Here is a 113,185-nt window from a genome sequence, read left to right as displayed (position 1 = left end):
CAGTTTGCGGTCGTTGATATAGCGCGCCGAAAGCTCCACTGCGGTTTTGATCGCATCAGCAGTGTATTTGATCTCGTGATGCTTTTCGAAATAGGGCTTCAGGCCGCGCAGGATTTTGACGCTGTCTTCGACCGAAGGCTCATTCACATCGATCTTCTGGAACCGGCGGCTGAGCGCGCGGTCTTTTTCGAAGTGCTGACGGAACTCCTTATACGTGGTCGAGCCCATGGTGCGCAGCTTGCCGCCCTGCAGGGCAGGTTTCAGCAGGTTCGACGCGTCCATGGCACCGCCAGACGTGGCACCTGCACCGATAACAGTGTGGATCTCGTCAATGAACAGCACCGCGTCAGGGTGGTCTTCCAGCTCGGTCACGACGGCCTTCAAGCGTTCCTCAAAGTCGCCGCGATAGCGGGTGCCTGCCAGCAGCGCGCCCATGTCGAGCGAGTAGATCGTCGTCTCGGACAGCACGTCGGGTGCTTCTCCGGCCACGATCTTGTGCGCCAGACCTTCAGCAATGGCCGTTTTACCAACGCCGGGATCACCCACCAGAAGCGGGTTGTTCTTGCGGCGACGGCACAGAACCTGAATACAGCGCTCAACCTCGTCGGCGCGACCGATCAGCGGGTCGACATCGCCAGCGCGGGACTTTGCGTTCAGATCTACACAGTACTTGCCAAGCGCGCTTTCCTTCTGATCGCCTTCCGCGGAGCCGGATTGAACCTCTTCTTCAACCTGATCCGCACCGGAAACCGAGCGATTTTCTCCGTAAGCCGGGTCTTTGGCGACGCCATGCGCGATGAAGTTGACCGCGTCATAGCGGGTCATGTCCTGTTCCTGCAGGAAATAGGCCGCGTTGCTTTCGCGTTCGGCAAAGATGGCAACCAGCACGTTCGCGCCTGTCACCTCGGTCCGGCCCGAGCTTTGGACGTGGATCGCGGCGCGTTGGATGACGCGCTGGAAGGCGGCTGTAGGTACGGCTTCGGACCCGTCGATATCAGTGACAAGGTTCGACAGATCCTCATCAATAAACTCGACCAGCGTGCTGCGCAGCTCATCCAGATCGACGCTACAGGCTTTCATGACGCGGATCGCGTCAGGCTCTTCCAGCAGCGCCAGAAGTAGATGTTCCAGCGTGGCAAATTCGTGACGCCGTTCGTTCGCGGCCGCCAGGGCCGCGTGAATGGCTTGTTCTAGTGTGCTCGAGAATGAAGGCACGCGGGTGCTCCTCTGTCTTGGGTCGAAAGGGGGCAAGCTTCGGCTGGAACCCCAATCCAACCATGTCCTCATACTATTAGAGTTTGGTTGATCGTGGCCCGGCTTCAAGGGTTTTCTTTCACTTGACAGTCACATTTCACGTGACCGTGGCCGTGAGGAGGGCAATTTGGGCATTAGAAGCGGTCTTTTCTAGACCTGATCTCTGCAAAAACGTCTACAGGGTCTGCATTTTGCATACCCAATTGAGCCTGAATCGCCGGATCTGTAGCGCGCAGGAACGGATTGGTGGCCTTTTCAAGCGCCAAACGGGATGGAACCGTGGGCTCTCCGGCGGCACGGGCGCGATCAATGTCCGCCATGCGCTGCTGCAATGCAGTGTTGTCAGGATCGACGGTAATGGCGAACTTCGCATTCGATTGTGTATATTCGTGACCCGAGCATACCATAGTTTCGTCCGGTAACGCAGCCAATTTGCTGAGAGAAGACCACATTTGCTGGGCGGTGCCCTCAAACAGGCGGCCACATCCCTGCGCCATCAAGCTGTCGGCGGTAAACACAACCGCGCTGATGGGCATATAATACGCAACATGCCCGACGGTATGGCCGGATACATCCAAGACCTGTACCGGCTCGCCACCGATTTCAAACGTATCGCAATCGTGGACCTGTTGATCCAGTGGCGGCAAACGGTGCGCATCCGCGGCGGCCCCAATCACCTTGGCCGGGTGTTTTTCCAGAATACCGGACAAACCATCAACATGGTCCCAGTGGTGATGGGTCAGCAAGACATGGGATAGGGTCCATCCTCGCTTGTCTAACTCGGCCAGAATGGGCCCGGCTTCGGGTGCGTCGACCAGAGCAGTGTTGCCGCTAACGGCATCATGCGCCAGAAATGCATAGTTATCGCTGAGACATGGGATGGTAACGACCTCAAGAGGCATGGTCTTTTGCCCTTTCGTTGCTAGACTGCGCCCAGCTAAGCCGATTGAGCGGGTGTCTGCAATGCATCTTGATGTGCAGGATTTAAGGAACTTCTACTACCGCAGCACACTTGGGCGTGCGGCGCAGGCTGCGATCCGCGGGCGCTTGACCCAACAATGGCCCGAGGCCAAAGGGCAAACGGTCGTTGGCTTTGGGTTCGCGGTACCGCTTCTGCGCCCCTATCTTGCGGATGCACGGCGTGTCATCGGGCTGATGCCAGGGCCACAAGGAGTGATGCCATGGCCCGCTGGGATGGCCAATGTGTCGGTTCTGACCGAAGAGACCCTGTGGCCAATCGAAACCGGTCACGTGGACAAGCTGGTCGTTATGCACGGGCTTGAGACAACGCAACGGCCCAGCCAGTTGCTGGATGAATGCTGGCGCGTCCTCGGCCCCGGTGGGCGTGCATTTTTTATCGTGCCAAACCGGGCCGGGTTGTGGTCTCGGACTGATCGAACGCCGTTTGGCTTTGGTCGGCCCTATTCAGCGACGCAGTTGGAAAACCAGCTCAAGGCTCATCACTTCGTCCCGGAAAGCCATTGTTCGGCCTTGTATCTGCCACCGTCCTTCCGCCGGTTCTGGCTGAAATCCGGCAGTCTCATCGAAAAGACGGGACAGCGCCTGCCGACCATCATGGCGGGCGGTGTTTTGATGGTCGAAGTGTCGAAGCACATCCGCCCCCCTAGCGGCAACGTCACGAAGGATGCCGAACGCCGTCCGATCAAGGCGCTGGATGGACTTCTGAAGCCTGCCTGAGATACGCCCCATGTTCCCCCACCAAATCGAGAAAAATGAGGGAAAAAGGCCACAGGAATCGCAAAAACCTACAGTTTCGTAACATTTTTCGGCCTGCTCAGCCGGACAAAAGGGTCGCACCTTTCCTAAGTGTTTGAAAAATAATGTTTTGTGGATAAACCTGTTGCCGTGATAATATGTTGCTAGCTGGGTTCGGCTCTGCTACATCCCCGGTGATTTCGATCCCCGACCGTCTGGCCGGGGTTTCTTCACGCCCCCGGGGTAGCTGCCGCAACGCGAATTCGGGGCCCAAAATATCGGAAGGGTGGACGTGTCCGAACCAGCTTCGATTTCCACAGGCATCGCCGAGCGCTATGCCACCGCGATCTTTGAGATCGCCAAAGAGAATAATGACCTCGCAGGTCTGGAAACCGGAATCAACGATCTGGCAGCAGCATTGGGCGAAAGCGCCGAACTGCGCGACCTGATTTCCTCGCCTCTGGTTTCGCGCGCTGAACAAGAAGGCGCCATTACCGCAATCGCTGACAAAATGGGTTTGCACGCCATCCTGCGCAACACGCTGGGTCTGATGGCGCAGAAACGCCGCCTGTTTGTTGTGCCGCAACTGGTGCAGGTTCTGCGCGACATGCTGGCAGATGAACGTGGTGAAGTGACCGCCGATGTCGCCTCGGCCAAGGCGCTGACCAAGACGCAAATGGAAAAACTGTCCAAGACGCTGTCCGAGCGTGTGGGCAAGACCGTGACAATCAATGCGACCGTTGATGAAAGCCTCATCGGCGGTCTTGTCGTTAAAGTGGGCTCGAAGATGATCGACAGTTCGATCCGTTCGAAGCTGAACTCCCTACAGAATGCAATGAAAGAGGTCGGATAAATGGGAATCCAAGCTGCAGAAATTTCTGCAATCCTGAAGGACCAGATCAAGAATTTTGGTCAGGAAGCCGAAGTGGCCGAAATCGGCCGCGTGCTGAGCGTCGGTGACGGGATTGCCCGTGTATACGGCCTGGACAATGTGCAAGCCGGTGAGATGGTCGAATTCCCCGGCGGCATCATGGGTATGGCGCTGAACCTCGAAGCTGACAACGTTGGTGTTGTTATCTTCGGTTCCGACCGTGACATCAAAGAAGGTGACACCGTCAAGCGCACCAACTCGATCGTGGATGTTCCGATCGGTGACGAACTGCTGGGCCGCGTTGTTGACGGTCTGGGCAACCCGCTGGACGGCAAAGGCCCGATCAACGCAACCAAGCGTGGCGTTGCAGATGTTAAAGCCCCCGGCATCATCCCGCGTAAATCGGTTCACGAGCCGATGGCAACCGGCCTGAAGTCGGTTGACGCGATGATCCCGATCGGCCGCGGCCAGCGTGAGCTGATCATTGGTGACCGTCAGACCGGTAAAACCGCCGTTGCTCTGGACGCGATCCTGAACCAGAAAACCTACAACGATGCAGCAGGCGACGACGAGTCGAAGAAACTGTACTGCGTTTACGTTGCGATCGGTCAAAAGCGTTCGACCGTTGCGCAGCTGGTGAAGAAACTGGAAGAGTCCGGCGCGATTGAATACTCGATCGTTGTGGCCGCAACCGCGTCCGACCCGGCACCGATGCAGTTCCTGGCACCTTATGCCGCGACCGCGATGGCCGAGTACTTCCGCGACAACGGCCGCCACGCGCTGATCATCTATGATGACCTGTCGAAACAGGCTGTGTCTTATCGTCAGATGTCGCTGCTGCTGCGTCGTCCGCCCGGACGTGAAGCCTATCCTGGCGACGTTTTCTACCTCCACTCCCGCCTGCTGGAACGTTCGGCGAAGCTGAACGAAGACTTCGGCGCAGGCTCGCTGACCGCTCTGCCGGTTATCGAAACTCAAGGTGGTGACGTTTCGGCGTTTATCCCGACCAACGTGATTTCGATCACCGACGGTCAGATCTTCCTTGAAACCGAACTGTTCTACCAAGGCATCCGTCCTGCTGTGAACACCGGTCTGTCGGTTTCGCGTGTGGGCTCCTCGGCTCAAACCAACTCGATGAAGTCGGTTGCTGGTCCGGTTAAGCTGGAACTGGCTCAGTACCGCGAAATGGCTGCGTTTGCGCAGTTCGGTTCCGACCTCGACGCCGCAACTCAGCAGCTGCTGAACCGTGGTGCGCGCCTGACCGAGCTGATGAAACAGCCGCAGTACTCGCCGCTGACCAACGCGGAAATCGTCTGCGTCATCTTCGCGGGTACCAACGGTTACCTCGACAAGATCGACGTGTCCGACGTTGGCCGTTACGAAGCTGGCCTGCTGGCGCACCTGCGTGGCAAACACGCGGATCTGCTTCAGTGGATCACGGACGAAGATCCCAAGATCAAGGGTGACGCTTCCGACAAGATCAAGGCTGCGCTGGACGAATACGCCGCAACCTTCGCTTAAGGGAGAGGCGGGCATATGCCAAATCTTAAGGACCTTAAAAACAGGATCGAGTCGGTCAAATCGACCCGCAAGATCACCAAGGCCATGCAGATGGTCGCGGCTGCAAAACTGCGCCGCGCCCAGGAATCTGCCGAAGCCTCGCGTCCCTATGCCGAGCGGTTCAATGCCGTGATGGCGGGGCTGGCGGCGTCGGTCGGGGGCAGCGACAGCGCCCCCAAGCTGCTTCGGGGTACGGGCAGTGATGATGTCCATCTGCTGGTTGTCATGACAGCTGAACGCGGTCTCTGCGGCGGCTTCAACTCGAACATCGCCAAGCTGGCCCGTGTCAAAGCGGAAGAGCTGCGCCTGAAAGGCAAGACGGTCAAAGTTCTGACCGTCGGCAAAAAAGGCCGCGACGCGCTCAAGCGCGATTTTGGCGATCTGTTCGTTGGACATATCGACCTGAGCGAGGTCAAGCGTCTGGGGTATTCCAACGCGCAGGACATCGCGAAGGACATCCTGTCCCGTTTTGACGGGGGTGAGTTCGATGTTGCTACGATCTTCTACTCGAAGTTCGTCAACGTTGTGACCCAGATCCCGACGGAACAGCAGGTCATCCCCGCCTCGTTCGAGGAAACCGAGGGTGACGACAGCGGTGCCGTGTTCGACTACGAGCCCAGCGAAGAGGCCATTCTGGCCGACTTGCTGCCCAAGGGGGTTGCGACCGCGATCTTCTCGGCTCTGCTCGAAAACGGGGCGTCTGAACAGGGTGCACGGATGTCCGCGATGGACAACGCGACACGCAACGCGGGTGAGATGATCGACAAGCTGACGATCCAGTTCAACCGCTCGCGTCAGGCCGTGATCACCAACGAGCTGATTGAAATTATTTCCGGCGCCGAAGCGCTGTAAGAAAACCGGAGACGAAACATGGCGAATGCAAAAGGCAAAGTCACACAGATCATCGGGGCCGTCGTCGACGTGCACTTCGAAGATCAACTGCCTGAAATTCTGAACGCGCTGGAAACCACCAACAACGGCAAGCGCCTAGTATTGGAAGTTGCTCAGCACCTGGGTGAAAACACCGTCCGCACCATCGCGATGGACGCGACCGAAGGTCTGGTCCGTGGCGAGGCTGTCACCGACACCGGCGCGCCGATTTCGGTTCCGGTTGGTAACGCCACCCTGGGCCGTATTCTGAACGTTGTCGGCGAGCCGATCGACGAAAAGGGCGACGTTGAAGCAACCGAAACCCGCGCGATCCACCAGCCCGCACCCGAGTTTGACGAACAGTCGACCGAGTCGGAAATCCTGGTGACCGGCATCAAGGTTGTTGACCTGCTGGCCCCCTACGCCAAAGGCGGCAAAATTGGCCTGTTCGGCGGCGCCGGCGTTGGTAAGACCGTTCTAATCATGGAACTGATCAACAACATCGCAAAAGTGCACTCGGGCTTCTCGGTGTTCGCGGGTGTTGGTGAACGGACCCGTGAAGGGAACGACCTGTACCACGAGATGATCGAATCGAACGTTATTAAGCCGGACAACCTGTCGGAATCGCAGGTGGCCCTGGTTTACGGTCAGATGAACGAACCTCCGGGAGCACGTGCACGTGTTGCTCTGACCGGTCTGACCCTGGCCGAGCAGTTCCGCGACCAATCCGGTACCGACGTTCTGTTCTTCGTCGACAACATCTTCCGCTTCACGCAGGCGGGCTCCGAGGTTTCGGCTCTGCTGGGTCGTATTCCTTCGGCGGTGGGCTACCAGCCGACACTGGCCACCGACATGGGTGCCCTGCAGGAACGCATCACCTCGACCAAGTCGGGCTCGATCACTTCGGTGCAGGCGATCTACGTACCTGCGGACGACCTTACCGACCCTGCGCCGGCAACCTCGTTTGCTCACCTGGACGCGACCACCGTTCTTAACCGTGCGATCTCGGAAAAGGGTATCTACCCGGCCGTTGACCCGCTCGACTCGACCTCGCGTCTGCTCGACCCGGCCATCGTTGGTGAAGAGCACTACAAGGTTGCGACCGACGTTCAGCAGATCCTCCAGCGCTACAAGTCACTGCAGGACATCATCGCCATCCTCGGCATGGACGAACTGTCGGAAGAGGACAAACTGACCGTGGCCCGTGCCCGTAAGATCGAACGCTTCCTGTCGCAGCCGTTCGACGTGGCCGAAGTCTTCACCGGTTCGCCGGGCGTTCAGGTTCCTCTGGACGTGACCATTTCATCGTTCAAAGCGGTTGTCGCTGGCGAATACGATCACCTGCCCGAAGCGGCCTTCCTGATGGTTGGCGGCATCGAAGAAGTGATCGCCAAAGCGGAAAAGATGGCCGCAGAAGCCGCCTAAGGAGTATCCCTGATGGCAAACACGATGCAATTCGACCTCGTCAGCCCCGAGCGGAGCCTTGCTTCGCTCGCGGCCACCGCGGTCCAGATTCCCGGCGCGGACGGGGATATGACGGCGATGCCCGATCATGCCCCCACCATCACCACGCTGCGCCCGGGCATCCTGAAGGTCGAAGCACCCGAAGGGGCCAGCGAATACCTGGTCACCGGCGGGTTTGCTCAGATCAACGGCGATGGCCTGTCGGTTCTGGCCGAAAAGGCCATTCCGGTTGCCGAAGTGACCCGGTCGCATCTGGACGACCTGATCGCCGAGGCCCGCGCTTCGCACGAAGCGGCAAAAGAAGGCGATGATCAGACCATCGTCGACGACGCCGCCAAACTGCTGGCCGACATGGAAGCCCTTGGGACGCATATGAGCCTTTAAGTCCCATCGCGTTCAATTGATTTAAAGCGGTCCCGTTGAATCGGGGCCGTTTTTTTGTGGAGTTTTAGTGAAGTACCGGGTTAACCTCCGGGAGTTTATAAATAAAGTTGAATGTATGAAGACGTTTAAATCCCACCCGATTGGAATCGACCAAGGCGAGGCAGTCATTTTCTCCGAGTTCGCCGATGGCGGCGAAATGTGGACCGGTGAAGGGCCGCGCCAGCGGCGGTCGACTGTCAAATTCAGCCAGCCGTTCCGGTCTGTCCCGGTGGTTCAGATCGGTGTGTCCCTATGGGACGTTGATACGTCATCTGCCTTGCGCGCCGAGGTGACGGCCGAAGACATTACACCCGAAGGATTTAGTGCAGTTTTTCGCACATGGTCGGACACACGCATCGCCCGGATAAGAGTCACTTGGACCGCCATCGGCGAGGTTGCCCACGAAGATGATTGGGACATTTCCTGAAACGTTAAATAACCCGTTGCGCGGCTTGATAAAGCTCGCCGGTTAGTCATCAGCCTCAATCATGTCCACGCGGGTCGCATGGCGGCCGCCCTCGAACTCGGCATCCAAAAACGCGTCGACGATATCCAGCGCCTGACCTTCGCCCACCACACGCGCGCCGATGGACAGCATGTTGGCGTCGTTATGTTCGCGGATCATGCGGGCCGAGAACGCATCGGAACACACGCCACAGCGGATGCCCGGAACCTTGTTGGCCGCCATCATGATGCCCTGACCGGTGCCGCACAGAATGATCCCCAGCTGACAATCGCCCGAAGCGACCGCCTGCGCCGCAGCTTTGCCGTGGATCGGGTAGTGCGTGCTCTCGGGTGTTTTTGGGCCGATATCCACGACCTCCCAACCTTTGGCCGCGATATGGTTGGCGACAGTCTGCCGCAACTCAATAGCCGCGTGGTCACTGGAGAGAACGATACGTTTTGGGGCTGTCACGGGAATGTCCTGCGTTGTTGTAGTGACAAAAAAGGGCGGCTTAAGGGCCGCCCAACTCGGTCAGTCCATGTGGTACATCGACTCGTAGATCGGTGTCAGTGTTTTGTCCTCGAACAGCGACGAGACGCTTGTGCCGTTCCAGATGTTCAGGATCGCCTGGGTAAAGATCGGCGCGGTCGGAACAATACGAATGTTCTTGGCTTTCGCAACTTCCGGTGTCGGCTGGATTGTGTCCGTCAGGACCAGAGATTTCATCACCGAATTGGTCACCCGTTCGACGGCAGGTCCACTCATGACGCCGTGCGTGATGTACGAGTGGACTTCTTTCGCACCATTATCCAGCAGCACCTGCGCCGCCTTGCAGAGCGTACCAGCGGTGTCGCACATGTCGTCCACGATCAAGCAGATCTTGTCTTTGACATCACCGATTACGGTCATCTCGGCCACTTCTCCGGCCTTTTCGCGACGCTTGTCAACGATGGAAAGCGGCGCTTCGATCCGTTTGGCCAACTCGCGCGCGCGCGCAACGCCGCCCACGTCGGGCGAGACCACCATGATCTCATCCAGGCAGTCCTGGAACTGGTGTTTCACATCCAAAGCGAAAATCGGCGAGGCATACAGGTTGTCCACCGGGATATCGAAAAAGCCCTGAATCTGCGCGGCATGCAGATCCATGGTCAGCACCCGCTCGATCCCCGCGCCGGTCAGCATGTTGGCGACCAGTTTTGCAGAGATCGGCGTACGGGCCTTGGTGCGGCGGTCCTGACGCGCATACCCGAAATAGGGGATCACAGCCGTAATCCGTTGTGCTGACGACCGGCGCAGTGCATCCGCGATGATCAGCAACTCCATCAGGTTGTCGTTGGCCGGGTTCGAGGTCGGTTGGACGATGAACATATCCTCGCCGCGCACATTCTCGAACACTTCGACGAAGATCTCGCCGTCGTTGAACCGTTCCACACGCGCATCGACCAGGTTCTGATCGACTCCGCGATACAGGCTCATGCGTCGCGAGATGGATTCGGCAAGAGGAAGGTTAGCGTTCCCAGCGATTAGCTTGGGTTCGTTGAGTGTCGGCATCGGCTGAGGTCCCCGGGCAGCAATGGCAAATGTGACAGATTCGTGATGTTGACACCGCTTAGCATGGCCTTACCGTCCAGCAAAGATAACCAAGCGGAGAAAGTGCACATGGCCCAGATTGACTACTATTTTGCGACACTCTCGCCCTATACCTATCTGGCTGGCATGCGGCTGGAAGAGATCGCGGCGAAGCACGGCGTGACGATCAACTATAAACCGCTGGATATCGTTGCCCTGTTCGGTCGCACCGGGGGTACGCCGCCGAAGGATCGTCATATCTCGCGCATCGAATACCGGGCGCAGGAGTTGCAGCGGCAGTCGAAAAAGCTGGGCAAGGAATTCAATCTGCAACCCGCGCATTGGCCGACCAATGCGGCACCGTCCTCTTATGCAATCATCGCAGCGATCAAGGACGGATCGGGGGACGTCGGCAAGCTGGTGCATTCCTTTGTCCGGGCGTGTTGGGCCGAGGAAAAAGACATCGCCCAAGATGACGTGATCCGCGATTGTCTGACCCAATCGGGATTCGATCCGGGGCTGGCCGACAGCGGGTTGCTGATCGGGGCCGAGACCTATGCCGCCAATCTGGAAGAGGCGGTCGATCGCGGGGTTTTCGGCGCGCCGTTCTATATCACTGAGGACGGTCAGCGTTTCTGGGGACAGGACCGGCTAGAAGATCTGGACCAGCACCTGTCGGAGATGAAAGGGTGAGGGATACCTCCCTGGAGAACAGCATATTTGTAAGAACCTTGGGGCAGGGCACGCGCAAAGTGCTGGCCCTGCACTGCACCATTGCGCATTCCGGGGCGTGGTCGGGGCTGGCCTCTGCGTTGAACGGCGAGGCGACGTTGACGGCACCCGATATGCCGTCCCACGGGCGCAGCCCTGATTGGGATGGGCGGGGCGATCTGTTCGACCTCGTGACCAAGTTGTCTGCCACACAATTGACCGAGCCGATGGACCTTATCGGGCATTCCTTTGGTGGGATGATCGCTCTGCGCCTGGCCATCGAGTTTCCACATCTCGTTCGCAGCGCAGTGCTGATTGAACCTGTTTTCTTTGCCATCGCCGTTCGGGACGAACCGGAACTTATTCGACGGCATCAGGATGAATCTCAACCTGTAACGGATGCGTTTGCGTCGGGGGATATGGAAAAAGCGGCCCGGTTGTTCAACCGGATGTGGGGCGCTCAGGATGGGCCACGTTGGCCAGACTTACCTGAACGGACCCGCGCAGGTATGGTTCGGGGAATTCACGTTGTTCCGGCAGTTGACGACGCGCTGTTCCAGGATAGCAAAGGGCTCTTGAACGCGGGCGTTCTGGATTGTGCGTCTATGCCTGTCTTGATCCTCTGCGGGTCTGAGAGTCACCCCATCATGCCTGTGATTGGCGATGGCCTTGCCCAAAGATTGCCGCATGCCGAAACGCGTGTTGTGCCGGGCGCGGGGCATATGCTGCCGATCACGCATCCGCAGCAGACGGCTGCTGCTGTCCAAAACTTCTGGAACAGCTTTTCCTGAAGCGAGAGCCGGGCAGGCGCGCGCCGAATGTCTGGTTCAAAGCAGATCCAAAAAACGGTCAATATCATCTCGACCAATCGACCAGTCGCAGACCAGTCGACATGCCAGAGCTTCGCTGTCATCGGCACCGTCCAGCTCTGCGCCCCACAGGTGATAGACCGCTCCGGCCTTGTGCAGTTGTTTATGCCGCGCACGGGAAAACTGTGCAAAGATCATGTTGGCCTGCGGTTCGTGCAGAAAGGTCGCGCCTTTGGCGCGCAATCCATCAGCCAGATAAGCGCCGTTGTCATTGGCTTGTCGGGCGATTTGCAACCATAGGTCGTCTTGCAGATAGGCCGCCATCTGTGCGGACAGGTAGCGGTGCTTGGAAAACAGATGCGCACCGCGTTTGCGCCGCAACTCGAATTCCCAGGCCTTGGCTTCGTCAAAGAAAACGACCGCCTCAACCCCCATCAAGCCGTTCTTGGTACCACCAAAGCTGACTGCGTCCACGCCTGCTTTCCACGTCATCTCGGCCGGGGAGCAATTCAGAGCAACCAGGGCGTTGGTGAACCGCGCGCCGTCCAGATGCACGGGCAATTCGTATTCCTTTGCGACGCCACACAGCGCCTGCAACTCGGCCAGAGAGTAAACCGACCCGCGCTCGGTCACTTGCGTGATTGAGACCGGCCCGCGCTGCGGGCCGTGCACACCGCGGGTTTCTTCGGCCAGAATCGAACGGCGCAGTGCCTCGGGGGTCATCTTGTCGTCGCCGGGCACCAGCGTCAGCTTTGCGCCGCTATAGAATTCGGGCGCGTTGCACTCATCCTCATGGATATGTGCGACCGGGGAACAGAACACGGTGTCCCACGGGTTCGAGAGCGTCGCCAGAGCTAGCGAATTCGCCGCCGTCCCGGTGGCCACCAGATAGACCGCCGCGCCTGGAGCCTCAAAAACCCCGCGGATGCGATCGCGTACTTCATTCATCAGAGTGTCCGCACCATAGGCCATCTGATAGCCCTGATTGGCTTCGTTCAATGCGGCCATGACCTGAGGGTGAACCGGCCCGGAGTTATCAGAGGCAAAGTACATCAGCTGGGCTCCTCAATGATATAGTCTTCCCACTCTTCCATGGGGGTTTCGAACTCGGACACTGTGCGTCCCTGAACCGACATACCGGCGGCGTGTACGCTGTCGGGCGTACCTGATATCAAAGGATGCCAGTCGTAAAGGGGTTTGCCCTCCCACAGCAGCCGATAGGCACAGGTCTGCGGCAACCAATAGGCGTGGTCGTGGATGTTGTCGGGCTTCATCACAATGCATTCCGGCACGAATTGGTGGCGGATGTCGTATTGCGTGCAGCGGCAGGATTCATCGTCCAGCAGACGGCAGGCAACGCAGGTCAGGGCGACCTCGCCGGTGTCTTCATCCTCAAGCTTGTTCAGACAGCACTTACCGCAGCCGTCGCACAGTGCCTCCCATTCGTGCTGGTTCATTTTGGTCAGCGGCTTGCGTTCCCAGAACCGGGGGGCAAGACCTTTGCGATCAATCGGATCGGCTGTCATAGCGCGGCCAGCAGCGCGCGGGCCTTGTCGCAATCGGCATCCATCTGCGCGATCAGGCCGTCCAGCCCATCGAATGTCATCTCGGGGCGCAGGTAGTCGACCAACCCTACGGACAGGGTTGAGCCGTAAAGATCGCCTGAGAAGTCGAGCAGGAAGGTTTCGATATTCGGGATTTCACCGTTGAACATCGGTCGGACCCCAACTGAGGCTGCGCCGTGATAGCTGCCCTGATGGGGGCCATCCAGCACATCGACCAGCACCGCATAGACGCCAAATCTGGGCGGGTGCAGTCCTTCGATGGACATATTCGCAGTGGGGAAGCCCAGTTCGCGACCGCGCTGTTCCCCGCCAATCACCTCGCCTTCGATCCGGTGCCAATGTCCCAGCATGGCCGCCGCGTCGCGTGGGCGGCCATCGGTCAGAGCCTTGCGGATCGCAGTTGACGAGACGACGTCATCGGACCGTTCCATCAAGGGGGCGATGGTAACGCCAAAACCCATCACTTTACCAAACCGGACCATATCCTCGGCCGTACCGCTGCGCCCTTTACCGAAACAGAAATCGGCACCGACCACCACATGCGACAGGCCGAGGCCGTCACAAATGACGTTGCGCGCGAATTCCTCCGGGCTCAGCCCTGCAAGGGAAGCGTTGAAAGGCAACTCATACAGCTTTTCGACGCCCAGCTTTTCCAGCCGGTGTGCGCGCGCGGTGTCTCGCATCAGGCGAAAGGGTGGGGCAGCCGGGGCAAAGTATTCCCGCGGATGCGGCTCGAACGTCAAAACGCCCAGCGGTGCATCCGGAGCGACGGAACGCGCCAGTTCGATGACCGACTGGTGCCCGACGTGAATGCCATCAAAGTTCCCGATGGCCACACTGGCACCGCGGTCTTCTGGCTCGACAAACTGGAAATCCCGGATGATCTGCATGCAGCTTGCCTAGCGGGACTGAAGGCCGGGTTCAAGCACCTGATTGCTGCAGGCGTGTTACCCTGCCTTGCGTTGACCTTTGGACGACAACCTGTCGGTTCTTTCGCCGCTGGTTTTGACTGCGATGCGAGTTGGCTTCGGCTGCACACTCGGATGTTCGTGCAACAAAAAAGGCGCCGAGATCGGCGCCCTTGGTGCTTCTAAAGCAAGGCCTCAGTCGAACTTGCGCGACGGGGCCAATACCATCGCCTCGCCCACCAGCACTTTCTTGTTGTCGACAGAGCAATGGCAGTCCAGCTTGACCCGGCGCTTGGCAAAGTCGATGTCGATCACTTTGACCTCGGCATAGACCATGTCGCCGGGGCGCACAGGGGCCAGAAACTTCAGCGACTGCCCCATGTAAACTGTTCCGTGGCCAGGCAGTTGCTCGCCAATAACGGCCGAGATCAGACCTGCGGTCAGCATCCCATGGGCGATGCGCCCTTCGAAAATCGTGTCGCGGGCGTAATCGTCGTCCAGATGAACCGGATTCCGGTCCGTTGAGACCTGCGCGAACATCTCGATGTCTTCGTCAGTCACCACTTTGCGCAGGTGGCGGGTCATGCCCATTTCGATGTCTTCAATACAGATCGTGCCGCGTGGAAGATTATCCAACATGTCGCCCTCACTTGAATTCAGCGGGCAACAAAAAAACGCAAGCTGCCCTCGTTTGGCAACTTTATTACTTCGCAACTGCAGAAAATCAAGTCTTTTTTGATTATCTCAAACGACCGATTGTGTATGTCGGGTTTATGTTTTCCCTTGCGATATAGTCACTTAGAGATTCCTCGTGCGGATGGTGCTCGGTTTTTGTTTCCGCCGCAGCCAAACCGCCAGAGATAAACAGAGAATCAATGCCTTCTCCCATACCGCCCAAAATGTCGGTATGAGGGCCATCGCCGATCACCAGAATGTCGCCATCAGGGATATCGTGGCCCAGTTCCTGCAGTCTGCGGCGGGCCAGATCATAGATCGGCGGATGCGGTTTTCCGAAATACAGGCTCTCGCCGCCCATCTCGGTATACAGCTTGGCCAGCGCGCCGGCACACCACTCGCGCACCTCGCCCCGGTCCACGACAATGTCGGGGTTGGCGCAGAGCAGCTTGAGCCCCTTTTGCTTGGCATACAGGAAATCGGGGCGGTTAACTGCAGGGTCCGCCATCGGATCGAATGGCCCGCAGCATACAATGCCTTCGGCCTCGTCCAGCGGAACGCGTTCGATGTGGATCGGGTGGTGCAGCAATTTCAGAGGTTCAAAGAACCCGGCATCGCGTTCCCACTCTCCCATGAAATAAACCTTGTGGCCGACGGCTCCGCGGAACATCGCGGATCGTGCCGAGTCTCCGCTGGTGGCGATGGTGTCGTAAGCGTCCGCGGGGACGTTGAATTGGCCGAGCTGCACGGCAACTCCCGCCCGCGGTTTCGGAGAGTTTGTGACCAACACGACGATCCCGCCCTGCGCGCGGTAGGCTTTCAACGCGGCGACAGCCTCGGGGTAGGCGGTGATGCCGTTGTGAACGCAACCCCACAGGTCGACGAACAGCGCCTTGTAGCGGCCTGAAATCTCGGAAAGCGCATGGATGATCTGGGTCATGGGGGCCTCGGGATCTGAAGTCAGAGTTGCCACAGCTATGGCAAAGCTTTTGCCCGTTGACCATCCCGCAATCTGTTTCGCGGGCCAACAAAAGCTGCGCTTGGGTGCTATTCGTTGATTTCCTCGACGTCCGGCGCTTGCTGCACGTTCTCGGTGCCCAGAATGACTTGGGCGCCGATCCTATTCTGGAACCGAACAATAACCTTATAGCCAGGGCCTAGCTCATCCCTCAGCACATCGACCAATGGTGTCTCCCGCAGGGTTTCTGGAAGCAGGCCGGCAACCGAGGAGACCTTGAATGCCGCTTCGATCGGAAGGTCCACGATCAGCCAGATATCGGCGTGTTTGCGTTTGGCGTTCACGTCCACCCGGATCACCTCGACGGACACTGGATCCGCCCAGTCCTGGATCGTTTGCGCCAATTGCGCCTCGGTTCGGGTTTCCAGGTATCGGTTGTAGGTGGATTTCCCAAGTTGCAGGACAACGAAAGCCAGAAACGCCAGTGTCACCACCACACTTGCGGTGAAGTTCAGTTTGCGACGGCCCTTGCTGAATGCCACCGCCCGCGCCGCGTACACGATGTAAACCGCGCAAGCCGACAAGATGATCGCGCCGAGGTTGGTGGCAAATAGCAGGCCGGCTTCGTAGGCCTCGGCCGGTTCACCGAAATACAACAACACACCCGAAGCGGACAGGGGCGGTACCAGCGATACGCCGATGGCAGCGCCGGGCAACAGGCTGGCCTCAGATCGGTTGATCTGCACATAGGCTGCGGCCACTCCGGCGGCCAAGGCGACAATCAGGTCTTCGGTTCCGGGATCGGTACGGGCCAGAACCTGATCAGGGATCAGGATGCCGCGTGGGACGTCTGCAACATAGACCAGAAACCAGGCGAGAAAGACGCTTACCAGAGCAGCGCCACAGACGATCAGGGCCAGCTTAAATGCGCGACCCAGCCATCCCATGACCATCGACGCGGCGACGCCCAGGATCGGGGTCATCAAAGGGGCAACCAGCATCGCGGCAATGACCACCGCACCAGAGTTTCGCAGCATACCCATCGTGGCGATCACAACGGACAAAGTCAGCAGCATCGCAAACCGACGCCAGTAGGCGGCTTTGTCAGAGCCTTCAAATCTTAGGATGCCGCGTGTGGTGCTGAACTTGCGGGAACTCATAAATGTCGTCTGATCCTCATTGCTTACATGATCAGACTAGCAACAGATGCAAATTGCGCAAAACACTGAAAAAGGCGCCCGGGTGGAGCGCCTTTTGATCGCGTGATCTGAGCGGATCAGACCTTGAGGTTCGGGATGATCTGCTTTTTCCGGCTCATGATGCCGGGCAGGACAACGGCGTCGCCTTCAACACTTGCACCAAAGCTCTTCTCGGCCACACCCTTGACCAGATCGTTTGGCACCAGCAGGGTGGCTTCTTCGTTCAGGATGTCGACGACAAACAACAGGACCTGATCTACGCCGTCTTCCTTGGCAACGCCGACCATCGAGTCCGCAAGGCTGGCTTTCCTATCCAGCACAACGCCCGGTGCAGTCGTTTCCAAAACCGAGACTCGGAACTTGGTGCCGTCGACTTCGTATTCTTTGCTGTCCATGCGGATCAGTTCGGCATCCGAGAAGGACGACACATCCGATTTCGCCGCAAACATGTCAGAGGCATAGGCCGAGATATCCAGCCCCAGATCCGCTGCCAATTTTTCGGCCACGGCGCGGTCATGCGCAGTGGTGGTGGGCGAGCGGAATTCCAGCGTATCGGACAGGATGCAGGTCAGCGCCGCGCCTTTTATGGCTTCGGGCATCTTGGCGGCGTCGTCACCGATCAGGTCCATCATGATGGTCGCGGTGCAGGCCAGCGGACGCACGGTGATGTCGATCGGGCCTTTGGTTTCCAGACCGCCGACCAGCTTGTGGTGGTCGATGATGGCGCGGATGTCGGCGCTGTTGATGCTGGCGGGCAGTTCTGCCGGGTTGTTGGTGTCCACGATGACAACCGGTGCATCCTCGGCCACATCCTCGATGATACGTGGCTTGGGCAGGTCCCAGCGTTGCAGCAGGAAGGCCGCTTCGGTGTTGGGTTCGCCCAGCAGAACGGGCTCGGCCTGTTCGCCTTTGATTTCGTTTAGGTACCACGACCACAGGATCGGCGAGCCTGTGGAATCGGTGTCGGGAGATTTGTGGCCAAATACGAGCGTTGTCATGTCAGCGTCCTGAGGATGATCATTTCGCGCGCCTTATAGGGCGGCGTGCCGAGCTTGTCACCCGGCAGTATGTACGCTGCGACGGTTGGTCTGAATTGGCAGGGATCAGAACGGGGCGCGTGACAAGGAATAACCGGCCTTTTGCAGAAGATTCAGCAAGCCTTGGTTGCCGCCCAGATGCCCGGCGCCGACGGCGATCACGGCCGTCTGGTCTTGGATGCCCAGAATATGCTGCATCCAATTCGCGTTGCGCTCGACCAGCAATTGCTGCTCGAAACTGTCCCATTCCGCTTCGAATTCCTCGGGCGTTAGCCCCGACTCTTCCAGCCCCTGAATGCGGGCCAGTTGGATGATCTCGACATGCTTTTCTTCCAGGTAGGCATTCGCCATTGTCGCCAGTTGATCTTCACTGCCGCCCAAAGCACCGGCCATCCGCACGAGAGACTGGACCTGCTTTTCTATCGGGTGACTGTCGAACAGGGCCATCAGATCGGTAATTCGTTCCAGCGAGTATTGTGGGATGTTCAAATCGGCCGCCAGATCGTTTAATCGGGCATCCATGCCATGGCTCGCATCCGGGTTATTCATCATGCATGCCGGGATGCCCAGCATCATGCTGAGAAACCAGGGTCGCATCTGGGCGGCCATCCAGGCGGGAATGCCACGTTCAGACAGCCCATCTGACAGGGCGGACCAGTCTTCCTCGGACATCAGGTCGATCAGGCTGGGGCCCGCGGTGATCATGATCGGGCTCATGTCTTGGGCAAGATCCTTTTCGAACGCGTCCATCTCGTCCTGGGTGACTTCGAAGTAAAACGCGTCCGCTTGTTCCAACGTTGGCCTCAGCCGTTCAACCACGGCATCCATTCGCGGATCATTGGCATGCAGCGTTCCGATCAGGTGCAGCACCGTGTCGCCCTTGGTTGCGATCCAGTGGTTGCCTTCGGGAAAAGGAATGTCGGCAACCGTCTTTTGCAGTTCGGCCTGCACCTCGGCGCTGAGGCTCGGCCGCAGGTCTTGCCCCTTGCAAGCGGCGTGCAGGGTCGCGGGCAGAAACAGGAAAATCAGCAAGGCAAACAGGCGCATCAGGTTTGTCCCGGTAACTTAGACATCGCTGCGACATTGCCTTGGCGTGGCAGCGTGATCAAGACGGGTGCAGGTGATGTCTGGCGTTCGCGGCAATTTTGCATAGCATGGCGCAATGGAGCGTGAGCAGGATCTTTACCCGCCGATCAAAGCGCTGTTAGAGCGTCAGGGCTATACCGTCAAAGGCGAGGTTGGCGCGGCCGATATTGTCGCGGTGCGCGAGGGGGATGACCCTGTGATTGTCGAGTTGAAGCTGAGGTTTTCACTGGCTTTGTTCCATCAGGCCATCACACGGCTGAAGGTTGCCGATCAGGTTTACATCGGCGTGTGCAAGCCTACGGGAAAATCCGCCCGACGCGCGCTCAAGGACAATCTCGCGCTGTGCCGCAGGCTGGGGCTTGGGCTGATTACCGTGCGCGCCGACGGCGCGGTCGAGGTGCAATGTGACCCGGGACCCTACGCTCCGCGCAAGAACAAGGCAAAAGCTGCGCGTCTTTTGCGCGAATTTGACCGGCTCGAAGGCGACCCCAACGCGGGCGGCGCGACGCGGCATGGGATCGTGACGGCCTACCGTCAGGATGCCCTGCGATGCGCGGCTCACCTGGCTGAGAACGGAGCCACCAAAGGCGCCGAAGTCGCCAAGGCGACCGGCGTACCCGCAGCCACGCGGCTGATGCGGGAAAATCATTACGGCTGGTTCGAAAAGGTCGAAAATGGCGTCTATGGCCTGACCGAAGCAGGGCAGGAGGGCCTGAAGCATTGGGCCTATAGCTGGGATCAGCCGGACTGAGCCAATTTGGCAAAAAATCCGCGACAACTTGTTGACTCGGGGTTTGCGACCTCCTAGCTATGCGTCGTTATCACTCTCAAGGTATGAGTGCTAACACCTCGCTGACCAGCGAGGGGAGGATAAATAAACTTTGAGCCCAAGGAGCTGCAAAGATGGCATTGAAACCGCTTCATGACCGCGTGCTGGTTCGCCGTACCGAAAGCGAAGAGAAAACCGCTGGTGGTCTGATCATTCCCGACAGCGCAAAAGAAAAGCCCAGCGAAGGCGAAGTCGTCGCAACCGGCGAAGGCGCACGTAAGGACAGCGGCGAACTGATCGCAATGGCTGTTAAAGCTGGCGACAAGATCCTGTTCGGCAAATGGTCGGGCACCGAGGTCAACGTCGGCGGCGAAGAACTGCTGATGATGAAAGAAAGCGACATCATGGGGATCATCGAGTAAGCGATCCCGCTTTCTCTGATCTTCATCACAATACATTTTCTCAAGGAGAAACGACATGGCTGCTAAGGACGTCAAGTTCGACACCGATGCCCGCAACCGCATGCTGTCCGGTGTGAACGTACTGGCCGATGCTGTTAAAGTGACCCTGGGCCCCAAAGGCCGCAACGTGGTTCTGGACAAATCCTTCGGCGCGCCGCGCATCACCAAAGACGGTGTTTCGGTTGCCAAGGAAATCGAACTGGAAGACAAGTTCGAAAACATGGGCGCGCAGATGGTGAAAGAAGTCGCCAGCCGCACCAATGACGAAGCCGGCGACGGCACCACCACCGCAACCGTTCTGGCGCAGGCAATCGTTCGCGAAGGTCTGAAGCAGGTTGCAGCGGGCCTGAACCCGATGGACCTGAAGCGCGGCATCGATCTGGCGACTGCAAAGGTTGTTGAAGGCATCAAAGAAGCTTCGCGCGAAGTCAAAGACTCGGCAGAAGTTGCTCAGGTTGGCACCATCTCGGCCAACGGCGAAGCCGAAATCGGCAGCCAGATCGCAGACGCGATGCAGAAGGTTGGCAACGAAGGCGTCATCACCGTCGAAGAAAACAAAGGTCTGGAAACCGAGACCGATGTTGTCGAAGGTATGCAGTTCGACCGTGGCTACCTGTCGCCTTACTTCGTCACCAACGCAGACAAGATGATCGCAGAACTCGACGACTGCATGATCCTGCTGCACGAAAAGAAACTGTCTTCGCTGCAGCCGATGGTTCCGTTGCTGGAACAAGTGATCCAGTCGCAAAAGCCGCTGCTGATCATTGCTGAGGATGTTGAAGGCGAAGCGCTGGCAACTCTGGTTGTCAACAAACTGCGCGGCGGCCTGAAAATTGCTGCTGTCAAAGCACCGGGCTTCGGCGATCGCCGCAAAGCCATGCTGCAGGACATCGCAATCCTGACCGGTGGTCAGGTGATCTCCGAAGATCTGGGCATGAAGCTCGAGTCCGTCACCATGGACATGCTGGGCACCGCCAAGAAGATCGAAATCACCAAAGACGAAACCACCATCGTCGACGGTGCTGGCGAGAAAGCCGAGATCGAAGCACGTGTTGCTCAGATCCGCACTCAGATCGAAGAAACCTCGTCGGACTACGACCGTGAGAAGCTGCAAGAGCGCGTTGCCAAACTGGCAGGTGGTGTTGCTGTTATCCGCGTCGGCGGCATGACCGAAGTTGAAGTGAAAGAGCGTAAGGACCGTGTGGACGATGCTCTGAACGCAACACGTGCTGCCGTTCAGGAAGGTGTTGTTGTTGGCGGTGGTGTTGCCCTGGTTCAGGCCGGTAAAGCACTTGAAAACCTGGAAGGCGCAAACGCTGACCAGAGCGCCGGTATCAACATCGTTCGCAAAGCAATCGAAGCGCCGCTGCGCCAGATCGCCGAAAACGCAGGCGTTGACGGTGCGGTTGTTGCGGGCAAAGTCCGTGAATCGTCCGACGCAGCATTCGGCTTCAACGCACAGACCGAAGAATATGGCGACATGTTCTCGTTCGGCGTGATTGACCCGGCCAAAGTTGTCCGTACCGCTCTGGAAGACGCGGCATCGGTTGCCGGCCTGCTGGTTACCACCGAAGCAATGGTTGCAGACCGTCCCGCCAAAGAAGGCGCGGCACCTGCCGGCGGCATGCCCGACATGGGCGGCATGGGCGGCATGATGTAAGCACGTCGAATTCGCCCCGGCGAATTCTGACGGCCCCGACAGGCGCTTGGCCTTTAGGCCAAGCTGCCGAAAAGGGAAAGCCAAAATCAAGTTGACGGGGTCGCCTTTGGGCGGCCCCGTTTTTTGATATTCCCTGCGCGACTACGCCTCCGGCGGGAGTATTTTGCAAAAGATGAAGATCAGGTGCCTCGGCGCAGGAAAGTGAGTGGGCAAAGCGCACCGAAATCGCTATGCGGTTGATATGAAATTGTTTCTGCTCACAGCTCTGACAATGTGCTCCTTCGCGGCGAACTCGATCCTGAATCGTCTGGCCATCGACAGCGGGGCCAGCGACCCTGCGGCTTTTGCCGTTGTTCGGGTTCTGGCCGGCGCGGTCGTTCTCGCCGGGCTGGTTTCCGTGAGCTCTGGCCGGTTACCTCTGTTTGACCGACGCAGGATCGCAGGCGCCGGATCCTTGTCATTGTACATGATCGGCTTCTCGGTCGCTTATCTGACGCTGGACGCAGGATTAGGGGCTCTGATCCTGTTTGGCGTCGTCCAGATCACGATGTTCACGGCCACCTCAGTGTCTGGGAACGCGCCGAGTCGCCGACAGTTCGCAGGCGCTGCGATCGCGCTGTTGGGGCTGACATATGTGTTGTGGCCCTCGGGGTCCTTTCAGGTCAATCTGACGGGGGCTGCGTTGATGGCAGCGGCCGGTATCGGCTGGGCGATCTATTCGCTGGTGGGAAAGTCAGAGCCCGATGCATTGGCGGGAACAGCGGCCAACTTTGTCGTTGCTCTGCCTGTAACTGCTTTGGCGTTACTGGCGACTGGTGAGGCGTGGCATATGACTGCGAATGGTTACCTGTTGGCCGCGCTGTCCGGCGGCGTCACGTCCGGGATGGGATATGCGCTGTGGTACAGAGTTCTTCGGCACCTTGCGCCCACAACCGCAGCCGTTGTTCAACTGAGCGTTCCGATCATCGCAATTGCCGGCGGTGTTGTGCTGCTTGGCGAAGCGGCCAGTCTGCGTTTGATGCTGGGGGCAACTCTGGTTCTGGGCGGAATTGCGTTGGCGGTTTTGCGCATGACCCCGCGCTAGGGGTTTATTCGATGGGTCTTTGGCCTTATCTGGCGGCTATGCGTTACCTGATCGCCCTCTTTCTGTTTTTGGTCCCGGCCGTCGCACATGCGAAATGCGTGGTTCTGTTGCATGGCCTGGCGCGAACCGAGGCGTCCTTTACTGTCATGGAGCAGTTGTTCAAGGCGCACGGATACACGGTTGTGCGCCCAGGTTATCCTTCGACGGATTTGCCCATACCAAAGCTGGCAAACCAGACCTTGCCGGACGCGTTCTCGGAATGTGGGGACGACACGGTCAACGTGGTCGCGCATTCCATGGGTGGGATCCTGTTGCGCTATTGGCTGCAGGACAATCATCCGGAGAATCTTGGCCGTGTGGTGATGCTTGGCCCGCCAAACCAAGGTAGCCAACTGGTGGACGAATTGGGCGCGTATGAGGTGTTCGGCATGCTGCACGGCCCTGCTGGGTTGGCGCTGGGAACAGGACCTGAAGGTATCCCCCGGAAGCTGCCGCCTGTGGAGTTCGAATTGGGCGTGATTGCGGGTGAGAACTCATTGAACCCGCTTTTTTCCTCGCTGATTGATGGACCGGATGACGGCAAGGTCTCGGTCGAGACGACCAAGGTCGAGGGGATGGCCGACCATATCGTCTTGCCGGTGACCCACACGTTCATGATGAACAACCCGCGGGTTATGGCGCAGGCACTACATTTCATTGAATTCGGGCAATTCGATCCACAGATCACCTGGTTGGACGGCGTGATGGACGTCATTGATGAGATTTGCATTGGGCAGGATTGCTCGGAACCCACTTCGGAGCGTTCCGAATGACGTCACTGACCATGACCCTGACCGGCGCAGAGGTTCTGATGCCGGAGCGTGGCCTAACGCGCGCGGATCTGTCCGTGGGGAACGGCGTCGTTCAGGCGGACCCCAACGGGCGGGCTATCGATCTGTCGGGTTATGTGGTCCTGCCGGGGATCATCGACCTGCACGGCGACGGGTTCGAGCGTCATATCGCACCGCGACGCGGGGCGATGAAACAAATGGACGAGGGCATCCTCTCGGTCGAGGCTGAACTGGCGGCCAACGGTATCACGACAGCCGTTCTGGCCCAGTTTCTTAGCTGGGAAGGCGGTGTGCGCGGCCCGGAATTCGCCGGGCAGGTGTTCGACACGATTGCTTCGGTCAAAGATCGGGTTGTGACGGATCTGATGCCGCAACTGCGGTTCGAAACCCATATGCTGGATGACTATGGCGATCTGCCCGGACGGATTGCCGAGTGGCAGGTGCCTTATGTCGTGTTCAATGACCACTTGCCGCACGATCGGCTGGCCGAAGGGCGCAAGCCGCCGCGTTTGACGGGCCAAGCGCTTAAGGCCGGGCGGAACCCGGACAAGCACTTTGAAATGCTGCTATCAATGCATGCCCGGCGGGATGAAGTACCGGCCGCTTTGGACGCGCTCTGCGCAACCTTGGCCGATCTGGGTGTGCGTATGGGCAGCCATGACGATGCGACTGCTGAAACGCGCGCGGATTGGCGCGCGCGCGGAGCCCGGATCGCGGAGTTCCCCGAAACGCTTGAGGCGGCAGACGCCGCCCGAAGTTCCGGGGATCATGTCATTCTTGGCTCACCAAATGTGGTGCGGGGCGGGTCGCATAAGGGCAATGTCAGTGCATTGGACCTGATCGCGATGGGGTTGTGCGATGCTTTGGCCTCGGACTACCACTATCCAAGTCCACGCCGCGCCGCGCTGATGCTGGCCAAGTCGGGTCTTTTGGATCTGGCCGGAGCTTGGGCATTGGTTTCATCGGGCCCGGCGCGTGTGCTTGGATTGACGGATCGGGGCGACTTGTCGGTAGGGAAACGCGCCGACATCGTCATTCTCGACGCCGCGACAAAGCGCGTCGCCGCCACGCTTGCAGGCGGACGGGTCAGCTTTATGTCTGGCGATATTGCGGCGCGGTTCGTCGGCTGACTTAGCGCGAGACGCGGTTGAAATGACCCATTTTGCGGCCCGCTTTGACCTCGGCCTTGCCATAGAGGTGTAGCGCCACATCGCGTTCCCGCGCGAGGTCAGGCACTCGGTTCATGTCATCACCGATCAGGTTCTCCATCACGACATCCGAATGGCGCTGCCCGTCACCCAGCGGCCACCCGGTCACGGCGCGGATGTGTTGTTCGAACTGATCCACAGCACAGCCGTTCTGTGTCCAATGGCCCGAGTTATGCACCCGTGGCGCGATCTCGTTCACGATCAAACCTTGCGGCGTCACGAACAATTCGACCCCCATGACGCCGACATAGTCCAGCGCGTTAAGGATGTTTGCAGCCAACAGTACCGCATCGGTGCGTTGCGCCGGGGCGAGACGGGCAGGGATGGTGGTAGTGTGCAGGATGCCGTCTCGATGCACGTTTTCGCCGGGGTCGAAACAAGCCACCTGACCGTCCACCCCGCGGGCCGCGATGACCGAAACCTCGTGGCTGAAGTTGACAAACCCTTCCAGGATCGCGGGCGCACCCGCCATATCGGACAGGGCAGCCTCGGCATCGTCGGGGCCGTGCAGGCGGGCCTGCCCCTTGCCGTCATAGCCGAAGCGACGGGTTTTCAGAATGGCGGGCGTGCCGATCTGATTGATTGCGGCCTTCAGACTGTCCAGATCGGTAATGTCCGCAAACGGTGCGGTTTTCAGGCCAAGACCCTGCAGAAAGGACTTTTCGGTCAAACGATCCTGACTGACCCGCAGTGCCTCGCGACCCGGACGGATCGGGCGATGCGCCTCAAGCAGGTCCAGCGCTTCGGTTGGGATGTTTTCGAATTCATAGGTGATGACATCGACGGATTCGGCAAAAGCCTTCAGCGCGTCGGCATTGTCATAAGCGGCGGTGGTTACACGGTCGGCGACTTGTCCGGCAGGCGGGTTCGCGCCTGGTTCATAGATATGCGTGACGAACCCAAGACGTGCCGCAGCAACCGACAGCATCCGGCCCAGTTGGCCGCCACCCAGAATTCCAATCATAGCGCCGGTTTGCAGTGCTTCACTCATCGACAGGCTCCTCGGGGATCGAGGCCGACAAAGCCGCGCGCCAAGCGTCCAATCGCTCGGCCAGTGCCGCATCCTGCAGCGCCAGAATGCCAGCGGCCATCAGGCCCGCGTTGGCACCGCCGGCGGCACCGATGGCCATAGTCGCCACAGGGAAGCCCTTGGGCATCTGCACGATGGAGTAGAGCGAGTCGACACCGGACAAGGCCCGTGTCTGAACCGGTACGCCAATCACTGGCACGCGCGTTTTGGACGCCATCATTCCCGGCAGATGCGCAGCCCCACCTGCGCCCGCGATAATCACATCCAGGCCACGCTCAACAGCGGTTTTGCCATAGTCCCAAAGGCGATCCGGGGTACGGTGGGCGGACACGATGCGTTTTTCATATGCAACGCCGAGTTCATCCAGAATATCCGCAGCTTCTTTCATCGTGGGCCAGTCCGACTGGCTGCCCATGATGATCCCCACTTTCACATCGCTCATCCGCTTAACGCCCCTGCCTGCTGAGAGAGCGCGCACTATAGCCAAATCCGACTTCGAGGCAATGCGTCAGGCGATGATGTCCGGGGTCAGACGGTCTTCGATCAGACGAATGATGTCCTTGAGCCGCAATTTCTGTTTTTTCAAACGCTTGATCGTCAGTTGATCCGAGGTACCGGTGGCCTGCAGCGCCTCAATCGCCTCGTCCAGGTCGCGGTGTTGGCGGCGGAACACCTCAAGCTCGACCCGAAGAACTTCGTCTGTTTTCATCGAAATGTCAGTAGGCGCGTTCATGGGCGACTCGGTCGTTGCTGTGGTGCTTGCCACACAAGATAGTGTGTCAGGCTTTATCCCGCCAGACCTTGTGGACATCCCTGCATATTCCCATATTCTATCATATGCGGTTGCCAGAACGGGGCCGCACCACACGTCGCTTTGGCAATAAAGGACGAAAATACGTGTCAAAACTTACTCTTGGCTCATACCCGCATCTTCTGGGGTTCGAGCAATTGGAACGCCTTTTGGAACGGTCTGCAAAGGCTGGCAACGAAGGGTACCCGCCCTATAACATCGAACAAACCTCGGATTTTTCCTATCGCATCACGCTGGCCGTGGCCGGTTTCGCGGAAGAGGACCTGTCGATTACCATCGAGGATCGTCAGCTGGTGATCCGGGGCCGTCAACGCGACGACAGCGAGGGGCGCATCTTTCTGCATCGTGGCATCGCGGCGCGTCAGTTCCAGCGTATGTTTGTGCTGGCTGATGGTGTCGAGGTGGGCGAGGCGATCATGGAGAACGGTCTGCTGCATGTGGATCTGACCCGCGCCGTGCCGGAAACCGTGGTTCAGACAATCAATATACGGAAGGGGTAAGAGCAATGAATACACCGATTGAGATTAACACCGAAGGCGATCGTATTGTTTACGTGAAGGCTGTCGACGTTGCTGATCTGCCGCGCGAAGTGCGCGAACAGGCTGGCGATCTGGATCAGCTTTATGCGGTGCACGACTCGGATGGGCAGCAATTGGCACTGGTTGCCGATCGCAAGCTGGCCTTTGTGCTGGCACGCGAACACGATTTCTCGCCGGTGGCCGTTCACTGAAACGGCCCCGCAGCGCGTGATTTTCGCGTGACATCCGCCGCCCTACGGGTGAGATATGCGACCCAGTACGGGTCGCAGAGCAGGGGCATCAAGAATGAGCTGGTTTGACTTTGACTGGGTGGACGCGTTCACCGACAGCGCCTTTGGCGGTAACGGCTGTGCCGTGGTCCACGGTGGCGCCGCGCTGTACGAAGACGTCTGTATGGCCTATGTGCGCGAGACGTCGCTGGTCGAATGCACCTTTACCGGTCCGTCAGACGTCGCCGATGTTCGGGTTCGGTACTTTTTGGCCAGCCGTGAGATCCCCTTTGCCGGCCACCCCACTATCGCCACTGTCGCGGCCATGCGGTCGCGGGGGTTGTTTCAGGGCGATGCGCTGACGCTTGAAACCGGGGCAGGAATTGTCGCGATCCGACTTAATGGCGACGAGATCGAGATGACGCAGGTTGCACCGCAGTTCGGATCGCTGGTGCCCGCTGATCTGGTCGCAAGCACCATCGGCCTACCGGAAAGTGCGATCATCTCCCCTCCGCAATTCGTTTCGACGGGGCTGCCGTTCTGTATCACCGTTCTGCGCGATCATGACGCGCTGCGTGCGGCTAGGCTGGACGAAGGCCCGCTGCGTGAGGTCGCTGCGAAAGCTGGCTATTCCGGGTCAGACATGGCTGAGCCTTTCCTTGTCACGCTGGAAGGGGCCACAGAGGCAGGCGACACGTTCTCGCGCTTGTTGATGTTGCCGCCCAGCCCACCCGAAGACCCCTTCACCGGATCGGCAACCGGTGCGATGGCGGCGTATCTTTGGAAATATGGCCTGATGCCCAAAGACAGCTTTATTGCCGAGCAGGGCCACGACATGGGGCGTCCGGGTCGGGCGACCGTGACCCGCGTGGGACCGGCAGATGCGATGACAGGTATCAAAGTGGCGGGGCAGGGCTATGTCCTGATGCGCGGCCAGGTCGATTTGCCCGGGCCTTCGTCATGACGGAACCTGCGATTGCAATTCTGCCCTACGGACATCGCTTGGGGCCAAAATTGTCCTCGGTTCCGCTGTCCGAGCTGATCTGGCCCGAGGGTTGCCCGGATCGGCTGTTGGGGAAGACAGTGGGTGATCTGGAGCGTACGGACCACCTGATCATGTACCCCAATTCAACCGTCCATCTGCGCCTGCGACGGGGTACTCACGCGCAGATATCGCTGATGATGGGTGAACCCTCGGCTATTCACGCCAAGCATGATCGGATGTTGCGCTATACTTGGCGGCGGTTCTTCCGGGTTCTGACGTTTCACGACGTTCTACTGCAGAATATCCCGAACGCGGTGTTCTTGCCCTATGGCGTGACGATGGTGCCGGATTGGCGCGATCTTGATGTTCAAAAAACGAAACCCTGTTCGCTGATCGCCTCTGCAAAGCGCGACCTCGAAGGTCACCAGCTGCGCCATTCGGTGATAGGCTGGGTGCGCGAAACGGGGGCCGACGTCGATATCATGGGGCGTGGCTACACGCCGTTTGACCGAAAATCCGACGGGTTGGCTCCGTATTGTTATTCCGTTGTGATCGAGAATGTGCGCGAGCGGAACTATTTCTCGGAAAAGCTAACCGATGCGATCCTGTGTTCGACGGTTCCGATCTATTGGGGCTGTCCAAATATCGGGGATTTCATGGATACGTCCGGCATGATCCTGTGCGAGACGCAGGCTGATATTCAGCAGGCGATCACCAACCTGTCCCCGGATGACTATGCCCGACGCTTGCCACGTCTGCAGGCTGCTCAAAAACAGGCGGCTGAGTTTGGAGACTTTGAGGGACGGGCCGTGCGCACCCTGCGGGAGCAGATAAGCGCCGGCTAGTCCGCCGAAGACCGAGGGGCAAGCCAGCCCACCGGCAGGATCGGATTGGCGGACGGATCAATCCCGTGCCGGTCGCATATCCTGTGAAGATACGAACCCGTGACCGGCAATCCTGCTGTATTGTTGGACATTAGCTTTTTCTGATGCCCGTAGATGTGAACCGAATGGACACCATCGCGTTCGATTTCACCGATGGAAACCTGAGGGGCGTGCAGCATCCACAACTGCTCTTTCGCGAGGGGGTAGAATACGTCGGGCCCCATTGCATGGATGTCCTCGCTGGTCTGTCGCAAAAAATACTCGAATGCCTTGGGCCCTGAGCTGCCCCAGGGAAGGGATTCAATCCCCCAGGATTCCCCATTTCTGATACGTCTTCGGTTATGCCGAAACAGCCGACCACCACGCCACGGCTGGGTCGGGTTGGCCGAGGTCACAAACGCGAGCCAAAGGGCCAGCGTTTCCGACTCTTCCGGCAGGCGTAGAACCCCGTTTGGATAGTTCCCGGACGGCGAGCGCCCAAAGACATACGGCGTGGAAAAGTCGAAAGGTTTGACGCAATACGCATCCAGATCAACCCAGATGAACGGCGTTTTCTGCATCAGGCGCAACCGGAATATGTCGGAAAACACCGCAACCCCCAACCGGTCGTCTGGGCGTAGCTCGAAGGGCGGTGGCCATAAAACGTCTGCGGCTGGCCGTACCTCAGCGCCTGTGGGGACGTTTTGGATGTCCTCTACAGTGTACAGGACGAAACTGTGGCCGTTATCCAGATAGGACTGAATGCATAACGCCTCGAGCCAGCTTAAATCCGATCCGAACCAGAAACTGGCAATTGTGGGCATGGTGCGGGTCATGGGCCGTTTCGAGTTTTGGTCCGGTCCTGCATTTGCACCAAGGCCTTACGCCCTTGTCAATCCGACACGAAAAAAGCGGCCACAGTGGGCCGCTTTGTATGGATTTTAGTGTTGCTTATGACGCAGCAATCAACCCCATGCTTTCCAGTTTCAGCAGAACCTGATGGGCGCAGTTGTCGACCTCGACATTCTCGGTCTCAACGCTCAATTCGGGGCTTTCGGGCACATCGTAGGGGTCTGAGATACCGGTGAACTCTTTGATCTTCCCTTCGCGCGCCAGCTTATACAGGCCCTTGCGGTCACGGCGTTCACATTCCTCGATGCTGGTGGCCACGTGGACCTCGCAGAAGGCACCGAACTGTTCGATTTCTTCCCGGACCGCGCGGCGCGTAGTGGCATAGGGCGCGATCGGGGCGCAAATGGCGATGCCGCCGTTCTTGGTGATCTCGCTGGCCACGTATCCGATACGGCGGATGTTGAGGTCGCGGTGTTCTTTGGAAAAGCCAAGCTCGGATGACAGGTTCTTTCGCACGATGTCACCATCCAGCAGAGTCACAGGACGGTCGCCCATTTCCATCAGCTTCACCATCAGCGCGTTAGCGATGGTGGACTTACCGGATCCCGAGAAGCCGGTGAAGAACACAGTGAAACCCTGACGCGAGCGCGGCGGGAAGCGGTTGCGCAGCTCTTGCACGACTTCAGGGAACGAGAACCACTCGGGGATTTCCAGCCCTTCGCGCAGACGGCGGCGCAGTTCGGTGCCCGAAATGTTCAGGATGGTGACGTTGTCCTTATCCAGGATTTCGTCATTCGGCTCGTACTGGGCGCGTTCCTGGACGTAGACCATGTGTTTGAAATCGACCATCTCGATGCCGATCTCGTCCTGATATTTGCGGAACAAATCCTGTGCGTCATAGGGGCCGTAGAAATCCTCGCCCTGGCTGTTTTTGCCGGGGCCGGCGTGGTCGCGACCAACAATGAAATGGGTGCAGCCATGATTGGCGCGGATCAAGCCGTGCCAGACCGCCTCGCGGGGACCTGCCATCCGCATGGCGAGGTTCAGCAGGCTCATCGAGGTGGTCGAGGCCGGGTATTTGTCCAGCACCGCCTCATAGCAGCGAACGCGTGTGAAATGGTCCACGTCGCCCGGTTTGGTCATGCCCACGACCGGGTGGATCAGCAGGTTGGCCTGCGCTTCCTTGGCGGCGCGGAAGGTCAGTTCCTGGTGCGCTCGGTGCAACGGGTTGCGGGTCTGGAACGCCACGATACGACGCCAGCCGACTTTGCGGAAATAGGCGCGCAGTTCGTTCGGCGTGTCGCGACGGGCGCGGAAATCATAGTGGACGGGCTGCTGAATGCCGACCACGGGGCCACCCAGATATACTTTGCCCGCGACGTTGTGCAGGTAATTCACAGCCGGGTGGGCGTCGTCATCCGCGCCAAACACCTTTTCTGCCTCATGCGCCTTGTCCGGTATCCAGCGGTCAGTCACCGTCATGGTGCCCAGAATAACGCCTTCCTGATCGCGCAGGGCGATGTCTTGACCCAATTCGATTTTTTCAGCGAAAGCTTCGTCGACGTCCAGTGTGATTGGCATAGGCCACAAGGTGCCGTCCGCCAGCCGCATTTTCTCGACGACATTGTCGTAGTCCGCCTGGTTCAAAAAACCCTTTAGCGGATTGAACCCGCCATTCATCAGCAATTCCAGATCGCAGATCTGACGCGGGCTAAGGTCCCAGCTGGTCAGATCGGCGGCTTCCACTTTCAACTTCTGGGCCGACTCGTACGAAACATAGAGTTCAGGGATGGGTGCCAGATTACTTAACATCGTCATGGGAATACTCTTGTAGAAGTGCCGTTTTGCCGTTGATTAATGGGCGTTTGCCCCGGCTGTTTTTTGAAGTCCATATACCTGAGCGCAACAAAGGACGATATGCGCGGTTTTTTCAGGAAATGGAAGGATATTCCGGTTTACATAATTTTGCGCGAAACCGGTTCCCCGGATGGGCAACAATTCGGCAGGTTTCAGGGCGTGTGTTCCTATGCGGCGACACTGACGGTCAGATCGGCGGCGTTCTGGACCGGCAGGGCGGGAATCGGGCGTGCGACGCCGCGGAGATCAAAGGACCTTACCTGCCGTATGTCGCCATCATATCCCGCGGCCAGCAGCAGGTCTTCTGACACCAAAAGCTCGCAGCCCAATGATTTGGTTTCGGCCTCAAGCCTGCTGGCTACATTGACTGTATCACCGATGATCGTTCGGGCCGCGTGGCCAGCGGCCCCGATCTCGCCCAATACCAGATCCCCCAGATGCAGGCCCATGCCGATGCGAATGCGCGGGCTTCCTTCGGATTCCAGCTGTTGATTGAACCGCTGCAAGGCAAGGCTGATGTCGGCGGCGGCTTTCATCCCAGCCCTGGCCGAGCTCTGGGTGTCAGTGGTTTCAAACACGGCCAAAAGCCCGTCGCCCATGTATTTGTCGACCACACCACCCTCGGCCGTGATCGCAGGCACGATGGCGTCGAAAAAGCGGTTCAGCAGGAACACGATGTCATAGGGCAGTTGACCAGCGGTGAGCGAGGTGAAACCACGCATGTCCAGGAACAGCACCGCCAGTTGCCGTTCCTGGCCTTGGCTTGCGTGCGCCCGGTTCCGCGCGCCGTCGGGTCGGAAAATGCGAAACGCTGTGATCGGGGCGGTCGGGCGGATCTGGCACGCGAGCCTGGCACCATCTGGGGCGCTGACGGCGGCAAGGCTGCGGGCCTCGACCTCGCCAGGTTCCGGCAGATCGTTGGCACCGTCTTCGACAATCACCCGACATGTGGTGCAGCGTCCTTTGCCACCGCAAAGCGCTGTGTGTGGGATGCCGTTGGCCTGCGAAATCTCAAGCAGGGTCATACCCTTTTCGGCAACGACCTCGGGGCCTTCGACATATTTGACGCGTACGGAATGACGGCGGCGCCACAACTTGCGGATAGCAAACACTGCCAAAGAAGCGCCCAGTGCCACCCAAAACGCCATCAACGCGTTGTCCTTGACGCTGAACAGGACCTGGAACTCTTCCGGAGACGGCCAGTTATAGTGCTCGACATACTGTTCGCGCAGAAACGGATCGGCGAAATCCGCCCACAGACGCCGCCCTTCGGTCAGCAAACCGGCCAGAGCAAAGGTCGGGACAAACACGGCCCCGCCGATCAGATAGGGCACAGCTTTGGACCACCAGCGTGTCAGCCGGAGCCACATATGAAGACCGATACAGCCATGTACCCACACCAGCAAAAGCAGCAGGCTTTGCATCCAGACGGCCACGCTGGGCCACATCAGGATGATGATATAACCCATCTCGTCGTTCACATCGTAAACCGTGTTCGCATAGCGCGTCTGAACGATGTGCGAGATCAGTTGCAACGGGATCAGCAGGCCCAGTATCACCTGCAGTCCGGTGCTGAATGGCATGCGCAAGGTGCGCAGTTGGCTGATCGTGTATAGGGCCAGCCCGGCATGAATAAGCAAGGCGGCGTACAGGATGAGGCTGCCCAGATCGTGACGCGTGACCACGTGTCGGGCGTCCTGCATGTCATGCAAAAAGTCGGTGTGGAACAGGCCCATCCCGATATTGATGAAGTGAAAGAACGCAAAGGCGAACAGAACCAGGCCGCTGCCGATCCTCAGCCGGGTTGCCCACCCGCCTTGCCACAAAACACTTTTCAATCAGGTCACCTGCATTCGTATCGCTGGGGCTGAGTCTGATACGCCATACCTTAACGGTCAAGCGGAGGTTGTGGATAGGGCGGTGTCCACTCCACCGGGGATGCGTCCGCACGGATCAGTGAAGGCGATGGGTCGAACAGGACGATGTGACTGAGTTCGGGTCGCGTGCGTGAGCTGTACAGCAACCCGTCCGCACCAGCGTCGCGCGCATGGTCCGAGAACCGCCATGTTGGTGACGTTCCCGTTGCAGCATGCGTATCTTGCCAAATCACCGACGCATCCGGCTGCCCTCGTAAGTCGACCAGCTTTGCACCGGTGACAGCGACCTGCAGCAAGACCCGCAGGGGATCACCCGCCGAGACATATCGCCGAATCGCGACCCCGGCGCCCTCTGCGCTGAGCGAGGCATAAAGCGCCGTCTGGCCTGCATAATGAAAACGCCCCTCTGGCGCCCGCGCAGGGGCCAAAGGGGTGTCCAATTGAGACTGAAATAAAATTCTCCAGACCGGGCCGGAGAAATCCAGCATCGGATCAGTCCTGCTCGGCCAGGAAACGTTCGGCGTCGAGGGCTGCCATACATCCCATGCCTGCGCTGGTCACGGCCTGACGATAAATGTGGTCGGTTAGGTCACCCGCAGCAAACACACCCGGCACCGATGTCTCGGTCGAGCCCGGTTTGGTTATCACGTAACCCCCCATATGGGTTTCCAGCGAGTCAATGACGAGTTCATTGGCCGGGGCGTGGCCGATCGCAACGAAGACGCCTTTGCAGGGAATCTCGGTGATTTCTCCGGTCTTGACGTTCTTGACACGTACACCCTCGACGCCAAGCGGTGCATCAGTGCCAACGACTTCTTCCAGTTCATGGAACCAGAGCGGTTCGATTTTCTCGTGCTTCAGCAGACGGTCCTGCAGGATTTTCTCGGCGCGTAACTCATCACGGCGATGGATGAGAGTGACCTTGCTGGCGAAATTCGTCAGGAACAGCGCCTCTTCCACGGCGGTGTTGCCGCCGCCGATGACCACGATTTCCTGCCCGCGGTAGAAGAACCCGTCGCAGGTGGCACAGGCCGAAACACCAAAGCCTTTAAATTTCTCTTCGGACGGAAGACCCAGCCACTTGGCGCGCGCGCCTGTGGCCAGAATGACGGCATCTGCCGTGTAGGTCGTGCCGCTGTCGCCCTTCGCGGTAAAGGGGCGTTTGCTGAGGTCCAGATCGTTGATGATGTCGCCAATGACCTCACAGCCCATCGCTTTTACGTGGTCCTGCATGCGCACCATCAGATCCGGGCCCTGAACCTCGGTATCACCGGGCCAGTTTTCGACCTCGGTCGTTGTGGTCAACTGGCCGCCCGGTTCGATGCCTTGCACCAGAATTGGTTCCAGCATCGCGCGGCTGGCATAGACGCCGGCCGTGTAACCGGCCGGTCCCGACCCGATGATCAGAACCTTGGTGTGTCGTGTTTCGGCCATGGTACCCCCAACTCGATCTGCTTGACTGGGGCGTCCGGCCCCTGACGGATGGATATAGCGACCGGCGCGCAGGGCTTAAACCCCCTACCTTTTGACAGGCAGCTATGCATTTGAGGCAGGGTGTCCAAATAATCGCACATTGAAAATGTGGAATATTGCGCAGGTACGAAAGATAATTGCGCATCGGTTGGGTGCTGCTATAACAACCGAAAATACTAGGAGCATTTGATGGTCGCGATACGGCTGGATGAGATTGACCGCAAGATTCTGGCGGAATTGCAGGCTGATGGTCGCATGACCAATGTCGAACTGGCAAAGCGTGTTGGGATTTCTGCGCCGCCTTGCCTGCGGCGCGTCCGTACGCTTGAAGAATCCGGGCTGATCCGCGGTTACCATGCCGATGTAAACTCGCGCGAATTGGGGTTCGAAGTTCAGGTCTTTGCGATGGTGGGGCTGGAAAGCCAGGCGGAATCCGAACTGAATGCGTTCGAGGAACGCTGCCGCGAATGGCCGCTTGTTCGCGAGTGTCACATGCTGAACGGCGAGGTGGATTTCATCCTGAAATGCGTCGCTCCGGACCTCAGCAGTTTCCAGCAGTTCCTGACGGGCGAGCTGCTGACGACGCCGAACGTGGCCAGTGTGAAAACCTCACTGGTTATCCGCGGCGCAAAAGACGAACCCGGCGTTCCCTTCGACGTTCTCGAAGAACGAATGAGCCGGACGGCGTGAACACTGTCCGCTTATGATGTGATTTAGACGGCGGCAGAAAGGCTGCGACCGTCAATGATAGTACCCAACTCATAATCAGCTGCATAATGCCCCCACATTGCAGTTGTTATCGTTTGTTCAGGCCGTGATCGCGTCAACCTCGCCGTCTCCGGCGCGCGGCAGGACCAGCGGACCGAAATCGTTCAGTGATTCGATATGCGCAAACAGGTTCAAATAGATCGACCGAAGCGACCGACTGACCTGACGTACGGCGTTCACACCCGGATGGTAGGATTCGAACTGCAATCCGTCCACTTTGATCACCGAATGGCGTTTCAAACAAATGTGAAACAACTCAATCGGCGTTGGCGGCAGTGTTTCGATCACGCTCATCCCATCCTGGAATTCATGAACAGGCGTCAGAACAGCGCTGTCCCCGTGCAGTTGCCGCAAATGGGACGGCGTTCCCAGCAGGCGCGCACTTGGCCCTGCGATCACGCCTGACAGCGGCTTTTGCATGCCAAAGGTGTCGGCCATGATCCGCGTCAGTGGACGCGTCCGGCCACGAGAATCCTCACGGCCCGGAATCAGGGTCACCGACCCTTTCCACAAAACGGTTTGCGAGGTGCCGTCTTGTGTCAGAACCGAGTCGCCCGGCAGCAGGTCTTCGATCGCCAGCGGTCCGGATTCGGTTTCGACCAGCGATCCGCGCGTGAAAGCGCAGAAGGCGTCTTCGAACATCGACAAGGCCGGTGCGATATGGCGGGTTTGCGAAACATCACCATTCGGCATCAAAGTACTGACTTCATAGCGCCGCAACTGGGCCTTAGGTCTTGGTTTTGCCCTGGGCATTTCGCGCAGCATTGCCGACGTTTCGACGGCATTTCTGGCAGCGCGCGCCAGAGAATGTGGAATTGTCATTTTTATTCCGTCCCCTTCAAAAACCGACCAGACAACAAGCGCCCTCCGTACAGAGCAGCCCGACCGGCATCTTTTTTGTCTTGAATGAGATGGTGACCACAGGACGTACGCCGATCCGGCGTCGCAACGCGATTGAATTTCGCATACCTTTTGGTCAACACACTGACCCCCCAGACAAACTCACTACAACGCAGGTGGAAATTACCCACGCACACACGCCCCGGAACCTGACCGCTGGAAATTGCAGCGGTTGGTCACATACCGGATCGGAGCACCCTTCCGATATGCGTCTTACCCGTTGGAACCGGCAGCTGGTTCCTTGGGGCTTTGGTCAGCGTCGGCTTGCCAAACGGCGTGCGACCCGGACCGAAGAACTGGAAACCCGTTTCCACGGCATCTCCGGTGCCTGTTCTCGCGTGGCCGCAACAACGGCGCTGAGAAAGCGAGATTTAACCCTCATGTTATTATTCCTGCTCATATTCCATTGTTGGGCCAGTGTTACGGGCCAATGCGGCACCGATAAGGCTGACCCGGGATAGAATCAGGAAGACGAAGGTCGGCAGTTCCTCTTCTTTGAACTTGTCCAACGCTGTTTGAAAATAGGCGCATAAGCACCTGAGCGCAGACAATAAAAGTTAAATTAACTGCCCTAAGGTAATACAATAAATGTGGCAAAAAAGCGGCGAAACTGCCACAATTGGGACGCGGGCTATAATTTAATGGCGGAAATCAGGCGTCCGTAGTCCGCTTCTTTTGCGTGGGTTGACCGGCGGTAGGAATAGAATCTGTCGGGATCCGAATATGTGCAGTGGCGCGTCCATTCAGCTTGCCCAACCCCGGCCTGCCGCAATCTGTGCAGGCCAAAAGCGGGCAGGTCGAATTGCAATCTGTCACCGGTGCCGTTCGCAAAGAACCTCAGGTTTTCGGGAGAATCCGCGACAAACGCATCCAGAAAGTCCGGCCCGACCTCGTAGGCGCTTTGGGAAATTGTCGGCCCGATGACGGCGGCGGTGTTGCCACGTTTTGCGCCCAGAGACTCCATTGCATCAATGGTGGCCTCAAGAACGCCGTCCAGCGCACCTCGCCACCCTGCATGTGCGGCGCCGATCACATTTGCGTCAGGGTCGGCGAAAAGAACCGGCTGACAGTCCGCTGTGAGAATCGTCAGCGCCAATCCGGGTGTTGCTGTGACGACGGCATCGGCCTTTGGTTTGTCCCCGTTGATCGGGCCGTCCACCTTCAGAACAGTCGGAGAATGTACCTGATGAACGCCAACGAGGGCGTCAGGTTCCACCTCCATCGCTGCGGCTACGCGCTGGCGGTTGACCGAGACGGCCTCGGTCTGGTCGGACGAGCCATAGCCGCAATTCAGGCCGGCAAAGATCCCTGACGACGCGCCTCCACGACGGCTGAAGAATCCGTGGCGGACAGACGACAGGATGTCCGAGGTCAGAATTTCCAAAGTCATGGTTCCAGTCCCGGTGGAGGTGCAGAATATGAGGGGTATAGGCCCAGCGTTTTGAACAGGTTTCCCATTTCCTCCGGGTGCGTCAACCTGCGATGTGCGGCAATAAGGGACTCAAGCTCAGACCCGCCGAGTTGCGCGGCCAGTGCTTGCGCGCGCGCAGTGATTCCCAGTCGTTCAAGAAACACGCCCTGCGGCGTCAGGCGGGTATGGGCACACCCGGCTGCTCGCGCAGCAAGGGCGAGGGGCTCAAAATCCACATGCGCGGTCAGGTCCGCCTGACCCGGTGTTGCCAATGGGTCCACTTGGTCATGTGCACGCACTGCCTGAAACGTGTCCCCAAGCGAGTGCCAATCTCCGTAATCCACGATGAGCGCTGCACCGCCATGTGTGGCGATGCGACCTGCGATCACCGTCAGAATCGGAATGGCCGCAGCGCACAGTTCGACCAGATCGCCGTCCTTTGTATCCTCTAGCCGGTCCAACAGGGCGACCTGCGGGCCGTGCGGGCCCAGCCCGAACGCCAGCGCTTCGTCCTTGGTCCCGATCAGCCGTTCACGCCAGCCGTCCCCATCGCGCAGGAACTGGCGAATGGGCAGGGCGTCAAAAAACTCGTTCGCAACCAGGAATAGAGGTGCGTTGGGTAGGTCGGATACCGAGTCGACCCATTTTGGATCGAATCCGCCCAAAGTTTGGGCCTGAATGCCGCGCAGAGTGGGCGAGGCTTCGAGCAGAACGATATGGGCCGCAGCGTGGAAGCCAGGCACAGTACGAGTCGCGCGCAGGATGTCGGCCATCAGCGTTCCACGCCCCGGACCCAATTCAGCCAATACGAACCGTTCGGGTTTTCCTTGGTCCATCCAGATTTGGGCCAGACTCAAGCCGATAAGTTCTCCGAACATCTGAGAGACTTCCGGCGCGGTCACGAAATCCCCCTGCGCGCCCAGCGGATCACGAGTAGCGTAGTACCCGAACTCGGGGTGCATCAGACACTCGGCCATGTATTCCGCCACGCTGAGCGGTCCGTTCAGCGCGATTTGCGCCAACAGATGATCCTTAAGACTCATGGGGTGTGCCGCGCGCGCAACGCGAACCACAGGCCAAGAGCGATCATGGGCAGCGACAGCAATTGTCCCATCGTCAGCCCGTATCCACCAACATGCCACGCCAGACCAAGCGGGTTTCCTGGCGAGACGAATTGAGCATCCGGTTGACGGAAGAACTCGACAAGGAAACGCGACGCACCGTAGCCCGTGAGGAAAACACCCATGATAAGCCCGGGTTTGTGAAAGGCCCCGCGCCGATAGGCCATCCACAACACAACAGCGCCCAGCAGCAATCCTTCCAGCGCTGCCTCGTATAGCTGTGAGGGGTGGCGGGCGCACATGCCCGCAACAACGCCAGGACAGTCCTGGGCTGCGGCACCAGGAAAGACTACGGCCCAGGGTGCCTCAGAAGGTCGTCCCCATAGTTCGGCATTTGTGAAATTTGCCAACCGTCCCAGCAAAAGCCCAGGCGGGACCGCATGCGCGATCAGGTCAGCTAGGGACAACGTTGGGATCTGGTGGCGACGCGCATAGAGGTAGGACGCTACGACAACGCCCAACAGGCCGCCGTGGAAAGCCATGCCGCCTTGCCAAATCTTCAGAATTTCCAACGGGTGGGACAGGTAATAGGCCGGTTGATAAAACAAAACGAATCCCAAACGACCACCAAGGATCACGCCGAGGATGATCCAGGTGATCAGGTCCTCCAGCTGCTGTGGCTTCATTGGCGGCGTTTCTGCAGGCCACAGGGCAGGGCGCTTCAGCGCCATCACGCCCAACCGCCACGCGATCAGAATCCCGGCGATGTAAGCCAGCGCGTACCAGCGTAATGCGAACTCCATCCCGAACAGCGAGATCGAGAAAACTTCGGGCGACAGATCGGGGAAATTCAAAACAGCCTGCATATGCGTCTCATTGCCCGGGGTTAGCGGGGCAAGTCAACCTTGAGCCCGGGCCAATCTTTACCCATATAGAGATCAACCGAGATACCGGAGTAAAGCCATGCAAACCCGCAACAAGATTCTTGATGACGTTTCCCAACTGATGACCAACGCCATGGGCGTCGCGCAGGGCGCGCGGGAAGAGGCCGAGAATGCAATGAAGTCGATGATCGACCGCTGGTTGGCCGATCGTGATTTCGTCACCCGCGAAGAGTTCGATGCCGTGCGTGCCATGGCTCAGAAAGCGCGCGAAGAAAATGCTGCGCTTGAGGCGCGCATCGCGGCGCTGGAAGCAAAGCTGGACAAGTAAGTCCACCACCGACGATTTTTGAGACAAGCAAGCCGCCGCGCAATCCTGCCTTGGATTGTGCGGTGTCGTGTATTCTGACGCGTTGCTGAATTTAATCAAGACAAAGCTGGGGGCGACGCCAATATTTTGATCGCCGTTGCCGACTGTCCACAACTTATTGCTGTTATCCCCAAGAAATAGGGTTGCCAGAACCCCACGCGCGGCGCACCATATCTAGTACAGGCAGACTGGGGAAGCCCGGCTTGTAGAGCAAGCAACTAGCGTTGGGGCGCTGCCAGCCCCTAAAAGGCTAGAGATTAGTGAGGTGGCATTATGGCCCTTTCCGAACAGTTTCTCGAAGAAGACCTTCATCCAATCGACATTGTTGAACATCTTGCCGAACACCACGACTGGGATTTTGACCGGATCGGGGATGATCAGATCGCTATGGCTGTTGAGGGGCAATGGCGCACGTATTCGATTACCCTGGCTTGGTCCAACTATGACGAAACGCTGCGCATGGTGTGTTCGTTCGAGATGGATCCGCCATCGGATCGTGAGAGCGAGCTCTATGAGCTGCTCAACAAGATGAACGACCAGTGCTGGGCCGGGGCCTTTACCTACTGGGCCAATCAAAAGCTGATGGTCTACCGTTATGGTCTGGTGCTTGCGGGCGGCCAGACGGCCAGCCCGGAGCAGATCGATACGATGATCAATGCCGCAGTCCTCAGCGCCGAGCGCTACTATCCTGCGATCCAGTTGGTCACCTGGGGCAACCGCGACCCGGAAGAGGCCATGCAGGTCGCCATTGCAGAGGCCTATGGCCGCGCGTAAAGCTTTGCCCCGAACCGAATAAGGAGAGGGGCAATCATGGATATGTCACGTGTCGCCGAGCAGGGGCTGGTACTTCTGGGGTGCGGCAAGATGGGATCGGCCATGCTCGCCGGGTGGTTAGAGCATGGCCTTCCTGCGTCAGCCGTCTGGGTTGTGGACCCGTACCCCTCGGATTGGCTCAAGGCGCAGGGCGTCAATATCAACACTCCGTTGCCCGAAGCGCCTGCGGTGGTCCTTGTGGCTGTCAAACCGCAGATGATGGGAGAGGCACTGCCTGCAATCAAAGCGCTGGGCGGGGGGCGCAGCCTGTTCGTGTCCGTCGCGGCCGGGACATCCATAGCGACATTCGAGGCCGTTTTGGGCCAAGGCACCCCAATCGTGCGCGCCATGCCAAACACACCTGCAGCAATCCGTCAGGGAATCACGGCGCTGATCGGCAACTCTGTTGCTTCCGACAACGATGTTGCCTTGGCCGAGGGCCTTTTGTCCGCCATTGGCGAAACTGTTCGCCTTGATGACGAGGGGCAGATGGACGCGGTGACCGGTCTCAGCGGCTCCGGGCCTGCTTATGTCTTCCATTTGATCGAAACGCTGGCCGCCGCCGGGCAAGCGCAAGGATTGCCGCATGAACTGGCTATGAAGCTGGCGAAAACCACCGTAGCCGGGGCAGGGGCCTTGGCGATGGCGGCCGAAGAGGACCCGTCGCAGTTGCGTATCAACGTGACCTCACCCAACGGTACCACGCAAGCCGCGCTCGAAGTGCTGATGCACCAGGAAGAGGGTTTTCCCGACCTGCTGCACCGCGCCGTCAAAGCGGCAACTGACCGATCCAAGGAGCTGTCCCGTGAGTGAGATTTCATTCGACGATTTTATGAAAGTCGACATCCGTGTCGGCAAGGTCATTCGCGCCGAGCCTTACCCCGAGGCCCGCAAACCAGCGATCAAGATGTGGATCGACTTCGGCGACGAGATTGGCGAACGAAAAACCTCGGCCCAAGTGACGGCGCACTATGATCCTGAGACCTTGGTCGGCAAACAAGTGATGGCTGTTGTTAACTTTCCGCCGCGCCAGATCGGCAAGTTCATGTCCGAGGTTTTGGTTCTGGGCCTACCCGATGCGAACGGCGAGATCGTTTTGATCGGACCGGATGATCAGGTTCCGGTAGGCGGGCGGATGCACTGATGAAACTGCTGATCGCCCGCCCCATGACCGCCGCCGTCGAAGAGCGCGCCCGCGCTGCATTCGATGCAGAGTTACGCAGCAGCACCTTGCCCATGTCGCCCGACGAAATGCGCCGAGCGCTTTCCGAGTTCGATGTGGTTGTTCCCACCTTGGGCGATCAGTTCTCGGCTGAGATTTTTGCCGAGGTGCCAGAGCCGCGTTGCAAATTGCTGGCCAATTTCGGCGTGGGCTACAACCATATAGATGTCGCCGCTGCGCAGGCGGCCGGAGTGCAGGTCACCAACACACCCGGTGCCGTGACAGATGCCACTGCTGACATCGCGATGACTCTGCTGCTGATGACCGCCCGCCGTGCGGGTGAGGGCGAAAGGCTGGTCCGTTCAGGCAAATGGCAGGGCTGGCACCCCACCCAAATGCTGGGCCATCACGTGAGCGGAAAACGTGTCGGGATCGTAGGCATGGGACGGATCGGCCAAGCTATTGCCTGGCGCTGTCATTTCGGCTTCGGCATGGACGTGGCCTATCAATCCCGCAGCCCGAAAGAAGTAGAGTTTCCTGCCGAGAACATACCAGATTTAAATGAACTCGCCGCAGCGGTTGATTTCCTGGTGCTCGCAGTTCCGGGCGGTGCCGAGACGCATCACCTGATCAACGCGCAGGTATTGGAGGCGATGAAACCCTCGGGCATCCTGATCAATATCGCTCGTGGAGAGGTGGTGGATGAAGCCGCCCTCATTGCCGCTTTGCAATCCGGTCAGATTGCGGGCGCTGGGCTGGACGTCTACGAATTCGAACCCGCCGTCCCGCAGGCCCTTTGTGATATGGAGAATGTCACGTTGCTGCCGCATCTCGGTACAGCAACAGAAGAGGTGCGCACGGATATGGGCCATATGGCGCTGGACAACGTTGCAGCCTTTGCCGAAGGGCGACTGCTACCTAACCCGGTCTAGTCACCGACAGCTTCGCGCCAATGCTTGCGGCAGAGCGAGACATAGGTCTCATTGCCGCCGATCTGCACCTGTGCGCCTTCTGTGATGGCGTTTCCGTTTTCGTCCTGACGGATCACCATCGTGGCCTTGCGCCCGCATTTGCAGATGGTGCGCACCTCGCGCATCTCATCCGCCAGTGCCAGCAAGGCGGCCGAGCCTGGAAAAAGGCGGCCCTGGAAGTCTACCCGAAGCCCATATGCCAGCACAGGAACGCGCAAATCATCCACGGCACGCGCCAGTTGCCAGACCTGTTCCTCGGTCAAAAATTGCGCTTCATCGATAAAGACGCAGGCAATCTCACCTTGGGAAAGGCGTCGTTCAATCATCGAAAACACGTCATCGCCAACGGCGAATGTGTCGGCTTCGGCCGATATTCCGATACGTGAGGCGATCTTGCCAATCCCGGCGCGTCCGTCCAGCGCTGCAGTCATCAGGTAGGTGTCCATCCCCCGCTCGCGATAATTGTGCGAGGCTTGCAGCAACACGGTCGATTTCCCCGCGTTCATCGTCGAATAATTGAAGTAGAGCTTTGCCATAGGCCGGGTCTAAAACGCCTTCCCCCTGTGGGCAAGTGGTCAAAGTCTTGGTCAAGCGACGTCGCCGCTATCGCTGACGAGGGTCGAGCGTAAGCCCATTGGGGATGGATACCCCCGCCTCAACAACGACGACGCCGTCGGCCAACATGCGGCCTACCCAAAGCAGGGCGAAAAATGCCCCACAAACACTCGTTACCGGCATTAAAAGCCGCCACTCACTCACAAAACCCCTGCATATCTGAGGGATAGCCAACATATGACATTTCAATTATGAATCGAGTATGGGAAATTTCTTCTCCCTTTCCCCCGCACGGGCAGATGTTGTGGGGCTACAGGCAGTAAAGGTAAAAGTATGGCAGATATCGGGGCCTACCTGAAAAAACACACTGAAGCGCTGGTCAAAGACGTAGGAATCGAATCCGCCTGCGAGATTACCGGCAAATCAAAAGCCACTTTGGGCCGTTACTATTCCGACAATATCGAACATGCTGACCGGTTCATGCCCGTGGACGCCGTCGCGCGGCTGGAGGCGGTTGCGACCTTCCCTCACGTCACCTCGGCGCTGGCTGATCTGAAGAACATCACCCTGTCTTATGACGGCCGCAATGACGACAGCCCCCGGACTGGTGGGGTGAATTCCGATGTGATCGCTCTGAGCCAGCGCTTTGCGATGCTGATGACCGAATATCAGTCGGCAATCGAGGACGGCATCATCACGGTGAACGAGGCCAAGCGCCTGTTGAAAGAAACCAGCCTGCTGCAACAGGTCCTGCTGGATATGAAGCTGCATCTGGAAGAAGAAAGCGTGAGCTGACGCTGGTCATCTTCAATTGTACTTCGGTCAAGTATCTCTCACTCGGTTCCGTGTCAGGAAGAGATGTTTCATTTTCACACGCCAAAACTCCCTGAACCTCTGGGGCTCGATCTTGCCTCGTTGAACGGTGGTGGTTCCTGCCCAAGCCAGTTTTATGGTCAGACCCATGATGAGCGAGATGTTTACGTTCGGTATCGAGGCGGCAGTCTGAGTATTCAAATTGCCGATAAGCCCGGAGCCAACCCTATGGACGCCGAACCGATTCTTAAGGCGGATATTGGCACTATCTACGACGGATCAATTTCGCTCAGGCAGTTTTGCGTCAATTTCGGTGTGACTGTCCAAGGTGTTGTACCTGCCGAGACCAGTCCCGATGCAGACAGAAACACCGATTTCTCCGGGAACACGACTTACCTTGAGGCGTATTTGGATCGGATCACTCTCGAAACGTCGCGGACTATTTTGAAGACTTGCATGCAGGCGTTTCCAAACGCGATCTTGGTGCGCCCGGTCCTGGATAAAAACTTCAAACTGAGAGAGTTCGTCGAAGTGACCGCAGACGTCACCGATGACGGCGTCTGGCTGATCGATGGTGCGACATGCACCGGTGACATTAGGACAAGCCCAACCCAGTACGTTTTACCGACTGAGGGACAACTCCAGGTCCGTTTGCAGTGCGACCTTTGGAAATGGCCGCGCCCGAAGTACTCGAGCAGAGGATGTGAACTTGCTTCTCAGGATTTGAGGCGAAAGCTGATTGTCGCTGGTTTGCAGGGAATGCCTAAAAATGACGAAGTGGCGTTTTCCAATTTTCGAATTGCGACGCAATTCCCGACTAGCGATACTTCCGCACGGGCCCAATTGACCAACCTAAGAGGTGCTCTGAAAAACGTATTGCCCGAAACCGGTTTAAAACAGGTCAGGTTGGACACCAACCAGGTTGTAGCGACGTTCATTCGGCCACTGGACCAGGTATTGAGGCAATGGTGCAAGTCCGGCTCTGACCGCTGGTTGGAGGTGACGCGCGAAAGCCGTGACGGCCCTTGGCTTGGCGTGTGTCCAGAGTGAACGCAGCACTACCCGTGCCGCTTCACAATCACCGAACCGACCGAATACCCTGCGCCGAACGAGCAGATCAGGCCGATATCGCCATCTGTCAGATCATCCGAGTATTTGGAAAACGCAATGATCGACCCGGCTGAGGACGTGTTGGCATAGTCCTGCAGGATGTTGGGCTGCTCGCCCGCTTCCGGCTCACGCCCCAGAACCTTTTTGCCGATGAAATCGTTCATCGTTTTGTTGGCCTGGTGCAGCCACAGGCGTTTCAGGTCATCGCTGTTCACACCCTCTGAATCCATGTGATCCGAAATGTGTTTGCTGACCATCGGCAACACTTCTTTGAAGACCTTGCGACCGTTCTGCATGAACTGCATGTCACGCCGGTCGACGACGCCGTCCGGGCGCGAGCGGCGCAGGAAGCCGTTGTTGTTACGGATATTGTTCGAAAACTCGGTAGCGCAGCGGGTCGACAGGATTTCGAAGTGTGGGCCCTTTGCGTCTTCGATCCGTTCGATCAGAGTGGCCGTTGCCACATCGCCAAAGATAAAATGGCAATCCCGGTCGCGCCATTCCAAATGGCCCGAGCAGATCTCGGGGTTTACCACCAGGGCCGAGCGAACCGAGCCCGAACGCACCATGTCTGCAGCCGCCTGAATGCCGAACGTTGCTGAGGAACAGGCGACATTCATATCAAAGCCGAACCCTTTGATTCCAAGGGCCTGCTGGATCTCGATCGCAATTGCCGGATAAGCGCGTTCGTGGTTCGAGGCGGCGCAAATCACCAGATCCACATCCTCGGCTGTCCGCCCGGCTTGTGCCAAAGCCTTTTTGCACGCATCCACCGCCATCTCGGTCATGATGCCGGGCTCATCATCACTGCGCTGACGCAGAAGGGGGTGCATCACGTCGGGGTCCAGCACGCCGTCCTTGTCCATCACATACCGGTTCTTGATGCCGGATGCCTTGACGATGAACTCTTCCGATGAATGCTGCATCGGTTCCATGTCACCCGTCTCAATCGCGTCCGCGTTTTTGGCATTCATCTTGTCGGCATAGGCGTTGAACGCGGTGACAAGCTCGGCGTTGGTGATGACGTTTTCTGGGGTGAAAACACCGGAGCCGGTGATCGCGGGCGTGTACATGATAAGACCTGAATGTTTCGGATTTGCCCAAAATGCAGTCATAGCAGGGTTAGATCAAGAGAGGTGACCCAAGGGAATGTAAAAGTTTCCAGACAATTCAGCTTCAGTTCTTGAATAGTTCATTTTTCGAAGTATATGCCAGACCGAAATCGCAAACGGATTCGCCGATGACATACGACGACAGCGCGCTGGTGAGACGCCTCAGCCCGGAAATGCAGGCGATGATGGGCGTCTATGCGCTTTACTGGAAGCTGGAAGAAAGCTTTGCAGCTCTTGAGGTCGAACTCAGCCATCAGGAATGCCACATGGTCATCAAGCTTGATGAGCCTAAACGGATGGGTGTTCTTGCAGCAGACATGTTGACTGTGCCGTCGACCATCACATCAACCGCCGACGCGCTGGAACAGGCGGGGTATCTGGCCCGTCAGCGCGATCCCGCAGACCGCCGGGCATGGTTGCTGGTCTTGACCGAAAAAGGTCAGGACATGCGGCAGATGCTGGTCCTGGAAGCCGGGGCCTTGTTCCATCGTGCCGCCGGACTGGATGCTGATGAGACTGCCGAATTTGCACGACTTGCCCGGAAAATCCGGGAAAACATAATGAAAACAGGAATTCCTGAGGGATTGAAGAAATGAAACTCTTCTCTGTTCTGAGCCTTGCTCTGACCGTAATCGCCACCGCAGTCACGGCGCAAGATACGGCAAAACCCGTGAAGCTGATGCTGGTCAAAGAAACCTCGCCCGGCTTTTCCCGGCAATTCTTTGGGCGTGTTGCAGCGCGCCAGACCGTCGATCTGGCCTTCCAGGTGTCGGGCCAGATTGTCGAAATGCCCGTGACTGAAGGGTTCGTAATTCCCAAGGGCGAACTGATCGCCCAATTGGATCAGGAGCCGTTCCAACGTCGCTATGATCGTGCCGTGTTGCAAAAGGATCAGGCGGACCGTACCGTGGCGCGTTTGTCGCGCCTGCGCGGAACAACTGCCAGCCAGGTGGCCGTCGATGACGCCGAGACTGAGGCACAGTTGGCGGACATCGCCGTGCGCGACGCGGAATATGATCTGGAACATGCCACGCTATCGGCACCGTTTGACGCGCTGGTCTCGCGCCGGATGGTCGAGTCATTCACCACTGTGTCTTCTGGTGCGCCAATCGTGCGCATCCATGATATGTCCGAACTGCGGATCGAGGTTGACGTGCCGGAAATCCTGTTCCAGCGCTCGGGGCAGCAGGATGACATCACAATCACTGCGAAGTTCCCGGTAAGCGACGAGGTTTTCCCCCTGCAGATTCGCGAATTCGATGCGGAGTCGTCCAGCGTCGGCCAGACATTCCGCATTCAGTTCGGGCTTACCCCGCCTGAAGGTCTGCAAATTCTGCCGGGTTCGTCCGTGACCGTGAACGTTCAGGTCCAGGATGGTCGGACAGGCATTGTGGTGCCCGCAACTGCGATCGTCGCTGATGCGTCGGGTGAGCTGAGCGTGATGGTCTTTTCACCTGTTGGTGCCGATGAGGGCACGGTTCGCCGTGTTCCTGTGACCGTTGAGCCCACGCAAACCGGCGAAGTTCGTGTTTTGACCGGCCTGAAAGATGGCGATGAGGTTGTCGTCGCAGGCGGCGGCGTACTGACGGACGGTCAGGCGGTCCGCCGTTTTGCCGGCTTTGCGAACTGAAGGGCAGATCGATGAACATAGCGCGCGCATCCATTGATCGCCCGATCTATACGTGGCTGATAATCCTGATTGCTCTGTTTGGTGGCATCTGGGGTTTCCTCTCGCTGGGACGTCTTGAAGACCCGGCATTCACCATCAAAAACGCGGTCATCGCGACCCAATATCCCGGTGCAACCGCCGAGCAGGTGGCGCTGGAAGTCTCGGAGCCATTGGAGTCAGCCATCCAGCAGATGGGTGAGGTTGACACGATCACATCCGTGAACCAGCCCGGCCTGTCGCTGATCGAGGTCGAGATCAAATCGACCTATGACGGCACAGAACTGCCGGAAATCTGGACCAAACTGCGGGCCAAAGTGCGCGACACCGCGCGAGCCCTGCCGTCAGGTGTACAGCAACCGTTGGTCAATGACCGGTTCGGAGACGTGTTCGGCCTATTCTATGCCGTGACTGCCGAGGGCTTTTCCGATGCCGAAAAGCACGAGCTTTCGACTTTCCTGCGGCGCGAGCTGCTGACCGTTGACGGCGTCGCGGATGTCGAGGTGATGGGCCTTCCGCAAGAAGCGATCTTTGTCGAGCCCGATCTGGCCATTTCGGTGAACCAGAACGTACCCTTGCAGGCGATCAATGAAGCGATTGCCAATGCGGATTCGGTTAACTCCTCTGGTTCACTTAGGTCCGACAATGACCGTACCGCGATACTGACCGCTGAAGGGTCAGACACGGTGTCCGCGATTGCAGGGCTGTCCGTCGGATCGCAAGGGCAGGTCATCAACCTGTTCGACATGTCGGATGTGTTTCGTGGACGTCAAACCGACCCCGAGGTGATGATCCGGTTCAACGGAACTGAGGCTTTCACGTTGGGTATTGCGGGCCTGTCGACGGAAAACATTGTCGAAGTTGGCAAGCGTGCGGATGCGAAGTTTGCCGAGTTGGATACTCAGATCCCGTTTGGCGTCGAAATCCTGCCGATCTATCAACAACATGTTGTGGTCGAACAGGCCTCGAACGACTTCCTGGTGAACCTCGCAATGTCCGTCGCCATTGTGGTTATTGTGCTGGCGCTGTTCATGGGCTGGCGCGCGGCTATTGTTGTCGGCTCGACGCTGTTGCTGACCGTGGTAGGAACGCTGCTGTTCATGTCGATCTTTTCAATCGAGATGGAGCGGATTTCGTTGGGCGCGCTAATCATCGCAATGGGGATGCTGGTGGACAACGCCATCGTTGTCGCCGAAGGCATGCAGATCGCTATGCTGCGCGGAAAGAACTCGCGCGATGCAGCGGATGAGGCTGCTTCGAAAACGCAGATCCCGCTGTTGGGCGCGACCGTCATCGGGATCATGGCTTTTGCGGGTATCGGGCTTAGCCCGGACGCAACGGGTGAATTCCTGTTCTCGCTGTTTGCCGTGATCGCAATCTCTCTGCTGCTGAGCTGGATTCTTGCCCTGACAGTGACTCCATTGCTTGGGCACTATTTCTTCAAGCAGGGCGAAGAAGGCGCCGTGGATGCCTATGGCGGGATCATGTTCCGTATCTACGGAGCCATCCTGCGCTGGGCGCTGCGGTTCCGTTGGCTGGTGGTTGCTGGTCTGGTGGGCGTTACGGTTGCCTGTTTTGCCGGGTTCGGTCTGGTCAAACAGCAGTTCTTCCCGGATTCCAACACGCCGTTGTTCTTCGTGCACTACAAGCTGCCGCAAGGCACGCCGATTGCGCGTACGGCCGAAGACATGGCTGTGTTCGAAGAATGGCTGGATCAGCGTGACGATGTCGTTGCCGTCACCACATTTGTGGGGCAGGGGGCGACCAGATTCCTACTGACCTATTCGGCGGAGAAACCGAACCCCAGCTATGGTCACATGATCATCCGCACGGAAACTCTGGACGACATCCCGGCGTTGCAGGCTGATCTCGAGGCGTTTGGTTCAGCCCAGTTTCCCGAAGGCGAGTTTCGCACCAAGCGTCTGATCTTTGGGCCCGGCGGCGGCGACCCGATTCAAGCTCGGTTCTCGGGCAGTGATCCGGCGGTCTTACGGCAGCTTGCAGATGAGGCGATCCAGCGAATGCGCGCCGCGTCCGAAAATGCCCTGCATGTGCATCACGACTGGCGTGAGAAAGAGCTGGCAGTTCAGCCTATCTACGCAACCGAGCGGGCGCAGACAGCGGGTGTGACGCGTGAAGATATTGCAGGTACGCTGCAGTTCTCGACAGACGGTTTTCGGGCCGGTGTTTTCCGGGAACGCGACCGTCTGATCCCAATCATCATCCGACGCCCGGCAGATGGTGAGTACTCGATCGTTGATCAGGTGGTCTATTCGGACCAGTCCGAGAGGTTTGTTCCAATTGAGCAAATGGTCGATGGCTTTGAATACCAGTCGCTCAACACGCTGGTACATCGCCGTGATCGGGTTCTGACGATCACTGTTGGGGCCGAGATTCCTTCGGGTTTCACGGCTGCCCAGGTTCATTCCGAAGTGCGCGCTGCCATCGAAGATATGGAATTGCCTGCGGGATATCGCATGGAATGGGGTGGTGAGTTTGAAAACGCGGGCGAAGCCAATGAAAGCCTTGGCCGCCAGCTGCCGGTAAGCTTGCTGATCATGGTGCTGATCTCAGTGTTGATCTTTAACGCTGTCCGTCAGCCGATCATTATCTGGTTGCTGGTGCCGATGTCCGTCAACGGCGTCGTCATTGGGCTGCTAGGCACTGGGTTGCCGTTCACATTCACGGCCTTGCTGGGCTTGCTCAGCCTGTCGGGGATGCTGATCAAAAACGGCATCGTTCTGGTCGAAGAAATCGATCTGGTTCGTGCGACTGGCAAGGGCCTGCGCGAGTCGATCATAGAAGCATCGGTCTCGCGTTTGCGTCCGGTCATGTTGGCAGCGATCACCACAATTCTCGGAATGGCACCGCTGCTGACGGATGCGTTCTTTAAGTCTATGGCGGTGACGATCATGGGAGGCTTGGCATTTGCAACGATCCTGACGATGGTCGCAGCGCCGACATTCTACATGATCTTTTTCGCGCGAGACGAAAAGCGCGCGTTAAAAGCGGCTGCAGCGTAACAAGAACCGGGCGGCGGTTTCAGTCGCCCGGGGTCATCATTCGGTCGGTGCTGCGGCAACAACAATCCGCAGCCTGTCCTGAAAGTTGCAGTGCGCAAGGCGACACTCGTGCCACCCATGCTGATGATTAGATCAACGGAACCAATGGTACATCACACGCGGCAAGCGTCATGAGTGCGGCGAAAACCAGAAATCTGCGCATATGTTTATCCTTTTGCTCGATCACAGAAAGGATGCGCGCCCGAGGACACAAGGTCAACGGGCGCGCGAAACGTTCAGTTGTGTAAGCAGGTTAAGGCCGATCAGCCCTGCAGGGATTTCACCTCCACATCACCCTCGGCCTGCGCCTTGATTGCCAGCGCGGCGGCGTGGCTTGCGGCAGCCGTCGTGTAGTAAGGGATCTTGTCGTAGAGCGCGATTGAGCGGATAGATTTGCTATCCTCAACCGCCTGCGCGCCTTCTGTGGTGTTCATCAACAGCTGAACCTGGCCGTCTTTCAACATGTCGGCGACGTCGGGGCGACCCTCATACACCTTGTTGACGACGTCGCAGTCCACGCCTTGCTGGGCTAACCATGCCTGGGTGCCGCGTGTTGCGACCAAAGAAAAGCCCAGTTCGGCCAGCACTTGCGCAGCCTCAAGCATTGCAGGTGTCTTGTCCGCGTCTTTGATCGAGATAAACGCGCGGCCCGAGGACGGCAGTACCATGCCTGCGCCCATCTGGGCCTTGAGGAAGGCGCGAGGGAAGTCGCGGTCCCAGCCCATAACCTCGCCCGTCGAGCGCATTTCTGGCCCCAGGATCGTGTCGACGCCAGGGAAACGGGCGAAAGGCAGCACGGCTTCTTTTACCGAGAACCATGGCATGTCCGGATCGGCCAGCGTCATCTGGTCGGCGATCTTTGTGTCCTGACCTTCCTGATACGCGGGGCGCTGCGGGAAGTTCGCCAGTTTCTCTCCGGCCATCACGCGTGCAGCAATCGAAGCAATCGCACTGTCGGTCGCCTTGGCGACGAACGGCACGGTGCGCGATGCGCGCGGGTTCACTTCGATCAGGTAAATTTCGTCATCCTTGATTGCGAACTGCACGTTCATCAGGCCAACAACGTTCAGCGCCTTGGCCAGTTTGAACGCCTGATCCTTGATCTGATCCAGGATTTCCTTTGACAGCGAGTAGGGCGGCAGAGAACAGGCGCTATCGCCCGAATGCACGCCAGCTTCTTCGATATGCTGCATAATGCCCGCGACATGTACGTCGGTGCCATCACACAGAGCGTCGACGTCCAGTTCAACCGCGCCGGCCAGATAGCTGTCCAGCAGAACCGGGCTGTCGCCTGAAACCACCACGGCCTCGTTGATGTAGCGCTTCAGCTGCTCCATATCGCGGACGATTTCCATCGCGCGGCCACCCAGAACGTAAGAGGGGCGGATGACCAGCGGGAAGCCGATGTCTTCGGCGATTTCCAACGCCTGTTCGTCAGTCGAGGCGATACCGTTCTTGGGCTGTTTCAGACCCAGATCGTTGACCAGCGCCTGGAAACGTTCACGGTCTTCGGCAAGGTCGATGGCGTCCGGCGTGGTGCCAAGGATCGGAATGCCCTCGGCCTCAAGCGCGTTGGCCAGTTTCAGCGGTGTCTGGCCGCCGAACTGAACGATCACGCCGTGCAGCGTGCCATTTTCCTGCTCTTTCGTCAGGATTTCCATGACGTGTTCGAAGGTCAGGGGTTCGAAATACAGACGATCCGAGGTGTCATAGTCGGTTGAGACCGTCTCGGGGTTACAGTTGACCATGATGGTCTCATACCCCGCCTCGGTCAGCGCGAAACAGGCGTGGCAGCAGCAATAGTCGAACTCGATGCCCTGACCGATCCGGTTCGGACCACCGCCGAGGATGACGACTTTCTTGCGGTCGGAGGGACGCGCTTCGCACTCAACCTCGCCCATCATGGGGGCCTCATAGGTCGAATACATATAGGGTGTCTGCGCCTCGAACTCGGCGGCGCAGGTGTCGATGCGTTTGAAAACTGCGTTTACGCCAAGGTTCCGGCGCGCGCGACGGACGTTGTCTTCGTCGCGACCCGTCAGGTTGCCCAGACGCGCATCGGTGAAGCCCAGCATCTTGAGCTTGCGGATGCCTTCTTCGGTCACCGGCAGGCCGTCTTTGCGAACCTGACGCTCGGCCTCGATGATCTCGCGGATACGGGCGAGGAACCAAGGGTCGAACTTGGTGACGCCAAAGATCTCGTCGTCGGTCAGGCCGTGACGCATGGCCTGCGCAATCGTGCGCAGACGGTCGGGCGTTTGCTGGCTGATCGCCTTGATCACCGCAGCCTTGTCGTCAGCCTCGTCCCAGACGCCCACATTCAGGCCCGGGATTTCGATCTCATCAAAGCCGGTCAGGCCCGATTCCATCGAAGCCAGAGCTTTTTGCATCGATTCGTGGATTGTGCGGCCTATGGACATCGCCTCACCCACCGACTTCATGGCGGTGGTCAGGTAGGGTTCAGAGCCCGGGAATTTCTCAAACGCGAATTTCGGGATTTTGGTGACAACATAGTCGATGGTCGGTTCGAACGAGGCCGGTGTGACCTTGGTGATGTCGTTGTCCAGCTCGTCCAGCGTGTAGCCCACGGCCAGTTTCGCGGCGATCTTGGCAATCGGGAAACCGGTCGCTTTCGAGGCCAGCGCGGACGAGCGTGACACACGCGGGTTCATCTCGATCACGACCATCCGGCCATCCACCGGGTTGATCGCCCATTGCACGTTTGATCCGCCGGTTTCGACACCGATCTCGCGCAGCACGGCAATCGAGTGATTGCGCATGATCTGGTATTCTTTGTCGGTCAGCGTCAGCGCAGGGGCGACGGTAATAGAGTCACCTGTGTGCACGCCCATCGGATCGACGTTCTCAATCGAACACACGATGATGGCGTTATCGGCGGTGTCGCGCACCACCTCCATCTCGTATTCTTTCCAGCCCAGCAGGCTTTCATCAATCAGGATCTGACCTACGGGCGAGGCGTCCATGCCCGAACGGCAGATATGGATATAGTCTTCGCGGTTATACGCCACGCCGCCGCCTGTACCGCCCAGCGTAAAGGCAGGGCGGATAATCGCGGGCAGACCAACTGTTTCAAGTGTCTCCAGCGCCAGCGCAACGCCCGCGTCCAGGTCTTTCTTGCCGGTTTCATCCTTGGGGGCGGTCACGATCTCGGCCTTGGGGTTTTCGATGCCCAGCCGGTCCATCGCCTCGCGGAAAAGGGCACGGTCCTCGGCCATTTCGATGGCATCACGCTTGGCGCCGATCATTTCGACACCGAACTTGTCCAGCACACCCATCTCTTCCAGCGCGAGCGAGGTGTTCAGACCGGTCTGACCACCCATCGTGGGCAGCAAGGCGTCGGGGCGTTCTTTCTCGATGATCTTGGCGACAACCTCGGGCGTGATCGGCTCGATATAGGTCGCGTCGGCCAATCCCGGGTCGGTCATAATGGTAGCAGGGTTTGAGTTTACCAGAATGACCCGGTATCCTTCTTCCCGCAGCGCCTTGCAGGCCTGAGCGCCGGAATAGTCGAACTCGCAAGCCTGACCGATAACAATGGGCCCCGCCCCGATGATCATGATCGACTGGATGTCGGTTCTTCTCGGCATGGCCTTGTTCCTTCGATTGTCCGCGAGTCAGGGCGCACCCCAAGCGCCCAAATTGTCCTGCGTTATAGGGACCGCGCGAAAAGGTTCAAGAGGTATCGGAAACAGGGGCGAAATTGCCGCTTTCTCCTCTTCCCCTCGCCGCCGTATCCTCTATATCGCGCTGCACGGCAAATGAGGATGCACGTGCGTATTCGTTTCGATCAGGGGCCGGTCGGGCCAGGAACCAGTTTTGACCGGCCTGCCAAGGTGATCCGCGCCGACAATGCGGAGGACGTGCCCCAGGCGATGGCGGCGCTGGATGCCGCACGCGCTGACGGTGCGTGGCTGGCAGGCTATGCCAGTTATGAGCTGGGCTATGCACTAGAGCCACGCCTCTCGGGCAGGATGCCGGGTAACCGCCGGCTGCCATTGCTGTGTTTTGGCGTCTTTGACACCCCGGTTCAGCACGCGCTTTCTGCACCGGCTGGTGGCGTGACCCGCTTTGCGCCACGCTGGGACGAGGCACGGTACACCCGTGCGTTCAGTCAGGTGCACGACGCGATCGGGGCCGGGGACATCTATCAGGCGAACCTGACCTTCCCGATTGACTTGACGGTCGAGGGCGACAGCGCTGCGCTTTATTCAACTCTGGCGGCTGGGCAGCCCGTGGGACACGGTGCGCTAATCCAGCAGGATGGGTTGCCCGATCTGCTCAGCCGCTCGCCCGAGCTGTTCTTTCGCACCAACGCAGATAGGGGGATTGAGACGCGCCCAATGAAGGGCACGCAGCCCCGCAGTTCGGATGAGGCCGAGGATGCCCGCCGCCGCGCATTTCTGTCGCGTGATGAAAAGAACCGGGCCGAAAACTTGATGATTGTCGACCTGCTGCGCAACGACATCAGCCGCGTGGCGATGCCCGGATCGGTCAAGGTGCCCGAGCTGTTCAAAGTCGAAACCTACGCGACGGTGCATCAGATGACCTCATTGGTTCAGGCGCAACTGCACATGGGTGCAGAGCTTTCGGATATCCTGACAGCGCTCTTTCCCTGCGGCTCGATCACCGGCGCGCCCAAGATTCGCGCGATGGAGATTCTGTCCGACCTCGAACCCTGGCCCCGTGACATCTATTGCGGCGCCATAGGCTGGGCGGCGCCGGATGGACGGTCCGAGTTTAACGTCGCCATCCGGACGCTGATGGTCGAGGATGGCGCAGCCACCCTGAACGTGGGCGGCGGCGTGGTTTGGGACAGCACGGCCCCATCGGAATACGAGGAAGCGCTATGGAAAGCCCGCTTTGCCCACCAGCTGACCCTGACTTCCGCATAATCGAGACGCTTGGATTTCGACCCGGAACGGGTTTTGTGCGTCGCGACCGGCATCTGGCGCGCATGCAGCGCACGGCGGCTGCATTGGGGATTTCGTTCAGCAGGGATGCGGCCATCGAAGCGTTGAACGCAATCGCAGGCCATGCGCCGTTGCGGTGCCGTCTCACTCTGGCCCTTGACGAGAGCTTCGACGTGACAACCGGTGTGCTCACCGAAAACCCACCAGTTTGGCGTATTGCCGTCGCAGATACACGGCTTGCCTCGTCGGATGTCTGGTTGCGGCACAAGACAACGCAGCGGTCGGTTTATGATGCCGCCCGCGCGTCGCTGCCTGACGGTATAGACGAGCTGCTGTTTCTGAACGAGCGCGACGAGCTGTGCGAAGGGACAATAACCAACTTGTTCGCGCACCTGTCGGATGGTCAGCGGCTGACCCCTCGGTTGTCCAGCGGCGTGCTGCCAGGTATCCTGCGCGAAGAACTGATTGATAATAAACAGGTTACCGAAGGCGTCTTGTCCTTGACCGATTTGGAAAACGCGGAAAAGCTCTTCGTAGGGAATTCCTTGCGTGGCCTGATCCGGGCGGAGTTGGTTGGATAGTGAGTAGACAAAGCGATTGGGTGGACGACGCGACGTATCACATGCGATTGCGTTTGGAATTTGGCCTTTTCTTCATTGCCGTTCCGGTCCTGATCGCGGTTTTTTTCCCACCGAACTGGATGTTCCCATCGTTGTTCACCTTCACGGCGATCGGCATCATCCTGCTGCATATTACGCCCGGTTTTGCCTGGGCCGAGCTTCGGTACAACTGTCGCAACTGGACCTGGGCCGAACTTGCCGCCTTTACCCTTGCCATGACGGCCTTTTGCACGACGGTTGTCATGACGACTCGGCCGGATGTTGCATTTCGCATGCTCCTCTACCGGCCCGAGTTTCTGGCCGTGATCTGGCTGGGCTACCCGTTGCTGTCCGCTCTGCCACAAGAACTGCTGTTCCGGTCGCTGTTTTTCCGCCGTTATCAAGCGATCCTGCCGAAGGGACCTGCGGCTTACCTGCTGAACGCCTCGTTGTTTTCGCTTGCACACCTGATGTATTGGAGCTGGATCGTCGCCGCCATGACCTTTGGCGGAGGGCTGCTGTTCACCTGGGCCTATCGCAAGCGGGGATCGTTTTTCTACGCGGTGCTGCTGCACGCAATCGCCGGGAACATCATCTTTGCCGCCGGTTTGGGTATCTATTTCTATTCCGGCAACGTCCAAAGGCCGTTTTGACGGCGCGACCTGCCTTGACTTTCCAAGCCTGACAGGGTGTATCGGCGCGACGAATTCTGCGCCCGAAGGGATATGATCCATGCACGCCTATCGCAGCCACACCTGCGCCGCTCTGACCGCCGCCAATGTCGGTGAAACCGTCCGCCTGTCCGGTTGGGTGCATCGTGTCCGAGATCACGGTGGCGTCCTGTTCATCGACCTTCGGGACCATTTCGGCGTCACGCAGGTTCTTTGCGACGGCGACAGCGCGGCTTTTGCCGAGCTTGAAAAAGTCCGGTCCGAGTGGTGCATCCGCATCGACGGCACAGTTAAGGCACGCGATCCTGAGCTGGTGAACCCGAAATTGCCGACCGGCGAGATCGAAGTTTACGTGCGCGAACTGGAAGTTCTGGGTGCGGCTGACGAACTGCCGCTGATGGTCTTTGGCGATCAGGAATACCCCGAGGAAACCCGTCTGCGCTATCGTTATCTGGATCTGCGTCGCGAGGCGATGCAGCAGAACATGACCTTGCGCTCGGACGTTGTCGCCTCGATGCGTCGTCGCATGTGGGATCAGGGCTTCCGTGAGTATCAGACCCCGATCATCACGGCCTCGTCGCCCGAAGGCGCGCGTGACTTTCTTGTGCCCTCGCGTCTGCATCCGGGCAAGTTTTACGCTCTGCCGCAGGCTCCGCAGCAGTTCAAACAGCTTATTATGGTGTCGGGCTTTGACAAATACTTCCAGATCGCGCCGTGCTTCCGCGACGAGGACCCGCGCGCCGACCGGTCTCCGACAGATTTCTATCAGCTTGACATTGAGATGTCGTTTGTCGAGCAGCAGGACGTGTTCGACACGATCCAGCCTGTTCTCACCGGTGTGTTCGAGGAGTTCGGCGGTGGCCGTAAGGTCGATCAGGAGTGGCCGCAGATTTCGTACAAGGATGCAGCGCTTTGGTACGGTTCCGACAAGCCCGACCTTCGGAATCCTATTAGAATGCAAGTGGTCTCCGACCACTTCCGCGGGTCTGGCTTTGCGATTTTCGCAAAGCTGCTGGAGCAGGACGGCACCGAAATCCGCGCCATCCCGGCACCGACCGGTGGTAGCCGCAAGTTCTGTGACCGCATGAATGCTTTTGCCCAGAAAGAGGGTCTGCCCGGCATGGGTTACATCTTCTGGCGCGATCAGGGCGAGGGGATGGAGGCCGCAGGTCCGCTGGCCAAGAACATCGGACCTGAGCGCACCGAGGCGATCCGTCAGCAACTGGGTCTGGGCGTTGGTGATGCCGCTTTCTTCCTTGGAGGCAAGCCGAAAGCCTTTGAAAAGGTCGCGGGCAAGGCGCGCGACGTGATTGGTGAGGAACTTGGCCTGACCGAAAAAGACCGCTTCGCTTTTGCCTGGATCGTGGATTTCCCGATCTATGAGCAGGACGAAGAAACCGGCGCGATCGACTTTGAACACAACCCGTTCTCGATGCCGCAGGGCGGGATGGACGCTTTGAATGGCGACCCGCTGGATGTGCGTGGTTATCAGTATGATCTGGCCTGTAACGGGTATGAGCTGGTGTCGGGTGCGATCCGGAACCACAAGCCCGAGATCATGCTGAAAGCGTTTGAACTTGCTGGCTACGGTGAGGATGAAGTCAAATCCCGCTTTGGTGCCCTGTTCAACGCCTTCCATTATGGAGCCCCGCCGCACGGTGGTTGTGCCGCCGGGATCGACCGTATCGTCATGTTGCTGGCTGACGAGGCCAACATCCGCGAGGTTATGATGTTCCCGATGAACCAGCGCGCAGAAGACCTGATGATGGATGCGCCTTCGGATCCGACCTCGGATCAGTTGATGGAACTGGGTCTTCGGATCATTCCTCAGGAGTAAGACTGACAAAAACCCGCTGCATCACTGCAGCGGGTTTTTTTGTGGTTTGCGCTGATGCGAGAGGGCAACGAGCCACCGCAACCGACTTGCTTGCAAATCTGCAGTCGTGTTGCGCCGAGGCTTCAGATCAGCGGGTCCCGGAGTGACTTTCGGCTGGTACGAATATTGCGCGCTGTTGTGCGGGTGTGTGAGTATGCCCAGATGCACAGGATCGTCGCGGTTATGAAATAGGCTGTCACCATTTTAGATCGCCTCGCGCTGTTGAAGGCGGGTTTGCACCAAACCCGCGACCTGGGCAGCGACCGCTGTGGTGGGGGTGCCGCCAGCGCGTGACTCGGCCAGCCGTTGTGCTGCGTCTGCCAGAACCGTATCTTCGGCATCCCGCGCAACCCCGCGCAGAAATTGGGCTGCGTAATCCAGTGTGCGTTGATCATTCGGTCCGGCCAGAACGTCTGCGATATGTGCCATGTCGTCTTGATAAGCCATCGGATCGGGGCGAATAACCTCATCCCGCACAGCGTGCAGGCTGTTAGGTCTGCGGTCTTCGGGCAGGCGCTTCAGGATCGAAGTCTGAAAGTAGGCCAGAGACTTAAGAGGTTTTGCCAAAAACCCATCCGCGCCCGCCCGCATCGCGGCGCGCTCGGTGTAATCATCGCCGGACATACCCAGAACAGCGCCGATGCGTGGCGTTGCTTCGGACAATTCGGCAATCAGATCCGACCCATCCCCATCAGGCAAACCCATGTCGATCAGGATGACCGAGGGGCGGTAAATCTGCAGGTGTCGGCGCGCGGACTGCAGGCAATCTGCCCGCCTGATGCGTGCGCCACTATGCAGGCACATCAGCCTGATGGCGTCGCAAGCATAACGGCTGTCTTCCACAACCAGAATGGTCTGTCCCAGCAGGGGCCGTGTGGCCGTTGGCTGCGCGGGTGAGGCGAAGGGGCTCGAATCGTCCATGGCAGAACTCCTAATCAGCAGATGCCTCACGCTAGGAACTTCTGGCTAACACAGCGTTAACGGCAATTTGGCGCACTTGTTCTTTGACCAAACAGCCCCCATAACCGCTGCAACGCAGAACGTAAGGAGAGTTCCATGATTGGTCGTCTGAACCACGTCGCCATTGCCGTACCCGATCTAGAGGCCGCGTCCGAGCAATACCGCAACGCGCTGGGTGCCAATGTTGGGGCTCCGCAGGACGAACCCGATCACGGTGTGACCGTGGTGTTCATCGAATTGCCCAACACCAAGATTGAACTGCTGTACCCGCTGGGCGACGACAGCCCGATCAACGGGTTTCTGGAAAAGAACCCCGCAGGCGGCATTCACCATGTCTGCTATGAGGTAGAAGACATCATCGCCGCGCGCGATCACCTGAAGGAAACCGGTGCGCGTGTACTGGGCTCGGGCGAGCCCAAGATCGGGGCGCATGGCAAACCTGTCCTCTTCCTGCATCCCAAAGACTTTAACGGCTGCCTCGTCGAGCTAGAACAGGTGTAACGCAACCCCGGAGGGGAAGAGATGACGATTACTGCTGCGGCGGTTCTGTTCGCCGTGATCTGGTTCATGACTTTGCTGGTGGTCCTGCCCATCCGTATCAAGACGCAGGGTGATCTGGGTGATATTGTGCCGGGTACCCATTCGGGTGCGCCGGAAGTGCATCACATGAAAAAGAAGATGTGGATCACCACCGGAATCACGGTGGTGCTCTGGGCGATTGTTGCCGGAATTATTCTGTCAGGCCTGATTTCGGTGCGCGACTTCGACTGGTTGAACCAGATGGGGCCGCGCGGCTGACCATTAGGCCACGGGCCGCGCCAGCTTGTGATAAATATGGGTGAATGTCGCGGCTCCGATGATTGGGATCACAAGGTTCACCAGCGGCACTGACAGTGGGATCGCCATCAGCGTTCCCGCGATCCAAATAGTCGTCGCATGTTTGGCGCGCAGCTTCCGCGCGCCTTCGCGACCAACCCGGCGCATGGCCGCCAGAGTAAAGTACTCTCGCCCCAGCAAGAACCCATTCATAGCCCAAAAGATAATCGGGGCCAGAGGGGTGAAGATCGCGTAGAGGATCAGCGCCAGCAGGTTGGCGGCAATCAGAACGCCCATAAAGCCCAGCCCGTCGATTACGCTCTCCCGGAACGGGATGCCGGGTACCTTAGGCAAACTCGGGTAATGTTTGTCTTCGACAGCCTGTGCGACCTCTTCCAGGAACATCGACGTGATTGCCGAGGCCACGGGGACCATCAGGAAAACCGGCAGGATCAGAACGACGAAGATGCCGGAATAGTTCAGCACGTCGTTCAGCCATGGCACAGCCCCGACAAAGGGCAGAGAGATCTCATCGCCGGACAGCCAGTTGATCAGCCAGATCGCCACTGCACAGGCAGCGATCAACAGCACGATCGTCAAGCCGACCCCGCGCAGCAGGACAGCCCGGAACTTGGGGTCTCCGATCTGTCCGAGTGCCGTGAAGAAGGCGTTGAAGATGATCATTCCGTAACCCATTCGGTCAACGCGGCCACGTCGGGGCGGGGGCGTTCGGGCGGTGCGCTGCCTTCGGTCGCGATATGGATCAGCCCGGCAACGCGCTCATTGTCTTGCAGCCCAAAAGCCTTTTGGCAGAACGCTCGGTCATGAGTTTGCCAGCCAGACAGCCAGTTGGCACCCCAACCCGCTGCAAGAGCGGCGTTCAGAAGGGCCAGGCACACCGCACCGGCGGAATAGGTCTGTTCAATCGCCGGGATTTTTTCCGAAGGTTTCTGTACTTCGATAACCGCAACCGCCAGATGGCCCATGTCGAACTGGGTGCGCGCCTTTGCGATGTCCTTGGGGGATTTGCCAAGGGCTGCGCCGCTTTCTTCTGTCAGTTGTGCCAGCCGCGGCATAGCGCCTTTTTCCAACACGACAAAACGCCATGGCTCCAGCTTGCCATGGTCAGGGCTGCGTGCGGCCGCGATCAGCAGTGGCACTAGCTGTTCCCGCGTAGGTGCGGGTGCAACCAGCGTCTTCGCGGGTCGCGACCGGCGTGTTTGCAGAAACTCCAGAGCGGCCGGATTCTTCAAGGACATATGTTAACTTCCTTTACATAGGCGGTTGTGTATGTGGTTGAACATCTGGCGTGTTTCAAGAGCAAGCGGCTGGATGCAGGCGATCATTTTCATTCCCTGAACGAACGTGCAAGCCTATAGATCAGGAAGTGGGGAAAGATGGCCAAGCCAAAACTGCAAAATTTTCCGGATCTGGGCGAGCGAGCAGTGCCGGGTGCCGAGATTTCGGTCAGGGTCACGCCCAAAGCGGCAAGGGATAGCATTACATCCCAAGATGGAGTCATTCGCATCACCGTCACGGCCCCGCCCGAAAATGGGAAGGCAAATGCAGCAGTGCGTGCCATTCTGGCCAAGGCAATGGGTGTGGCACCGTCCACGCTGACCCTCAGACGCGGCCAGACATCGCGCGAGAAAACCTTTGTTTATTCGCCTTGACCAGATGTTTCACGAATCTGGTACACGCCCTCGGGCAGGTCCAAGGCTGCGGCCAGATCGCGCACTTGTTCGGGGGACAAAGTGATCCTCAGAATCTGATCCGTGCGCGGGTCCAATTGTTCAAGCGTCACACATTCGGCGAAGCTGTTGATGACGACATCCTCTTGCAAAGGCTTTGGGCCTTCATCCACCAGAGTAATGACCGTCGAGTCGAATTCATGCTCAATCGAAAACATAATGTCAGAGTGCAGGCCGAGCGGTCGCAATGCAACCCGAACCTGGGCAATCCCGCAGTGGCGATCCTGGGGGAGGCGCGCTATGGTCTGAAAAACGGGCCGCCCGTTTCAGAGGATAAAGAATGCGCCGTCTGATCAGTTTGTTGCTTCCCCTGTTTCTGGCGGCGTGCGGCGCCGACACTTTGCGTGTGCAATCCGTGGCCGAATGGTCGCCCGAGACAGAGGCATTTCGCGCCCAGGCCGAGACCTTCCGAGAGGTCAGCCAACAAGTTGCTGAGCAAGCACGCCGCGAATGCGTGCGGCGCGCAAATGTCGCCAATTGCGATTTCACCATACTGGTCGACCTGAATCCAAACGCTGAGGCAAACGCATTTCAGACGCTGGATGACAAAGATCAGCCAGTGATCATTTTTACTCGGTCGATGATCGGATCCGCGGCCAACGCGGATGAACTGGCCTTTGTAATGGGGCATGAAGCCGCCCACCACATCCTGCGTCATATTCCCCGGCAGTCCCGGAATGCGCGCGACAGTGCCGCGATTTTTGGTGAACTCGCCCGCTTGGGCGGTGCGGACGGCGCGGCCATTGAAGAAGCGCAAAAATTGGGCGCACAGGTCGGGGCGCAGGTCTATATTAAAGACTTTGAGTTGGAAGCCGATCAGTTGGGGACAATCATAACCTATAATGCTGGGTACAACCCGTTGATCGGCGCAAAGTACTTTGACCGGCTTCCCGATCCGGGCGACAGTTTTCTGACGTCGCACCCGCCGAACGCGCAGCGCGTTCAGATTGTGCAGGAAACAGCGCGGAAGATCGGGCTGACGCAATGACATCACTGGTGCAGCTGGGTGTGATCCTGACGGATCGCGGGTCGAAATATGCGGTGTCCGGGGCCTCGGTACACAGCCGGGATGATGTGGATGCCGTGCTGAAAGAACTCAAGGCCGACAAAAGCTATGCCAAGGCGACGCACAATACCTGGGCGGCGGTGCTGCCCACAGGCGCGCTCAAGGCCGATGACGGCGAAAGTGGCGCGGGGATGGTGATCCTGCGCATGCTCGAAAGAGCCGGGCTGGACGACCACGTCGTCATCGTAACCCGCTGGTACGGTGGCAAAAAGCTTGGCGGAGACCGCTTTCGCCGGGTGCAGGACGCCACACGGGCCTATCTTGACCATATCGGTGTTGGGTCTTGACCTGAGTCAAAGGCCTGCCTGAGCAACCGCGTTATCCTGTCTGGACTGTGCGACAGGGAGAGAGCGCTATGCTAGGCAAGGATACTCTGAAACGACATGCAGCACTGGTTGACAGAATGGCAACCCGCGTGGGGGTCGATCTGGAAAGTGCAGCGATTGGCGGCGAGGTATCGATTGATCAGATTTCTGAGGCGGTCCTGCGGTGTAGCGGATGCTCGAATCCGGGCCATTGCGAACAATTCCTCGAGCAACCGGTCCAAGATCGGAAGACACCAGAATACTGCCGAAACACCGCGTTGTTTGATCAGCTGAAATCAATATCGGAAAGCGAATGCAACGGTTAGGAAAAACCATGGCCCATCATCGCCTTGTGTTGCGCATGGGGCAGGTGGTGGGCTCAGACATTGTGGCCGAACATCGAAAAGGACGTTTGAGCCAGGAGGACTGGGCCGAGATGGTTCGGCGGTGTCAGGGATGTGAATGGGCCTGTGCCTGCAAAGACTGGCTGCAGAACACGGATTCTGCGCCAGACGCTCCGGAGTCCTGCCCGAACCGCGAAAGGTTTGCGGCGCTCCGGTCGCAGCAAAGGCGGGATTGCCAATGAGCAGGGACATTCTGGGAGATGTTGAAAAACACTTCTGGCTGACCAGGTCGGTGGCCAGGTGCATGGACATCTCATTGACTGAAGCGATGGCCGAGGGGCGGCTGTCCGCGGACGAATATGCTCAAATCGTAACGCGCTGCCGTGCTGCGAATTGCAGCGGGGAATGCGAGGTTTGGCTATCACAACAACAGGCCCAAACCGCATCGGCGCCTGAGTTTTGCGCCAATGCAGACAATTTGAACGCGCTGAAAGCCTAGTCAGAGCTTGGAATGCGCCCCGTCGCACAGTGGCGGGTTAGAGGTTTGTTTGCAGCCGCAAAAGAACACTTTCTTACTGGAGTCTGCCGTGTATTTCACCGGTTCAAACTCTGTTCCCTTGTGTGAACCATCGCAAAACGGCTGCCGTTCGGATTTGCCGCAGCTACACCAAAAATAGCTTTTGCCCTCGGTCACTTCGACCGGATAGGGGGCTTTTTGGGCGATATTTGGCCGATCTGACATGTGGCTCCTCCGCTGTTGGCTGATGTCTTCAAACAACTATAGGGCCATTGCAGCCAAGGTGTAGCGAGCCATTCGCCTACGACGCCAAAAGCGCGGTTTTGCCGTTCTCACAATTCTGTGATTGATTTTGTTGCAATAATTTCAACGAGGTCGTATTTTGAGACTGGCCCGAGGTTGTAGGTCAATAGGAAAAATATTTAGAGGATTGACGGACATGAAACTAAAATTTGCTGCCGTAAGCGCAATCGCCCTGGTTCTGGCTGCATGCTCGCAGCAGGAAGAACCGACGCCGGTGTACATCACGCCCGAATATGACAAGTTCGGCACGCCGAGCTGTCCGGCAGGAACCGAACTGGCCACGACCGAAGCGGGTCAGACCATCTGTAACCCGGTCGCACAATAAGCATTCCGCGAGCGGCTTGTTTCTCAAGCCGCTCGCACATTGCCCGAAACAACCGCCGCCTACGGGCGGTTTTTTCTTGTTTGCGGGCCTCGGATCAGGTTTCTGTGCGCTCTATAGGAAGTCAGAGGAAACATGAAAAACTTCTTCACGCGCCTCAGGGATCGCACCAAGTGGAGCTGGCAAGGTTTGGCCGCCACCTGGAGCGAGGAATATTCGTTCCGCTGTTGGGTCTGGGCCAATCTCATCTCGGCGATTTTGGTTATGTGGCTGCCGCTGGCAGATGCGGTGCGCGCCCTGATCTTGGTGATGGGTCTCATTGTCCTAGTCGCCGAACTGTTCAACACTGCGATTGAACGCGCGGTGGATCACACGTCCACCGATCACAACATCCTGGCCGGGCAGGCCAAGGATGCAGCCAGCGCCGCCGTCGCTGTGACCGCGATTGCGGCTGGCGTTGCATGGGGTGTCGGCCTAGTTAGCCTGTTCTGACCCGAGCCGATCGCCCTAGTGCCCGTACAATGAAAAACCGGTGTGGGAATTTCGGTGACGTGTGCTGTAAAGCGGCGGGACGATGTACGGAGAAGACCGTCGTTTGTAGTACCCGAAAGACGAGCGATGCTTCCGCCTGTTCGGTTTTGAATAGTAAACCCTTGGCTTGGTTTTATGGTGATGCGCCTTGGCCTTACCCTTATGAGAGTAAACCTTGGGCTTTGGTTTTGGATGATAAGTCTTAGGCGCGGCATAGTACCGGTTCACCGGGTGTTTGCTGCGAAGGTGTAAGGTTACCGATTTCGATTTAATGGTGAGAAAGCTGCCCGAGCCGGAGCTGTACCCGTCGGCAAGTGCCGGTACCGCCAACAGGGATGCGGCCAAGACAGCCGCAGCGCATTTCGCCACGAAGAGGTTCAGATTGGACATTGGACCCTCCTACTTCTGTCGTGAAGTGTCCTGTCAGTCTCTGCTTTTTTCGCGCATTTGGCCAATAAACTTGGCTCACGCATCGCCCATCCGGGGTGATCAGCGTAATTTGCCCCACAAATCGTACTCGCCGGCTTCGTCAACCTCGACCGATACGATGTCACCGGGTTTGAGGTCTTGAAACCCTTCGTCAATGAACAGATTGCCATCAATCTCGGGCGCATCCGCCTTGCTGCGGCAGGTGGCGGCCTCGTCGTCGATCTCATCCACGATCACCTCAAGGGTCTGACCGACCTTGGCAGTCAGCTTCGCCTCGGAAATGGCCTGCGCCTTTTCCATGAAGCGTTCCCAGCGTTCTTGTTTGACCTCGGCAGGGACATGATCCGGGAGGTCGTTGGACCGCGCGCCATCCACGTTTTCGTACTGAAAGCAGCCGACGCGATCCAGTTGCGCCTCGTCCATCCAGTCCAGCAGTGTCTGGAACTCGGCTTCGGTCTCTCCGGGGTAACCGACGATAAAGGTCGAGCGAAGGGTAATGTCAGGGCATGTCTCGCGCCATGCGGCGATCTCATCCAGGGTTTTGGCCGCTGCAGCCGGGCGCGCCATGCGTTTCAGGACATCCGGGTGGGCGTGTTGGAATGGAATATCCAGGTAGGGCAGCACGTTGCAGCCCGCATCCGCCATCAGCGGGATCAGGTCGCGCACATGGGGGTAGGGGTAGACATAATGCAGCCGCACCCAGGCATCCAACTGCCCCAGCTCACGCGCCAGATCGGTGATGTGGCTGCGAACCTCGCGGTCTTTCCAAGGGTTCACGTCGTATTTTCGGTCCAGCCCATAGGCCGAGGTGTCCTGCGAGATCACCAGCAGCTCGCGCACGCCATTGTCGACCAGCTTTTCCGCCTCGCGCAGGACCGCATGGGCTGGGCGGCTGGCCAGTTTGCCGCGCATATCCGGGATGATGCAGAATTTGCACTTGTGGTTACAGCCCTCGGAAATCTTGAGATAGCTGTAATGGCGCGGCGTCAGTTGCACGCTTGCGGCGGGCAGCAAATCCACGAACGGGTCTGGGTCAGGGGGCACTGCCTGATGCACGGCATCCAGCACTTGTTCATATTGGTGCGGGCCGGTAACGGCCATAATACGGGGGTGATGCTCGCGAATATAGTCCGGTTCGGCCCCCAAACAGCCTGTCACGATGACTTTGCCGTTTTCCACCAGCGCCTCGCCAATCGCGTCCAGCGACTCGGCCTTGGCGCTGTCGAGGAACCCGCAAGTGTTCACGATCACGGCATCCGCGCCTGAATAGTCAGGAGATATCCCGTATCCTTCAGCACGAAGGCGGGTCAGGATACGCTCACTATCGACCAGGGCCTTAGGGCAGCCCAACGAGACCATGCCGATCGTCGGCTGGTTCGAACGTGGCATCTCGGGCATCCGGGCGGCAGGCGCCAGGTCGGGGCGGAGGTTTGGCGGGTTCGTGGTCATGGCCGCGCATATAGTGGGGAACGCTTCCCCTTGCAAATGCGACGCAGGCTTTGGATGATCTTTTTAAACGCATGAAAAAGGCGGAGAGCAGAAAATGAAGTGGCTGTTGCGCATCCTGTTCCTGTTAGTGGCGGTGTTTGGCTTGGTGGTCGGCGCGCTGTTACTGATGCCGGGCGACAAGCTGGCCACCATTCTGGCCGAACAGGTCCGCGCGCAAACCGGACGTGATCTAAAGCTGACCGGAGACGTGAATCTGACCTTCTGGCCCGTGCTGGGCATGGAAACCGGGCCCGTGACCTTTGGGAATGCGTCCTGGGCGGGGCCCGAGCCGATGCTGAGCGCCGAAAGCCTGGCCGTCGGGGTGGATGCCGCGGCGTTGATCTCGGGTGACCTGCGCATCAAACGCGTGATTGCGGAAAACCCGACTCTGCGGCTGGAGCTATCAGATGGGCGCGGCAACTGGGAATTGTCGGCGCCTGCTACCGCAGCCCCGGCAAGCACGACAAGCGGCGCAACCCCGCAAGGGCAGCAAGGTGAGGTGACACTGGATCACTTGAAGCTGACAAATGCGCGGCTTGTGTATGACGAAAACGGCACGACCAAGTTCGATTTTGCCAATGTGGACCTGGCCGCCAGTTGGCCAGACATCGCGGCTCCTTTGAAAGTTCAGGCCCAGATGGCGGTTCCCGGTGGCGCGGTCGATGTGGAACTGAGTATTCAGGATCTGCCCGCCTATGCCTCGGGGGTTGTAACGCCACTGGATCTGACACTCACCGCACCGGGCGGAGACTTCACCTTTGATGGCAGGGTTAATCTGGCTGGTGAAATGGACGGTAAGCTGCACGCCAAAACGACCAGCACTGAGCGCATACTGGCCGCGTTTGGGCAGGCCGGAGTGGGCGTACCCTTGGGTCTGGGGCGAGCGGCGGATGTTTCCGCGCAAATGACGTACACACAGGACGGTCGGATTTCGCTGCGCAATATGGTGGCGCAGCTGGATGACAACCGACTGGCGGGTGAAGCGGATATCGTCATCGCGGACCCGCCGCAGGTTACGGCACGGTTGGATGCAGGTGACCTGGATCTCAGTCGTTTCAACGAGGGTGCGGCCACCGGTGACACGTCGCAAGTGTCGCCCGCAACGCCACCAAGTCAGGGGTGGTCGACCGCGCCAATAGATGCCTCTGCGCTGGCTTTGGCCAATGGCAAAATCCGCCTCAGGGCCAATTCAATTGCTGTTCCGGGGCTGACGCTGGGGCCCAGCGATCTGACGCTGAATCTGGATCGGTCGCGCGCTGTGCTTCAGATGAACCCGGCCACTTTGTTCTCGGGCCAACTGACCGGACAGGTCGTGGCGAACAACCGCAACGGTTTGTCGGTCGGCGGCAACCTGTCGGCAGAGGGGATCAATGTTCAACAAGCCCTGTCCACTTTGGGTGGCATCGAGCGCCTGTCGGGCACCGGGTCCGGATCGTTCGAATTTCTGGGTGTCGGGCAGACCGAAGATCAGATCATGCGCTCACTCAGCGGCAAGGGCCGCGTTGACGTGGGTCGGGGCGTGATTTCGGGCTTTGATCTGGACCGCCTGATGGGGCGTGGCGGGGGTGAGGCCGGAACGACCGTATTCAACAACCTTTCCGCCAGTTTCACCATTGATCAGGGTGTGCTCAGCAACAATGATCTGTTGATGTCGCTGGATAATTTCCGGGCCGATGGCTCGGGTCAGGTCGGTATCGGTAATCGTGACATCGACTATCTGTTTACGCCTGTCGCCCTTCGCGCCAACTCGGGTAACGGTATCGCGGTGCCTGTTCGGATCGTTGGACCTTGGAGCAACCCGTCGATCAAACCCGATCTGACCAAAGTGATTGAAGCAGCGGCAGAAGGAAAAGCCAAAGAGCTTGAGGATGAAGCCAAGCAAAAGGTCTTTGAAAAGGTCGGGAACGAGCTGGACACAACGATCACCGACAGTGACCAGATCGAAGACGCCATCAAGAACAAGCTGGAAGACGAATTGAACAAAGGGTTGTTGAAGCTTTTTGGCGGCAACTAACCCGAACGTTCCGGGGCCGCCCTGGCCCCGAAACGACAGAATGTTTAGATTGTCTGATCGTAGTCGCCCACACCCGGTTCGGTGCGAATGACCGCGTCGATATCAGCAAAGATCGCGCGCATTTCATCTTCGCTTTCGCTGCTTTCGCAGACCACCACAAGGTTCGGCGTGTTCGAGGACGCGCGCACCAGACCCCAGCTGCCATTGTCCAGAATGACCCGAGCGCCGTTGACTGTAACGACTTCTTTGATCGCGCGACCGGCAAAGGTGTCTCCGGCGTCGGCCTTGGCGACCAGCTTGTCGACCAGCCGTTGCAGAATGTCATACTTTTCTGTGTCAGCCGCGTAGGGTGACATGGTCGGTGTCGACCAGGTTTTGGGCAGGGCCTTGCGCAGGTCCGACATGCTTTTGTCCGGGTTTCGGTCCATCAGCTTGCAGATCTCAACCGCGACACGCATGCCGCAGTCATAGCCGCGTCCGATAGGTTCAGCCAGGAAGTAGTGCCCCGATTTCTCAAAACCTGCCAGCGCGTTGATTTCCTTGACCCGGCGCTTCATGTGGCTGTGGCCGGTTTTCCAGTAATCCGCTTTCACGCCATGCGCCTGCAACTCGGGGTCGCTGGCGAACAGGCCGGTCGATTTCACGTCGGCCACGAATGTCGAGTTTGGGTACAGTTTGGCAAGGTCGCGGGCCATGATCACGCCGACCTTGTCGGCAAAAATCTCTTCACCCTCATCATCCACAACACCGCAGCGATCACCATCGCCGTCAAACCCAAGTGCCAGATCGGCACCGCTGGATTTCACACTGTCGGCCATGTCATGCAGCATTTCCATGGCTTCGGGGTTAGGGTTGTAGTGGGGGAAGGTGTAGTCCAAGCGGTTATGGCTGGGAACGACTTCAACGCCCATGCGCTCGAAGATTTCCGGAGCAAAGGCCGAAGCCGTGCCGTTTCCGGTTGCGCAGACAACTTTCAGCGGGCGGGACACTTTGAAATCGCCGACCAGATCGTCGATATAGGCCTCTTTCACGCCGTCCACGAACTCGTAAGAGCCGCCTTCGTGCGCGACACCTTCGCCGTTCAGAACAATGTCGCGCAATTCCGACATTTCATCCGGGCCGTGGGTCAGGGGACGGTCAAAACCCATTTTAACCCCGGTCCAGCCGTTCGGGTTGTGGCTGGCGGTGACCATGGCCACGGCTGGTACATCCAGATGAAACTGCGCAAAATAAGCCATGGGGCTGAGTGCCGGACCAATATCCTTGACTTGAATACCAGCCTGCATCAGACCCAGAATCAGTGCATTTTTGATCGCCAAGGAATAGTCGCGATAGTCGTTTCCGACCGCGATTACCGGCTCGATCCCACGTTTGCGCATCTGGGTGCCCAGCCCAAGGCCAAGTGCAGTCATGCCGGGCAGGTTGATTTCTTCGGGGTATTTCCAACGGGCGTCATATTCGCGAAACCCGGTCGGCTTAATCATCGGGTCGCGCAAAAAACTCCAGGTGTTTGGTGTCACCTCGGGAATGGGTTTGGTCATACTATTGCTCTTACTTAAATCTGGATCGGATTTGCTTTGGCCAATGCATCAAAGCGCATCAATGTGTCAATCAAGTTGGGCATCTGGTCCAGAGGGATCATGTTTGGCCCGTCAGACGGGGCCGTGTCCGGGTCTTGATGGGTTTCAATGAACACCGCACCAATGCCCAAAGATACCGCTGCGCGCGCCATAACCGGCGCAAACTCGCGCTGCCCGCCCGAAGATCCGCCCTTGCCGCCGGGCTGCTGTACCGAGTGGGTCGCATCCATCACAACCGGATAGCCCGTCTTGGCCATCTGCGGCAGACCGCGCATATCGGCCACCAACGTGTTGTAGCCGAAGGACGTTCCGCGTTCGGTCAGCAGGATGTTGTGGTTACCGGTGCTTTCCACCTTGTCAACGATATTGCCCATTTCCCAGGGGGCCAGGAACTGACCTTTTTTTACGTTCACGGCTTTGCCCGTGTTGCCAGCAGCCAGCAACATGTCGGTTTGGCGGCACAGAAAGGCCGGAATCTGCAACACATCCACAGCCTCGGCCGCGATGGCACATTGGGCCTCGGTATGGACGTCCGTCAGGACCGGGATGCCCATCCCCGAACGGATGCCATCCAGCACCTTCAATCCTGCATCAATGCCCATACCGCGCTTTCCCGACAGAGAAGTGCGGTTCGCTTTGTCGTAGGACGCTTTAAAGACATACTGCGCGCCAGCGGCATCGCAGGCCTCTTTCATTTTGCCTGCAATCATTTGCGCATGATCTGCAGTTTCAAGCTGGCAGGGGCCGGCAATGATCGTCAGCGGCAGATCATTGCCGACCGTGAGATCGGAGATTTTTACATGTTTCATGTGTCTTACGAGGATACCTGTTCACGAAGGACCGACGCGGTAAGCGAGATCATCAGGTAGATACCAGCAAACAACAGAAATGCCAAAATCGTATTTTCGAACTTGCGCGGGTATGTCGGGTCCTGACTTGGAACCGGGTTAACGGATACGGTCAGATAGCGCACCTTTCGGTTTGCTTCTGTACGCGTGGTTTCCATTTGCTGCATGGCTGTTTGCAGCAACATGTCGCGGGCCGCCAAATCGGCCTGTGCCATCTGAATACGCACACTCAACCGTGCCAGCGAGTTTTCGCCAGCCGAGACATCCAGCATTTCCGCATTCAGTTCAGCCAGAACGTCTTCCAACCTTGAAATATCCGCGCGCGCACCGTCCACTTTGGCCTGGTTGGGACGCAGGTTGTCCAGTTGCGCGGCCAGCTGAAGTTCCTTTTCTTGCAGCTGCGTCTCGATCCCGTTGATCCGGGAGCGCAGGCCGATAATTACGTTTTCAGGATCGAGAAGCGCCCCCTGGAGCTGAAGCTCAATCAAGTCTTCTTGTGCCTTCTGACGTTCTTTTTGCGCCATCTCAAACCCTGACAAAGCGTCGCGCATTTGATCTTCGCGTTTCAACTCGGACAAGCCGTTGATCCGGTCTTCGGCGTAAGACAGCAAACGGTTCGAGATAGCGACCGCGATATCGGGGTTCGGTGCTGCGACCTCCATTCGTATGATACCGTCACTTGGGTCGTAGCCGATGACGATCATCCGCTTGTACAACTTGTATGTCTCTTCCAGCGTTGCGTCTGGCGCAAGACGCTGAACCGGGTCAATCCACTCCTGCTTGAAGATTTCAGCAAAGCCCATGTCGCGTTCAAGCCTTAGCAGGGCGTCCTTGGATTCCAGAAACTCTTGCGTAGCAACCGAATCCTGGGCGGTGGCATATTGGGTGCCCGCCAGAAAGCCGCCAAACGAAGCTCCACCCCCATCGGCCTGCAAGATCGAGAACGCCGAGTCGCTGGCATACATGGGTGTTGCGTAGCGATAGAAATAAAGCCCCACAATAAACGTCGGCAAGAAGACGAAAACTGCAAGGCGCGCAAACAAGGCAAGCAATTTGCGGCGACGGCGGCGCGCAATGTCCTTGCGTATTTCGTCGATCTCCCGCTCGCGCCGTTGCGCGGGGGACATCTCGGGCCCGGGAAGGGACTCGCGACCTTCGGTGACGGTTTGGGGCAAATGGATTCTGATCTTGCCCTTGGATTGATCATCCGAATCTGGTTTGTCCACGGCGAGGTTTAGCAAATTGGCGCGGTGAAAGGGGTCGATTCCTTTTTGGCGCAGCCGTCGCACGGCATCATAGTCCGAGGTCGCCGCCAGGCCGTTTTTCTCGGCCAGCCGGCGGGCGATCCGCAATTGACGTCCGGTCAGACCCTCGCGCTTGATGGCGTCGATTTCGGTTCCCGGCTGCGGGTCATTGGCTGCTTCGGTTGGCTGCGTTGCCTTGCGAATGCGCGAGATTGCATCAGCGCGGGCCTCTTCTGTTCCCGCGCTACGGCGTTTGCGCCGCCAGTTGTAGATACTAGCCTTGGGTTTGGTAGTCATATAGGTGCTTGGCCTCTTCCAAGGTGTCGAACATATAAAGCTGACCGTCCATCAGAACCGCCGCTTCTTGTGCAAATTGTTCCAAAACCGAGGGGCTGTGCGACACAATCACAAGCGTCGTGGTGCGCAGTTTCTCTCGCAGGATATCCCCGGCCTTTTTGTTGAAATCCACATCCGTGGATGCAGGCATGCCTTCGTCGATCAGGTACATATCGAAATCCAGCGCCAGCATGAGAGCGAAGGTAAAGCGCCCCCTCATACCGCTGGAATAGGTGGCCAGCGGCTGGTCGAAATATTCACCCAAATTACAGAGCCACTTGCAGTAGGCTTCGACGTAATCGGGGTCCATCCCATAGATATTGGCAACGTAGCGCGAGTTCTCCAAAGCCGACAGTTTGGTGGCCACACCACCGGAAAACCCCATCGGAAAGGAAACCCGACAAGATTTTCGGATCACGCCTTCGTCGGGCTTTTCCAGCCCCGCCATCATGTTGATCAGCGTGGTTTTTCCGGTGCCGTTTGGCGCCAGAATGCCAACCGATCGCCCCAGTTCGACCCGGAACGAGACATTGTCCAGGATCACCTTGCGGCGCGTCCCGGTCCAGAAGGACTTACTGACATTCTCAAACTCAAGCATTCGAAGCCTGCTGCTTGTACCTTTTCATTTGTCCGGTCGTGCCGGTGGCCGACGGACATTTCTACCCTTTTATATGGGCCACATTATGTCGAATTTTGACGGCAATGATCAATGTATCCAAAGGCGTGCTCTTGGCATTGTGACTTTTCCATCTGTTGGACCCACGCACCGCGTTGACTATCTTTCATTGTGACCGTCAACCAGTTTGATGCAGGAAACCTTGCCATCTGATGAATTCGCTTGAGAAAGAGATTGCCTCATGCCGCATCTGCGCGGACCGGTTCGCGGCAACGCGCACGGCGCACCAGCCCCGCCCTGTGGTTTGGTTTCGCGCCGGGACGCCGGTTCTGATAGCAGGGCAGGCCCCGGGTGCGCGGGTGCACGACTCGGGGCAGCCATTCACCGATCCGTCCGGTGATCGGCTGCGGGACTGGCTTGGGATAGACAAGGCCATGTTCTACGACAGGTCGCGGGTTTCCATCGTCCCAATGGCTTTTTGTTTCCCGGGCTATAACGCGAGAAATGCGGATTTGCCACCGCCGCCGGTCTGCGGGCAAACGTGGCATGACAGGGTTATGCAGACGCTGGGTGAGGTGCCTCTGACGATACTGGTCGGGGGACATGCTCACAAATATCACTTGAAGTCTCGCGGTTCCGTCACCGAGACGGTGCGCAACTGGCGAGACCATGCGCCGCGCGTCTTTGCCTTGCCTCATCCGTCATGGCGCAATACGGCATGGTTGAAGAAAAACCCGTGGTTCCAGACCGAGCTTCTGCCGGTTTTGCGCGCGCGGGTGCAAGAGGTTCTGAATGACTGAAGCCACGGCTCTGGACATCGCCCACGCTGCGATGTCCACTGATCCCCAAGATGATGCAGCGCGTTTGCGGTTCTTTGAACGGCTGGCCGACAGCGAACTGTTCCTGATGCTGACCGAAGAGGCTAAGGACGAGAATATCTCACCCGAATTGTTCGACGTTGCGGATGGTCGTTTTGTGCTGGCGTTTGATCGCGAGGATCGGCTGGCGCGGTTTGCCGAGCGCCCGGTTCCTTATGTGGCGCTTTCGGGTCGCGTATTGTCCGCGATGCTGGCCGGGCAGGGGATCGGACTGGGGTTGAACCTAGAGGTGGCACCGTCCTCGATGTTGATCCCGGCCGAAGCGCTGGGCTGGTTGGCGGAAACCCTGCAGCACGGCCCAGAAGAGGTTCAGCAACAATTGGAAGAGTTCCTGCCCCCCGCAGGTCTGCCCGATGATTTGCTGAGCGCGCTGGACACGAAGCTTGCCACAGCTGTTGGCTTGGCCGAGGCTGCCTATCTGGTTGGTACAAAAACCAAGGGCGGCGGTGCCGGCCACCTGCTGGGGTTCATCGGTGCGGTCGACGGCGCAGAACCCGCTTTGGCCAAAGCCGCATCCGAAGCGCTGACGTTTTCCGGGATCGAAGCAGGGGCCATGGATGTCGGGTTTTTTCGCGCGCATGATCAGGTGGCAGCCGCCCTGGCGCGGGTTGGCTTGCGGTTCGATTTGCCACAGCCCGAGGCGCGCGTGGTGACCCAGACAATACCGGGCAGCGACCCGGAAAAGCCGCCCATTCTGAAATAGGAAAAAGCCCCGCCACCAAATGGCGTGCGGGGCTTTGGTTTTATTCTGCAGCAGCTTCCAGTTTGTCCTGCGTGCGGGTTTCAAAATCGCTGGCTTCGTGACGCTCGTGCAGCTGCGTGTGCAACTCACCGAAGGGGCGATTGACCATGCGGCCGCGTTGTACGGCTGGGCGGGCGTCGATGGCCTTGGCCCACCGCATGACGTTCTTGTACGACTCGACGTCCAGGAATTCAGCAGCGCTATAGAGGCGACCCAGAACCAACTGGCCATACCAGGGCCAGATCGCCATGTCGGCGATGGTATAGTCTTCGCCCGCAATATAGGTCTTGTCGGCCAGTTCGCGGTCCAGAACGTCCAACTGACGTTTGGTCTCCATCGCAAAGCGGTTGATCGGGTATTCCCATTTCTCGGGTGCATAGGCGTAGAAATGGCCAAACCCGCCACCCAGATACGGCGCGCTGCCCATCTGCCAGAAAACCCAATTCATGACCTCGGTGCGCTCGGGGCCGGATTTGGGCAGGAACTCACCAAATCTTTCGGCCAGGTGAAACAGGATTGAAGCGCTCTCGAACACGCGTAACGGCTCGTCGCCCGAGCGGTCCCAAAGGGCAGGGATTTTTGAGTTTGGGTTTGCCTCGACAAAGCCCGAGCTGAACTGATCGCCTTCGCCGATATTGATCAGCCACGCATTGTATTCAGCACCTTCGTGGCCCAGTGCCAGCAGCTCTTCCAACATCACGGTGACCTTTACGCCGTTCGGCGTGGCCAACGAATACAGCTGCATGGGATGACGCCCAACCGGCAGATCCTTGTCGTGGGTGGCACCGGCAATGGGGCGGTTGATGTTGGCGAATTGGCCGCCGCTTTGGCTGTCCCATGTCCAGACCTTTGGGGGCGTATAGGTCGGTTGCTCGCTCATTTCTTGCCTTTCTGTGCAGAGTGCGTGTGAATTGTCCGTCCGTCACAACAGCTAATGTTGCAAGGCACCGAGTCCAACCCCCAACGCGGCGGCTGTTTTGTAACAATCCTCACTTAATCTCTCACGTTTTCTCATTCGACGTCACAGCGCCGCGAGGGGGACTACGCAACCGATCTGAATCACTTATTGTATGTCCAGACCCGCTCGTTCGGGCAGATAATCCACCCCGAGGACACAAGGACGTACCACCATGAAACGTTTTGCCCTGACAGTAGCTGCGGCACTGACCCTTGCCGCACCAGCCTTTGCTGGCGATCAATATGTGGACGGCACCGGTTTCGCCGTATCCGGCTACGACGTCGTCGCCTACCGCAGTCTGGACCAAGTCGCGGTTGGTCAGTCTCAGCCCGAAGCTGTACGTGGACGCGCGGATATCACTGCGGAATACAACGGTGCCACCTGGGCATTTTCGACCGAAGAAAACCGCGACAAATTCCTGGAAAACCCGGCCTATTACGCGCCGCAATATGACGGGCATTGTGCCTATGGCGTGTCGAAAGGTGGCAAGGTTCCGGCAAACCCGAACCTGTGGCGTATCGTCGATGACAAGCTGTATCTGAATATTACTGACGTTGTTGTTGGCTTCTGGGAAGAAGACGTACCGGGCAACATCAACCTTGCCGAAGGCAACTGGCCGGGAATTGAAAGCGATGGCGCATCAACCAGCGTCATCCCGAAATTCACCTCGGAAGGCCCGATCACGAACTAAGTGGCCGCTCACCAAGCCAAAGCCCGGCTCATTCCAGCCGGGCTTTTTGCGTTAATGGGCTAACCAGAACTCATCGCGGATCTGTTGATCGGCGTCGAACCTGATCCGAACGCTTTTGGCTCCGGGAAATTTTCGCGCAGTGATGTTGTCTGGCACGACGACCTCACCCGACCCGGAATCGTTGGATTGAAAGTTCAGAACTTCGGTTTCTGTCCGACGTGATCCCGCCAAAACCGATGTGGGCAACGCAACGCGGTTTGGTCCCTGATGGACCGGGGTCGGCACAAAGAACGTCAGGTGGCGCCCAAAAAACCCGACTGCATCCGGGACGTGGTCGGACTTGCACATCAACTCTGCGTCCGAGATGTCCTCGTCGCCCGATCGGTCGGGCAAGGCGGTGTTTAGCAGGGCACGGCAGGCATCGATATCGGATGTCTCTAAGGTGATGATGCGACGGCGCAGCTTTGGGCGTCGCGGTTTGCCTGTAGTGCTTCCTTTGTTGGCAAACCCTTCCTTGCGCAATAGGTCGTACGCCTCTTTGGCGCGTGTGAACCCGGAACAGTCGCCATGCGCCTGATCGGGATGCCCATGAAACGCTATGTGCCGCCAAGCATTGCGAATATCATCTGAGCTGGCGCTTTGATCCAACCCCAAGGCATGCAGCGCCTCTGTGCGGGCTTTGATCTTTTCTGCAGATTCCATACCCAAAACAACTCATTACAAAAAAACCGTTACAAAGTGAGTTTGAACAGAGTGACAGTTTTGTCAATTTTCTTACGAAATTGAAGTGGCTACGCGAACAATCTCAGCTGGGTGTTCTGATTGTTCCTTGGGTTGAGGCGCGCATGTGGCAATGGCGCCTCTGACCTATTCAGGCCACATTTTGCAGTTCGGCTTTGGGTGTGATGCCAAGGGCAAAACACACGTCGCGCGTCAGTTCGGGGCGATTCAACGTGTAGAAGTGCAGCTTGTCTACACCGCCGTCGATCAGATCCGAGCAAAGCTCTGTGCACAGGGCAGTCGCCAGCAGATCTTCGCGATCGTCACGAAGTGCCTTCTCAAATGCGTTTTCAACCCAGTCGGGGATATGCGTGCCACAACGTTTGGCGAAGTTCCTGGCCCCTTTCCAGTTCTCGATCGGCAAAATGCCCGGCACGATGGGCTTGTCGATACCAGCCTTTTCACAGGCGTCGCGGAACCGGAAAAATGTCTCGGCCTCAAAGAAAAACTGGGTCAAGGCTTCATCCGCGCCCGCATCCAGTTTGGCCTTGAGCCAATCAACGTCGGACCGTGCATTGGGGGCTTCGGGATGCACATCTGGATAGGCACCGACGCGGATGCTGAACATCTCGGTTTCCGCAAGCGCTTCAATCAGTTCGACAGAGTTGGCAAACCCTTCTGGATGTGGCGCGAAATGGTCGTGGCCCTTTGGCGGATCGCCGCGCAAGGCCACAATGTCCTGAACTCCGGCGCGGGCAAATGCATCTGCGATTTCCAGCGTTTCCTGGCGTGAGGCATCGACGCAGGTCAAATGCGCTGCAACCGGCAGGCCAGAAGACTTGTGCAGCGTCGCAACCGCGTCGCGCGTCAGTTCCCGCGTTGTGCCGCCTGCGCCATAGGTCACCGAAACAAAGCGTGGATCCAGCGGAGCCAGGGTTTGAACCGTATCCCAAAGTCGGAATGAGGCTTCGAGGGTCTTTGGCGGAAAGAACTCGAATGAAATTTCTGGCTTGGTCATCTCGGCCTCATTAATTTGCGTCTCAGACCTTGTGCCACCTCGGCTCTTGTGAAACAAACTCATAATACTCAAGAACAACATGAGTCATACTTCAATGCACATCGAATTCCGTCACTTGCGCACAATTAAGGCGATCCATGAATGCGGTGGTCTGGCCCGTGCGGCGGATCAATTGAACATCACCCAATCCGCGCTGAGTCATCAGATCAAGGGATTGGAGGATCAGGCAGGTGTCGAGCTGTTTCTGCGCCGGTCCAAACCGATGAAGCTGTCGGCGGCGGGGCTTCGTCTGTTGCGGTTGGCCGAACAGATTTTGCCGCAAGTCGAGGCCACACAACAGGAATTCTCGTCTCTGCGCGATGGGCGTACGGGACGAATGCACATCGCTATCGAATGCCATGCCTGTTTCGAATGGCTATTCCCCGTGCTTGAATCCTTCCGGAAGTCCTGGGGGGATGTCGATGTCGATATCCGGCCCGGTCTGGCGTTTGATGCCCTGCCTGCCTTGCAGAAGGAAGAGGTTGATCTGGTCGTTTCGTCCGACCCCGAAGACTTGCCGGGGATCGAGTTTATCAAGCTTTTTGATTATGACGCCGTGTTCGTCGCGGCCTCATCGCACCCACTGGCGCAGAAAGAGTTCATCGAGGCTGAAGATTTCCGGGGCCAAACCCTGATTACATACCCAGTCGAACGCACACGTTTGGACATTTTCAGTCAGCTCTTGATTCCGGCGCGGGTCGAACCGGCGGCGATCCGGCAAGTCGAACTGACGGCGGTGATCCTGCTGCTGGTGGCATCGAACCGCGGCGTGTCAGTTCTGCCCGACTGGGTTGTGCGTGAGGTCAAATACAACTCGGACTATGTTACCCGTCCGCTGACCAAGGACGGGATCACCCGCAGGCTGTACGCGGCGGTGCGGACCGAGGACCTTGAAAAACCCTTTGTGCAAGAGCTGATCCAACTGGCCGGAACCGAGGCGCGCAAGCTGCAGGAACACTAGGCGAAAAACGCGGGTCAGCTATGCGCATCATTCCTCTTGGCAAGGACGCTCTGCATCAGTATACGCGCGGTTTGACCGGACAGGAGCCTTTGAACAATGGTTGGCAGTGCAAACCTCAACATCATGATCAAAGCCGCGCGCAAAGCGGGGCGTTCTTTGGTCAAGGATTTTCGTGAAGTCGAGAACCTACAGGTGTCGATGAAGGGTGCGGGCGACTTTGTGTCCAAAGCTGACATTGCTGCTGAGGCAATCCTGAAAGAGGAACTGCTGGGCGCGCGTCCGACCTATGGTTGGCTAGCCGAAGAGGGTGGCGCCATTGACGGCGAAGACCCGACCCGTCGCTGGATCGTGGACCCGCTGGACGGCACCACGAACTTCCTGCACGGCCTACCGCACTGGGCCATCTCGATTGCCTTGGAGCACAAGGGCAAGATCGTCGCGGGCGTGATCTATGACGCCGCCAAGGATGAGATGTTCTTTGCCGAAAAGGGCGAGGGCGCGTGGATGAACGACACCCGTATCCGCGTTTCCAGCCGTCATCGCATGATCGAATCTGTTTTCTCGACCGGCCTGCCTTTTGGCGGTCGTTCAGACCTGCCTGCGACGTTGCAGGATCTGGCCCGTCTGATGCCCGCCTGCGCCGGTGTGCGCCGCTGGGGCGCGGCTGCTCTGGACATGGCTTACGTGGCCGCTGGCCGCTATGAAGGGTTCTGGGAACGCCGCCTGAATGCTTGGGATCTGGCAGCGGGGATTATCATCGTCAAGGAAGCGGGCGGGTTTGTTCAGGCGCTGAACCCCGAAGGCAGTGTACTGGAAGATGGCGAAGTGATTTGCTCGAACGAGCCGATCTTTGACCAGTTCGCCAAGGTGATCCGGGGCTGAGATTGCGATCTGACGCTGCGCGTCAGAGCCTTCGGCGAGAGTATTTTTGAAAAGATGAAGATAGGCGCGCCGCTGGGAAACTGTCGGCGCGCGTCTTTTTGAGGCTCAGAGCGAGGCGCGCTGGGCTTTGCCCGTTTCGGCGGCGCGTCGCGCGGCAACCGAGGCGACGGCCAAATCCTGCAGACCGACGCCGGTACCGTCGAACAAGGTGATTTCGTCGGCGTTGCGGCGTCCGGGGTGGTCACCGTTGATCACCGCGCCGATGGGCGTGATGGCGGTTTCGGTCAATGCGCCTGATGCCACGGCGTGTTGCGTCTCACCGATGGTAACGGATTGGGCGATCTCGTCGGTGAAGACGGTCGTGGCTGCGACCAAATCGGGGTCGACCTCCATCTTGCCTTTGGTGTCTGTGCCCATGCAGGCCAGATGCGTGCCCGGTTTGATCCAGTCTTTCATCAACAGCGGCTCAAAGGCCGACGTGATCGTGATGATGACATCCGCCTGGGCACCCAGTTCCTGCTGGCTGACGGCCTCAAACTCCAGACCAATCTCCTCAGCCACCGTCGCCAGGCGCGGCAGCATGTCGGGGTGTGGGTTCCAGGCGACAACCTTCTCGAAGTCGCGCTGTTCGGCGGCTGCGCGCAGTTGGAAGGTGGATTGATGCCCTGCGCCAACCATGCCCAACACTTTCGCGTCCTTCCGGGCTAGGTGCGCGATGGACACCGCAGACGAGGCCGCCGTCCGCAGGGCGGTCAGATAGTTTCCGCCCACCAGAGCGGACAACCGGCCCGTATCGGGGTCGAACAGAAACACCGTGGACTGGTGATTGGTCAGACCTTGTGCTGCGTTGCCCGGCCAATAGCCGCCGGACTTCACCCCAAGCACCTGACCATCCCGATCAAAGCCAGATTTAAAGCCGTAAAGCGCGTCGGCATAGCCCAGCGCCTCACGTACGACCGGAAAGTTCCGGCCGCCGCCGCTGGCCATCGCGCCAAAGACGGATTGGATGGCCTCAAAGGCCTGTTGGCGACCGACAAGTTGTTCGCACAGGTCTTCGCCCACGATCAGCAGGCCTTGTTGTGTGGTCATAGCATCCCTCATCAATACGCCTTTCCGCGAGCTGAAACGGGCCAGAGTGCCTCGACCTTGCCGCCGCGTACGCCAACGTACCAATCATGGACGTTGCAGGTCGGGTCACAATGGCCGGGCACTAGCCTCAGTTTGTCGTTGACCTTCAGAACACCGTCCGGGTCGCCGATGACGCCATGCTCGTCCGAACATTTGAGGTACTCGACATCGTCGCGCCCGTATATGAAGGGCAGGCCGCTATCGACCGACTGCGCTTTGAGGCCTGCGTCACAGATGGCTTTGTCGGCTTTGGCATGGCTCATGACGCTCGTCAGGATAAACAGAGCGTTTTCCCATTCGCCCTGATCGATACGCTTGCCGTCCTTGTCAAGAATACGGCCATAGTCGGCGTCCATGAAAGCATACGATCCGCACTGCAATTCGTTATAGACGCCCGAATTGCTTTCGAAATAATACGACCCGGTTCCGCCGCCCGAGACCAATTCGCATTCGATGCCTTCCGCCTTCAGGCCATCAACTGCGTTCTTGACCATTGCGATAGCTGTATCCAGCTTTTCCTTGCGTGCTGCAAAAGTGTCGAGGTGCTGCATCGCGCCTTGGTACGCTTGAATGCCGGTGAATTTCAGGTTGGTCGCGGCGTTGACGGCCTTGGCGATTTCAACGACTGCTGCGGTCGTGGTCACCCCGCAGCGTCCAGCGCCGCAGTCGATTTCGACAAAGACCTCAACTTCTGTGCCATGCTTAACAGCAGCTGCCGACAGGTCAGCGACATTGTCGATGTCGTCGACGCAAACGATGGTGCGGGCACCGTAGTTGGGCAATTGCGCCAGCCGGTCGATTTTGACCGGATCACGCACCTGGTTGGACACGAGTATATCTTTGATGCCGCCGCGCGCGAAAACCTCAGCCTCGGACACTTTTTGGCAGCAGACACCGACCGCGCCGCCCAGTTTTTCCTGCAGCTTGGCCACGTCGACCGACTTGTGCATCTTGCCGTGCACCCGGTGGCGCATGCCATGCGCTTTGGCGTAGTCGCCCATTTTCTTGATGTTCCGCTCCAGCGCATCCAGGTCGAGGATCAGGCAGGGGGTCTGGATCTGGCTTTCGTCCATGCCGATAGCGGCGGGGATGTCGAAGCCAACCTCCAGTTCTTTGATGTTCACGGGTTTGTTCATATCGTTCCTCCTTACCCTTTCAGCCAGGGCAGTTTGTCCAGATCCACATTGCCGCCGGTCACGATTACGCCGACGCGCTTGCCGCGGAAAACGTCCGGGTTTTTGAGAATGGTCGCGAGCGGTACTGCCGAAGACGGTTCCATCACGACGCGCAGGTATTTCCAGGTCAGCTTCATGGCGTCGATGATCTCATCGTCAGAGGCGGTGAAGATGTCGGTCACGTTGTTGGACACGAAGTGCCAGGTGTTTTCCTTCAGCGGCACCAGCAATCCGTCAGCGATAGTTTTGGGCGCGTCATCCGCGATGATGTGGCCAGCTTTGAACGAACGACAAGCGTCATCCGCCTGTTCCGGTTCGGCCGCGTAGATAGCTGTCGACGGGGACAGGTTCGAAACCGTCAGGCAGGTGCCCGAGACCATGCCGCCGCCGCCGATCGGGGCGATGACCACATCCAGCCCATCCGTCTGCTCCAGCAATTCAGCCGAGCATGTCGCCTGACCGGCAATGACGCGTGGGTCGTTGTAGGGATGCACAAACTCGCCACCCGTTCTGGCCTGAACATCGGCGAATGTCGCCTCGCGGGATGAGGTCGAAGGCTCGCATTCGGTGATCGTGCCGCCATAGCGGCGCACGGCATCTTTCTTGGCTTGCGGAGCCGTGCGAGGCATGACCACGTTGCACGGGATGCCGCGCCGTCCGGCGGCGTAAGACAGCGACAACGCGTGATTGCCGCTGGAATGTGTGCAAACGCCTTTCTCTGCCATGTCCTCGCTAAGCCCGAACACGGCATTGCTGGCACCGCGCACCTTGAAGGCTCCGGCCTCCTGAAAGTTCTCGCATTTGAAGAACAGTTGCGCGCCGCTCAGGTCGTTCAGATGGTCGGACACCATGACAGGCGTGCGCCGGATGTGAGGCTTGATCCGTTCATGTGCGGCGCGCACGTCCGCAATTGTCAGGTCCGCGGCGGGGATTTGATCCAACATTGTCATCCTCCTCAGGCTGCTGCTTTGGCGTGATCAGACGGGCCGGCACGGTAATAGTCCTGCGCGGCGGCAACTCCACTGCCCAGCGTGATTGGATAGTTCAGATCGGCCATCGCCATCTCGATCGCGCTGAGGCCCGACAGGACCATCACATCCGTCAGACTGCCCAGATGTCCGATGCGAAACGCCCTTCCGTTCAACTGGTCCAAACCGATGCCAAAGGACACGCCATAAGCGTTGAATGCGTGGTCAGTCAGGGCGTTACTGTCGAACCCTTCGGGCACATAGATCGCGCTGACAGTTTCAGAATACAGATCAGACGATTGGGCGACCAGTTTCAGCCCCCAGGCATCCACCGCGCGGCGTACACCTTCGGCCAGTCGAAAATGGCGGGCGTAGACGTTGTCGAGCCCCTCTTCGAACAGCATCTTGAGGCTCTCGCGCATGCCATAGATCAACTGCAAAGGCGGGGTATAGGGGAACCCGCCCGACGCATTGGCGGCCATCATGTCGTCGAAGTCGAAAAAGGTACGGGGCAGTTTGGCGCTTTTCATGGCCTCTATCGCCTTGGGGCTGACGCACAGGATCGCCATGCCGGTGGCCAGCATGAATCCTTTCTGCGATCCCGACACGGCGATATCGACGCCCCATTCATCGAACGTGAACGGCATCGAAGCCAATGAACTGACGCAGTCGACAAACAGCATCGCGGGGTGATTTTCAGCGTCCATCGCTTGCCGAACGGCGGCAATGTCCGAGCGCACTCCGGTTGCGGTTTCGTTATGCGTGACCAGAACGGCGCGGATTTCGTGGGCGGTATCATCGGCCAGTGCGGTCTGAAACCGATCCGCTGGCGCACCGGTCCCCCAATCGCAGTCGATGATCTGAACGTCCAGCCCGTGCCGTTGACACAGGTCGATCCAACGGTGGCTGAACACCCCGTAACGCGCGACCAGAACCTTGTCGCCGGGGCTGAGCGTGTTGGTCACCGCTGCCTCCCACCCGCCGGTGCCGCTGGCGGGGAAGGTCACGATCTGACCGGTGGTCGTCCCGAACACTTTCTTGGTGTCCTCCAGAACCGGCGCAAAAGTTTCAACGAAATCTGGCGCGCGGTGATCCTGCGTCTGAACCTGCATGGCCAGACGCAACCGATCCGGGATGTTGGTTGGGCCGGGAATGAAAACCGGGTTTTGGTTGGACATCGCTTGTTCCTCCGCTTTGGAGACAAGTGTCCGGGAAAACCGCGCTCAGCGCAATTTTCTTGAAAAATATTTTCATTTTTGCGATTAAATAAACAAGATACTGTTTTTGTGAAGTTTTCCGTTTTTCATTTTTGAATCGCAAAAATTGACGGTTCAGAAAAAATCCGGCGCAAAGAGGACGAAACCAGGGATGGACACTCAGAAAAGACCGCGCGGCAGGCCCAAGTCGCTGTTCAAGGAAAGCTCGGCCGGGACCATGCAGTCGCTGGACCGGGCGCTGGGTGTATTGACTACGGTGGCTCGGCTAGAACGCGCAGCGCTGAGCGATCTGGCGCGCGAGGTTGATGTGCCGACAGCCACCACGCACCGCATACTGATGACCTTACAGAAGCATGGCTTTGTTTCCTTCGACGACGAGCGTCAGGAATGGATGATCGGGATCGAGGCGTACCGGACGGGCGCGTCCTTTCTGCGCCGTAACAGCGTCATTGAGATCGGCCGACCAATCCTGCGGCGTTTGATGCAGGATAGCGGCGAAACCGCCAACCTCGCCGTTCCAGACGGGGCAGAGGTGGTTTTTGTCGGGCAGGTCGAGACACCAAATCCAATCCGCGCTTTTTTCCCGCCGGGCGCGCGAACACCGATGTATGCCTCTGGCACCGGTAAAGCGATCCTTGCGGCGTTAAGTGAAGCGAGGTTGACCAAAACGCTCGGCACCGCGAATCCGGTTGCGTTTACGGCAAGTACGCTCATACCCGGTGAGGAACTAGAGAAGGACCTGGCCGAGACACGCGCACGCGGTTGGTCGCATGACAGCGAAGAACGGTACGAGGGCATGTCCTGCATTGGTGCTGCGATCTTCAACGACCGGGGCGAGCCGTGCGCGGGGATTTCCGTCTCGGGCCCGACAGCACGGTTCGGTGCGGATCGTGCGCCAGAGCTTGGTGAGATGGTCCTGGCGGCGGCGCTTGAAATCACGCAGCTCAGCGGAGGTCATAGCCCGACCCGTTGAGTGCGGCTTACCTGCGGGGGATCCGTGGAATACGGGACTGTGACAGTTTGTATTTTTTCTCAGGATGCGGCGGATGGCCGTGTGTACGGCTCCAATACCCGGGGCCGCCGCGCCGCAGCCAAAGTGGGATGCACAAGATCATCCCAACGAAGAAACCACCGGTGTGGGCCCAATAGGCGACCCCCCCTTCGTCCGGGTTGCTGGCCAGACTTCCAAAAAACTGGATAGCCAGCCAAAGCCCCAGCATGACAAAAGCCGGGATCGTGAAAATGCGGAAATAGACGATCAGGATCAGCAGAATATCAACGCGAGCTTTGGGAAACAGCAACAGGTAGCCGCCCATGACGCCGGCAATCGCGCCAGAGGCGCCAATCGTCGGCACAACCGATTCCGGCGCAGTCATGACGTGGATCAGGCCCGCACCCACTCCGGCCACGAGGTAAAACAGCAGAAAGGGCAGGTGCCCCATCTCATCTTCAAGGTTGTCGCCGAAGATCCAGAGGAACAGCATGTTTCCGGCCATATGCATCCAGCCGCCATGCAGGAACATCGAGGTGACCAGCGTATCGAACGCGAACCCGTCGGTAATGCGCGCGGGGATAACGGCATAGTCGTAATATAGCTGATTGATCAGCCGGGCATCATGCATGATCCCCACATAGCTGAGAAAAATCAGGATATTGGCCGCCATCAACAAATAGACGACGTAAGGTGTGCGCCCGGAAGGGTTATGGTCACGGATCGGAAACATGGGGGGACGCTGGGCTTTTCCCGGCCCAGCGTCAAGGTATGCTTACGCCGCACCACCCAACAAAGCGGCGTTACCGCCTGCGGCCGTGGTATCGACACAGACGTGGCGTTCGCCCAGTACTCGGGCGCGGTCGGGCAGGCCGGGGATCAGAGGCAGGATCGGACCAGAGCGGCGGGCCAGATGGTGTTCGATTTCCCGCGCAGTATTTTCGTCTCCCCACCAAAGAACGCCCGAGATTCCGGCCACGTTCTCAAGCCGGTGCATATCCAGTTTGCCGGTTGCCTGAATGGCGGTGCCGCCCAGGGCCGCGACTGCTTGGGCTTGCGCGCGGGCCGCGTCCGGGCCGGGACCCATGCACAATAGCGGGTCACGCGGGACCTCGCTTAACCGGTTAGATTCCCCAGTTGGGCCGGGAAGAGATTTGGTCTGCACTGGTGCGGGCGTACCCTGGGGATCCGGCAATTCGCTCATGGTGTGGTCCCATTGCGCATCGACCTGCTGACGGTTAGGCGCACAGAATCGGGTCATGTAGTTCGGTCCGCCCGCCTTGGGGCCGGTGCCTGACAGACCCTCGCCCCCAAAGGGTTGAGACCCCACAATCGCGCCGATCTGGTTGCGATTGACGTAGATATTGCCAGCGTGCACGGCTTCGGTGATGTGCTGAACACGGTCGTCGATCCGTGTGTGCAGGCCAAAGGTCAGCCCGTACCCGGTTGCGTTGATGTCCGCGATAACTCGATCAATGTCAGAGGCTTTGAACCGCACGACGTGCAGAACCGGCCCGAAAATCTCACGCTCCAACGCCAAGATTCCGGGAATTTCGATCAGGGTCGGTGCAATGAACGTCCCGTCGGGCGGTGTGGGCAGTTCTTTCAGAACGCGCCCCTCGGCCCGTGCCTTTGCGATGTGACCCGCGATGCCTTGCCGCGCGGCCTCGTCGATGACCGGGCCGCAATCGGTCGATATCGACCACGGGTCGCCCAGTTGCAGAGCCTCCATCGCGCCGGTCAGCATGGTCAGCAGGTCATCAGCGATGTCCTCTTGCACATAGAGACAGCGCAAGGCTGAGCAGCGTTGCCCAGCTGACTGAAACGCACTTTCAATGATCGACTGAACGGCTTGTTCGGGCAGGGCAGTGCTGTCCACGATCATCGCGTTCAAGCCGCCGGTCTCGGCGAGCAACGGCGTGCCGGGGCGCATGTTGTCGGCCATGGCTGCGCGGATTTTCATTGCGGTCGCGGTGGATCCGGTGAAGGCCACGCCCGCGACGCGTGGGTCTGACGTCAGCGCGGCACCGACCCCGGGCCCCCCGGGCAGCAACTGCAGCGCGTCGCGGGGGACACCAGCCTCATGCAAGAGTTGGACGGCCCGGTGTGCGATCAGGGGTGTTTGTGGTGCAGGCTTGGCTAGAACCGCGTTTCCTGTGGCCAGTGCAGCCGAAATCTGCCCGGTGAAGATCGCCAGCGGAAAGTTCCACGGGCTGATACAGGTGAAGATACCTGCCGGTTCGGCCTCGGGAATATTCGCCGCGTAATAGCGCAGAAAATCGACTGCCTCGCGCAACTCAGCCACCGCGTCGGGAACAGATTTTCCTGCCTCGCGTGCCAGCAATGCAAAAAGCTCACCGTAGTGTGCTTCGTACAGGTCGGCGGCCGCGTTCAGGATACGAGACCGATCTGCCGGTGGGGCTTGCCATGGAGAGGCAGACGCCAGCGCAAGCTCCACGTCTGCGGCACTGGCCGGGGCGACAGCGCCAGGACGGTCCTGCGGTTGCGCAGGGTTGGTAACGGCTTGATCCTGTTCAGGGTTTGCGTCCCCGGGCAGCAGCGGCTGAGCATACCAATGGTGCGCCCGGAACGCATCCCGCGCGGCATCGATTCTGTCCAGCGTCGGGGTGTGGTGCAAATCGAACCCTTTGGAGTTCTTCCTTTCCGGCTGGAACAGGTCCGGCCCGGTTGGCAGGGGCTGAGACGTTTCTTCCAGAGTCAAAAACGGATCCGCCGCTACCTCCTCTGGCGGAACAGTCTCGTCCACGATTTGGTTCACAAAGGACGAGTTCGCCCCGTTCTCGAGCAATCGCCGCACCAGATAGGCTAGCAGATCCCGATGTGCCCCGACCGGAGCATAAATGCGGCAGCGCGTGTTGTTTTGGTTTTTGACCAGTTGATGCAGGGTCTCGCCCATCCCGTGTAGGCGTTGGAATTCGTATGGCTGGTCATCCGCCATATTCAGGATCGCACTGACGGTATGTGCATTATGCGTGGCGAATTGGGGATAAATCCGGTCCGTCATGCCCAGCAGTTTGCGGGCATTGGCGATGTACGAGATATCTGTCGCGGCCTTTCGAGTGAACACGGGGAACCCATCGACGCCTTCGACCTGGGCGCGCTTGATCTCGGTATCCCAATAGGCACCTTTCACCAGCCGAACCATCAGTTTGCGATCATGGCGCTCGGCCATTTCGTACAGCGTATCCAAAACGACCCCGGCGCGCGGCCCGTAGGCCTGAACCACAATGCCCAATCCGTCCCAGCCGGTCAGAGCTGGCTCGGCCATAACTGCCTCGATCACTTGCAGGGACAGCGAGAGGCGGTCGGCCTCTTCGGCGTCCACGTTCAGGCCCATACCTGCCGCTTTTGCCAGTAGGGCCAGAGCGCGCAGCCGTGGGACCAGCTCGTCCATCACACGGTCTTCCTGAGCCAATTCATAGCGGGGATGCAGTGCCGACAGCTTGACGGAAATCCCCGGGTTGGCCCGGATATCGTCGTGAGTGCAGGCCTCGGCAATGGCCGCAATCGCCCGCGAGTAGGAAAGATGATAGCGCGCGGCATCCGCTTCGGTCCGGGCGGCTTCGCCCAGCATGTCATAGGAATAGGTGTATCCCTTGGCCTCCATCCCGCTGGCGCGATCCATGGCGGACTGAATCGTTTCGCCAAGCACGAACTGTCGACCCATTTCTTTCATCGCGCGCCCAACGGCGGTGCGGATCACCGGTTCGCCCAATCGCTTGATGGCACCACGCAAGACACCGACCGGAGATGCCTTGTCTTCGTCCAGCACCTTGCCAGTCAGCATCAGCGCCCATGTGGATGCGTTAACCAAAGATGACGACGATTGCCCAAGGTGTTTTCCCCAGTCGGACGGCGCGATTTTGTCTTCGATCAGCGCGTCGATCGTGTCGGCATCGGGAACCCGCAGCAGCGCTTCGGCCAAACACATCAGCGCGACGCCCTCGTCGGTGGACAGTCCGTATTCGGCCAGAAAGACCTCCATCATGCCTGGCGAGGTGCTAGACCGGATATCGCGCACCAATTGCGCCGCGACCGCGCAGATTGCGGCGCGATCGGAACCACTCAGGTCGGCTTGCTGGATCAGTGCGTCAAGGACGGCAGACTGATCTGCATATGTTTGGCCATCAATATGGGTGCGCAGGCTGTGTGACATGAATCCTCCGGTCTTTTGTGTAATATAGTGTCGATTTTTTAGGCCGATGGACTTAATTTGAAGGCCGAATGGGCGGATAGCCTGAATTTTGGGGCGAAAACGATGCAAAATGACTTTCCGGGGTTAGACCGGTTCGACAAGTCAATTCTCACGATTCTGGCCGAGGATGGTCGCATCCCTGTCGCTGATCTTGCCCGGCGTATCGGGCTGTCAAAATCCCCGACGCAGGCGCGGGTAAAGCGTCTTGAGGCCGATGGGATCATTACCGGGTATCGCGCCATGCTGGACCCCATTCGCCTTGGGCTGGATCACGTGGCCTTTGTCGAGGTCCGGCTGACTGACACGCGTGAGAAAGCGCTGGCCGAGTTCAACGCTGCCGTGCGCAAAGTTCCTGAAATCGAGCAAGCCCATATGATTGCTTCGAATTTTGACTACCTCCTGAAAATCCGCACCGGCTCGATGTCGGAATATCGTGCGGTGCTGGCCGAAAAGATTTCATCCCTGCCGCATGTCGCCAGCACCTCGACCTTCGTGGCGATGGAGGCTGTGAAGGAAACCGGGGTGTCTGGTGCCTTGGATACGATAGGTTGACGAACGCCTTGCGCGGGTCACCATTGGAATATGAAACGCTTAGCTTATACCTCTGTCTTTTGTGCGCTGACCGCGTTTTCGGCCCACGCACAGGACTGCCCCGTATCGCCTGACCATACTGCTGATGTGTCTGCCGTTTTGGCACAAATCCAATCAGCCAATTCCGAGCAGGACGCGCGCGCCCTGTCTGGTCAATTGTGGGAGTTCTGGACAGATGCCCCGGACGCGCAGGCTCAGGCAGTGCTGGATCGGGGAATGACGCGTCGAAACGCTTGGGACCTGTTGGGCGCGATCGAGGATTTTGACAAGCTGATCGCCTATTGCCCGACCTATGCCGAAGGATACAACCAACGAGCCTTTGCACATTACCTGCGGCAGGATTTCCAATCGGCGCTTCCTGACCTGGACAAGGCCATCGAACTTTCGCCCAACCATGTCGCAGCAATCAGTGGTCGCGCACTGACTTTGCTGGGGCTGCAACGCATTGACGAAGCGCGTGAGGCGCTGACGCAGGCCTTGGAGTTGAACCCATGGTTATCCGAGCGCCATTTGATGGCTAAGGGCGGACCATTGGCTTTGCCCGGTGAGGAAATCTGAAAAGAAAAACGCCCCCGAACCCAGACAGGTAGGGGGGCGTTCTAAATTGGTGCGGTTTAGCCGATCAGACCGTTATCGGCGCGCTTGATCGCGATCACCGATGAACGCGGCGTACCACCATCGGGCCAGTTGCTGCCCGGGTGTTGGATGCCGACAAACATTGTACGCAGGTCGCTGGACCAGGCCAGTCCAGTGACTTCACAGCCGTTCGGGCCGGTCATGAAGCGCGCGATCTCGCCGGTGATCGGATCACCAACCAGCATCTGGTTGTTTCCGTTCCCTGCAAAATCTTCCTCGTTGTCGTCATCGCCATCTGTCTGGATCCAGATCAGACCGGTCGAGTCGATCACCATGCCGTCGGGCGAGTTGAACAGGTTGCCCTCGTTCACATTCGCCGATCCGGCGCGGGCGTCCGAATGTACGGTCGGATTGCCTGCCATGACGTACAGGTCCCAGTCGAACCCTTCGGCTGCGTGGTCGTCATTGGCCGGACGCCAGCGCACGATCTGGCCGTACTTGTTGGCCTCACGCGGGTTCGGACCGTTGACCGAGGTGTCGTCACCACCGGCATTCGGCTTTACGCCGCGGTTCTTGTTGTTGGTCAGGCAGCAATAGGCTTCGACCGCAACCGGGCTGGAGGCCACCCACTCGGGACGGTCCATGGTGGTGCCGCCGACCTTGGAGGCCGCCATACGGGTGAAGATCGAAATCTCGGCTTGTTCCATGCCGGTGGTTTCCGGGGTCAGAGCCAGCCATTCGCCAGTGGCGTCGTCGTTGAACTTTGCGACATAAAGCGTGCCATCATTCAACAGGCTCTCGGTTTCGCCGCCCGGCTGATAGGTGCCGTTCGAGACGAACTTGTACAGATACTCGCCCCGCTCGTCGTCGCCCATGTAGACAACCACGCGGCCATCAGCGGCCAGGGTCACCTCGGCATTCTCGTGCTTGAAGCGGCCCAGACCGGTGTGCTTGACAGGCGTGCTGTCCGGCTTGGTCGGGTCGATTTCTACGATCCAGCCTGCGCGGTGCGGTTCGTTGGGGTTTTTCGACGTGTCGAAACGCGGATCGAACAGCTCGTACCCGTTCCAGCTTTCGGCTTTGACGCCGTAGCGCTTGAAGCCATCCGCAACCGCTTGCTCGTAGCTGGCGTTTTCGTCCGACGAGCCGAAGTAGCCGTTAAAGTTTTCTTCGCAGGTCAGATAGGTGCCCCAAGGCGTTTTACCCGCACCACAGTTGTTCATAGTGCCCAGAGACGCGGTACCGGTCGGGTCGGCCTCGGTCTTCAGCAGGTCGTGACCCGCGGCGGGGCCGACGATCTTCATCGGAGTGTTGTGGTGGATGCGGCGGTTAAACGGGCTGTCTTTGACAACCGACCAGCCCTCGGGGCCTTCGGTGATTTCCATCACGGTAACGCCCTGAATATTTTGCAGTTTCAGAACGTCATCAGCGCTGGCAGGAACACCTTCCTGAGCAGCCGGCATGTTGATCTTGCGGTTCGGATACTCGTGATTGATCGCGATCAGCTCGTGACCCTGGAACGAGAATGTTTCCATGCCGTCGGTGTTTTCACCAAAGATACGGTCCGATTTTTCGACCGGGCCACCCTCGGTGATGTCATAGCCGTCCGCGTCCGAGAACAGCGGGTCGCCCCAGCGGGTCATGACCTTCCATTCATACCCTTCAGGCACATGCACGGTACCGTCGGTTTGTGCGGCGATCGGCTTGAAGGCAAAGCGTGACGCTTCTGCCGCCTGGGCCGAAGTCGAGCTGAGCAAACCGGTGCCCATCACGGCAGCGCCCGACCCAAACGCCAGAACGCCGCCCAGGAAACCACGGCGGGAGATTGCGCTTTCAACAACGCGATCAAAGTCGTTTTCCTCGGGGCGCGGGAAGTGCAGCTCGTCCCAATCGTCGGCGGACAGGTTGGTCGAATCAACGTCTTTCATGGATAGCTCCTGGCTGTCTGAGTGAGGTAGATGAACGCGACTTAGGGAGTCATTGTGACAGGTTCGTAACGGTTGCATGAAGGATTTAGGACGGGTTGCGCGCGTACAAAATTGCTCAGTGTTTTTGGGTTGAAAATCAAGGCGTCGACGCGGATTTAAGTTTGAAGGGCACGGTTAGAGCGCCATTCGGTCGCAGGTCGGTGATTTGATCGGCGCAGGGCAGTGCGTGCACGCGAAAATCAGCGTGACTGCTCCAAACCTGTGCGTCGATGAAATTGAAATCTGCATTCGAACGGCGCTTGACGGCATCTGACGCATCGCATAAACCAGCCAACGCTGAGCGGGCGTCGTATACTGGCTATTACCTCAGCCTTCCAAGCTGATGAAGCGGGTTCGATTCCCGCCGCCCGCTCCAAATCAGCCCTCCAAATTCTGCGTCAAATGGCCCTTTTTGTAAGGGGTGTATATTGTGGTTCTTGACCCCACTGGCGACGGTCGCCAAGAAGCGGGAACTTTAGTGCGAACACGACGTAAGGGCCGAATATGGCGAACTCTGCCTCAGCCAACTCCAAGGGCAAACCTGCACCCGGCGCGACGGAAGAGCGTGCGGGATCGCGGAAAATCGGCGTTCTGTCTTCTCTTTGGCCGTTTATGAAGCCCTACCGCATGCTGATGGTCGGCGCGACCTTGGCGCTTGTTTTGACGGCCAGCATGACGCTGACTTTGCCGCTGGCCGTGCGCCGTGTGGTCGATAACTTTCGCATCGAAGATGGTGAACTGCTGGATTGGTACTTCCTCGCAGCTCTGGTCATCGCTGCCGTTTTGGCGGTGGGAACGGGGATTCGCTATGCCCTTGTCACCCGGCTGGGAGAGCGCGTCGTCGCCGACATCCGCAAGGCTGTGTTCGACCGCGTGATCGGGATGAGCCCTGAGTTTTATGAACGGATCATGACCGGCGAAGTGCTCAGCCGGATTACGACTGATACTACACTGATTCAGTCGGTTCTGGGGTCGTCAGTTTCGATTGCGCTGCGCAATTTGCTCATGTTCGTCGGTGGGCTGGTTCTGATGTTGCTGACCTCGGCCAAGCTGACTGGGATGGTGCTTTTGCTGATCCCGGTCGTGGTTGTGCCGATCCTGGTTCTGGGCCGCCGCCTGCGGGTGATCAGTCGAGAAAACCAGGATTGGATCGCTGCCTCGTCCGGAAACGCGGGCGAAGCCCTGGGTGCGGTACAGACCGTTCAGGCCTTTACCCATGAACAGGCCAGCCGCAAGCAGTTCGGCGATATGACCGAGACCTCGTACATCGTCTCGCTGCGGCGAATTCAGACCCGTGCCGTGCTGACAGTGATCGTGATCTTCTTGGTTTTTTCCGGGATCGTCGGCGTGCTCTGGATGGGTGCAAATGATGTGCGAAATGGCGTCATGACCGAAGGTGTCCTGATCCAATTCGTGATCTATTCGATCATCATGGCCGGTTCGGTCGCCGCCTTGTCCGAGATCTGGAGCGAATTGCAACGCGCAGCCGGCGCAACAGAACGTTTGGTCGAACTGTTGAATGCCGAGGACACGGTAACCGACCCGGCAAAAGCGGCATCGTTGCCGTCGCCAGTGCGCGGTGAAATTCGGTTCGACAATGTCACCTTCCACTACCCGGCCCGGCCTGATGTCGTCGCGTTGGACCACCTGAGCCTGTCGATCAAACCGGGTGAAACTGTCGCCTTTGTCGGTCCGTCCGGTGCCGGTAAAACGACGGTCATCCAGATGATCCAGCGGTTCTACGATCCCGACAGTGGCCATGTCAGTCTGGATGGCGTTGACCTGCGCAACCTGGACCGGTCAGATTTCCGCCAGCACATGGCGTTGGTGCCGCAGGACCCGATCATCTTTGCGGCGTCGGCCCGCGAAAACATTCGATTTGGACGTCTGGACGCCACCGATGCCGAGGTCGAAGCTGCCGCGCGCGCCGCGGCTGCGCATGAGTTCATCTCGAAGCTGCCCGAAGGGTATGACAGCTTTGTCGGTGAACGCGGCGTGATGCTGTCGGGTGGTCAGAAACAGCGGATTGCCATCGCCCGCGCCATTCTGCGCGACGCGCCGGTTTTGTTGCTGGACGAGGCGACCTCGGCGCTGGATGCCGAAAGCGAACGGGCTGTACAGGGCGCCGTAGACCAGATGCGGGCAGGGCGCACCACGTTGATCGTGGCCCACCGTCTTGCGACGGTGAAAAAGGCGGACCGGATTGTGGTTATGGAAGCAGGGCAGATCGTGGCGCAGGGCACCCACGAGGATCTGGTGGATCAGGATGGTCTTTATGCCCGTCTTGCGCGCCTGCAATTCACCGACGGCGTTGCGGCTGAATAGGCTTACGCGAGGGAAATCGCCGCACGTCGCTGCGTAACACTACAAAATCAGCCATGGCACAACTAACCCGTCGCTTGCACCTGCGCGGTTTTGATCCCATCTTGCTTGAGGAGACAACCGCGCGAGACGTGGGAGAAGAACAGGGAGGAGCCACATGGCCTTTGTGGGTTTGGAAGACAAGGCGAGGATGGAGCAGGAAATGCCGTGGGAGGATCGGGATGTTCCGGCCACATTCCACCAGTTGCTGTCGCGTACGGCGGGCAAATTCCCAAACAGTAATGCAGTCAGTTTTCAGCTGTTGTCCGGTCCGACGGACAAGGCAGAGACGCTGACTTGGTCGCAGCTGCTGGGCAAGGTCAATCAGGCCGCAAACCTGTTCCGGTCATTGGGCATCGGTGAAAAGGACGTGGTAGCCTATGTGCTGCCAAACTGTAACGAAACACTGGTCACTATGATGGGCGGTGCGGTCGCTGGCATCGTGAACCCGATCAACCCCCTGCTAGAACCTGAGCAGATCGCCGCCATCCTGCGCGAGACCGAGGCCAAAGTGGTCGTAACGCTCAAGTCCTTTCCGAAAACGGATGTGGCGCAAAAGGTCGAAGAGGCGGTCCGACATGCGCCAAATGTCAAAACCATCCTCGAGATTGACCTAAACCGCTATCTGACGCCACCAAAGTCGTGGCTGGTGCCGTTCCTACGCCCGAAAATGGGCGACAAGGAAAAGCTGGCGCACGCGGATTATAAAAACTTCAACAAGGAACTGGCGAAACAGCCGACCACTCTGACGTTTGAGGACAGCAAGGAAGATCGCGTTGCCTGTTATTTCCACACCGGCGGCACGACCGGTATGCCGAAGGTTGCGCAGCATAAATACTCGGGCCTGATCTACAATGGTTGGCTTGGACATACGCTGTTGTTCTCGGACGAAGACGTCATCATGTGCCCGCTGCCCATGTTCCACGTTTTCGCCGTGCACGTGATCATGATGGCCGCTGTGTCATCCGGCGCGCATGTGGTCTTCCCTACACCTGCGGGATATCGCGGCGACGGCGTGTTCGACAATTTCTGGAAGCTGATCGAACGCTGGAAGGTGACCTTCATCATCACTGTTCCAACAGCAATCGCCGCCAAGATGCAGCGCCCGGTCGACGCAGATATCTCAAGCGTGAAAACGGCCTTCTCGGGCTCGGCCCCGTTGCCGGTGGAACTGTTCCGCCGGTTCGAAGAAGCAACTGGCGTGACCATCGTCGAAGGGTACGGCCTGACCGAGGCGACCTGTCTGGTGTCCTGCAACCCGGTGGACGGGGAAAAGAAGATCGGCTCGATCGGTATTCCGTTCCCCTACACGGACGTGAAAATCCTGCAGGACGGACCTGATGGGCCAAAGGAATGCGGCTCGGACGAGATTGGCGAGATCTGCATTTCGAACCCCGGTGTCTATGCGGGCAACACCTATACCGAGGCCGACAAGAACGTCGATCTGTACCATTTCGACAAATACCTGCGCACAGGCGACCTTGGCCGGTTTGACGAAGATGGCTATCTATGGATTACAGGCCGCGCCAAGGACCTGATCATTCGCGGTGGTCACAACATTGATCCCGCCGAGATCGAAGAGGCGCTGCTGGGGCACGATGCTGTGGCCTTTGCCGGTGCTATCGGGCAACCGGACCCCTACGCGGGCGAAGTCCCTTGTGCCTTTGTTGAATTGGTCGATGGTGCCTCGGTGACCGAAAAGGAACTGATGGAGTATTGCGGTGTGCACGTCCACGAGCGTGCAGCACAGCCCAAGCACATGACCATTCTGGACGAGTTGCCGAAAACCGCCGTTGGCAAGGTCTTCAAACCCGAGCTGCGCAAGCAGGCCATCACGCGCATCTACAACGGCGCGCTGGAAGAGGCTGGTCTGGGCGCGCGCGTTGTGTCTGTGACTGACGACAAGAAACGCGGGCTCGTCGCGCAGCTTGACGCGAACGGCTCCTCCGAGGACGATGTCAGCAAAGTGCTGGGAACGTATACCCGGCCGTGGGAATGGGCTGCCTGACCAGGAGGGGACATGGATTATGAACGTCTGATTGATGAAGAAACCTGGGCGTTCATAAGACGAACGGCTGAAAGCTATCCTGATGACGCGGTCGATTTGTCGATCGAAGATCAGCGCCGCGTGTATGACGCGATGTGCAAGGACTTTCGCCAGCCTCGCCCGCCAGGGGTTGAAACACAGGACAGGCACGCCGATGGCGTGCCTGTTCGCGTCTATACAGCAGGAAACCCCACCAGAACCGTTGTCTATTTCCATGGGGGCGGTTTCGTGGTTGGTGGACTGGACAGCCACGACGACGTTTGTGCCGAGCTCTGTGCCCAGACCGGGTATCGGGTTGTTGCGGTGGACTACCGCCTGTGCCCTGAACATGTCCATCCGGCGCAGTTTCAGGACAGCTGGACTGCGACGAACTGGGCGGTTCGGGAATATGGCGATCCGATCGTTCTTGCGGGTGACAGTGCCGGCGGCAACCTCGCCGCCGCCGTGGCCCATCATGGGCGCGGACAACTTGAGAACGTATTGGGCCAGATCCTTATCTATCCGGCCTTGGGCGGAGATACATCCAAAGGATCGTATGTCGAACACGCCCACGCGCCGCTTTTGACGCTGGACGAGGTTCACTTCTACGAGAAGGTCCGATGTGGTGGGAATGTTCCGGATAGTGACCCGACCTTTGCGCCGCTGCACGATACCGATTTCTCGGACCTGCCGCCAACCGTAGTTGTTACAGCCGACTGCGATCCGTTGCGCGATGACGGGCCCAGTTATTGCGACAAGATCACAGCCGCAGGCGGGCAGGCGCATTGGATCAACGAACCCGGACTTGTCCACGGCTATCTACGCGCGCGCACCAGTGTGAAGCGCGCCGCAGACAGCTTTGAGAGGATTTCAGTCGCTATCGAGGCGCTGGGCCAGAAAATCTGGTCTTACGACTGATTACTTCAGAAACGGGTGGGCTTTCATCGTATCGGCAATGGGGGCACCCATACGATCCAGAATCGTTGGTGCAAGTTGCAATTGGTCGATCACTGTATCGGCCTCAGGGCCTTCGGCATCCCCGAAGTAATACAACGCGGTTTCTTGTTGCAACGCCCCGCGCCCGCCGTGATGGCCACGTTCGTCCTGGCCGTGATCTGCGGTCACAATCACCTCATAACCCAATTGCCGCCAGCGGGGGATAAAGGGCGCCAGCATTTCATCGGCAACAAAACAGGCGTGGTCCATTTCTTCACAGTCGTGGAAGAACCGATGGCCCATGCTGTCCAAGGTGCAGGTGTGCAGGATGCCGTAGTCCAACCCAAACCGCAGACACAAGTTGGTCAGTGTGCCGTACAGGTCGACGTCGGACGGTGTCATCTGGTTGACCTTGCCGTAGCCGGTCATGGTGTGGAACCGGCCGTGGTTGATCGTTTTACTTTCCGGCTCGTCATATTCGATATCACGGACGTAATCGAACGGATGGCGATTGAAGAATTGCGACCAGTAGCTGTGGGTGACGGCTCCGGTCACGCCGCCGGCTTCGCGCACCTGGCTGAAAACGTCTTTGTGGTCTAGTCGAAATACGTTGCCGTTTCCGGTGCAGCCGTGCTCCTGAGGGGTGACGCCGGTATGGATCGAGGCATAGCAACTGGCCGATGTGGACGGCAGGACCGCGCGTAGTTTCCAGACCCGCGCCTCGCCGCTGTCGACCCAACCTTCAAGGTTTCCGAACAGGCGACGGAAATTTCGCCACGGAACGCCGTCCAGAATAATAAGAAGTAGTTTGCGATCCATGTCCCGGCCTTTTGTCCTGATGTGCGGCGACCCTAGGGGATTCGAACCAATAGGCCTGCCCGTTCGCGCCCCCAATAGCAAAATCCCGACACCTGTCATCCAACAAGGCGCCGGGATTTTGAATTTTCATCGTACCGTCACGAAGCGATCAGTTGCCTGCGCTCTCCATCTTGCGGTGGGCGACGACCTCTTCCAGCCAGCCCAGATGCATTTCCGGCACCGAGCTTAGGAGCAGGTCGGTATAGTCGTCGAACGGCGGGCTCAGCACCTGCGACTTGGGACCATAACGGACCACACGTCCCTGATACATCACCGCGATACTGTCGCTGATCGCACGCACGGTCGCCAGATCGTGGGTGATGAACAGATAAGCCACATCCTCGATCTTTTGCAGGTCAAGCAGCAGCTTGAGGATGCCGTCTGCCACCAGCGGGTCGAGCGCCGAGGTGACCTCATCACAGATGATCATCTTGGGCTTGGCCGCCAGCGACCGGGCAATACAGACACGCTGTTTCTGGCCACCGGACAGTTCCGCCGGATAACGGTCGATGAACTTCTCACCCAGCTCGATCTCATCCAGCAACTCGATGATCCGCTTGCGCTTCTCAGCTCCGCGCATGTTGAAGTAGAACTCCAACGGGCGGCCGATGATCGTGCCGACAGTCTGGCGCGGGTTCATCGCCACGTCCGCCATCTGATAGATCATCTGCAACTCGCGCAGGTCTTCGCGTGTACGCCCGGCCAGATCAGGGCTGAGCTTGCGACCGTTAAAGGTGATCTCACCATCGCGCGGCGGTAATAGACCGGTGATCACACGCGCCAGAGTCGATTTGCCCGAGCCCGACTCACCCACGACCGCCAGCGTCTGCCCGGGATGAAGCTCGACATTGACGTTGTGCAGCACGTCGAAATTCAGCCCCTTGTAACGCGCGGTGATCCCGTCCACGCTCAACACCGCTTCGGGTGTGGGCTTTTTCTCTTCGTGCTCGATGGAGCGGACTGAGACCAGGGCCTTGGTATACTCCTCTTGCGGGTTGTTGATGATCTGGTCGGTGGTGCCGTATTCGACCGTATTGCCCATCCGCAGAACCATGATGTCATCACTGACCTGGGCGACAACGGCAAGGTCATGGGTGATGTACAACGCGGCAACGCCGGTGTCGGCTATGGCCTCTTTGATCGCCATAAGCACGTCGATCTGAGTGGTCACGTCCAGCGCTGTGGTGGGTTCGTCGAACACCACCAGATCAGGCTCGGGGCACAGTGCCAGCGCGGTCATACAGCGTTGCAACTGACCACCCGAAACTTGGTGCGGGTAGCGGTCACCGATATTGTCCGGGTCGGGCAGACCCAACTTGGCAAACAGCTCTCGTGCGCGGCCTTCAGCTTCCTTGCGGCTGAACTTTTTCTGTTCGACCGCAGCCTCAACCACCTGATCCATGATCTTTTTGGCGGGGTTAAAGGACGCCGCAGCAGACTGGGACACATAGGTGACCTCACCGCCGCGCAGCTTGCGGATATCGCCATGAGACGTCTTGAGGATATCGCGCCCGTTGACCCACACTTCGCCGCCGGTGATTTTCACACCCCCCCGACCATAGGCCATCGAGGCCAGACCGATGGTGGATTTTCCGGCACCGGATTCGCCGATCAGGCCCAGCACCTTGCCGCGCTCGAGGTCAAAGCTGACCCCGTGCACGATTTCGATGTCATGGGGTTTTTCACCCGGTGGATAGACGGTCGCGCCGATTTTGAGGTCGCGGACCTTGAGCAGGGTATCACTCATCCCCGACCTCCTTTCAGTGACGTGGTGCGGTTCAGGACCCAGTCAGCAACAAGGTTGACCGAGATAGCCAGCGTCGCAATAGCCACAGCGGGATAAAGCGCCGCGCCGATGCCGTACACGATGCCATCCTTGTTTTCTTTCACGATGCCGCCCCAGTCCGCCAGCGGCGGCTGAACGCCCAGACCAAGGAAGGACAAGGTCGAGACAAATAGAACCATAAAGATGAACCGCAGACCCAATTCCGCAACCAGCGGAGACAGGGCGTTGGGCAGGATTTCCCGGAAGATGATCCAGACTTGGCCTTCGCCGCGCAGCTTTGCCGCCTCGACATAGTCCATCACGGCGATATCAACTGCGACGGCGCGCGCCAAACGATAGACACGGGTTGAGTCCAGCAGACCCATGACGATGATCAAAACCGGGATGGTTACCGGCACCATGGCCAGAACAACCAGCGCAAAGATCAGGGTCGGGATTGACATGATCAGATCCACGGTGCGGGACATGACCTGATCGGCCCAGCCGCCCAGAACTGCGGCCAGAAAGCCAAGGATTGAACCGGTCACAAAGCTGAGGATCGTCGCCGCGGTGGCGATGAAGATCGTCGTGCGTCCGCCATAGATCATGCGGCTCATCAGGTCGCGGCCGATATTGTCTGTACCCAACCAGAATTGCGAGCTGGAAGGCTCCCACACGTCGCCGACGACTTCAGCCATGCCGTAGGGGGCCAGCAGAGGTGCGAAAATGGCGACGATGAAATACAGGGCTGTAAAGGCCAGCCCGATCATTGCAGAAATAGGGATATTCTTCATTTCGGATGCCTCAGCCTTGGGTTGGCCAGAATGGCAACGATGTCTGCAATCATATTCAGTCCGATGTAGATAGCGGCGAAGATGACGCCGCAGGCCAGAACCACCGGAACGTCACGCTTGGTCACATGGTCGACCAGATACTGTCCCATGCCGGGATAGACGAACACCACCTCAACCACGACGACGCCGACGACCAAGTAAGCAAGGTTGATCATCACGACGTTAACGATCGGGGCAATCGCATTTGGGAAAGCATGGCGATAGATCACCTGAAAATTGCTCAGACCTTTCAATTCGGCGGTTTCGACATAGGCCGACTGCATCACGTTCAGGATTGCAGCACGGGTCATGCGCATCATATGCGCCAGAACCACCAGCGTCAGCACGATGACCGGAAGCGCGATCGAGTTCAGCTTTTGCCAAAAGGACATGCTGTCATTGATCATCGCCAGAGGCGAGAACATGCCCAGCTTAACAGCAACGAAATAGACCAGAACGTAACCGATCAGGAATTCGGGAATGGAAATCGTGGTCAGGGTCACACCGGAAATCAGCTTGTCCGGCCAGCGGTTGCGATAGCGGACGGCCAGCAGGCCCAGAAAGATCGCAAGTGGCACAGACACAAGCGCGGCCCAGAAGGCGAGAAACAGAGTATTGCCCAGACGGTTGCCGATCGAGTCCGCAATATCCAGCTTGTTTGTTAGGGATTGACCCAGATCACCCTGCAGGATGCCACCCAGCCATTCAAAATAGCGGGTCAGGGCCGGGCGGTTCAGGCCCATTTCTTCGCGCAGGTTTGCCAGCGCTTCAGGGGTTGCAGCTTGACCCAGGACCGCTTGCGCAGCGTCGCCAGGCAGGGCTTCGGTGAGGCCGAATATCAGAGCCGATGCACCGAAGAGAAGCAGGAGTCCCAGCGCCAGGCGCTGGGAAACCAGTTTGATGATGGGATGCATTAACTGTGGGCCCTATCAGGAGAACCACATTTTGCGGGACATATTGCCGTTCATCATCTCTTGGGTTGGATCGTTTTCCCAACCTTCGAGCTGATTGGTGACACCTTCGACAAAGTCGTTGAACATCGGGCAGATCAGACCACCCTGATCGCGGACCATCATGCCCATCTTGCTGTAGATGTCCTTGCGTTTGTCGTTGTCCAGTTCGGCGCGTGCCGCGAACAGCATTTCGTCGAATTCCGGAATCTTGAAGCGGGTGTCGTTCCAGTCGGCAGTCGACAGGTACGCGGTCGCGTACATCTGGTCCTGTACCGGACGGCCGCCCCAGTAGGACGCACAGAATGGCTGAACGTTCCAAACCTCGGACCAGTAGCCATCGTTTGGCTCGCGCTTGATTTCCAGCGGGATACCAGCCTGAGCGGCACTTTGCTGGAACAGGGCTGCGGCATCCACAGCACCCGGGAAGGCACCATCTGCAACACGCAGGATGATCGGCGACCCGTCGTGGCCCGAATTCTTGTAATGCTCAGCGGCCTTTTCAAGGCTGAACTCGCGCTGCGGGATTGAGCCGTCAAAGAGCGGGTAGGCCGCGTTGATTGGCATGTCGTTGCCAATAGTGCCGTAACCGCGAAGCACCTTGTCGACCAAGTCCTGACGGTTTATGGCGTGTTTCAGCGCCAGACGCAGTTCGTTGTTGTCGAACGGCGCGGTGTCGCAGTGCATGATGAACACATAGTGGCCGCGCCCTGCAGTCGAATGAACGGTCAGGTTCGGCGCGCGACCCAGCAGATCGGCAACCTTTGGTTCAACACGGTTGATCGCGTGAACCTGGCCAGATTGCAGTGCGGCGGTACGTGCGGTCGCATCGTTGATGACGATTACTTCGACACTGTCGAAGTTGCCGAAATCAGGGTTCCAGTGGTTTTCAAACTTTGTGTACATGTGACGTACACCGGGCTCGTTCACTTCAACCTTGTATGGTCCTGTGCCGATGCCCGCACCCGGATCGTCCATACCGCCATCCGGCTGAATGATCAGGTGGTAATCGGCCATCAGATAGGGAAGGTCGGCGTTCGGTTCAGTCAGCGTGACCTGGAAATTGTCGCCATCGGCTTTCATCGACTCGATGCCCTTCATGATGCCCAGGGCACCGGACTTGGAGTCTTCGTTCGAGTGGCGCTGCATGGTCTTCAGCACGTCTTCGCTGGTCATGGTCTTGCCGTTGTGGAACTCGACGCCTTGACGCAGTTTGAACGTCCAGACCTTGGCATCCGCACTGCCTTCGACAGCTTCGGCGAGGCGCGGCTCGATCGACCCGTCGGGTGCAACTTCCACAAGCTGGTCCCCGAATTGTTTACCATTCTGGAACGGCACCGAGCTGGCATAGGTGGCAGGATCCAGCGAGTTTGTGGATTCACCGCCCTGCAGACCGAACTTCAGGTCGCCGCCCTTTTTCGGACCTGCGGCCCGCGCGGCGTCGGCGAACATCGTGCTGGCCATCGCTGCCGACACACCCAGAGCCGCCGCTTTCCCCATGAATTCGCGGCGGGTAAGCTTGCCCGCTGTGACCTGACCGGCCATGTGAGTGAGTTGTTCGTTCATGTATTGGTCTCCCAGTTGAATGGATTACAGTCCTTTGCCGGACTTTTTATTGACGCATGAGTCAAAACTAGGCGCATTTCGGTCTGGCGAGCAAGGATAAATGTCTGACCTTTGCCAACCGAAACATCACATCTGGTTGCGGGGAACGGTGTCCTCCTTTTGCTTGGAAAACACCAATTCTTCGTTCTCAAACGCGTTAATCTGCGCTTTGAGGTAAAAGTTGTCCTGATCCGACCACATTTCGCAGGATGTTTCAGTCCGCAATTCGATCCCGTCTCGAACCAGTTCCTGCGTCCAGTGGCAGTGCCCGTGGGCCGAAAGCGGGTCGTCCGGATGGATCGTCCAGCGTTCATAGGCGGTGCCGCCATGGGTCAGGCCGTGGTGGTTGTCGGTCACAAGGCCAAAGTCGTCTTCGATGATCAGTCGCGTTTCGCCCGTGGTCATGTCTGTTTCTACCCGCCGTGCGTTTTGGCTATCCCGCAAGGTCGTCACATCGCGCGGCGTTTCAGCGTCCGGGGGCTGGAAGAAACACTCGTCCCCGCCAGCCGTCGGCCGGTTCGGAATCGCGATCTCACCCCTTGTCAGGTGCAGCTCGGCGGCTTCGGGCGCGGGCCAGATCAAGGGCCAATACGCGCTTGAGACGGCGACCCGAAGGCGATGCCCCTTAGGAACGCGATAGGCAATGTGGTCCAGATCCAGTGTGATCTCGTAAGGGGTTCCCGGCTCCAATGGCGTTGGCTGCGCGTGGCTGTCTCGGTGGGTCAGGTTCAGAACCCCATAGGTGATCCGAGTTGTCGCGCCATCCGGGTGAATGTGATTCAGTCGCACGGCAATCTGCGCCTGTGGACGGTCGGCACTGAGCTGTAGCCGTATGCGCGGCGCACCCACGATATCCAGATCTTCGGAAAGGGGTGCCCCATCAAAACAGGCGGACAGAGCATCGTCGGCACGCTGATCGCCTGGCATGTCAGGCCCCAGCCAGATTGCACAATACTCCCCGCCATCCATACCGCAGGTCAGTGGCGATCGGATGCGTCGGCCCAGCGGCCCGGTGTGTCCCAACCCTGTGTTGGACAAGGCAAGTGTCAGCTGCGCCAGATGCGAGGTCGCTCCTTCGGGTTCCGCAATCCAGCGTCCGGGTCTTTCCGCGTACCAACGTTGGGGGCGGACGCCGTCCATCAAATAGGCCCGATATTCGGGGTCGTCTTCAACGCCAGTATCCAAGCCCTTCAGCCAGTGATCCCACCAGCGTAACGCCTCTTGCAGAAAACCGATTCTGGGTTCGGGTACCGCGAAATGGGGATACTTGTGCACCCACGGACCCACGATCCCCTTGACCGGCGCGTCCAGGTGTTCGACCAGCAGCGGCACTGTGTTCTTGTAGGCGTCGCCCCAACCGCCAATCGCCAGAGTTGCCGCCCGAATGGCGCTGAAATCCTCGCAGACCGACCCATGCTGCCAATACGCGTCTCGCGTCTGATGGCGCAGCCATACAGAGGGCAGAAAAGGCTGTTTCTCCAGCCGGTCCAGCCAAAGCTCGCGCCAGTTCGATCGCAAAGCGGGATCTGGTGCACGGGACGAATACGACCACATGGTCGCGCCCCAGCCCAGGTTTTCGTTCAACAGGCACCCGCCCTTATAGTGGATGTCGTCCGCGTAACGATCTGCAGTCGAGCACAGGGTGATAATCGCCTTGAGAGCCTCGGGTTGAAGGGCCGCGACCTGCAGGGCATTGAACCCACCCCAGCTGATACCCATCATGCCGACCGCGCCCGTGCACCAGGGCTGTTCGGCCAGCCATTGAATGGTCGCGACGGCATCTTCAAGCTCTTGCGGAGTGTATTCGTCCTCCATAAGCCCTTCGCTGTCGCCATTGCCGCGCATGTCCACGCGAATGCAGGCGTAGCCGCGTTTGGCAAACCAGGGGTGGGTCAGGGCATCGCGACCAGCCGTACCGTCGCGTTTTCGGTATGGAAGGAATTCAAGAATGGCGGGTACGGGGTTGGAGGCCGCATCAACAGGACGCCAGATGCGCGCCGACAGGCGGCAACCATCCGGCATCACGACGCCAACATCTGGTAAGTCTTCGATATCGCAAAGCGTGTTGGGCGAGCGCGTCATTTTTGTAGTGTCAGTGCCTTTGCCTTGAATTTAAGTTTGAAAACCGCCAAATCAGCGTCGGATTGCGACAATCAGGTCCATGACATTCGTTCCGGTTGGCCCGGTCACGAGTAAGGCGTTTGCCTTGTCCAGAAAGCTACCGCTGTCAGCGTTTTGCAGGGCTTCTTCGGCCTCGTCTCGCCATGTCGCGCCGTCGACCACCGCCCCGGCGGCATTGGTCGGACCGTCAGTGCCGTCGGTTCCACCAACGACCAGTGTCAAATCCGATGATCCGGAAATTTCGCGCGCCAATGCCAGCGCCAGAGCCTGATTGCGTCCCCCACGGCCGGGGTTTTCCGGCAGAACGACTGTGGGCTCTCCGCCAAAGACCATCGCGCCGGGCGGCATGTCCCTGAGGCGCGGCCCAAGTTCGGATGCCACGCGCAGGAAGTCGTCGTGCAGGCATTCCTCGTCGGTCAGCACAGGCAAACCTTCGCTGCGCGCCAACTCTGCCGCTGCGGATCGGGCATGCGCGTTCGAGGCCACAATCTGCGTCGAGGCTTGAAATGAGTGGCTGTCGGGAAGCGCGCCGATCCCCGAGCCGATGACGGCCAGATCATCCCCGGGAACGTCCGAGATCGCCAGAACGGTCGCTCTGGCTCCCTTGAAATGCGACAGCAGACCACCCCCCTTGATCCGGGAGAGCTTACGCCGTTCCGCATTCATCGCGGTGATATCCAACCCTTCGGCCAGCAATCTGCTGTTCAACTTTTCCAGATCCGACAGAGTGTGCCCGGACAACAAATCCTCGGCCAAAGAAGACGCACCCCCCGACACCAGAAGCAAGACATGAGAATCCGCAGGCATCGCTTCGATCACCTCTCGCAACGCTCGTCCACCCTCAAGGCTGCGTGTGTCCGGTACAGGATGAGAGGCTTCAATCACGCGCACGTCTTCGGGCAGGTCGCTTCCGTGGTCATCCTTGGTCACAACCAGAGTTGGCCGCGGCCCGAAATGGTCCAATGCAGCGCGTGCCATGGCAGCGGCGGCTTTGCCGACGGCCAGAATTTGGTCCGGTGTCTGGGTGTCGTCTAATACGGCCTTGGTGGCCGTTTGCCCGTCAACCGCGTCAACACCGGCCTGCCAAATGCGAATTGCCTGTTGCCTTTGATCCATCAGCTTTCCATCCATATTGTTACCGGCCCGTCATTGACCAGTTCGACCGCCATATCCGCCCCGAATTGACCGGTTTCCACCGGTACGCCATGGGCCTGCAAGCGGCTTGCAAATTCTTCGTAAAGGTGTTGGCCCACATCCGGAGGCGCGGCCTCGGAAAAACCGGGCCTGTTCCCGCGCGACGTATCGGCCGCCAGAGTAAATTGGCTGATCACCAACGCTGATCCTTTGACGTCCACAACTGACCGGTTCATTTTGCCCGCGTCATCCTTGAAGATACGCAGCTTCGATACTTTGGCCGCCAGTTGTTCGGCCTTTTGCTCATCATCGCCTTGCATCGCACAGACCAGGATCATCAAGCCCGGCCCGGTTTGCCCGACTTGTTGCCCGTCGACCGACACATTGGCTCTGGTAACCCTTTGTAGAACTGCGCGCAAATCTGTTCTCCGTTCTGTGGCGTGATTATCCGACCCAGCTGACAATCTCGTCCAGCCCGGCTCGTTCCGTACGAAACCCGTTGGCCGGATGTTCGGTGTCTGAATAACCGAAGGAAATCGCGCACAGGATCAGACGGTCATCGGGAATATCAAAATACCGGTGCAAAAATGCGCCATAGCTGGCTACGGCAGCCTGAGGGATCGTCGCTACGCCCAAGGCTTGCGCAGCCAATGTGAACGCCATGACAAAACCACCGCAATCCATTGCCCCATAGGGACCAAGATCCGCAGGACTTGAGATGATCGCGCAATGTGGTGCGCCAAAAAGCGCAAAGTTTTCCATCATTTGCTTCGCCGACCCTGCACGATCACCACGCTCGACGCCCACCGCCTCGTAAAGTGCCCAGCCGCAGTCGCGGCGTCGCGACTGATAAACGCCGCTATACGCCGTCGGAAACGGCAGGTCCGGCTTCGGCGTGCCGGTTGAGACCTCGTTCTGCAGCGCTGTTCGAAACGTGTCGGTTTCCTCGCCGCTGGTGATCACAATGTCCCAAGGCTGTGCATTGCACCAGCTTGGCGCACGGGATGCGCTGGATAAAATCTGTTCGATATCAGCTTTTGGAACGGGATCGGGACGGAACGCCCGGCAAGAATGCCGCGCGCTGAGTAATCGATCCAGATCGGATGGTGTCACACTGCTCTCCCCTTCGTGCAGACGAGGCGCAGGATGACGTCAGGTCACTGGATGTTCAAGCAGTTAAACGGACAAAGTGGTCACTGCTGACCTGTGGCCATCAAATAGCCCACGCCCGCGGCAACAAGCAGCCCAAGAACCACAGCAATCGTGATTTTGATGGCCGACCAAGGGCGTTCGCCCTGAACACGACCGGTTCTGCCGTTGACGACAAAGCGATAGGTTTCGCCCCGGTACTTATACGCGGCCATCCAGACCGGCAGCAAAATGTGTTTGAAAGTGACGTTCTGAACATCCGTGTCGATCGCGTGAATCCGTTGCCGATCACCCCCGATATCGAAGCGCACATCTCGTTCAATCACTCGCGCCATATGGCCTCGGGCCTCGGTGTAACCGTCCTGGAGGCCAACCGTATAGGCCTCGGCCCGGAACCCGGCCAGATATTCGGGCTGATAGGGTTCGAGCGCGGGCAAATCCCACGGCTCCAACGCGTCTGTGTAACTTTTGGGTAGGGACCGAGAAGCCAGAACCAGCACATCGTCGAAAAACCGGGCAACCCGACCCGATTTCGGAGACCAACGCACCTTGGGTACCTGTTGCTGTACGCGCTTGCCGTCTCGCATAACTGTTCGAGTCTCGTAGTAGACCGTGCCACGTTCTCCGCGATAGCTGGACTTGGTATCCGCGTCAAAGGTCCAGTAGGGCACGTATATTCCCTGCATTTTCCTACCTTTGCGCGCGTAATCCTTCAACCCGTTGGGCGCAAACCACAACCTGCCCAACCAGTCAGACATAGCCTTGTGCGCCGAGCGTTCGTCCAGCGCGAAGGGCAGCACGCCTTTCGGTTTGATATGCCTGCTCACGCCGGTTTCGGTCACAACGGGCGTGGCGCAGAAGGGGCACTCGGCTGCGTGCGTATCCGGGTCGAACTCGACCTGCGCTGCACAGTTCGGGCAGGTCAGTACGCGCGTTTCCTCGATCTCGGCATCTGGCAGTGCGTTTCTCACCGCGGCATCGAAATCCAGTTCTTTCAGGCTGGCGCCGCCCCATGGACCTTCGCCAACGGTTTTTGAATGCCCACAATGATCGCAGGTCAAGGTCCCGTCGCTCGGGTTAAACCGATAATCCGCGCCGCATTGATCGCAGGGAAAACGATGTTCGGTCAACGGGTTGGCTGGATTCTCGTTCATCAGTACTCATAACCCAAGTAACGGTTCGGTTTGTCGATATCGGCTTCGTGTCCCAGAAAGGCGGCCCAAACGCCTCCGGGTCGCCAAATCCCATCCATAAGCGCCTCGGCGGCCGTCACGTCACCAGATCCGTCCCGTGCTCTGCGCAGCATGAAAGCTGAAACGCGGGCATTGTAGATGCAGTGAACGTGCACGGGCGTATCGCCGAGCGCATCCAGAGTTCTGACAAACGCGGAGTAGTCGTCTTCGGTCGGGTTTTCGAAATCCACTGGAATATAGTGATACGTCATACCGGCTGCTGCGACAGTCCCGGGCTCGTCCGCCAGTGCTCCTTTGTTGTCATGCGGTCCTAAATTGATGATATCCGTGATCCCGGCATCCGCCAGCGCTGTGATCTGTTCTTCGGTCGGTTGACCAGACAACGTCAGCCGGTCATCGACGCGACGAAAATTGAGGATATCAGTCAGCGACGCCATTTCTTCCCTTTCCGAGCCTAGGCTCCCGGCGGTGGTGGCGGCAATATCGTGAACAACTGCGCCAACTCCTGCACGTCACCGGCCTTTTTCCAACCGTCCTGACCCGCAGTCCAGACATGGGTGTCGCGCGTGATCTCTCCGTCGGTCGCCATGCGGCCCATTTTGGCCTTCGAGAACGGACCGCTGGTTTGCCCGTCCACCGCGATGTGCCACACATGCTCGACAGGGGGCGGGGGCGGCGGTGCCGCCTGCGCTGACGGGTGCGGGGC

Annotated in this window: 114 protein-coding genes and 1 tRNA gene (1 of these 115 cut by a window edge); 56 read left to right on the top strand and 59 right to left on the bottom strand. The window is 58.5% G+C overall.

Annotation, left to right across the window (positions count from 1 at the left end; translation table 11 throughout):
• Together clpA and gloB are read right to left on the bottom strand one after the other, a co-directional pair.
• Positions 1-1,215, bottom strand: partial view of an ATP-dependent Clp protease ATP-binding subunit ClpA gene (clpA, locus tag J7416_RS15285; protein WP_209225998.1) — the 5' portion only. 1,110 nt of this gene lie to the left of the window's left edge; only the first 1,215 of its 2,325 coding nucleotides appear in the window; its start codon is at positions 1,213-1,215; the stop codon falls past the left edge of the window.
• Positions 1,216-1,388: 173 nt separating this feature from the next.
• On the bottom strand, positions 1,389-2,156 hold the full coding sequence (gene gloB / locus J7416_RS15280; protein WP_209225996.1) for a hydroxyacylglutathione hydrolase: 768 nt from the start codon (positions 2,154-2,156) through the stop codon (positions 1,389-1,391).
• Positions 2,157-2,217: 61 nt separating this feature from the next.
• On the opposite strand from gloB, the gene J7416_RS15275 reads away from it, so the two are divergent.
• The 7 genes from J7416_RS15275 (at position 2,218) to J7416_RS15245 (ending at position 8,585) form a co-directional block, all read left to right on the top strand.
• Positions 2,218-2,952: a class I SAM-dependent methyltransferase gene (locus tag J7416_RS15275; RefSeq protein ID WP_209225994.1), complete on the top strand. Its 735-nt coding sequence runs from the start codon at positions 2,218-2,220 to the stop codon at positions 2,950-2,952.
• Between the two features lie 310 nt (positions 2,953-3,262).
• Positions 3,263-3,823, top strand: coding sequence for a F0F1 ATP synthase subunit delta (locus J7416_RS15270; RefSeq protein WP_170466774.1), 561 nt, complete (start codon positions 3,263-3,265; stop codon positions 3,821-3,823).
• A complete protein-coding gene (gene atpA / locus J7416_RS15265) occupies positions 3,824-5,362 on the top strand; it encodes a F0F1 ATP synthase subunit alpha (protein WP_209225992.1) in 1,539 nt (512 codons plus the stop codon). It abuts the gene before it with no gap.
• 15 nt (positions 5,363-5,377) lie between these two features.
• Positions 5,378-6,253, top strand: a complete 876-nt coding sequence (locus J7416_RS15260) for a F0F1 ATP synthase subunit gamma (RefSeq protein ID WP_209225990.1) — start codon at positions 5,378-5,380, stop codon at positions 6,251-6,253.
• Between the two features lie 18 nt (positions 6,254-6,271).
• Positions 6,272-7,696 carry a F0F1 ATP synthase subunit beta gene (atpD, locus tag J7416_RS15255; protein WP_209225988.1) on the top strand — a complete coding sequence of 475 codons (1,425 nt, stop codon included), beginning with the start codon at positions 6,272-6,274 and terminating at the stop codon, positions 7,694-7,696.
• A 12-nt stretch (positions 7,697-7,708) separates the two neighbouring features.
• A complete protein-coding gene (locus tag J7416_RS15250; RefSeq protein WP_170495898.1) occupies positions 7,709-8,119 on the top strand; it encodes a F0F1 ATP synthase subunit epsilon in 411 nt (136 codons plus the stop codon).
• A 115-nt stretch (positions 8,120-8,234) separates the two neighbouring features.
• Positions 8,235-8,585 carry an H-type lectin domain-containing protein gene (locus tag J7416_RS15245; protein ID WP_209225986.1) on the top strand — a complete coding sequence of 117 codons (351 nt, stop codon included), beginning with the start codon at positions 8,235-8,237 and terminating at the stop codon, positions 8,583-8,585.
• Positions 8,586-8,627: 42 nt separating this feature from the next.
• On the opposite strand, the gene rpiB is transcribed toward J7416_RS15245, so the two are convergent.
• Both rpiB and J7416_RS15235 read right to left on the bottom strand, forming a co-directional pair.
• Positions 8,628-9,074 carry a ribose 5-phosphate isomerase B gene (gene rpiB, locus J7416_RS15240; RefSeq protein WP_209225985.1) on the bottom strand — a complete coding sequence of 149 codons (447 nt, stop codon included), beginning with the start codon at positions 9,072-9,074 and terminating at the stop codon, positions 8,628-8,630.
• A 60-nt stretch (positions 9,075-9,134) separates the two neighbouring features.
• Positions 9,135-10,154 carry a ribose-phosphate pyrophosphokinase gene (locus J7416_RS15235; protein ID WP_170423128.1) on the bottom strand — a complete coding sequence of 340 codons (1,020 nt, stop codon included), beginning with the start codon at positions 10,152-10,154 and terminating at the stop codon, positions 9,135-9,137.
• 108 nt (positions 10,155-10,262) lie between these two features.
• Here J7416_RS15235 and J7416_RS15230 point away from each other — a divergent pair, with 108 nt between their 5' ends.
• Together J7416_RS15230 and J7416_RS15225 are read left to right on the top strand one after the other, a co-directional pair.
• Entirely contained in the window at positions 10,263-10,865 is a 603-nt protein-coding gene (locus J7416_RS15230) for a 2-hydroxychromene-2-carboxylate isomerase (protein WP_209225983.1), read from the top strand.
• Positions 10,862-11,674 carry an alpha/beta hydrolase gene (locus J7416_RS15225; RefSeq protein ID WP_209225982.1) on the top strand — a complete coding sequence of 271 codons (813 nt, stop codon included), beginning with the start codon at positions 10,862-10,864 and terminating at the stop codon, positions 11,672-11,674. Before J7416_RS15230 ends, J7416_RS15225 begins: the two co-directional genes overlap by 4 nt.
• Before the next feature lie 36 nt (positions 11,675-11,710).
• On the opposite strand, the gene J7416_RS15220 is transcribed toward J7416_RS15225, so the two are convergent.
• The 8 genes from J7416_RS15220 to J7416_RS15185 all read right to left on the bottom strand — a co-directional run bounded on the left by J7416_RS15220 (position 11,711) and on the right by J7416_RS15185 (position 19,081).
• Positions 11,711-12,745 (bottom strand): beta-eliminating lyase-related protein, encoded by a 1,035-nt coding sequence (locus J7416_RS15220; RefSeq protein ID WP_209225980.1) that lies wholly within the window; start codon positions 12,743-12,745, stop codon positions 11,711-11,713.
• Positions 12,745-13,218: a YcgN family cysteine cluster protein gene (locus J7416_RS15215; RefSeq protein ID WP_209225978.1), complete on the bottom strand. Its 474-nt coding sequence runs from the start codon at positions 13,216-13,218 to the stop codon at positions 12,745-12,747. Before J7416_RS15215 ends, J7416_RS15220 begins: the two co-directional genes overlap by 1 nt.
• Positions 13,215-14,147: a bifunctional riboflavin kinase/FAD synthetase gene (locus tag J7416_RS15210; protein WP_209225977.1), complete on the bottom strand. Its 933-nt coding sequence runs from the start codon at positions 14,145-14,147 to the stop codon at positions 13,215-13,217. Before J7416_RS15210 ends, J7416_RS15215 begins: the two co-directional genes overlap by 4 nt.
• A 213-nt stretch (positions 14,148-14,360) precedes the next feature.
• Positions 14,361-14,804, bottom strand: coding sequence for a MaoC family dehydratase (locus J7416_RS15205; protein WP_170423116.1), 444 nt, complete (start codon positions 14,802-14,804; stop codon positions 14,361-14,363).
• Between the two features lie 100 nt (positions 14,805-14,904).
• Positions 14,905-15,780, bottom strand: coding sequence for an HAD family hydrolase (locus J7416_RS15200; protein WP_209225975.1), 876 nt, complete (start codon positions 15,778-15,780; stop codon positions 14,905-14,907).
• A gap of 107 nt (positions 15,781-15,887) precedes the next feature.
• A complete protein-coding gene (locus J7416_RS15195) occupies positions 15,888-16,958 on the bottom strand; it encodes a DUF389 domain-containing protein (protein ID WP_209225973.1) in 1,071 nt (356 codons plus the stop codon).
• Positions 16,959-17,074: 116 nt separating this feature from the next.
• On the bottom strand, positions 17,075-17,995 hold the full coding sequence (locus J7416_RS15190; protein WP_209225971.1) for a manganese-dependent inorganic pyrophosphatase: 921 nt from the start codon (positions 17,993-17,995) through the stop codon (positions 17,075-17,077).
• Between the two features lie 105 nt (positions 17,996-18,100).
• On the bottom strand, positions 18,101-19,081 hold the full coding sequence (locus tag J7416_RS15185; protein WP_209225969.1) for a TraB/GumN family protein: 981 nt from the start codon (positions 19,079-19,081) through the stop codon (positions 18,101-18,103).
• A gap of 115 nt (positions 19,082-19,196) precedes the next feature.
• On the opposite strand from J7416_RS15185, the gene J7416_RS15180 reads away from it, so the two are divergent.
• The 6 genes from J7416_RS15180 to J7416_RS15155 all read left to right on the top strand — a co-directional run bounded on the left by J7416_RS15180 (position 19,197) and on the right by J7416_RS15155 (position 25,054).
• Positions 19,197-19,871 (top strand): DUF2161 family putative PD-(D/E)XK-type phosphodiesterase, encoded by a 675-nt coding sequence (locus J7416_RS15180; protein WP_209225968.1) that lies wholly within the window; start codon positions 19,197-19,199, stop codon positions 19,869-19,871.
• Positions 19,872-20,023: 152 nt separating this feature from the next.
• Positions 20,024-20,311 (top strand): co-chaperone GroES, encoded by a 288-nt coding sequence (locus J7416_RS15175; RefSeq protein ID WP_155144864.1) that lies wholly within the window; start codon positions 20,024-20,026, stop codon positions 20,309-20,311.
• A gap of 55 nt (positions 20,312-20,366) precedes the next feature.
• Entirely contained in the window at positions 20,367-22,010 is a 1,644-nt protein-coding gene (groL, locus tag J7416_RS15170; RefSeq protein WP_209225966.1) for a chaperonin GroEL, read from the top strand.
• Positions 22,011-22,251: 241 nt separating this feature from the next.
• Positions 22,252-23,094, top strand: coding sequence for a DMT family transporter (locus J7416_RS15165; RefSeq protein WP_209225964.1), 843 nt, complete (start codon positions 22,252-22,254; stop codon positions 23,092-23,094).
• A 38-nt stretch (positions 23,095-23,132) separates the two neighbouring features.
• A complete protein-coding gene (locus J7416_RS15160) occupies positions 23,133-23,906 on the top strand; it encodes an alpha/beta fold hydrolase (protein ID WP_209226254.1) in 774 nt (257 codons plus the stop codon).
• Positions 23,903-25,054 carry an alpha-D-ribose 1-methylphosphonate 5-triphosphate diphosphatase gene (locus tag J7416_RS15155; protein ID WP_209225963.1) on the top strand — a complete coding sequence of 384 codons (1,152 nt, stop codon included), beginning with the start codon at positions 23,903-23,905 and terminating at the stop codon, positions 25,052-25,054. The genes J7416_RS15160 and J7416_RS15155 overlap by 4 nt, the downstream gene beginning before the upstream one ends.
• 1 nt (position 25,055) lies before the next feature.
• Here the strand turns inward: J7416_RS15155 and J7416_RS15150 are convergent, their stop codons facing one another.
• From J7416_RS15150 to J7416_RS15140, 3 genes are all read right to left on the bottom strand, one after another.
• On the bottom strand, positions 25,056-26,123 hold the full coding sequence (locus tag J7416_RS15150; RefSeq protein WP_209225961.1) for a 5-(carboxyamino)imidazole ribonucleotide synthase: 1,068 nt from the start codon (positions 26,121-26,123) through the stop codon (positions 25,056-25,058).
• Positions 26,116-26,604, bottom strand: coding sequence for a 5-(carboxyamino)imidazole ribonucleotide mutase (gene purE, locus J7416_RS15145; protein WP_170423089.1), 489 nt, complete (start codon positions 26,602-26,604; stop codon positions 26,116-26,118). The genes J7416_RS15150 and purE overlap by 8 nt, the downstream gene beginning before the upstream one ends.
• 66 nt (positions 26,605-26,670) lie before the next feature.
• A complete protein-coding gene (locus J7416_RS15140; RefSeq protein ID WP_058275529.1) occupies positions 26,671-26,895 on the bottom strand; it encodes a DUF465 domain-containing protein in 225 nt (74 codons plus the stop codon).
• A gap of 164 nt (positions 26,896-27,059) precedes the next feature.
• Here J7416_RS15140 and J7416_RS15135 point away from each other — a divergent pair, with 164 nt between their 5' ends.
• The 4 genes from J7416_RS15135 (at position 27,060) to J7416_RS15120 (ending at position 29,551) form a co-directional block, all read left to right on the top strand.
• A complete protein-coding gene (locus tag J7416_RS15135; RefSeq protein WP_058275530.1) occupies positions 27,060-27,473 on the top strand; it encodes an Hsp20 family protein in 414 nt (137 codons plus the stop codon).
• Positions 27,474-27,478: 5 nt separating this feature from the next.
• The gene (locus tag J7416_RS15130) at positions 27,479-27,703 is read left to right on the top strand and encodes a DUF1150 family protein (RefSeq protein ID WP_170466716.1); all 225 of its coding nucleotides are present in this window, start codon (positions 27,479-27,481) and stop codon (positions 27,701-27,703) included.
• A gap of 94 nt (positions 27,704-27,797) precedes the next feature.
• Positions 27,798-28,685 carry a PhzF family phenazine biosynthesis protein gene (locus tag J7416_RS15125; RefSeq protein WP_209225960.1) on the top strand — a complete coding sequence of 296 codons (888 nt, stop codon included), beginning with the start codon at positions 27,798-27,800 and terminating at the stop codon, positions 28,683-28,685.
• Positions 28,682-29,551, top strand: a complete 870-nt coding sequence (locus tag J7416_RS15120; protein ID WP_209225958.1) for a hypothetical protein — start codon at positions 28,682-28,684, stop codon at positions 29,549-29,551. Before J7416_RS15125 ends, J7416_RS15120 begins: the two co-directional genes overlap by 4 nt.
• Here the strand turns inward: J7416_RS15120 and J7416_RS15115 are convergent.
• From J7416_RS15115 to trxB, 5 genes are all read right to left on the bottom strand, one after another.
• On the bottom strand, positions 29,548-30,405 hold the full coding sequence (locus J7416_RS15115) for a hypothetical protein (RefSeq protein WP_209225956.1): 858 nt from the start codon (positions 30,403-30,405) through the stop codon (positions 29,548-29,550). The genes J7416_RS15120 and J7416_RS15115 overlap by 4 nt on opposite strands.
• 115 nt (positions 30,406-30,520) lie before the next feature.
• The gene (locus J7416_RS15110; RefSeq protein WP_209225955.1) at positions 30,521-32,239 is read right to left on the bottom strand and encodes a bifunctional sulfate adenylyltransferase/adenylylsulfate kinase; all 1,719 of its coding nucleotides are present in this window, start codon (positions 32,237-32,239) and stop codon (positions 30,521-30,523) included.
• Between the two features lie 206 nt (positions 32,240-32,445).
• Positions 32,446-34,116, bottom strand: a complete 1,671-nt coding sequence (locus J7416_RS15105) for an adenylate/guanylate cyclase domain-containing protein (RefSeq protein ID WP_209225953.1) — start codon at positions 34,114-34,116, stop codon at positions 32,446-32,448.
• Between the two features lie 50 nt (positions 34,117-34,166).
• A complete protein-coding gene (locus J7416_RS15100) occupies positions 34,167-34,643 on the bottom strand; it encodes an RES family NAD+ phosphorylase (protein ID WP_209225952.1) in 477 nt (158 codons plus the stop codon).
• 4 nt (positions 34,644-34,647) lie between these two features.
• The gene (gene trxB / locus J7416_RS15095; RefSeq protein ID WP_209225950.1) at positions 34,648-35,589 is read right to left on the bottom strand and encodes a thioredoxin-disulfide reductase; all 942 of its coding nucleotides are present in this window, start codon (positions 35,587-35,589) and stop codon (positions 34,648-34,650) included.
• A gap of 228 nt (positions 35,590-35,817) precedes the next feature.
• Here trxB and J7416_RS15090 point away from each other — a divergent pair, with 228 nt between their 5' ends.
• Positions 35,818-36,318 (top strand): Lrp/AsnC family transcriptional regulator, encoded by a 501-nt coding sequence (locus tag J7416_RS15090; RefSeq protein ID WP_170423073.1) that lies wholly within the window; start codon positions 35,818-35,820, stop codon positions 36,316-36,318.
• Positions 36,319-36,435: 117 nt separating this feature from the next.
• Here the strand turns inward: J7416_RS15090 and J7416_RS15085 are convergent, their stop codons facing one another.
• From J7416_RS15085 to lgt, 4 genes are all read right to left on the bottom strand, one after another.
• The gene (locus tag J7416_RS15085; RefSeq protein WP_209225948.1) at positions 36,436-37,218 is read right to left on the bottom strand and encodes a Hint domain-containing protein; all 783 of its coding nucleotides are present in this window, start codon (positions 37,216-37,218) and stop codon (positions 36,436-36,438) included.
• Between the two features lie 709 nt (positions 37,219-37,927).
• Complete coding sequence (gene pgeF / locus J7416_RS15080) at positions 37,928-38,686, bottom strand: peptidoglycan editing factor PgeF (RefSeq protein ID WP_209225946.1); 759 nt, start codon at positions 38,684-38,686, stop codon at positions 37,928-37,930.
• Positions 38,683-39,750, bottom strand: a complete 1,068-nt coding sequence (locus tag J7416_RS15075; RefSeq protein ID WP_209225944.1) for an SAM-dependent methyltransferase — start codon at positions 39,748-39,750, stop codon at positions 38,683-38,685. Before J7416_RS15075 ends, pgeF begins: the two co-directional genes overlap by 4 nt.
• The gene (gene lgt / locus J7416_RS15070) at positions 39,747-40,634 is read right to left on the bottom strand and encodes a prolipoprotein diacylglyceryl transferase (RefSeq protein WP_209225943.1); all 888 of its coding nucleotides are present in this window, start codon (positions 40,632-40,634) and stop codon (positions 39,747-39,749) included. Before lgt ends, J7416_RS15075 begins: the two co-directional genes overlap by 4 nt.
• A 97-nt stretch (positions 40,635-40,731) precedes the next feature.
• Here lgt and J7416_RS15065 point away from each other — a divergent pair, with 97 nt between their 5' ends.
• The 5 genes from J7416_RS15065 (at position 40,732) to J7416_RS15045 (ending at position 43,926) form a co-directional block, all read left to right on the top strand.
• Positions 40,732-40,980: an accessory factor UbiK family protein gene (locus J7416_RS15065; RefSeq protein WP_050604795.1), complete on the top strand. Its 249-nt coding sequence runs from the start codon at positions 40,732-40,734 to the stop codon at positions 40,978-40,980.
• A 312-nt stretch (positions 40,981-41,292) separates the two neighbouring features.
• Positions 41,293-41,793, top strand: coding sequence for a YbjN domain-containing protein (locus tag J7416_RS15060; RefSeq protein ID WP_209225941.1), 501 nt, complete (start codon positions 41,293-41,295; stop codon positions 41,791-41,793).
• 36 nt (positions 41,794-41,829) lie between these two features.
• Entirely contained in the window at positions 41,830-42,645 is an 816-nt protein-coding gene (gene proC, locus J7416_RS15055; protein WP_209225939.1) for a pyrroline-5-carboxylate reductase, read from the top strand.
• Positions 42,638-42,976, top strand: coding sequence for a tRNA-binding protein (locus J7416_RS15050; RefSeq protein WP_209225938.1), 339 nt, complete (start codon positions 42,638-42,640; stop codon positions 42,974-42,976). The genes proC and J7416_RS15050 overlap by 8 nt, the downstream gene beginning before the upstream one ends.
• A complete protein-coding gene (locus J7416_RS15045; RefSeq protein ID WP_209225936.1) occupies positions 42,976-43,926 on the top strand; it encodes a D-glycerate dehydrogenase in 951 nt (316 codons plus the stop codon). Before J7416_RS15050 ends, J7416_RS15045 begins: the two co-directional genes overlap by 1 nt.
• Here the strand turns inward: J7416_RS15045 and J7416_RS15040 are convergent.
• Entirely contained in the window at positions 43,923-44,501 is a 579-nt protein-coding gene (locus J7416_RS15040) for a thymidine kinase (RefSeq protein ID WP_209225934.1), read from the bottom strand. The two genes, J7416_RS15045 and J7416_RS15040, sit on opposite strands and share 4 nt — an antisense overlap.
• 352 nt (positions 44,502-44,853) lie before the next feature.
• On the opposite strand from J7416_RS15040, the gene J7416_RS15035 reads away from it, so the two are divergent.
• Positions 44,854-45,315: a hypothetical protein gene (locus J7416_RS15035; protein WP_170423053.1), complete on the top strand. Its 462-nt coding sequence runs from the start codon at positions 44,854-44,856 to the stop codon at positions 45,313-45,315.
• Between the two features lie 63 nt (positions 45,316-45,378).
• Positions 45,379-46,383, top strand: coding sequence for a hypothetical protein (locus J7416_RS15030; protein WP_209225933.1), 1,005 nt, complete (start codon positions 45,379-45,381; stop codon positions 46,381-46,383).
• 8 nt (positions 46,384-46,391) lie between these two features.
• Here J7416_RS15030 and J7416_RS15025 read toward each other — a convergent pair whose 3' ends face one another.
• Complete coding sequence (locus tag J7416_RS15025; RefSeq protein ID WP_209225931.1) at positions 46,392-47,516, bottom strand: beta-ketoacyl-ACP synthase III; 1,125 nt, start codon at positions 47,514-47,516, stop codon at positions 46,392-46,394.
• A gap of 167 nt (positions 47,517-47,683) precedes the next feature.
• Here J7416_RS15025 and J7416_RS15020 point away from each other — a divergent pair, with 167 nt between their 5' ends.
• The 3 genes from J7416_RS15020 to J7416_RS15010 are packed head-to-tail and all read left to right on the top strand — an operon-like array spanning position 47,684 to position 52,244.
• Complete coding sequence (locus J7416_RS15020; protein ID WP_209225930.1) at positions 47,684-48,151, top strand: MarR family transcriptional regulator; 468 nt, start codon at positions 47,684-47,686, stop codon at positions 48,149-48,151.
• Positions 48,148-49,185, top strand: coding sequence for an efflux RND transporter periplasmic adaptor subunit (locus J7416_RS15015; RefSeq protein WP_209225928.1), 1,038 nt, complete (start codon positions 48,148-48,150; stop codon positions 49,183-49,185). The genes J7416_RS15020 and J7416_RS15015 overlap by 4 nt, the downstream gene beginning before the upstream one ends.
• A gap of 11 nt (positions 49,186-49,196) precedes the next feature.
• Positions 49,197-52,244 (top strand): efflux RND transporter permease subunit, encoded by a 3,048-nt coding sequence (locus tag J7416_RS15010; protein WP_209225926.1) that lies wholly within the window; start codon positions 49,197-49,199, stop codon positions 52,242-52,244.
• Between the two features lie 302 nt (positions 52,245-52,546).
• Here the strand turns inward: J7416_RS15010 and carB are convergent, their stop codons facing one another.
• The gene (gene carB / locus J7416_RS15005) at positions 52,547-55,891 is read right to left on the bottom strand and encodes a carbamoyl-phosphate synthase large subunit (protein WP_209225925.1); all 3,345 of its coding nucleotides are present in this window, start codon (positions 55,889-55,891) and stop codon (positions 52,547-52,549) included.
• 177 nt (positions 55,892-56,068) lie between these two features.
• On the opposite strand from carB, the gene J7416_RS15000 reads away from it, so the two are divergent.
• From J7416_RS15000 to aspS, 4 genes are all read left to right on the top strand, one after another.
• Positions 56,069-57,196 carry an aminodeoxychorismate synthase component I gene (locus tag J7416_RS15000; protein WP_209225923.1) on the top strand — a complete coding sequence of 376 codons (1,128 nt, stop codon included), beginning with the start codon at positions 56,069-56,071 and terminating at the stop codon, positions 57,194-57,196.
• Positions 57,151-57,795, top strand: coding sequence for an aminotransferase class IV family protein (locus J7416_RS14995; RefSeq protein WP_209225921.1), 645 nt, complete (start codon positions 57,151-57,153; stop codon positions 57,793-57,795). The genes J7416_RS15000 and J7416_RS14995 overlap by 46 nt, the downstream gene beginning before the upstream one ends.
• Positions 57,795-58,466 carry a CPBP family intramembrane glutamic endopeptidase gene (locus tag J7416_RS14990; protein ID WP_209225920.1) on the top strand — a complete coding sequence of 224 codons (672 nt, stop codon included), beginning with the start codon at positions 57,795-57,797 and terminating at the stop codon, positions 58,464-58,466. The genes J7416_RS14995 and J7416_RS14990 overlap by 1 nt, the downstream gene beginning before the upstream one ends.
• Before the next feature lie 79 nt (positions 58,467-58,545).
• A complete protein-coding gene (aspS, locus tag J7416_RS14985; RefSeq protein ID WP_209225918.1) occupies positions 58,546-60,321 on the top strand; it encodes an aspartate--tRNA ligase in 1,776 nt (591 codons plus the stop codon).
• 243 nt (positions 60,322-60,564) lie between these two features.
• Here aspS and J7416_RS14980 read toward each other — a convergent pair whose 3' ends face one another.
• A complete protein-coding gene (locus tag J7416_RS14980) occupies positions 60,565-61,281 on the bottom strand; it encodes a response regulator (protein ID WP_209225917.1) in 717 nt (238 codons plus the stop codon).
• A gap of 135 nt (positions 61,282-61,416) precedes the next feature.
• Between J7416_RS14980 and mce the strand changes: the two genes are divergently transcribed.
• Positions 61,417-61,821 carry a methylmalonyl-CoA epimerase gene (gene mce / locus J7416_RS14975; RefSeq protein ID WP_209225915.1) on the top strand — a complete coding sequence of 135 codons (405 nt, stop codon included), beginning with the start codon at positions 61,417-61,419 and terminating at the stop codon, positions 61,819-61,821.
• A 21-nt stretch (positions 61,822-61,842) separates the two neighbouring features.
• A complete protein-coding gene (locus J7416_RS14970) occupies positions 61,843-62,118 on the top strand; it encodes a DUF1467 family protein (RefSeq protein ID WP_209225913.1) in 276 nt (91 codons plus the stop codon).
• Between the two features lie 3 nt (positions 62,119-62,121).
• Here the strand turns inward: J7416_RS14970 and J7416_RS14965 are convergent, their stop codons facing one another.
• Positions 62,122-62,820: an EI24 domain-containing protein gene (locus tag J7416_RS14965; RefSeq protein ID WP_209225912.1), complete on the bottom strand. Its 699-nt coding sequence runs from the start codon at positions 62,818-62,820 to the stop codon at positions 62,122-62,124.
• Positions 62,817-63,395, bottom strand: a complete 579-nt coding sequence (locus J7416_RS14960) for a nitroreductase family protein (protein ID WP_209225910.1) — start codon at positions 63,393-63,395, stop codon at positions 62,817-62,819. Before J7416_RS14960 ends, J7416_RS14965 begins: the two co-directional genes overlap by 4 nt.
• 138 nt (positions 63,396-63,533) lie before the next feature.
• Here J7416_RS14960 and J7416_RS14955 point away from each other — a divergent pair, with 138 nt between their 5' ends.
• The gene (locus J7416_RS14955; RefSeq protein ID WP_209225908.1) at positions 63,534-63,809 is read left to right on the top strand and encodes a DUF167 domain-containing protein; all 276 of its coding nucleotides are present in this window, start codon (positions 63,534-63,536) and stop codon (positions 63,807-63,809) included.
• Here J7416_RS14955 and J7416_RS14950 read toward each other — a convergent pair.
• Entirely contained in the window at positions 63,797-64,045 is a 249-nt protein-coding gene (locus J7416_RS14950; protein ID WP_209225907.1) for a hypothetical protein, read from the bottom strand. The genes J7416_RS14955 and J7416_RS14950 overlap by 13 nt on opposite strands.
• A 122-nt stretch (positions 64,046-64,167) precedes the next feature.
• Here J7416_RS14950 and J7416_RS14945 point away from each other — a divergent pair, with 122 nt between their 5' ends.
• The 4 genes from J7416_RS14945 (at position 64,168) to J7416_RS22680 (ending at position 66,101) form a co-directional block, all read left to right on the top strand.
• Complete coding sequence (locus tag J7416_RS14945; RefSeq protein WP_209225905.1) at positions 64,168-64,875, top strand: M48 family metalloprotease; 708 nt, start codon at positions 64,168-64,170, stop codon at positions 64,873-64,875.
• The gene (locus J7416_RS14940; RefSeq protein ID WP_209225903.1) at positions 64,872-65,240 is read left to right on the top strand and encodes a YigZ family protein; all 369 of its coding nucleotides are present in this window, start codon (positions 64,872-64,874) and stop codon (positions 65,238-65,240) included. The genes J7416_RS14945 and J7416_RS14940 overlap by 4 nt, the downstream gene beginning before the upstream one ends.
• Before the next feature lie 68 nt (positions 65,241-65,308).
• On the top strand, positions 65,309-65,584 hold the full coding sequence (locus J7416_RS22685) for a DUF6455 family protein (protein ID WP_280636855.1): 276 nt from the start codon (positions 65,309-65,311) through the stop codon (positions 65,582-65,584).
• 136 nt (positions 65,585-65,720) lie between these two features.
• The gene (locus J7416_RS22680; protein WP_348540278.1) at positions 65,721-66,101 is read left to right on the top strand and encodes a DUF6455 family protein; all 381 of its coding nucleotides are present in this window, start codon (positions 65,721-65,723) and stop codon (positions 66,099-66,101) included.
• Here the strand turns inward: J7416_RS22680 and J7416_RS14935 are convergent, their stop codons facing one another.
• Entirely contained in the window at positions 66,102-66,344 is a 243-nt protein-coding gene (locus J7416_RS14935) for a CDGSH iron-sulfur domain-containing protein (protein WP_209226252.1), read from the bottom strand.
• A 214-nt stretch (positions 66,345-66,558) separates the two neighbouring features.
• Between J7416_RS14935 and J7416_RS14930 the strand changes: the two genes are divergently transcribed.
• Together J7416_RS14930 and J7416_RS14925 are read left to right on the top strand one after the other, a co-directional pair.
• On the top strand, positions 66,559-66,747 hold the full coding sequence (locus tag J7416_RS14930) for a hypothetical protein (protein ID WP_058275732.1): 189 nt from the start codon (positions 66,559-66,561) through the stop codon (positions 66,745-66,747).
• Between the two features lie 132 nt (positions 66,748-66,879).
• Complete coding sequence (locus J7416_RS14925; protein ID WP_209225902.1) at positions 66,880-67,236, top strand: diacylglycerol kinase; 357 nt, start codon at positions 66,880-66,882, stop codon at positions 67,234-67,236.
• A 528-nt stretch (positions 67,237-67,764) separates the two neighbouring features.
• On the opposite strand, the gene rimO is transcribed toward J7416_RS14925, so the two are convergent.
• Positions 67,765-69,153, bottom strand: coding sequence for a 30S ribosomal protein S12 methylthiotransferase RimO (rimO, locus tag J7416_RS14920; RefSeq protein WP_209225900.1), 1,389 nt, complete (start codon positions 69,151-69,153; stop codon positions 67,765-67,767).
• A gap of 94 nt (positions 69,154-69,247) precedes the next feature.
• Here rimO and J7416_RS14915 point away from each other — a divergent pair, with 94 nt between their 5' ends.
• On the top strand, positions 69,248-71,206 hold the full coding sequence (locus J7416_RS14915; protein ID WP_209225898.1) for an AsmA family protein: 1,959 nt from the start codon (positions 69,248-69,250) through the stop codon (positions 71,204-71,206).
• Positions 71,207-71,250: 44 nt separating this feature from the next.
• Here the strand turns inward: J7416_RS14915 and J7416_RS14910 are convergent, their stop codons facing one another.
• Genes J7416_RS14910 through J7416_RS14895 form a run of 4 tightly spaced genes read right to left on the bottom strand, consistent with a single transcriptional unit; the run spans position 71,251 to position 75,812 of the window.
• Positions 71,251-72,747 (bottom strand): phosphomannomutase/phosphoglucomutase, encoded by a 1,497-nt coding sequence (locus J7416_RS14910; RefSeq protein WP_209225897.1) that lies wholly within the window; start codon positions 72,745-72,747, stop codon positions 71,251-71,253.
• Between the two features lie 14 nt (positions 72,748-72,761).
• Positions 72,762-73,595, bottom strand: coding sequence for a 3-deoxy-8-phosphooctulonate synthase (kdsA, locus tag J7416_RS14905; protein ID WP_209225895.1), 834 nt, complete (start codon positions 73,593-73,595; stop codon positions 72,762-72,764).
• Between the two features lie 5 nt (positions 73,596-73,600).
• Positions 73,601-75,175 carry a capsule biosynthesis protein gene (locus J7416_RS14900; protein WP_209225893.1) on the bottom strand — a complete coding sequence of 525 codons (1,575 nt, stop codon included), beginning with the start codon at positions 75,173-75,175 and terminating at the stop codon, positions 73,601-73,603.
• On the bottom strand, positions 75,153-75,812 hold the full coding sequence (locus J7416_RS14895) for an ATP-binding cassette domain-containing protein (protein ID WP_209225891.1): 660 nt from the start codon (positions 75,810-75,812) through the stop codon (positions 75,153-75,155). Before J7416_RS14895 ends, J7416_RS14900 begins: the two co-directional genes overlap by 23 nt.
• A 230-nt stretch (positions 75,813-76,042) precedes the next feature.
• Here J7416_RS14895 and J7416_RS14890 point away from each other — a divergent pair, with 230 nt between their 5' ends.
• Complete coding sequence (locus J7416_RS14890) at positions 76,043-76,630, top strand: uracil-DNA glycosylase family protein (RefSeq protein ID WP_209225890.1); 588 nt, start codon at positions 76,043-76,045, stop codon at positions 76,628-76,630.
• Entirely contained in the window at positions 76,623-77,411 is a 789-nt protein-coding gene (locus J7416_RS14885; RefSeq protein WP_209225888.1) for an SseB family protein, read from the top strand. The genes J7416_RS14890 and J7416_RS14885 overlap by 8 nt, the downstream gene beginning before the upstream one ends.
• 40 nt (positions 77,412-77,451) lie before the next feature.
• Here the strand turns inward: J7416_RS14885 and yghU are convergent, their stop codons facing one another.
• Positions 77,452-78,330: a glutathione-dependent disulfide-bond oxidoreductase gene (gene yghU / locus J7416_RS14880; protein ID WP_209225886.1), complete on the bottom strand. Its 879-nt coding sequence runs from the start codon at positions 78,328-78,330 to the stop codon at positions 77,452-77,454.
• 250 nt (positions 78,331-78,580) lie between these two features.
• On the opposite strand from yghU, the gene J7416_RS14875 reads away from it, so the two are divergent.
• Positions 78,581-79,099, top strand: a complete 519-nt coding sequence (locus tag J7416_RS14875) for a YHS domain-containing (seleno)protein (protein ID WP_209225885.1) — start codon at positions 78,581-78,583, stop codon at positions 79,097-79,099.
• A 51-nt stretch (positions 79,100-79,150) separates the two neighbouring features.
• Here the strand turns inward: J7416_RS14875 and J7416_RS14870 are convergent, their stop codons facing one another.
• Both J7416_RS14870 and metF read right to left on the bottom strand, forming a co-directional pair.
• Positions 79,151-79,801 (bottom strand): J domain-containing protein, encoded by a 651-nt coding sequence (locus J7416_RS14870; RefSeq protein WP_209225883.1) that lies wholly within the window; start codon positions 79,799-79,801, stop codon positions 79,151-79,153.
• A 169-nt stretch (positions 79,802-79,970) separates the two neighbouring features.
• Complete coding sequence (gene metF / locus J7416_RS14865; RefSeq protein WP_209225881.1) at positions 79,971-80,837, bottom strand: methylenetetrahydrofolate reductase [NAD(P)H]; 867 nt, start codon at positions 80,835-80,837, stop codon at positions 79,971-79,973.
• A 94-nt stretch (positions 80,838-80,931) separates the two neighbouring features.
• On the opposite strand from metF, the gene J7416_RS14860 reads away from it, so the two are divergent.
• Together J7416_RS14860 and J7416_RS14855 are read left to right on the top strand one after the other, a co-directional pair.
• Positions 80,932-81,837, top strand: a complete 906-nt coding sequence (locus tag J7416_RS14860; protein ID WP_209226249.1) for a LysR family transcriptional regulator — start codon at positions 80,932-80,934, stop codon at positions 81,835-81,837.
• Positions 81,838-81,933: 96 nt separating this feature from the next.
• Complete coding sequence (locus J7416_RS14855) at positions 81,934-82,719, top strand: inositol monophosphatase family protein (protein WP_209225880.1); 786 nt, start codon at positions 81,934-81,936, stop codon at positions 82,717-82,719.
• A gap of 105 nt (positions 82,720-82,824) precedes the next feature.
• Here the strand turns inward: J7416_RS14855 and bhcD are convergent, their stop codons facing one another.
• The 4 genes from bhcD to bhcA are packed head-to-tail and all read right to left on the bottom strand — an operon-like array spanning position 82,825 to position 87,168.
• Entirely contained in the window at positions 82,825-83,808 is a 984-nt protein-coding gene (bhcD, locus tag J7416_RS14850; RefSeq protein ID WP_209225878.1) for an iminosuccinate reductase BhcD, read from the bottom strand.
• Between the two features lie 11 nt (positions 83,809-83,819).
• Positions 83,820-84,983, bottom strand: coding sequence for a 3-hydroxy-D-aspartate aldolase BhcC (bhcC, locus tag J7416_RS14845; RefSeq protein ID WP_209225876.1), 1,164 nt, complete (start codon positions 84,981-84,983; stop codon positions 83,820-83,822).
• Positions 84,984-84,994: 11 nt separating this feature from the next.
• Complete coding sequence (gene bhcB, locus J7416_RS14840) at positions 84,995-85,966, bottom strand: beta-hydroxyaspartate dehydratase BhcB (protein ID WP_209225875.1); 972 nt, start codon at positions 85,964-85,966, stop codon at positions 84,995-84,997.
• Positions 85,967-85,977: 11 nt separating this feature from the next.
• Positions 85,978-87,168, bottom strand: coding sequence for an L-aspartate--glyoxylate aminotransferase BhcA (bhcA, locus tag J7416_RS14835; RefSeq protein ID WP_209225873.1), 1,191 nt, complete (start codon positions 87,166-87,168; stop codon positions 85,978-85,980).
• Between the two features lie 190 nt (positions 87,169-87,358).
• Between bhcA and J7416_RS14830 the strand changes: the two genes are divergently transcribed.
• Positions 87,359-88,180, top strand: coding sequence for an IclR family transcriptional regulator (locus J7416_RS14830; RefSeq protein WP_209225871.1), 822 nt, complete (start codon positions 87,359-87,361; stop codon positions 88,178-88,180).
• A 7-nt stretch (positions 88,181-88,187) separates the two neighbouring features.
• On the opposite strand, the gene J7416_RS14825 is transcribed toward J7416_RS14830, so the two are convergent.
• Positions 88,188-88,931: a rhomboid family intramembrane serine protease gene (locus J7416_RS14825; RefSeq protein WP_209225869.1), complete on the bottom strand. Its 744-nt coding sequence runs from the start codon at positions 88,929-88,931 to the stop codon at positions 88,188-88,190.
• Between the two features lie 42 nt (positions 88,932-88,973).
• Complete coding sequence (putA, locus tag J7416_RS14820) at positions 88,974-92,375, bottom strand: bifunctional proline dehydrogenase/L-glutamate gamma-semialdehyde dehydrogenase PutA (protein WP_209225868.1); 3,402 nt, start codon at positions 92,373-92,375, stop codon at positions 88,974-88,976.
• Between the two features lie 102 nt (positions 92,376-92,477).
• Here putA and J7416_RS14815 point away from each other — a divergent pair, with 102 nt between their 5' ends.
• A complete protein-coding gene (locus J7416_RS14815; RefSeq protein ID WP_209225866.1) occupies positions 92,478-92,966 on the top strand; it encodes an Lrp/AsnC ligand binding domain-containing protein in 489 nt (162 codons plus the stop codon).
• A gap of 30 nt (positions 92,967-92,996) precedes the next feature.
• Positions 92,997-93,563, top strand: coding sequence for a tetratricopeptide repeat protein (locus tag J7416_RS14810; RefSeq protein ID WP_209225864.1), 567 nt, complete (start codon positions 92,997-92,999; stop codon positions 93,561-93,563).
• A gap of 56 nt (positions 93,564-93,619) precedes the next feature.
• Here the strand turns inward: J7416_RS14810 and J7416_RS14805 are convergent, their stop codons facing one another.
• A complete protein-coding gene (locus J7416_RS14805; protein ID WP_209225862.1) occupies positions 93,620-95,509 on the bottom strand; it encodes a PhoX family phosphatase in 1,890 nt (629 codons plus the stop codon).
• A 340-nt stretch (positions 95,510-95,849) separates the two neighbouring features.
• Here J7416_RS14805 and J7416_RS14800 point away from each other — a divergent pair.
• The 4 genes from J7416_RS14800 (at position 95,850) to J7416_RS14785 (ending at position 100,853) form a co-directional block, all read left to right on the top strand.
• Positions 95,850-95,924, top strand: a tRNA-Gly gene (locus J7416_RS14800).
• Between the two features lie 128 nt (positions 95,925-96,052).
• Complete coding sequence (locus J7416_RS14795) at positions 96,053-97,873, top strand: ABC transporter transmembrane domain-containing protein (RefSeq protein ID WP_209225860.1); 1,821 nt, start codon at positions 96,053-96,055, stop codon at positions 97,871-97,873.
• A gap of 154 nt (positions 97,874-98,027) precedes the next feature.
• Positions 98,028-99,917, top strand: a complete 1,890-nt coding sequence (locus J7416_RS14790; protein ID WP_209225858.1) for an acyl-CoA synthetase — start codon at positions 98,028-98,030, stop codon at positions 99,915-99,917.
• 12 nt (positions 99,918-99,929) lie between these two features.
• The gene (locus tag J7416_RS14785) at positions 99,930-100,853 is read left to right on the top strand and encodes an alpha/beta hydrolase (protein WP_209225856.1); all 924 of its coding nucleotides are present in this window, start codon (positions 99,930-99,932) and stop codon (positions 100,851-100,853) included.
• Here J7416_RS14785 and J7416_RS14780 read toward each other — a convergent pair whose 3' ends face one another.
• The 12 genes from J7416_RS14780 to J7416_RS14725 all read right to left on the bottom strand — a co-directional run.
• Entirely contained in the window at positions 100,854-101,690 is an 837-nt protein-coding gene (locus J7416_RS14780; protein WP_209225854.1) for an alkaline phosphatase family protein, read from the bottom strand.
• A 148-nt stretch (positions 101,691-101,838) separates the two neighbouring features.
• Positions 101,839-103,476, bottom strand: coding sequence for an ABC transporter ATP-binding protein (locus J7416_RS14775; RefSeq protein ID WP_209225852.1), 1,638 nt, complete (start codon positions 103,474-103,476; stop codon positions 101,839-101,841).
• Entirely contained in the window at positions 103,473-104,288 is an 816-nt protein-coding gene (locus J7416_RS14770; protein WP_209225850.1) for an ABC transporter permease, read from the bottom strand. The genes J7416_RS14775 and J7416_RS14770 overlap by 4 nt, the downstream gene beginning before the upstream one ends.
• The gene (locus tag J7416_RS14765) at positions 104,285-105,241 is read right to left on the bottom strand and encodes an ABC transporter permease (RefSeq protein WP_209225848.1); all 957 of its coding nucleotides are present in this window, start codon (positions 105,239-105,241) and stop codon (positions 104,285-104,287) included. The genes J7416_RS14770 and J7416_RS14765 overlap by 4 nt, the downstream gene beginning before the upstream one ends.
• Before the next feature lie 15 nt (positions 105,242-105,256).
• On the bottom strand, positions 105,257-106,843 hold the full coding sequence (locus J7416_RS14760) for an ABC transporter substrate-binding protein (RefSeq protein ID WP_209225846.1): 1,587 nt from the start codon (positions 106,841-106,843) through the stop codon (positions 105,257-105,259).
• 126 nt (positions 106,844-106,969) lie between these two features.
• Positions 106,970-108,964 carry a CocE/NonD family hydrolase gene (locus tag J7416_RS14755; RefSeq protein ID WP_209225844.1) on the bottom strand — a complete coding sequence of 665 codons (1,995 nt, stop codon included), beginning with the start codon at positions 108,962-108,964 and terminating at the stop codon, positions 106,970-106,972.
• 51 nt (positions 108,965-109,015) lie between these two features.
• Positions 109,016-110,119: a DUF4147 domain-containing protein gene (locus J7416_RS14750; protein ID WP_209225842.1), complete on the bottom strand. Its 1,104-nt coding sequence runs from the start codon at positions 110,117-110,119 to the stop codon at positions 109,016-109,018.
• Entirely contained in the window at positions 110,119-110,556 is a 438-nt protein-coding gene (gene dtd, locus J7416_RS14745; RefSeq protein WP_209225840.1) for a D-aminoacyl-tRNA deacylase, read from the bottom strand. Before dtd ends, J7416_RS14750 begins: the two co-directional genes overlap by 1 nt.
• Positions 110,557-110,581: 25 nt before the next feature.
• Positions 110,582-111,250, bottom strand: coding sequence for a nitroreductase (locus J7416_RS14740; protein WP_209225838.1), 669 nt, complete (start codon positions 111,248-111,250; stop codon positions 110,582-110,584).
• Between the two features lie 80 nt (positions 111,251-111,330).
• Positions 111,331-112,440 carry a TFIIB-type zinc finger domain-containing protein gene (locus J7416_RS14735; RefSeq protein WP_209225836.1) on the bottom strand — a complete coding sequence of 370 codons (1,110 nt, stop codon included), beginning with the start codon at positions 112,438-112,440 and terminating at the stop codon, positions 111,331-111,333.
• Entirely contained in the window at positions 112,440-112,916 is a 477-nt protein-coding gene (locus J7416_RS14730; protein WP_209225834.1) for a protein tyrosine phosphatase family protein, read from the bottom strand. Before J7416_RS14730 ends, J7416_RS14735 begins: the two co-directional genes overlap by 1 nt.
• Positions 112,917-112,933: 17 nt before the next feature.
• On the bottom strand, positions 112,934-113,185 hold a 252-nt coding region (locus J7416_RS14725), incomplete at its 5' end, for a DUF4339 domain-containing protein (protein WP_209225832.1).

It is taken from the genome of Ruegeria sp. R14_0 (assembly GCF_017743975.1).
In the GTDB taxonomy this organism is placed as follows: Bacteria; Pseudomonadota; Alphaproteobacteria; order Rhodobacterales; family Rhodobacteraceae; genus Ruegeria.
Note: the sequence above shows the minus strand (reverse complement) of the source record. Positions and strands in the feature narration are given on the sequence as shown.

Bases quoted from the DNA above. Each gene is read 5' to 3' on its own strand.
- J7416_RS14795 (WP_209225860.1), top strand. From the start codon at position 96,053: ATGGCGAACTCTGCCTCAGCCAACTCCAAGGGCAAACCTGCACCCGGC.
- J7416_RS14900 (WP_209225893.1), bottom strand. From the start codon at position 75,175: ATGACTACCAAACCCAAGGCTAGTATCTACAACTGGCGGCGCAAACGC.
- J7416_RS14940 (WP_209225903.1), top strand. From the start codon at position 64,872: ATGACATCACTGGTGCAGCTGGGTGTGATCCTGACGGATCGCGGGTCG.
- J7416_RS14935 (WP_209226252.1), bottom strand. From the start codon at position 66,344: ATGTCAGATCGGCCAAATATCGCCCAAAAAGCCCCCTATCCGGTCGAA.
- J7416_RS15200 (WP_209225975.1), bottom strand. From the start codon at position 15,780: ATGACCCAGATCATCCATGCGCTTTCCGAGATTTCAGGCCGCTACAAG.
- pgeF (WP_209225946.1), bottom strand. From the start codon at position 38,686: ATGACTTTGGAAATTCTGACCTCGGACATCCTGTCGTCTGTCCGCCAC.
- J7416_RS15275 (WP_209225994.1), top strand. From the start codon at position 2,218: ATGCATCTTGATGTGCAGGATTTAAGGAACTTCTACTACCGCAGCACA.
- gloB (WP_209225996.1), bottom strand. From the start codon at position 2,156: ATGCCTCTTGAGGTCGTTACCATCCCATGTCTCAGCGATAACTATGCA.
- J7416_RS14730 (WP_209225834.1), bottom strand. From the start codon at position 112,916: ATGGCGTCGCTGACTGATATCCTCAATTTTCGTCGCGTCGATGACCGG.
- atpA (WP_209225992.1), top strand. From the start codon at position 3,824: ATGGGAATCCAAGCTGCAGAAATTTCTGCAATCCTGAAGGACCAGATC.
- purE (WP_170423089.1), bottom strand. From the start codon at position 26,604: ATGAGCGATGTGAAAGTGGGGATCATCATGGGCAGCCAGTCGGACTGG.
- bhcB (WP_209225875.1), bottom strand. From the start codon at position 85,966: ATGTTGGATCAAATCCCCGCCGCGGACCTGACAATTGCGGACGTGCGC.
- J7416_RS15065 (WP_050604795.1), top strand. From the start codon at position 40,732: ATGCAAACCCGCAACAAGATTCTTGATGACGTTTCCCAACTGATGACC.
- J7416_RS15190 (WP_209225971.1), bottom strand. From the start codon at position 17,995: ATGACAACGCTCGTATTTGGCCACAAATCTCCCGACACCGATTCCACA.
- J7416_RS15130 (WP_170466716.1), top strand. From the start codon at position 27,479: ATGAATACACCGATTGAGATTAACACCGAAGGCGATCGTATTGTTTAC.
- J7416_RS22680 (WP_348540278.1), top strand. From the start codon at position 65,721: ATGGGCCTGTGCCTGCAAAGACTGGCTGCAGAACACGGATTCTGCGCC.
- J7416_RS14870 (WP_209225883.1), bottom strand. From the start codon at position 79,801: ATGGAATCTGCAGAAAAGATCAAAGCCCGCACAGAGGCGCTGCATGCC.
- J7416_RS14735 (WP_209225836.1), bottom strand. From the start codon at position 112,440: ATGAACGAGAATCCAGCCAACCCGTTGACCGAACATCGTTTTCCCTGC.
- J7416_RS15010 (WP_209225926.1), top strand. From the start codon at position 49,197: ATGAACATAGCGCGCGCATCCATTGATCGCCCGATCTATACGTGGCTG.
- J7416_RS15115 (WP_209225956.1), bottom strand. From the start codon at position 30,405: ATGACCCGCACCATGCCCACAATTGCCAGTTTCTGGTTCGGATCGGAT.
- J7416_RS14980 (WP_209225917.1), bottom strand. From the start codon at position 61,281: ATGGACGATTCGAGCCCCTTCGCCTCACCCGCGCAGCCAACGGCCACA.
- J7416_RS15185 (WP_209225969.1), bottom strand. From the start codon at position 19,081: ATGCGCCTGTTTGCCTTGCTGATTTTCCTGTTTCTGCCCGCGACCCTG.
- J7416_RS15110 (WP_209225955.1), bottom strand. From the start codon at position 32,239: ATGACGATGTTAAGTAATCTGGCACCCATCCCTGAACTCTATGTTTCG.
- J7416_RS15230 (WP_209225983.1), top strand. From the start codon at position 10,263: ATGGCCCAGATTGACTACTATTTTGCGACACTCTCGCCCTATACCTAT.
- J7416_RS15250 (WP_170495898.1), top strand. From the start codon at position 7,709: ATGGCAAACACGATGCAATTCGACCTCGTCAGCCCCGAGCGGAGCCTT.
- J7416_RS14890 (WP_209225890.1), top strand. From the start codon at position 76,043: ATGAATTCGCTTGAGAAAGAGATTGCCTCATGCCGCATCTGCGCGGAC.
- J7416_RS15100 (WP_209225952.1), bottom strand. From the start codon at position 34,643: ATGCTGGATTTCTCCGGCCCGGTCTGGAGAATTTTATTTCAGTCTCAA.
- J7416_RS14995 (WP_209225921.1), top strand. From the start codon at position 57,151: ATGGAAAGCCCGCTTTGCCCACCAGCTGACCCTGACTTCCGCATAATC.
- J7416_RS15025 (WP_209225931.1), bottom strand. From the start codon at position 47,516: ATGTACACGCCCGCGATCACCGGCTCCGGTGTTTTCACCCCAGAAAAC.
- J7416_RS15245 (WP_209225986.1), top strand. From the start codon at position 8,235: ATGAAGACGTTTAAATCCCACCCGATTGGAATCGACCAAGGCGAGGCA.
- carB (WP_209225925.1), bottom strand. From the start codon at position 55,891: ATGCCGAGAAGAACCGACATCCAGTCGATCATGATCATCGGGGCGGGG.
- J7416_RS14825 (WP_209225869.1), bottom strand. From the start codon at position 88,931: ATGTTTCCGATCCGTGACCATAACCCTTCCGGGCGCACACCTTACGTC.
- J7416_RS14885 (WP_209225888.1), top strand. From the start codon at position 76,623: ATGACTGAAGCCACGGCTCTGGACATCGCCCACGCTGCGATGTCCACT.
- J7416_RS15140 (WP_058275529.1), bottom strand. From the start codon at position 26,895: ATGAACGCGCCTACTGACATTTCGATGAAAACAGACGAAGTTCTTCGG.
- bhcA (WP_209225873.1), bottom strand. From the start codon at position 87,168: ATGTCCAACCAAAACCCGGTTTTCATTCCCGGCCCAACCAACATCCCG.
- J7416_RS15205 (WP_170423116.1), bottom strand. From the start codon at position 14,804: ATGTTGGATAATCTTCCACGCGGCACGATCTGTATTGAAGACATCGAA.
- J7416_RS15085 (WP_209225948.1), bottom strand. From the start codon at position 37,218: ATGACAATTCCACATTCTCTGGCGCGCGCTGCCAGAAATGCCGTCGAA.
- atpD (WP_209225988.1), top strand. From the start codon at position 6,272: ATGGCGAATGCAAAAGGCAAAGTCACACAGATCATCGGGGCCGTCGTC.
- J7416_RS14765 (WP_209225848.1), bottom strand. From the start codon at position 105,241: ATGCATCCCATCATCAAACTGGTTTCCCAGCGCCTGGCGCTGGGACTC.
- J7416_RS15210 (WP_209225977.1), bottom strand. From the start codon at position 14,147: ATGCAGATCATCCGGGATTTCCAGTTTGTCGAGCCAGAAGACCGCGGT.
- J7416_RS14760 (WP_209225846.1), bottom strand. From the start codon at position 106,843: ATGAACGAACAACTCACTCACATGGCCGGTCAGGTCACAGCGGGCAAG.
- J7416_RS15045 (WP_209225936.1), top strand. From the start codon at position 42,976: ATGAAACTGCTGATCGCCCGCCCCATGACCGCCGCCGTCGAAGAGCGC.
- J7416_RS15215 (WP_209225978.1), bottom strand. From the start codon at position 13,218: ATGACAGCCGATCCGATTGATCGCAAAGGTCTTGCCCCCCGGTTCTGG.
- J7416_RS14945 (WP_209225905.1), top strand. From the start codon at position 64,168: ATGCGCCGTCTGATCAGTTTGTTGCTTCCCCTGTTTCTGGCGGCGTGC.
- J7416_RS15150 (WP_209225961.1), bottom strand. From the start codon at position 26,123: ATGAGTGAAGCACTGCAAACCGGCGCTATGATTGGAATTCTGGGTGGC.
- mce (WP_209225915.1), top strand. From the start codon at position 61,417: ATGATTGGTCGTCTGAACCACGTCGCCATTGCCGTACCCGATCTAGAG.
- J7416_RS14790 (WP_209225858.1), top strand. From the start codon at position 98,028: ATGGCCTTTGTGGGTTTGGAAGACAAGGCGAGGATGGAGCAGGAAATG.
- J7416_RS15090 (WP_170423073.1), top strand. From the start codon at position 35,818: ATGGTCGCGATACGGCTGGATGAGATTGACCGCAAGATTCTGGCGGAA.
- J7416_RS14915 (WP_209225898.1), top strand. From the start codon at position 69,248: ATGAAGTGGCTGTTGCGCATCCTGTTCCTGTTAGTGGCGGTGTTTGGC.
- J7416_RS15040 (WP_209225934.1), bottom strand. From the start codon at position 44,501: ATGGCAAAGCTCTACTTCAATTATTCGACGATGAACGCGGGGAAATCG.
- J7416_RS14925 (WP_209225902.1), top strand. From the start codon at position 66,880: ATGAAAAACTTCTTCACGCGCCTCAGGGATCGCACCAAGTGGAGCTGG.
- J7416_RS14785 (WP_209225856.1), top strand. From the start codon at position 99,930: ATGGATTATGAACGTCTGATTGATGAAGAAACCTGGGCGTTCATAAGA.
- J7416_RS15030 (WP_209225933.1), top strand. From the start codon at position 45,379: ATGTTTCATTTTCACACGCCAAAACTCCCTGAACCTCTGGGGCTCGAT.
- J7416_RS14780 (WP_209225854.1), bottom strand. From the start codon at position 101,690: ATGGATCGCAAACTACTTCTTATTATTCTGGACGGCGTTCCGTGGCGA.
- J7416_RS14955 (WP_209225908.1), top strand. From the start codon at position 63,534: ATGGCCAAGCCAAAACTGCAAAATTTTCCGGATCTGGGCGAGCGAGCA.
- J7416_RS14895 (WP_209225891.1), bottom strand. From the start codon at position 75,812: ATGCTTGAGTTTGAGAATGTCAGTAAGTCCTTCTGGACCGGGACGCGC.
- J7416_RS22685 (WP_280636855.1), top strand. From the start codon at position 65,309: ATGCTAGGCAAGGATACTCTGAAACGACATGCAGCACTGGTTGACAGA.
- J7416_RS14860 (WP_209226249.1), top strand. From the start codon at position 80,932: ATGCACATCGAATTCCGTCACTTGCGCACAATTAAGGCGATCCATGAA.
- J7416_RS15035 (WP_170423053.1), top strand. From the start codon at position 44,854: ATGGCAGATATCGGGGCCTACCTGAAAAAACACACTGAAGCGCTGGTC.
- J7416_RS14875 (WP_209225885.1), top strand. From the start codon at position 78,581: ATGAAACGTTTTGCCCTGACAGTAGCTGCGGCACTGACCCTTGCCGCA.
- J7416_RS15160 (WP_209226254.1), top strand. From the start codon at position 23,133: ATGCGTTACCTGATCGCCCTCTTTCTGTTTTTGGTCCCGGCCGTCGCA.
- J7416_RS14970 (WP_209225913.1), top strand. From the start codon at position 61,843: ATGACGATTACTGCTGCGGCGGTTCTGTTCGCCGTGATCTGGTTCATG.
- J7416_RS14910 (WP_209225897.1), bottom strand. From the start codon at position 72,747: ATGACCAAACCCATTCCCGAGGTGACACCAAACACCTGGAGTTTTTTG.
- J7416_RS15075 (WP_209225944.1), bottom strand. From the start codon at position 39,750: ATGAGTCTTAAGGATCATCTGTTGGCGCAAATCGCGCTGAACGGACCG.
- J7416_RS14960 (WP_209225910.1), bottom strand. From the start codon at position 63,395: ATGTCCTTGAAGAATCCGGCCGCTCTGGAGTTTCTGCAAACACGCCGG.
- J7416_RS15000 (WP_209225923.1), top strand. From the start codon at position 56,069: ATGCACGTGCGTATTCGTTTCGATCAGGGGCCGGTCGGGCCAGGAACC.
- J7416_RS14855 (WP_209225880.1), top strand. From the start codon at position 81,934: ATGGTTGGCAGTGCAAACCTCAACATCATGATCAAAGCCGCGCGCAAA.
- J7416_RS15125 (WP_209225960.1), top strand. From the start codon at position 27,798: ATGAGCTGGTTTGACTTTGACTGGGTGGACGCGTTCACCGACAGCGCC.
- J7416_RS15195 (WP_209225973.1), bottom strand. From the start codon at position 16,958: ATGAGTTCCCGCAAGTTCAGCACCACACGCGGCATCCTAAGATTTGAA.
- J7416_RS15180 (WP_209225968.1), top strand. From the start codon at position 19,197: ATGGAGCGTGAGCAGGATCTTTACCCGCCGATCAAAGCGCTGTTAGAG.
- yghU (WP_209225886.1), bottom strand. From the start codon at position 78,330: ATGAGCGAGCAACCGACCTATACGCCCCCAAAGGTCTGGACATGGGAC.
- J7416_RS15220 (WP_209225980.1), bottom strand. From the start codon at position 12,745: ATGTACTTTGCCTCTGATAACTCCGGGCCGGTTCACCCTCAGGTCATG.
- J7416_RS14950 (WP_209225907.1), bottom strand. From the start codon at position 64,045: ATGTTTTCGATTGAGCATGAATTCGACTCGACGGTCATTACTCTGGTG.
- metF (WP_209225881.1), bottom strand. From the start codon at position 80,837: ATGACCAAGCCAGAAATTTCATTCGAGTTCTTTCCGCCAAAGACCCTC.
- J7416_RS15155 (WP_209225963.1), top strand. From the start codon at position 23,903: ATGACGTCACTGACCATGACCCTGACCGGCGCAGAGGTTCTGATGCCG.
- J7416_RS14930 (WP_058275732.1), top strand. From the start codon at position 66,559: ATGAAACTAAAATTTGCTGCCGTAAGCGCAATCGCCCTGGTTCTGGCT.
- J7416_RS15120 (WP_209225958.1), top strand. From the start codon at position 28,682: ATGACGGAACCTGCGATTGCAATTCTGCCCTACGGACATCGCTTGGGG.
- J7416_RS15165 (WP_209225964.1), top strand. From the start codon at position 22,252: ATGAAATTGTTTCTGCTCACAGCTCTGACAATGTGCTCCTTCGCGGCG.
- kdsA (WP_209225895.1), bottom strand. From the start codon at position 73,595: ATGAAACATGTAAAAATCTCCGATCTCACGGTCGGCAATGATCTGCCG.
- trxB (WP_209225950.1), bottom strand. From the start codon at position 35,589: ATGGCCGAAACACGACACACCAAGGTTCTGATCATCGGGTCGGGACCG.
- J7416_RS14815 (WP_209225866.1), top strand. From the start codon at position 92,478: ATGCAAAATGACTTTCCGGGGTTAGACCGGTTCGACAAGTCAATTCTC.
- J7416_RS15260 (WP_209225990.1), top strand. From the start codon at position 5,378: ATGCCAAATCTTAAGGACCTTAAAAACAGGATCGAGTCGGTCAAATCG.
- J7416_RS14755 (WP_209225844.1), bottom strand. From the start codon at position 108,964: ATGACGCGCTCGCCCAACACGCTTTGCGATATCGAAGACTTACCAGAT.
- groL (WP_209225966.1), top strand. From the start codon at position 20,367: ATGGCTGCTAAGGACGTCAAGTTCGACACCGATGCCCGCAACCGCATG.
- J7416_RS15235 (WP_170423128.1), bottom strand. From the start codon at position 10,154: ATGCCGACACTCAACGAACCCAAGCTAATCGCTGGGAACGCTAACCTT.
- aspS (WP_209225918.1), top strand. From the start codon at position 58,546: ATGCACGCCTATCGCAGCCACACCTGCGCCGCTCTGACCGCCGCCAAT.
- lgt (WP_209225943.1), bottom strand. From the start codon at position 40,634: ATGCAGGCTGTTTTGAATTTCCCCGATCTGTCGCCCGAAGTTTTCTCG.
- putA (WP_209225868.1), bottom strand. From the start codon at position 92,375: ATGTCACACAGCCTGCGCACCCATATTGATGGCCAAACATATGCAGAT.
- J7416_RS14770 (WP_209225850.1), bottom strand. From the start codon at position 104,288: ATGAAGAATATCCCTATTTCTGCAATGATCGGGCTGGCCTTTACAGCC.
- proC (WP_209225939.1), top strand. From the start codon at position 41,830: ATGGATATGTCACGTGTCGCCGAGCAGGGGCTGGTACTTCTGGGGTGC.
- J7416_RS14830 (WP_209225871.1), top strand. From the start codon at position 87,359: ATGGACACTCAGAAAAGACCGCGCGGCAGGCCCAAGTCGCTGTTCAAG.
- J7416_RS15175 (WP_155144864.1), top strand. From the start codon at position 20,024: ATGGCATTGAAACCGCTTCATGACCGCGTGCTGGTTCGCCGTACCGAA.
- J7416_RS14805 (WP_209225862.1), bottom strand. From the start codon at position 95,509: ATGAAAGACGTTGATTCGACCAACCTGTCCGCCGACGATTGGGACGAG.
- rimO (WP_209225900.1), bottom strand. From the start codon at position 69,153: ATGACCACGAACCCGCCAAACCTCCGCCCCGACCTGGCGCCTGCCGCC.
- bhcD (WP_209225878.1), bottom strand. From the start codon at position 83,808: ATGACCACACAACAAGGCCTGCTGATCGTGGGCGAAGACCTGTGCGAA.
- J7416_RS14810 (WP_209225864.1), top strand. From the start codon at position 92,997: ATGAAACGCTTAGCTTATACCTCTGTCTTTTGTGCGCTGACCGCGTTT.
- bhcC (WP_209225876.1), bottom strand. From the start codon at position 84,983: ATGAACAAACCCGTGAACATCAAAGAACTGGAGGTTGGCTTCGACATC.
- J7416_RS15020 (WP_209225930.1), top strand. From the start codon at position 47,684: ATGACATACGACGACAGCGCGCTGGTGAGACGCCTCAGCCCGGAAATG.
- J7416_RS14775 (WP_209225852.1), bottom strand. From the start codon at position 103,476: ATGAGTGATACCCTGCTCAAGGTCCGCGACCTCAAAATCGGCGCGACC.
- J7416_RS14750 (WP_209225842.1), bottom strand. From the start codon at position 110,119: ATGGATCAAAGGCAACAGGCAATTCGCATTTGGCAGGCCGGTGTTGAC.
- J7416_RS14965 (WP_209225912.1), bottom strand. From the start codon at position 62,820: ATGATCATCTTCAACGCCTTCTTCACGGCACTCGGACAGATCGGAGAC.
- J7416_RS15060 (WP_209225941.1), top strand. From the start codon at position 41,293: ATGGCCCTTTCCGAACAGTTTCTCGAAGAAGACCTTCATCCAATCGAC.
- J7416_RS15015 (WP_209225928.1), top strand. From the start codon at position 48,148: ATGAAACTCTTCTCTGTTCTGAGCCTTGCTCTGACCGTAATCGCCACC.